The sequence below is a fragment of the Kitasatospora sp. NPDC091207 genome (genome assembly GCF_044768625.1).
Lineage (GTDB): Bacteria > Actinomycetota > Actinomycetes > Streptomycetales > Streptomycetaceae > Kitasatospora.
This window is the reverse complement of record NZ_JBIVVS010000004.1, coordinates 311,617-425,435: the sequence shown is the minus strand read 5'-3', so window position 1 is coordinate 425,435 and position 113,819 is coordinate 311,617. Positions and strand designations below refer to the sequence as shown.

Annotated in this window: 98 protein-coding genes and 1 pseudogene (2 of these 99 only partly in view); 51 read left to right on the top strand and 48 right to left on the bottom strand. The window is 74.2% G+C overall.

Annotation, left to right across the window (positions count from 1 at the left end; all coding sequences use genetic code 11):
- Positions 1-1,342, bottom strand: partial view of a glycosyl hydrolase family 28-related protein gene (locus tag ACIQTO_RS11585; protein WP_402386208.1) — the 5' portion only. The gene continues 53 nt to the left of window position 1, outside the view; 1,342 of the gene's 1,395 nt are visible here — the first part of the coding sequence; its start codon is at positions 1,340-1,342; its stop codon lies beyond the left edge, outside the window.
- A gap of 303 nt (positions 1,343-1,645) precedes the next feature.
- On the opposite strand from ACIQTO_RS11585, the gene ACIQTO_RS11580 reads away from it, so the two are divergent.
- Entirely contained in the window at positions 1,646-2,518 is an 873-nt protein-coding gene (locus ACIQTO_RS11580) for an oxidoreductase (RefSeq protein WP_402386205.1), read from the top strand.
- Positions 2,519-2,588: 70 nt separating this feature from the next.
- On the opposite strand, the gene ACIQTO_RS11575 is transcribed toward ACIQTO_RS11580, so the two are convergent.
- Positions 2,589-2,843 carry a hypothetical protein gene (locus ACIQTO_RS11575; protein WP_402386202.1) on the bottom strand — a complete coding sequence of 85 codons (255 nt, stop codon included), beginning with the start codon at positions 2,841-2,843 and terminating at the stop codon, positions 2,589-2,591.
- Between the two features lie 192 nt (positions 2,844-3,035).
- Between ACIQTO_RS11575 and ACIQTO_RS11570 the strand changes: the two genes are divergently transcribed.
- Positions 3,036-3,236, top strand: coding sequence for a hypothetical protein (locus ACIQTO_RS11570; RefSeq protein ID WP_402386200.1), 201 nt, complete (start codon positions 3,036-3,038; stop codon positions 3,234-3,236).
- A gap of 103 nt (positions 3,237-3,339) precedes the next feature.
- On the opposite strand, the gene ACIQTO_RS11565 is transcribed toward ACIQTO_RS11570, so the two are convergent.
- A complete protein-coding gene (locus tag ACIQTO_RS11565) occupies positions 3,340-4,200 on the bottom strand; it encodes a helix-turn-helix domain-containing protein (RefSeq protein WP_402386197.1) in 861 nt (286 codons plus the stop codon).
- Between the two features lie 77 nt (positions 4,201-4,277).
- Between ACIQTO_RS11565 and ACIQTO_RS11560 the strand changes: the two genes are divergently transcribed.
- From ACIQTO_RS11560 to ACIQTO_RS11545, 4 genes are all read left to right on the top strand, one after another.
- On the top strand, positions 4,278-4,706 hold the full coding sequence (locus tag ACIQTO_RS11560) for a VOC family protein (protein ID WP_402386195.1): 429 nt from the start codon (positions 4,278-4,280) through the stop codon (positions 4,704-4,706).
- A gap of 162 nt (positions 4,707-4,868) precedes the next feature.
- Positions 4,869-5,354 carry a GreA/GreB family elongation factor gene (locus tag ACIQTO_RS11555; protein WP_402386192.1) on the top strand — a complete coding sequence of 162 codons (486 nt, stop codon included), beginning with the start codon at positions 4,869-4,871 and terminating at the stop codon, positions 5,352-5,354.
- A gap of 70 nt (positions 5,355-5,424) precedes the next feature.
- The gene (locus tag ACIQTO_RS11550) at positions 5,425-6,366 is read left to right on the top strand and encodes an NAD-dependent epimerase/dehydratase family protein (protein WP_402386190.1); all 942 of its coding nucleotides are present in this window, start codon (positions 5,425-5,427) and stop codon (positions 6,364-6,366) included.
- 142 nt (positions 6,367-6,508) lie between these two features.
- Positions 6,509-6,871 carry a hypothetical protein gene (locus tag ACIQTO_RS11545; RefSeq protein ID WP_402386187.1) on the top strand — a complete coding sequence of 121 codons (363 nt, stop codon included), beginning with the start codon at positions 6,509-6,511 and terminating at the stop codon, positions 6,869-6,871.
- A 68-nt stretch (positions 6,872-6,939) separates the two neighbouring features.
- Here ACIQTO_RS11545 and ACIQTO_RS11540 read toward each other — a convergent pair whose 3' ends face one another.
- From ACIQTO_RS11540 to ACIQTO_RS11525, 4 genes are all read right to left on the bottom strand, one after another.
- Entirely contained in the window at positions 6,940-7,113 is a 174-nt protein-coding gene (locus tag ACIQTO_RS11540; protein WP_402386184.1) for a CsbD family protein, read from the bottom strand.
- A gap of 122 nt (positions 7,114-7,235) precedes the next feature.
- Positions 7,236-8,249, bottom strand: coding sequence for a hypothetical protein (locus ACIQTO_RS11535; protein ID WP_402386181.1), 1,014 nt, complete (start codon positions 8,247-8,249; stop codon positions 7,236-7,238).
- On the bottom strand, positions 8,249-10,375 hold the full coding sequence (locus ACIQTO_RS11530; protein WP_402386178.1) for a hypothetical protein: 2,127 nt from the start codon (positions 10,373-10,375) through the stop codon (positions 8,249-8,251). Before ACIQTO_RS11530 ends, ACIQTO_RS11535 begins: the two co-directional genes overlap by 1 nt.
- 3 nt (positions 10,376-10,378) lie before the next feature.
- Entirely contained in the window at positions 10,379-10,693 is a 315-nt protein-coding gene (locus ACIQTO_RS11525) for a hypothetical protein (protein WP_402386175.1), read from the bottom strand.
- Between the two features lie 528 nt (positions 10,694-11,221).
- Between ACIQTO_RS11525 and ACIQTO_RS11520 the strand changes: the two genes are divergently transcribed.
- From ACIQTO_RS11520 to ACIQTO_RS11505, 4 genes are all read left to right on the top strand, one after another.
- Complete coding sequence (locus ACIQTO_RS11520; protein WP_402386173.1) at positions 11,222-12,058, top strand: SDR family oxidoreductase; 837 nt, start codon at positions 11,222-11,224, stop codon at positions 12,056-12,058.
- A gap of 183 nt (positions 12,059-12,241) precedes the next feature.
- Positions 12,242-13,639, top strand: coding sequence for a cytochrome ubiquinol oxidase subunit I (locus ACIQTO_RS11515; RefSeq protein ID WP_402386292.1), 1,398 nt, complete (start codon positions 12,242-12,244; stop codon positions 13,637-13,639).
- Positions 13,636-14,655 (top strand): cytochrome d ubiquinol oxidase subunit II, encoded by a 1,020-nt coding sequence (locus tag ACIQTO_RS11510; protein WP_402386170.1) that lies wholly within the window; start codon positions 13,636-13,638, stop codon positions 14,653-14,655. The genes ACIQTO_RS11515 and ACIQTO_RS11510 overlap by 4 nt, the downstream gene beginning before the upstream one ends.
- Before the next feature lie 75 nt (positions 14,656-14,730).
- Complete coding sequence (locus tag ACIQTO_RS11505) at positions 14,731-16,497, top strand: cation:proton antiporter (protein ID WP_402386167.1); 1,767 nt, start codon at positions 14,731-14,733, stop codon at positions 16,495-16,497.
- A 47-nt stretch (positions 16,498-16,544) separates the two neighbouring features.
- Here the strand turns inward: ACIQTO_RS11505 and ACIQTO_RS11500 are convergent, their stop codons facing one another.
- Entirely contained in the window at positions 16,545-18,374 is a 1,830-nt protein-coding gene (locus ACIQTO_RS11500; RefSeq protein ID WP_402386165.1) for a glycoside hydrolase family 15 protein, read from the bottom strand.
- A gap of 197 nt (positions 18,375-18,571) precedes the next feature.
- Between ACIQTO_RS11500 and ACIQTO_RS11495 the strand changes: the two genes are divergently transcribed.
- From ACIQTO_RS11495 to ACIQTO_RS11485, 3 genes are all read left to right on the top strand, one after another.
- On the top strand, positions 18,572-19,537 hold the full coding sequence (locus ACIQTO_RS11495; protein ID WP_402386162.1) for a DUF389 domain-containing protein: 966 nt from the start codon (positions 18,572-18,574) through the stop codon (positions 19,535-19,537).
- A 176-nt stretch (positions 19,538-19,713) separates the two neighbouring features.
- The gene (locus ACIQTO_RS11490; RefSeq protein ID WP_402386160.1) at positions 19,714-20,109 is read left to right on the top strand and encodes a DUF302 domain-containing protein; all 396 of its coding nucleotides are present in this window, start codon (positions 19,714-19,716) and stop codon (positions 20,107-20,109) included.
- A gap of 176 nt (positions 20,110-20,285) precedes the next feature.
- Positions 20,286-22,466 (top strand): MMPL family transporter, encoded by a 2,181-nt coding sequence (locus ACIQTO_RS11485; protein WP_402386157.1) that lies wholly within the window; start codon positions 20,286-20,288, stop codon positions 22,464-22,466.
- 106 nt (positions 22,467-22,572) lie between these two features.
- Here the strand turns inward: ACIQTO_RS11485 and ACIQTO_RS11480 are convergent, their stop codons facing one another.
- The 9 genes from ACIQTO_RS11480 to ACIQTO_RS11440 all read right to left on the bottom strand — a co-directional run bounded on the left by ACIQTO_RS11480 (position 22,573) and on the right by ACIQTO_RS11440 (position 34,077).
- Entirely contained in the window at positions 22,573-24,171 is a 1,599-nt protein-coding gene (locus ACIQTO_RS11480; RefSeq protein WP_402386155.1) for an amylo-alpha-1,6-glucosidase, read from the bottom strand.
- Positions 24,171-24,995 carry a carbohydrate ABC transporter permease gene (locus tag ACIQTO_RS11475; RefSeq protein WP_402386152.1) on the bottom strand — a complete coding sequence of 275 codons (825 nt, stop codon included), beginning with the start codon at positions 24,993-24,995 and terminating at the stop codon, positions 24,171-24,173. The genes ACIQTO_RS11480 and ACIQTO_RS11475 overlap by 1 nt, the downstream gene beginning before the upstream one ends.
- Positions 24,996-25,002: 7 nt before the next feature.
- A complete protein-coding gene (locus ACIQTO_RS11470; RefSeq protein WP_402386150.1) occupies positions 25,003-25,947 on the bottom strand; it encodes a carbohydrate ABC transporter permease in 945 nt (314 codons plus the stop codon).
- On the bottom strand, positions 25,944-27,239 hold the full coding sequence (locus ACIQTO_RS11465) for an ABC transporter substrate-binding protein (RefSeq protein ID WP_402386147.1): 1,296 nt from the start codon (positions 27,237-27,239) through the stop codon (positions 25,944-25,946). The genes ACIQTO_RS11470 and ACIQTO_RS11465 overlap by 4 nt, the downstream gene beginning before the upstream one ends.
- 108 nt (positions 27,240-27,347) lie before the next feature.
- The gene (locus ACIQTO_RS11460) at positions 27,348-28,097 is read right to left on the bottom strand and encodes an SDR family NAD(P)-dependent oxidoreductase (RefSeq protein WP_402386144.1); all 750 of its coding nucleotides are present in this window, start codon (positions 28,095-28,097) and stop codon (positions 27,348-27,350) included.
- Complete coding sequence (locus ACIQTO_RS11455) at positions 28,094-29,200, bottom strand: ATP-NAD kinase family protein (RefSeq protein ID WP_402386141.1); 1,107 nt, start codon at positions 29,198-29,200, stop codon at positions 28,094-28,096. Before ACIQTO_RS11455 ends, ACIQTO_RS11460 begins: the two co-directional genes overlap by 4 nt.
- Positions 29,197-30,753 carry an aminomethyl-transferring glycine dehydrogenase subunit GcvPB gene (gcvPB, locus tag ACIQTO_RS11450; protein ID WP_402386138.1) on the bottom strand — a complete coding sequence of 519 codons (1,557 nt, stop codon included), beginning with the start codon at positions 30,751-30,753 and terminating at the stop codon, positions 29,197-29,199. Before gcvPB ends, ACIQTO_RS11455 begins: the two co-directional genes overlap by 4 nt.
- A complete protein-coding gene (gene gcvPA, locus ACIQTO_RS11445) occupies positions 30,750-32,087 on the bottom strand; it encodes an aminomethyl-transferring glycine dehydrogenase subunit GcvPA (protein ID WP_402386135.1) in 1,338 nt (445 codons plus the stop codon). The genes gcvPB and gcvPA overlap by 4 nt, the downstream gene beginning before the upstream one ends.
- A 25-nt stretch (positions 32,088-32,112) precedes the next feature.
- Positions 32,113-34,077, bottom strand: coding sequence for a beta-galactosidase (locus ACIQTO_RS11440; protein ID WP_402386133.1), 1,965 nt, complete (start codon positions 34,075-34,077; stop codon positions 32,113-32,115).
- Between the two features lie 105 nt (positions 34,078-34,182).
- On the opposite strand from ACIQTO_RS11440, the gene ACIQTO_RS11435 reads away from it, so the two are divergent.
- Positions 34,183-34,827: a GntR family transcriptional regulator gene (locus tag ACIQTO_RS11435; RefSeq protein WP_402386131.1), complete on the top strand. Its 645-nt coding sequence runs from the start codon at positions 34,183-34,185 to the stop codon at positions 34,825-34,827.
- 647 nt (positions 34,828-35,474) lie between these two features.
- On the opposite strand, the gene ACIQTO_RS11430 is transcribed toward ACIQTO_RS11435, so the two are convergent.
- The gene (locus tag ACIQTO_RS11430) at positions 35,475-35,909 is read right to left on the bottom strand and encodes a helix-turn-helix transcriptional regulator (RefSeq protein WP_402386128.1); all 435 of its coding nucleotides are present in this window, start codon (positions 35,907-35,909) and stop codon (positions 35,475-35,477) included.
- Positions 35,910-36,036: 127 nt separating this feature from the next.
- Between ACIQTO_RS11430 and ACIQTO_RS11425 the strand changes: the two genes are divergently transcribed.
- Both ACIQTO_RS11425 and ACIQTO_RS11420 read left to right on the top strand, forming a co-directional pair.
- The gene (locus ACIQTO_RS11425) at positions 36,037-36,489 is read left to right on the top strand and encodes an STAS domain-containing protein (RefSeq protein WP_402386125.1); all 453 of its coding nucleotides are present in this window, start codon (positions 36,037-36,039) and stop codon (positions 36,487-36,489) included.
- Between the two features lie 228 nt (positions 36,490-36,717).
- Positions 36,718-37,176, top strand: a complete 459-nt coding sequence (locus ACIQTO_RS11420; protein ID WP_402386122.1) for an ATP-binding protein — start codon at positions 36,718-36,720, stop codon at positions 37,174-37,176.
- Between the two features lie 125 nt (positions 37,177-37,301).
- On the opposite strand, the gene ACIQTO_RS11415 is transcribed toward ACIQTO_RS11420, so the two are convergent.
- A complete protein-coding gene (locus ACIQTO_RS11415) occupies positions 37,302-38,537 on the bottom strand; it encodes an alpha/beta hydrolase family protein (RefSeq protein WP_402386119.1) in 1,236 nt (411 codons plus the stop codon).
- 180 nt (positions 38,538-38,717) lie between these two features.
- On the opposite strand from ACIQTO_RS11415, the gene ACIQTO_RS11410 reads away from it, so the two are divergent.
- Positions 38,718-39,989, top strand: coding sequence for a sensor histidine kinase (locus ACIQTO_RS11410; RefSeq protein WP_402386116.1), 1,272 nt, complete (start codon positions 38,718-38,720; stop codon positions 39,987-39,989).
- Positions 39,986-40,717: a response regulator gene (locus ACIQTO_RS11405; RefSeq protein ID WP_402386114.1), complete on the top strand. Its 732-nt coding sequence runs from the start codon at positions 39,986-39,988 to the stop codon at positions 40,715-40,717. The genes ACIQTO_RS11410 and ACIQTO_RS11405 overlap by 4 nt, the downstream gene beginning before the upstream one ends.
- A gap of 147 nt (positions 40,718-40,864) precedes the next feature.
- On the opposite strand, the gene ACIQTO_RS11400 is transcribed toward ACIQTO_RS11405, so the two are convergent.
- Positions 40,865-41,230 carry a hypothetical protein gene (locus tag ACIQTO_RS11400; RefSeq protein WP_402386111.1) on the bottom strand — a complete coding sequence of 122 codons (366 nt, stop codon included), beginning with the start codon at positions 41,228-41,230 and terminating at the stop codon, positions 40,865-40,867.
- Positions 41,231-41,517: 287 nt separating this feature from the next.
- On the opposite strand from ACIQTO_RS11400, the gene ACIQTO_RS11395 reads away from it, so the two are divergent.
- From ACIQTO_RS11395 to ACIQTO_RS11385, 3 genes are read left to right on the top strand one after another with little or no spacing between them, the layout of a single operon-like run.
- Positions 41,518-42,123, top strand: a complete 606-nt coding sequence (locus ACIQTO_RS11395) for a (2Fe-2S)-binding protein (protein ID WP_402386108.1) — start codon at positions 41,518-41,520, stop codon at positions 42,121-42,123.
- Positions 42,120-43,115 carry an FAD binding domain-containing protein gene (locus tag ACIQTO_RS11390; protein ID WP_402386105.1) on the top strand — a complete coding sequence of 332 codons (996 nt, stop codon included), beginning with the start codon at positions 42,120-42,122 and terminating at the stop codon, positions 43,113-43,115. Before ACIQTO_RS11395 ends, ACIQTO_RS11390 begins: the two co-directional genes overlap by 4 nt.
- Positions 43,112-45,199, top strand: a complete 2,088-nt coding sequence (locus tag ACIQTO_RS11385) for a xanthine dehydrogenase family protein molybdopterin-binding subunit (protein ID WP_402386102.1) — start codon at positions 43,112-43,114, stop codon at positions 45,197-45,199. Before ACIQTO_RS11390 ends, ACIQTO_RS11385 begins: the two co-directional genes overlap by 4 nt.
- 157 nt (positions 45,200-45,356) lie before the next feature.
- Here ACIQTO_RS11385 and ACIQTO_RS11380 read toward each other — a convergent pair whose 3' ends face one another.
- The 6 genes from ACIQTO_RS11380 to ACIQTO_RS11355 form a co-directional block, all read right to left on the bottom strand.
- Entirely contained in the window at positions 45,357-46,856 is a 1,500-nt protein-coding gene (locus ACIQTO_RS11380) for a SulP family inorganic anion transporter (protein ID WP_402386101.1), read from the bottom strand.
- Between the two features lie 554 nt (positions 46,857-47,410).
- A complete protein-coding gene (locus ACIQTO_RS11375; RefSeq protein ID WP_402386098.1) occupies positions 47,411-47,719 on the bottom strand; it encodes a hypothetical protein in 309 nt (102 codons plus the stop codon).
- Between the two features lie 94 nt (positions 47,720-47,813).
- Entirely contained in the window at positions 47,814-50,303 is a 2,490-nt protein-coding gene (locus ACIQTO_RS11370; protein WP_402386096.1) for an FUSC family protein, read from the bottom strand.
- 37 nt (positions 50,304-50,340) lie between these two features.
- On the bottom strand, positions 50,341-50,637 hold the full coding sequence (locus ACIQTO_RS11365) for a hypothetical protein (protein ID WP_402386093.1): 297 nt from the start codon (positions 50,635-50,637) through the stop codon (positions 50,341-50,343).
- Between the two features lie 154 nt (positions 50,638-50,791).
- Positions 50,792-51,025: a hypothetical protein gene (locus ACIQTO_RS11360; RefSeq protein WP_402386091.1), complete on the bottom strand. Its 234-nt coding sequence runs from the start codon at positions 51,023-51,025 to the stop codon at positions 50,792-50,794.
- A gap of 58 nt (positions 51,026-51,083) precedes the next feature.
- A complete protein-coding gene (locus ACIQTO_RS11355; protein ID WP_402386088.1) occupies positions 51,084-51,848 on the bottom strand; it encodes a maleylpyruvate isomerase family mycothiol-dependent enzyme in 765 nt (254 codons plus the stop codon).
- Between the two features lie 61 nt (positions 51,849-51,909).
- Between ACIQTO_RS11355 and ACIQTO_RS11350 the strand changes: the two genes are divergently transcribed.
- Positions 51,910-52,827 carry a MerR family transcriptional regulator gene (locus tag ACIQTO_RS11350; protein ID WP_402386086.1) on the top strand — a complete coding sequence of 306 codons (918 nt, stop codon included), beginning with the start codon at positions 51,910-51,912 and terminating at the stop codon, positions 52,825-52,827.
- Between the two features lie 89 nt (positions 52,828-52,916).
- Here the strand turns inward: ACIQTO_RS11350 and ACIQTO_RS11345 are convergent, their stop codons facing one another.
- Both ACIQTO_RS11345 and ACIQTO_RS11340 read right to left on the bottom strand, forming a co-directional pair.
- A complete protein-coding gene (locus tag ACIQTO_RS11345) occupies positions 52,917-53,630 on the bottom strand; it encodes a VC0807 family protein (RefSeq protein WP_402386083.1) in 714 nt (237 codons plus the stop codon).
- A 73-nt stretch (positions 53,631-53,703) separates the two neighbouring features.
- Complete coding sequence (locus tag ACIQTO_RS11340) at positions 53,704-54,345, bottom strand: TetR/AcrR family transcriptional regulator (protein WP_402386080.1); 642 nt, start codon at positions 54,343-54,345, stop codon at positions 53,704-53,706.
- Positions 54,346-54,483: 138 nt separating this feature from the next.
- On the opposite strand from ACIQTO_RS11340, the gene ACIQTO_RS11335 reads away from it, so the two are divergent.
- Together ACIQTO_RS11335 and ACIQTO_RS11330 are read left to right on the top strand one after the other, a co-directional pair.
- Positions 54,484-54,744 (top strand): hypothetical protein, encoded by a 261-nt coding sequence (locus ACIQTO_RS11335; protein ID WP_402386078.1) that lies wholly within the window; start codon positions 54,484-54,486, stop codon positions 54,742-54,744.
- A 212-nt stretch (positions 54,745-54,956) separates the two neighbouring features.
- Positions 54,957-59,243, top strand: a complete 4,287-nt coding sequence (locus tag ACIQTO_RS11330; protein WP_402386075.1) for a molybdopterin-dependent oxidoreductase — start codon at positions 54,957-54,959, stop codon at positions 59,241-59,243.
- 39 nt (positions 59,244-59,282) lie between these two features.
- Here the strand turns inward: ACIQTO_RS11330 and ACIQTO_RS11325 are convergent, their stop codons facing one another.
- The gene (locus tag ACIQTO_RS11325; protein ID WP_402386072.1) at positions 59,283-60,518 is read right to left on the bottom strand and encodes a GNAT family N-acetyltransferase; all 1,236 of its coding nucleotides are present in this window, start codon (positions 60,516-60,518) and stop codon (positions 59,283-59,285) included.
- 341 nt (positions 60,519-60,859) lie between these two features.
- On the opposite strand from ACIQTO_RS11325, the gene ACIQTO_RS11320 reads away from it, so the two are divergent.
- Positions 60,860-61,747, top strand: a complete 888-nt coding sequence (locus tag ACIQTO_RS11320; RefSeq protein ID WP_402386069.1) for an FAD binding domain-containing protein — start codon at positions 60,860-60,862, stop codon at positions 61,745-61,747.
- Positions 61,744-64,500, top strand: coding sequence for a molybdopterin-dependent oxidoreductase (locus ACIQTO_RS11315; protein WP_402386066.1), 2,757 nt, complete (start codon positions 61,744-61,746; stop codon positions 64,498-64,500). The genes ACIQTO_RS11320 and ACIQTO_RS11315 overlap by 4 nt, the downstream gene beginning before the upstream one ends.
- 65 nt (positions 64,501-64,565) lie before the next feature.
- Here the strand turns inward: ACIQTO_RS11315 and ACIQTO_RS11310 are convergent, their stop codons facing one another.
- Positions 64,566-65,507 carry a hypothetical protein gene (locus ACIQTO_RS11310; protein ID WP_402386063.1) on the bottom strand — a complete coding sequence of 314 codons (942 nt, stop codon included), beginning with the start codon at positions 65,505-65,507 and terminating at the stop codon, positions 64,566-64,568.
- Between the two features lie 214 nt (positions 65,508-65,721).
- Between ACIQTO_RS11310 and pip the strand changes: the two genes are divergently transcribed.
- On the top strand, positions 65,722-66,681 hold the full coding sequence (gene pip, locus ACIQTO_RS11305; RefSeq protein WP_402386060.1) for a prolyl aminopeptidase: 960 nt from the start codon (positions 65,722-65,724) through the stop codon (positions 66,679-66,681).
- Positions 66,682-66,792: 111 nt separating this feature from the next.
- On the opposite strand, the gene ACIQTO_RS11300 is transcribed toward pip, so the two are convergent.
- From ACIQTO_RS11300 to ACIQTO_RS11285, 4 genes are all read right to left on the bottom strand, one after another.
- On the bottom strand, positions 66,793-67,893 hold the full coding sequence (locus ACIQTO_RS11300; RefSeq protein WP_402386058.1) for an FAD-dependent oxidoreductase: 1,101 nt from the start codon (positions 67,891-67,893) through the stop codon (positions 66,793-66,795).
- A gap of 235 nt (positions 67,894-68,128) precedes the next feature.
- On the bottom strand, positions 68,129-68,518 hold the full coding sequence (locus tag ACIQTO_RS11295) for a roadblock/LC7 domain-containing protein (protein ID WP_402386056.1): 390 nt from the start codon (positions 68,516-68,518) through the stop codon (positions 68,129-68,131).
- On the bottom strand, positions 68,515-69,528 hold the full coding sequence (locus ACIQTO_RS11290) for a hypothetical protein (protein ID WP_402386054.1): 1,014 nt from the start codon (positions 69,526-69,528) through the stop codon (positions 68,515-68,517). Before ACIQTO_RS11290 ends, ACIQTO_RS11295 begins: the two co-directional genes overlap by 4 nt.
- On the bottom strand, positions 69,525-69,884 hold the full coding sequence (locus ACIQTO_RS11285; protein ID WP_402386051.1) for a hypothetical protein: 360 nt from the start codon (positions 69,882-69,884) through the stop codon (positions 69,525-69,527). The genes ACIQTO_RS11290 and ACIQTO_RS11285 overlap by 4 nt, the downstream gene beginning before the upstream one ends.
- Before the next feature lie 143 nt (positions 69,885-70,027).
- On the opposite strand from ACIQTO_RS11285, the gene ACIQTO_RS11280 reads away from it, so the two are divergent.
- From ACIQTO_RS11280 to ACIQTO_RS11270, 3 genes are all read left to right on the top strand, one after another.
- Positions 70,028-70,393, top strand: coding sequence for a hypothetical protein (locus ACIQTO_RS11280; RefSeq protein WP_402386048.1), 366 nt, complete (start codon positions 70,028-70,030; stop codon positions 70,391-70,393).
- Positions 70,394-70,674: 281 nt separating this feature from the next.
- Positions 70,675-70,839 carry a hypothetical protein gene (locus ACIQTO_RS11275; protein ID WP_402386046.1) on the top strand — a complete coding sequence of 55 codons (165 nt, stop codon included), beginning with the start codon at positions 70,675-70,677 and terminating at the stop codon, positions 70,837-70,839.
- Between the two features lie 208 nt (positions 70,840-71,047).
- On the top strand, positions 71,048-71,962 hold the full coding sequence (locus ACIQTO_RS11270) for a spherulation-specific family 4 protein (RefSeq protein ID WP_402386043.1): 915 nt from the start codon (positions 71,048-71,050) through the stop codon (positions 71,960-71,962).
- A 26-nt stretch (positions 71,963-71,988) separates the two neighbouring features.
- On the opposite strand, the gene ACIQTO_RS11265 is transcribed toward ACIQTO_RS11270, so the two are convergent.
- From ACIQTO_RS11265 to ACIQTO_RS11255, 3 genes are all read right to left on the bottom strand, one after another.
- Complete coding sequence (locus ACIQTO_RS11265) at positions 71,989-73,389, bottom strand: glutamate-cysteine ligase family protein (RefSeq protein WP_402386040.1); 1,401 nt, start codon at positions 73,387-73,389, stop codon at positions 71,989-71,991.
- Positions 73,386-74,912 carry a flavin monoamine oxidase family protein gene (locus tag ACIQTO_RS11260; RefSeq protein WP_402386038.1) on the bottom strand — a complete coding sequence of 509 codons (1,527 nt, stop codon included), beginning with the start codon at positions 74,910-74,912 and terminating at the stop codon, positions 73,386-73,388. The genes ACIQTO_RS11265 and ACIQTO_RS11260 overlap by 4 nt, the downstream gene beginning before the upstream one ends.
- Before the next feature lie 269 nt (positions 74,913-75,181).
- Positions 75,182-75,649: a GNAT family N-acetyltransferase gene (locus ACIQTO_RS11255; protein ID WP_402386035.1), complete on the bottom strand. Its 468-nt coding sequence runs from the start codon at positions 75,647-75,649 to the stop codon at positions 75,182-75,184.
- A 355-nt stretch (positions 75,650-76,004) separates the two neighbouring features.
- On the opposite strand from ACIQTO_RS11255, the gene ACIQTO_RS11250 reads away from it, so the two are divergent.
- The 6 genes from ACIQTO_RS11250 (at position 76,005) to ACIQTO_RS11225 (ending at position 83,173) form a co-directional block, all read left to right on the top strand.
- Positions 76,005-76,307 carry a putative quinol monooxygenase gene (locus ACIQTO_RS11250; RefSeq protein WP_402386032.1) on the top strand — a complete coding sequence of 101 codons (303 nt, stop codon included), beginning with the start codon at positions 76,005-76,007 and terminating at the stop codon, positions 76,305-76,307.
- A gap of 833 nt (positions 76,308-77,140) precedes the next feature.
- A complete protein-coding gene (locus ACIQTO_RS11245; protein ID WP_402386029.1) occupies positions 77,141-78,304 on the top strand; it encodes a serine hydrolase domain-containing protein in 1,164 nt (387 codons plus the stop codon).
- A gap of 199 nt (positions 78,305-78,503) precedes the next feature.
- On the top strand, positions 78,504-78,791 hold the full coding sequence (locus tag ACIQTO_RS11240; RefSeq protein WP_402386026.1) for a hypothetical protein: 288 nt from the start codon (positions 78,504-78,506) through the stop codon (positions 78,789-78,791).
- A gap of 486 nt (positions 78,792-79,277) precedes the next feature.
- Positions 79,278-80,513, top strand: a complete 1,236-nt coding sequence (locus ACIQTO_RS11235) for a serine hydrolase domain-containing protein (RefSeq protein WP_402386024.1) — start codon at positions 79,278-79,280, stop codon at positions 80,511-80,513.
- A gap of 316 nt (positions 80,514-80,829) precedes the next feature.
- A complete protein-coding gene (locus tag ACIQTO_RS11230; protein WP_402386022.1) occupies positions 80,830-82,539 on the top strand; it encodes a threonine/serine exporter ThrE family protein in 1,710 nt (569 codons plus the stop codon).
- A 127-nt stretch (positions 82,540-82,666) separates the two neighbouring features.
- On the top strand, positions 82,667-83,173 hold the full coding sequence (locus tag ACIQTO_RS11225; protein WP_402386019.1) for a DUF6328 family protein: 507 nt from the start codon (positions 82,667-82,669) through the stop codon (positions 83,171-83,173).
- A gap of 63 nt (positions 83,174-83,236) precedes the next feature.
- Here the strand turns inward: ACIQTO_RS11225 and ACIQTO_RS11220 are convergent, their stop codons facing one another.
- Positions 83,237-85,315, bottom strand: a complete 2,079-nt coding sequence (locus tag ACIQTO_RS11220) for an alpha-galactosidase (protein ID WP_402386017.1) — start codon at positions 85,313-85,315, stop codon at positions 83,237-83,239.
- 544 nt (positions 85,316-85,859) lie between these two features.
- Between ACIQTO_RS11220 and ACIQTO_RS11215 the strand changes: the two genes are divergently transcribed.
- Positions 85,860-86,711, top strand: a complete 852-nt coding sequence (locus tag ACIQTO_RS11215; protein WP_402386014.1) for an SAM-dependent methyltransferase — start codon at positions 85,860-85,862, stop codon at positions 86,709-86,711.
- A gap of 81 nt (positions 86,712-86,792) precedes the next feature.
- Here ACIQTO_RS11215 and ACIQTO_RS11210 read toward each other — a convergent pair whose 3' ends face one another.
- The gene (locus ACIQTO_RS11210; protein WP_402386011.1) at positions 86,793-87,359 is read right to left on the bottom strand and encodes a DinB family protein; all 567 of its coding nucleotides are present in this window, start codon (positions 87,357-87,359) and stop codon (positions 86,793-86,795) included.
- 610 nt (positions 87,360-87,969) lie between these two features.
- Here ACIQTO_RS11210 and ACIQTO_RS11205 point away from each other — a divergent pair.
- On the top strand, positions 87,970-89,241 hold the full coding sequence (locus tag ACIQTO_RS11205; protein WP_402386008.1) for an FAD-dependent oxidoreductase: 1,272 nt from the start codon (positions 87,970-87,972) through the stop codon (positions 89,239-89,241).
- On the opposite strand, the pseudogene ACIQTO_RS11200 reads toward ACIQTO_RS11205, so the two are convergent.
- Positions 89,238-89,426 (bottom strand): annotated as a pseudogene (locus ACIQTO_RS11200) (cold-shock protein); the annotation flags it as partial. The gene ACIQTO_RS11205 and the pseudogene ACIQTO_RS11200 sit on opposite strands and share 4 nt — an antisense overlap.
- Before the next feature lie 215 nt (positions 89,427-89,641).
- On the opposite strand from ACIQTO_RS11200, the gene ACIQTO_RS11195 reads away from it, so the two are divergent.
- Entirely contained in the window at positions 89,642-90,238 is a 597-nt protein-coding gene (locus tag ACIQTO_RS11195) for a TetR/AcrR family transcriptional regulator (RefSeq protein WP_402386005.1), read from the top strand.
- Positions 90,235-91,086: an SDR family NAD(P)-dependent oxidoreductase gene (locus tag ACIQTO_RS11190; protein WP_402386002.1), complete on the top strand. Its 852-nt coding sequence runs from the start codon at positions 90,235-90,237 to the stop codon at positions 91,084-91,086. The genes ACIQTO_RS11195 and ACIQTO_RS11190 overlap by 4 nt, the downstream gene beginning before the upstream one ends.
- A gap of 97 nt (positions 91,087-91,183) precedes the next feature.
- On the opposite strand, the gene ACIQTO_RS11185 is transcribed toward ACIQTO_RS11190, so the two are convergent.
- Complete coding sequence (locus ACIQTO_RS11185; RefSeq protein WP_402385999.1) at positions 91,184-91,729, bottom strand: hypothetical protein; 546 nt, start codon at positions 91,727-91,729, stop codon at positions 91,184-91,186.
- Positions 91,730-91,849: 120 nt separating this feature from the next.
- Positions 91,850-92,194 (bottom strand): ArsR/SmtB family transcription factor, encoded by a 345-nt coding sequence (locus ACIQTO_RS11180; RefSeq protein WP_402385996.1) that lies wholly within the window; start codon positions 92,192-92,194, stop codon positions 91,850-91,852.
- 89 nt (positions 92,195-92,283) lie between these two features.
- Here ACIQTO_RS11180 and ACIQTO_RS11175 point away from each other — a divergent pair, with 89 nt between their 5' ends.
- Both ACIQTO_RS11175 and ACIQTO_RS11170 read left to right on the top strand, forming a co-directional pair.
- Positions 92,284-93,270 (top strand): zinc-binding alcohol dehydrogenase family protein, encoded by a 987-nt coding sequence (locus ACIQTO_RS11175; RefSeq protein WP_402385993.1) that lies wholly within the window; start codon positions 92,284-92,286, stop codon positions 93,268-93,270.
- Between the two features lie 155 nt (positions 93,271-93,425).
- Complete coding sequence (locus ACIQTO_RS11170; protein ID WP_380572886.1) at positions 93,426-93,953, top strand: NUDIX hydrolase family protein; 528 nt, start codon at positions 93,426-93,428, stop codon at positions 93,951-93,953.
- A gap of 125 nt (positions 93,954-94,078) precedes the next feature.
- Here the strand turns inward: ACIQTO_RS11170 and ACIQTO_RS11165 are convergent, their stop codons facing one another.
- Positions 94,079-94,198: a CorA family divalent cation transporter gene (locus tag ACIQTO_RS11165; RefSeq protein ID WP_402385989.1), complete on the bottom strand. Its 120-nt coding sequence runs from the start codon at positions 94,196-94,198 to the stop codon at positions 94,079-94,081.
- 342 nt (positions 94,199-94,540) lie between these two features.
- Between ACIQTO_RS11165 and ACIQTO_RS11160 the strand changes: the two genes are divergently transcribed.
- Complete coding sequence (locus tag ACIQTO_RS11160) at positions 94,541-95,272, top strand: hypothetical protein (RefSeq protein WP_402385986.1); 732 nt, start codon at positions 94,541-94,543, stop codon at positions 95,270-95,272.
- A 315-nt stretch (positions 95,273-95,587) separates the two neighbouring features.
- Here ACIQTO_RS11160 and ACIQTO_RS11155 read toward each other — a convergent pair whose 3' ends face one another.
- From ACIQTO_RS11155 to ACIQTO_RS11145, 3 genes are all read right to left on the bottom strand, one after another.
- A complete protein-coding gene (locus tag ACIQTO_RS11155; RefSeq protein WP_402385983.1) occupies positions 95,588-98,080 on the bottom strand; it encodes a SpoIIE family protein phosphatase in 2,493 nt (830 codons plus the stop codon).
- A 47-nt stretch (positions 98,081-98,127) separates the two neighbouring features.
- On the bottom strand, positions 98,128-102,423 hold the full coding sequence (locus tag ACIQTO_RS11150; RefSeq protein WP_402385980.1) for a HAMP domain-containing protein: 4,296 nt from the start codon (positions 102,421-102,423) through the stop codon (positions 98,128-98,130).
- A 298-nt stretch (positions 102,424-102,721) separates the two neighbouring features.
- Positions 102,722-103,654 (bottom strand): SigB/SigF/SigG family RNA polymerase sigma factor, encoded by a 933-nt coding sequence (locus ACIQTO_RS11145; RefSeq protein WP_402385977.1) that lies wholly within the window; start codon positions 103,652-103,654, stop codon positions 102,722-102,724.
- 231 nt (positions 103,655-103,885) lie between these two features.
- On the opposite strand from ACIQTO_RS11145, the gene ACIQTO_RS11140 reads away from it, so the two are divergent.
- From ACIQTO_RS11140 to ACIQTO_RS11130, 3 genes are all read left to right on the top strand, one after another.
- The gene (locus ACIQTO_RS11140) at positions 103,886-104,284 is read left to right on the top strand and encodes an STAS domain-containing protein (RefSeq protein ID WP_402385975.1); all 399 of its coding nucleotides are present in this window, start codon (positions 103,886-103,888) and stop codon (positions 104,282-104,284) included.
- 163 nt (positions 104,285-104,447) lie between these two features.
- Positions 104,448-104,918: an ATP-binding protein gene (locus ACIQTO_RS11135; protein ID WP_402385972.1), complete on the top strand. Its 471-nt coding sequence runs from the start codon at positions 104,448-104,450 to the stop codon at positions 104,916-104,918.
- Between the two features lie 69 nt (positions 104,919-104,987).
- Positions 104,988-105,890, top strand: a complete 903-nt coding sequence (locus ACIQTO_RS11130; protein ID WP_402385970.1) for an oxygenase MpaB family protein — start codon at positions 104,988-104,990, stop codon at positions 105,888-105,890.
- Between the two features lie 41 nt (positions 105,891-105,931).
- Here the strand turns inward: ACIQTO_RS11130 and ACIQTO_RS11125 are convergent, their stop codons facing one another.
- Positions 105,932-106,087: a DUF6131 family protein gene (locus ACIQTO_RS11125; protein WP_402385967.1), complete on the bottom strand. Its 156-nt coding sequence runs from the start codon at positions 106,085-106,087 to the stop codon at positions 105,932-105,934.
- A 274-nt stretch (positions 106,088-106,361) separates the two neighbouring features.
- Between ACIQTO_RS11125 and ACIQTO_RS11120 the strand changes: the two genes are divergently transcribed.
- The 4 genes from ACIQTO_RS11120 (at position 106,362) to ACIQTO_RS11105 (ending at position 112,368) form a co-directional block, all read left to right on the top strand.
- Positions 106,362-108,209, top strand: a complete 1,848-nt coding sequence (locus ACIQTO_RS11120; protein ID WP_402385964.1) for a hypothetical protein — start codon at positions 106,362-106,364, stop codon at positions 108,207-108,209.
- A 378-nt stretch (positions 108,210-108,587) separates the two neighbouring features.
- On the top strand, positions 108,588-111,203 hold the full coding sequence (locus tag ACIQTO_RS11115; protein WP_402385961.1) for a collagenase: 2,616 nt from the start codon (positions 108,588-108,590) through the stop codon (positions 111,201-111,203).
- 335 nt (positions 111,204-111,538) lie between these two features.
- The gene (locus tag ACIQTO_RS11110; protein WP_402385958.1) at positions 111,539-112,123 is read left to right on the top strand and encodes a DUF2975 domain-containing protein; all 585 of its coding nucleotides are present in this window, start codon (positions 111,539-111,541) and stop codon (positions 112,121-112,123) included.
- Positions 112,123-112,368: a helix-turn-helix domain-containing protein gene (locus tag ACIQTO_RS11105; protein ID WP_402385956.1), complete on the top strand. Its 246-nt coding sequence runs from the start codon at positions 112,123-112,125 to the stop codon at positions 112,366-112,368. Before ACIQTO_RS11110 ends, ACIQTO_RS11105 begins: the two co-directional genes overlap by 1 nt.
- 80 nt (positions 112,369-112,448) lie before the next feature.
- Here ACIQTO_RS11105 and ACIQTO_RS11100 read toward each other — a convergent pair whose 3' ends face one another.
- A complete protein-coding gene (locus tag ACIQTO_RS11100) occupies positions 112,449-113,129 on the bottom strand; it encodes a class I SAM-dependent methyltransferase (protein WP_402385954.1) in 681 nt (226 codons plus the stop codon).
- 244 nt (positions 113,130-113,373) lie between these two features.
- On the opposite strand from ACIQTO_RS11100, the gene ACIQTO_RS11095 reads away from it, so the two are divergent.
- Positions 113,374-113,819, top strand: the 5' end (the start) of a protein-coding gene (locus tag ACIQTO_RS11095; protein WP_402385952.1) for a hypothetical protein. Its footprint extends 2,476 nt past the window's final position; only the first 446 of its 2,922 coding nucleotides appear in the window; it begins with the start codon at positions 113,374-113,376; the stop codon falls past the right edge of the window.

Genomic DNA, 113,819 nt, shown 5'->3' with positions numbered 1-113,819 from the left:
GCTTCGACGTGGTGTCCACGGCGAGCGTCCCGTCGGCCGGCGGCCGGGTGAAGGACGCGTCGCTGACCGGGCCCGCGACCAGGCGCAACGGCGCGTTCGGCGCGTGCTTGGTCGGCAGCGTGCCGCCGGCCTGGCTGACCGTGGCGCCGGACTGGGTGGTGTTCCCGTAGGTGTTCTCGACCCGGAACTCGCCCGAGCTGGAGTTCTCGTAGTACACGTGGTGGCCGGTCGGCCTGGTCCCGTAGAGGCCGACCACGTCGCGCAGGACGGCCACCGTGCCGGGGCCGGAGTAGAGGTCGACGCCGGAGTTGACGGTGGCGACCGGGCCGTTGGCGATCAGCACGTTCTCCAGGGCGCCGGCGCTGCCGGCCCAGGCGATGATGTTCTGCGGGGTGGAGTAGCCGGGGGCGAAGTTGCCGGCGTAGGCGTAGATGTCACGGGCGTAGACGTGCTTGCAGGACGCGTCGACCCTCAGGTGCGGACCGCCCTGCATCTGGGAGGTCTCGAACTTGCAGTCCGTCAGGTAGATCCCGTTCGGATTGTTGTACGCGTACGTGCCCTGGGTGATCCAGAGACCGCCGGTGCCGAACGCCTCGAACCGGCAGCCGGTGAAGTGGATCTGGTTGACGTTGTCCTCGCTGTAGCCCCAGCCCTGGACGGCGGAGCTGTTGCGCAGCCAGACGTTCGGCTGGGTGGTGCTGCCCGCCGGGCCGCTGCTCGACTCGACGACGAGGTTGTAGAACCGGGAGTCCCAGCACTCCACCGCGTCGACGCAGAGGTCGTTGTTGGCGGTGATGTAGACATCGCGGACGTAGGTGTTGTCGTTGTAGTACAGCTCCAGGACCAGGCCGGTCCGGCGGTTGCCGTTGAACCCCAGGTCCTCGATCGCGCAGTACCGCCGGTGGGTGGCCCCGCTCGCGTCGGCGCCGCCGCCCGAGAGCCGCAGCAGGATCCCGTCCGCGCCCTTGACCAGCATCGACGCCTTGCTCCCGGCGCCGACCAGGCGGATCCCGTTGCCGCCGACGGTCAGGGCCGGCGCGCCCGCCGCCGGGAGGACCCGGTACTTCCCGACCGGGAAGTAGACCGTCCCGCCGCCGGCGGCCGCCGCCGCGTTGATCGCGGCCTGCACCGCGGCGGTGTCGTCCGCGGTGCCGTCGCCGACCGCGCCGTAGGTCCGCACGTCGAACCGGTCCGGCGTGCCGCTCCCCGCGGTCGCCGCTCCGGCCGGCGGGGCGGCCGCCATCGCCGCCACGCCCGTCAGCCCGGCGACCGCCCCGGCGAGCAGTGCCCGCCGCCTGGTCGCCGGCTCCGTCGAAGCCCCCGTGGCCCCCGTGGTGTTCACGCTGTCTCCCCCTCGGCACCTCACGTCACGGTGGCCCCCTGGGCCACCCGGTCGCCCGCCAAGATCGCAGCGCGGATGACGAGCGGTCAAGCCCTTTCGCCGTGCGGACCGCTGTGCCGCCGGCCGCCCACCCGGCCGGTACCGTCAGCCAGGGGCGGCGGACAGGACGGCCTCGGCGACGCGAACCTCACCAGGGCCAGGTCGGTGGCCGAGAACGCCAGTTCCGCGGGCACGCGGCCTCCTCGGGATTCGGACATCCCCTCATCATTGGCGGCCAGCCTACGGCCCGGTGATCATCCGGACATGACCTCAGAGACGACCGCCGCGGCCGCGGCGGGCAGTTGGACGATCGGTGACCGGGCACTCACCCGGATCGGCTACGGCGCGATGCAGCTGGCGGGCCCCAAGGTGTGGGGGCCGCCCCGGGACCGGGACGCCGCCCTCGCCGTGCTGCGCGCCGCCGTCGCGGCCGGGATCACGCACATCGACACCGGCGACTACTACGGCCCGCACGTGGTCAACGACCTCGTCCGCGAGGCCCTGCACCCGTACCCGGACCAGCTGTGCATCGCCACCAAGGTCGGTGCCCGCCGCACTCCCGACCGGGCCTGGCCCGCCGCCCTGTCGCGCGACGAACTGGTCCGCGCCGTCCACGACAACCTCCGGCGGCTGGACATCCCGGTGCTGCACCTGGTCAACCTGCGGATGACCGGCACCCGGGCCGCCGCCGACCTCGCCGAGCCGTTCGGCGCGCTCGCGGACCTGCGCGAGCAGGGCCTGATCCGGCACCTCGGGGTCAGCAACGTCAGCGCCGAGCAGGTCCGGGCCGCCCAGGGGATCGCCCCGGTGGCCTGTGTGCAGAACCACTACAACGTGGCCCTGCGCGAGGACGACGACCTCGTGGACCGGTGCGCCGAGCAGGGCATCGCCTACGTGCCGTACTACCCGCTGGGCGGCTTCCGCCCCTTGCAGCTCGATGCCCTGGAAGACGTCGCCCGCGCGTTGGACGTCACCGCCCGCCAGGTCGCGCTGGCCTGGTTGCTGCGGCGCTCCCCGGCCATCCTGCTCATCCCCGGGACCTCCTCGGTCGCGCATCTGCGCGAGAACATCGCGGCGGCCTCCGTCGAGCTGCCCGACCGGGCGCTGCGCAGCCTGGACGCGGTCGCCGGGCGCTGAGCCGCCGGCGCCGCCCCACGGGTCGCCCCCCGGCACCCCGGCGCGGGGCCGGGGCGCCGGCGGGCAGCCCTCACCGGGCGGGCGCGACGTCCGCCAGTGCGGCGAGCAGGCGGGCGTGGACGGCGGCGGCGACCTCGCGGGTGACCGGGTCCGGGTCCTCCAGGCGTTCGGCGATCAGCTCGGCGGCGGCCGCGACGACCGGCACCGGCAACGAGGCCTCGCGCAGGTGCAGCAGCTGGGCGGCGGCCCGTTCGCTGGCGGTGGTGGCCCGGGACTGCGGGATCAGGGAGGTGAGGCCGCGGGGTTGCGGGTGTGCGCTGCTCATTGCGCCATTGTCGGGCTTCCGGCCCGGTCCCGGCGCCACCCCGCCGCCGGCCGGTCCCGCCGCGCGCCGCCGACCGGGCCGGCCACGCGGCGGATTCCACCATCCGGCCCTGTCCACCCCCTGCCGTCGCCCGTTTTCGCGGTCCGGGCGCCAGGATGGAGGGATGGAGTGCTGGACGACCTAGGAGACGGTATGAACGACCGACCCGATTCGATTCAGTGGCCCGGCGCGGTCACGCCGGACGCCCTGCTGCACACCGGCTCCGGCGGTGAGGTCACGCCCGAGGACCTGGTACTGGCCTCCGGGCGCGACATCACCCCGGAGACCCTCGCCTGGGCGGAACGCAAGCTGGCGGAGGAGGGCCCCGCGGCTCTCGAAAAGCTGCTTCCCTGAGCGTGCCGCTCCCGCGGACCGCCTCCGGGGCCGTCCGGACCGGCGCCACCGCGGCGCCGGTCCGGACGGCCCCTCCCGCGTCCCGGGGCGGCGCGGCCGTCCGTCAGGGTGCCAGGGCCACCGCGAGCAGGGCGGCCCCGGGGGAGTCGGCCGGGTGCTGGGTGAGCAGCAGCACCCCGGCCCCGGCCGCCGGCCGCAGCAGCGAGAAGGTCAGCCGCAGCACCCGCGCCGGCTCCCGGGCGTCCACCACCTCGACCGTCGCCGGCCGGAAGTCCGCGACCGCGCGGCACTGCCACCAGTGCGCGGCGTCCGGCCGCAGCACGTGCAGCCGGCGCACGATCTCCGCGGACCTGGCGTCGTCCGGGACGTGGGCGGTGGCGGCGCGGAACTGCTCGTAGAGACCGCGCAGCAGGGCCTGCCCGCCGGGGGCGCTCCCGTCGGCGGGACCGGTGGTGATCCGGTGCCGTCCGGACGGCCCGGCGGCGAGCTGCAGCAGCAGATTGCGGTCCTCGGGCGGCGTGTCCTCCGGGGAGCCCCACAGCCGCCGGTGGGCCGCGTTGGCGGCGAGGACGTCGAAGCGCTCGTCCAGCACCAGCGCGGGGGTGCCGTGCCAGCTGTCGACGAGCGCCAGCGTGTCCGGGCCGGGCACGGCCGGTGCCCACTGCCCGGCGCGGGGCGGCGGGGGCAGGAACCCGGCCAGCGCCAGGGCGTGCCGGTGGGCGACCGGATCCATCCGCAGAGCCCGGCAGACGGCGTCGACGACCTGCCGCGAGGTGCTCACCCGGCCCTGCTCCAGCCAGGTGTACCAGGCCACGCTGACCCCGGCCAGGGTGGCGACCTCCTCGCGGCGCAGCCCGGGGGCGCGGCGTCGGCCGCCGGCGCCGAGACCGACGTCCTGCGGGGCGATCAGCGCCCGTGCCGCGCGCAGGTGGGCTCCGAGCTCTCGGCGTAGCGACTCGTCCATGCGCTGATCCTATGAGTGCGACTCACCCCATCAACGGTGGACTGCCACCGCGGCCCGGGGCGCGCGACGCTGACGGCATGACAGCAGAGCAGCACGCGCCCCGGGTGTGGCGCCGGCACAACGACTCCTCCCACCTCCGCGAACCCCGCGTCCTGATCCGGGTCTTCCTGGAACCGGACGGCCTGGACACCGCCGTCGCGTTCTACGAGCGCCTGCAGACGGTGACGGCCGACGCCAGGTTCACGTTCGGCGCCCTGCGGCTGGCGACCGTCGGCGCGTTCCTGCTCATCGCCGGCGGTGAGAGGGAGTTGGCGCCGTTCCGGGCCACCACCGGAACGCTGCTGGTGGACGACGTCCGGCCCTACTACGAGCGGCTGCTCGCCGAGGGCGCGGAGATCGTCTTCCCGCTCCAGGAGGTGCCCACCGGTGCCGGTTTCAACGTCCGCCACCCCGACGGCACGGTGGTGGAGTACGTCCACCACCGTCCCACCGCCGCCGGCGACTGACCGGCCGGGCGGTCCGCCGGCTCGGGTGACGCGGGCCGCGACGGCGGGCCCCGGGGCGGGGGGCGGTTGCTGGCCGGGCGACCGTCCAGCGGGGATTGCTATGCTCGGAAATGCCCTCTTTGCGGCATGGAATTCTGTCCCGCCACCACCACGGGAGCAGGAATGACCGGCAGCCCCGAGCCCACCAGCCCCGAGCCCATCAGCCCCGAGGCCCGCCAGGCCCTCGACCAGGAGCTGGACCGGCTGCGGATCGAACGCGAGGCGGTCGCGGCGACCTTGAAGGGCGCCGGTTCCGACACCGCCGGCGACCTGGCCGACCAGGCGGACGAACTGCAGCGCGTCACCGAGGTCGCCCGCCTGGAGTCCCGGATCGCCGGGATCACCTCGCGACTGAGCGAGGCGGCCACGGCTCCCGCCGCCCCGCCCGATGTCGTCGGGGTGGGCAGCAGCGTGACGCTGCGGTTCGCCGACGGGACCCAGGAGACGGTCCAGATCGGCGAACTCGCCAATGAGTCGGAGGAGACCCTGGCGACCTTCGACAGTCCGCTGGGCCATGCCCTGCTCGGCCACCGCACGGGTGACTCGGTCACCTACGACACTCCCGCGGGGCCGACCACGGCGGTGGTGCTGGGCATCGGCGCACCCTGAGCGGTCCGGGCCGGACCGGGCCGCCGGTGGCGGACGGAGGGTCAACTCGGCATCGCGCTAGGGTGCGTGCGTGAGTCTTCATGTGGTTGTCGGATTCGGGCCCGCCGGGGCCGCCACCGCCCGGCTGCTGGCCGAGCGGGGGCACGCGGTGCGGGTGGTCACCAGGTCGGGCCGGAGCCCGGAGCCGGGCATCGAGCACGTCGCGGCGGACGCGGCGGACAGCGGGCGGCTGATCGAGCTGTCCAAGGGGGCGGCCGCGATCCACGGCTGCGCCGCGCCTCCCCTGCACCGCTGGGTGCGTGAGCTGCCGCCGCTGGCCTCCTCGGTCTGCGCGGCGGCCGAGGCGAGCGGGGCCGTCCTGGTCATGCTCGGCAACCTCTACGGCTACGGACCGGTGGAGGGGCCGGTGACCGAGAAGCTGCCGCTCGCGGCCACCGGGCCCAAGGGCCGGGTGCGCGCCGCCATCTGGGAGCAGGCGCGGGGCTGGCACGAGCAGGGCCGCATCAGGGCGGTCGAGGTCCGGGCCGCGGACTTCTTCGGGCCCGGTGTGACCGATCGCGGGCACCTGTCCGGCCGGGTCGTGCCGCGCGTGCTGCGCGGCAAGCCGGTCTCCGTGCTGGGGGACCCGGACGCCCCGCACAGCTGGACCTACCTCCCCGACGTGGCGCGGGCACTGGTCGAGGTCGCGGGCGAGGAGCGGGCCTGGGGCCGCGCCTGGCACGTGCCGACGGCGCCCGCGCTGTCCGGGCACGCGATGGTCGACCGCCTCGCCGACCGGGCCGGCACGGCGCCGGTCGCGGTGCGCGGGCTCTCGCCGGCGGTCCTGGGGGTCGCCTCGCTCTTCTCCCCGCTGATCCGCGAACTGAAGGAGACCCGCTACCAGTTCGACCGTCCGTTCGTGATGGATTCGAGCGACTACGAGGCCGAGTTCGCGGTGCGGGCCACCCCCGTCGGCGAGCAGGTCGGGGCGACGGTGGACTGGTGGCGCGAGCGGGTGGCCGCCGGGGGCTGACGGCCCGCCGGGCCGGACGGGCCGGTTCGCGCATCCCCGGGGGCGACGCGGCCGCCCCGCCGGCCCGTTCGCCGGCCGACCGTGCCGGGTGGGCGGGACCGCTCGGCGGGCGACGGCGGACCGGCGGACGTAGGTTGCGGGCATGACCAGTGACGAGACGACGATCCCCGCCGTGGGGGCGCGGGGGCTGGACGCGGTGTTCGAGGCGATCGAGGCGGCCAACCGGTCGCCGCAACCGTGGACCGGCTTCGAACACGGTGTGCTCGGTGCCTACCGGTGGGCCGCCGGCACCCAGCCGGGTGCTCCGGTGACCGCCGCCGCCCCGCTCGGGGCCTCCGGCGGACCCTGCCGGGCCCAGTTGCTCGCCGAATGCCAGGCCGCGGCCGTCCGGGTGAGCGAGGCACGGCGGGACGACGTCGACGCCGCCTACGCCCTCGGTGCCTACCAGGCGCTCGCCTGGCTCTGCGGCCACGACGAGGACCGCCCCTGCGCCCGGCCGGAGTAGCCCTCCCGGGCCCGCGACAGGACGGCCGCGCCCGCCCTGTCGCGGGCACCGCCGGTCCTCGGGACGGTTCAGTGCTTGAAGACGTCCTTGATCTTCTCTCCCGCCTGCTTGGCGTCGCCGCTCACCTGGTCGGCCTTGCCCTCCGCGGTCAGCCGCTCGTTGCCGACCGCCTTGCCGGCCGCCTCCTCGGCCTTGCCCTTCGCCTTCTGCGCGATGTTCTTGGCCTTGTCCTCGCCGCTCATGGTGATCTCCTCCGTGACGTTCGTCGCCGCCCGGTTCGGGGCGGGCCTGTGTCGCGTCTGCCCCGGTTCGGGGCTTCCATGCGTCGGGTGCCCCCGCGGTCGGCGCGCCGCCCGGACCGGGATCAGGAGGCGTCCTGCTCCAGCAGCCCGGCCGTGGCGGCCCGTTCGCGATCGGTGGACGCGCGGGCCCGGTCCTGGAGGGCGGGCAGGCCGATCCCGCCCTTGTCCTGGTGGGTCGCGTCGGCCCAGAGCGCCAGCAGCCCGGCGGCCTGGTCGTTCAGGCCGGCGAACCGTTCCCGCGCCGTGGGAGCGGGCCCGGCGAGCCGGAGCAGCCAGGTCCGGGTGAGGTACTCGGCGGGGGCGTCACCGTACGCCGGGGGCGTCGCCCCGGAGGGAGCCAGGCCCTGGAGCGCGGCCTCCTGCCAGGCGGTGCGCGCGCCGTCGCCGCGGTCGCGCAGGATCTCCTCGGCGATGCCGTCGAAGACCCCGGCGGGTGCGGCCGCGCGGGCCAGCGGGTCCTCGACCGCCGCCCCGGAAGGAGGGGCTGGGGCGGTCGGGACGGCGGCCAGGCCGGCCGCGCCCTGCCGCAGGTCGGCGCCGCGCAGGGCCGCGTAGGCCGCCGGGCTCTCGCCGACGCCGCGCAGGACGCCGATCAGCCGGTCCTTCGGGACGGCGAAGTGCACGCCCCGCCCGTCCTGCCAGGCGTCGGCGTCCGGGCCGTCGTGCGCCATGGCGGCGTCGCTGATGCCGGTGAGCACCGGGTGGGTGTCGGCGGCGTAGTCGGCGAGCGCCTGGGCGAGCGGGCCGCGCACGGCCGGGTGGACGTGGTGGCCGGGGGCGTCGGCGACGGCCAGGACGACCGCGCGCATCGCGCGGGCCTGGGCCAGGGTGTGGGAGCCGGGCTGCTCCCCGGTGGTGGCCCGGCGGAGCCCCTCGGCGAGTTCGCCGCACGGCAGCCCGGACCGCCAGGAGTCGCCGAGGACGGTCCGGACGCGGCTGTCCGTGCGCAGACCGGCGCAGTCCCGGTCGGGGTCGTCGCGCCCCAGCGTCCACCACAGCCCGGTGCCGACGGCGGCCGCCACCGCCAGGCCGGCGACGGCGGCCGTGGTGCGCCGGCCGCCGGGGAGGGCCGCCATCAGGCGTTGCCCCGGCCGAGGTAGCGGCCGGCGACGTCGTTGCTGCGGTTGCGGCTGTTGAGCATGTCGTCCTGCAGCGAGTTGACGGTGGGGCTGTCGGGGTCCATGCCGCGGTCCCTGGCCCAGATGCCGACCATGTCGGACATCTGCCGGTTGGCACCCAGGTAGGTGTCCGAGATCTTCGCGTTGGCCGCGGTGTTGTTCTGGTCCTTCTCCTCCAGGCTGACCGCGTACGTCCAGGTGTCGACCAGGCGCTGGGCGGCGTCGCCGAGCGGGGCGATCGGCGTGATCGGGGCGCCGATGGTGTGGTAGAGCACCTTGGCCTTCCAGTCGGCCTGGGCGTTCTTGTCGTCGCGCAGGTCCATCGCGGCGTCCGCGCGGATCGCGTCGAAGACCCCGAGCGCGGCGGCGCCCTTGCCCATCGGGTCCTTCATCTGGGCCTCGGTGGGGTTGGGGCCGATCGCCGCGAACTCCTGGTCGATCCGGCCCGTCTCGGCGCGGTGCAGGGTGCCGTAGGCGGCCGGGTCGTCGGAGAGGCCGCGCATGAACCGCACCAGGCTGTCCTGGCCGACGGCCATCCGGGTGGTGTCGCCGTCCTTCCACACCGAGTCGTGCCCGAGGTGGCCGTTGTAGGCGTCGTTGCGGCCGTTGAGCAGCTCGTGGGTGTCGCCGACGTAGTCGGCGAGGGCGTTGGCGAGCGGCCGGCGCAGGGTGTCCTTGACCGTGTCGCCGCCGTGGCCCTCGTCCATGGTGACGATGGTGTCGCGCATGACCCGGGCCTGGGCCTCGGTGTGCTTGCCGTCGTGGGCCGTGCCGGCCCGTTCGCCGGTGGAGGCCGCCTCGATCGCGGCGGCCAGTCCGCTCTGGGAGAGCGGGTCGGGCACCTTCATCACGCCGTAGCCGGTGAGGTAGCCCTCCGGCCAGTGCCGGTCCTTCAGCAGGTAGTGCAGCCGCTGGTTGGAGCCGTCCGCGCCCGGGTCGAGGTAGGAGGTGGCGGCCTCCGGCTGGCGGCCCATCACGCCGAGCACCTCGTCCAGCGGGTCGGCACCCAGCGACGTCCCGTCGTGCGAGGCCTTGTAACTCCACAGGTCGGGGTGCTTCTTCTCGCTCGCGGTGATGTCGTCGGCGAGGTCGGTGAGGAAGGGCGTGGAGTACGTCGCGTCGCCCTTGGTCATCAGGGTGCTGAGGATCTGGTACCCGTAGACCGGCTCGGTGTTGGAACCGAAGTTCCTGGTGCCGTTCTCCTGGAGCCCCGCGCGCCACTTCCGGTAGAACTCGGTGTTCGGGTCCTGGGTGGCGGAGGCGATCGCCCGGGTGAGCCCGGTCTGCAGGCCCGGGTAGGCGCCCTTCCTGCCGTCGTCCTTGCCGGGGTCGTTGAGCTTCTCCGCGAGCTTCAGAGTGCCGTCGGGGCCGAGCGCGTCCAGCAGCGTCCGGGAGAACTCGGGACTGTCCGCGTCGGCCTTCATCAGGTTCGCCAGCTGCGCCCGCTCGTCGCCGTTCAGGCTGTCGATCCGGGTGGCGAGGTCGGCGGCGCGCCTCGCGTCGGCCTGGTCGCCGCCGCCGATCGCCTGGCCGTTGAAGGAGTTGTCGGCGCTGCCGGCCTTCGAGGCGCCGCGCAGGGCCGCCGCGGCGCGCTGGTCGGCGTCGGTGGCCCGCTGGAGGCCGGCCTCGATGGCCTTGCTCCACTTGCCGGCGGCCTCCTGGTAGGCCCGCTGGGTGTCGGGGTCGTGGTGCAGGTCGTTGCGCGTGCCCGGGTCGAGCGTGCTGGGGTCGAGGACGGCGACACCGGTGCCGGTGACCTTGAACCCGGCCTGGACCGCGCCCGCCGCGGCCTCGCGGACCTGCTTCTGGGCGGCCTCGAAGTCCGCGCGCGCGTCGTCGAGCAGCGAGGCCATCGCCTTCGCCTCGACCTGGGCGGCCGTGATCTGGCCCTTGGTGGCCATGAGTTGGAAGTCGGCCAGCCCGGCCGTGCCACCCGTCCACAGCCCGTTGCGGGTCACCGAGAGCACATCGCGGTCGAAGGCGCCCTCCATGGCGTGGAAGCGGTCGGCCATGGCCCGCCACTGCGTCGCGGCGGTCGACAGGGTGGCGGGACCGGCGTTGAGGACGTCCTCGTATCCGAGCATGGGTCACTTCACCTTGAGCAGGTCGGCGATGGACTGGTTGGTGGTGTGGTAGTTGAGCGTGGTCTGCTCCATCGCGGCGCTGTTCCGGTGCAGCCGCGCCGTCAGCTGCTCCACCTGCTCGTGCCACTCGGCCAGCGCCGCGCGCAGTGCCGCCGCGCTCTCCCAGCCCTTGTGCGCCGTGGCCGCCGCGTTGGTCGACTCGTCCGCCAGGGCGCCGATGGTGGGGCTGTCCATCGCCATGCCGTTCAGGGCCGACTGCGCGCCCTTCATCGCCTGACCGTTCACGCTGAACTGACCGCTGCCCGTTGGTGTGCCCATCCTCGACCGCCCCCGTACGACTCGTCGCTCCGTGCGCCTGGCCGGGGAGCGCTTCCGCCGCCGCCAACTCCCGTGGCCCCCGGGGCCGCTGACCGTCACCGGACGTGTCGTCGCCCCACCTGGCGCGTTGTCGGCGCGATCGTACTCGACGGCGGGCCTCCGGTCCCGGGGGAGCGGGCTCCTCTCCGGGGCGCGGGCCGGGCTCCGGGCCGCGCCCGGTCGCCCGACGGACCGCCGGCCGGGTCGTTCGGGCAGGTCAGGAGGCCCGGGCCGCGAGCGCGGGACCCGGTCGTAAAGGTTTCGTCATGATTCCCGGTGGCGGGGGTGGGCGCCGGCCCCCCGGCCGGCCGGCCGGCTAGGCCGGGCATCGGAGCGTCCGGGCGGTCGGACCGGCGGGCCCGTTGCGCCCTCCGGGGAGTCCCGCTGCCCCGAATGGCCGACAGGGGCGAGCCGTCCGCCCGGCCGCCGGCCCGCGCCCACGAGTGTGGTCCCTCGGTGCCGGCTCGCGGCCAAGGACGGGAGACAGTCATGACAACGCCTGTGGATGGGGGCCGGCGGTCGGTGCCGCCGATCCTCCGGGGACAGAGGGCCCTGGTGACCGGGGCGAACTCCGGCATCGGCCGGGCGACCGCGATCGCCCTGGGCCGGGCCGGCGCCGACGTGGTGGTGAACTACGTCTTCGGCTCGGACGCGGCCGAGGAGGTGGTCGCGGAGATCAGGTCCTTCGGGGTGCGGGCCTACGCCCACGAGGCGGACGTCTCCCAGGAGGACCAGGTCGTCGCGATGGTCGCCCGGATGGTCGCGGAGTTCGGCACGATCGACGTCATGGTGGCCAACGCCGGGCTGCAACGGGACGCCGCCGTCACCGAGATGACCCTCGCCCAGTGGCAGAAGGTGCTGGACGTCAACCTCACCGGCCAGTTCCTGTGCGCCCGGGAGGCGGCGAAGGAGTTCATCCGCCGCGGCGTCGTCCCGGAGGTGTCCCGCTCGGCCGGGAAGATCGTCTGCATGAGCTCGGTCCACCAGATCATCCCCTGGGCGGGCCACGTGAACTACGCGTCCTCCAAGGGCGGTGTCCTGATGCTGATGCAGACCCTGGCACAGGAGCTCGCCCCCCGGGGGATCCGGGTGAACGCCGTCGCGCCCGGCGCGATCCGCACCCCGATCAACACGTCCGCCTGGGACACCCCCGAGGCCGAGGCGGACCTCCTGCGGCTGATCCCCTACCGCCGGGTCGGCGACCCGCAGGACATCGCCGACGCGGTGACCGTCCTGGCGTCCGACCTGATGGACTACGTCGTCGGCACCACCCTGTACGTCGACGGCGGGATGACCCTCTTCCCCGGCTTCGCCACCGGAGGCTGACCGCACCGTGGAAGACCGCACCGTGGACCACCGCGGGGCCGACCACCGGCCCGCGCGCCACCGCGTCCGCCGCGCCGGGCGGTGCGCCGGCCGGGCCGGGCGCTCGCCGCGGAGGCCCGCGTGAACACTGCCGCGCACCTGCTGGCGGACACCCCCGCGCAGCTGCTCCCGGCCCGGGAGCTGATGGCGTTCACCCTCGCCTCGCACATCACCCTGGTGCCGCTGGGCGTGGCGCTGCCGCTGATCACCCTGCTGATGCACTACCGGGGCCTGCGCCGCGCCGACCCGGTCGCCCTGCTGCTGGCCCGCCGGTGGTCCGCGGTGATGGCCGTCCAGTTCGCCGTCGGGATCGTCACCGGCACGGTGCTGTCCTTCGAGTTCGGGCTGCTCTGGCCCGGCCTGATGGGCCGCTGGGGGGACGTCTTCGGGCTCGGGTTCGGGGTGGAGGCCTGGGCCTTCTTCCTGGAGGCGATCCTGATCGCGATCTACCTGTACGGCTGGCGCCGGCTGAAGCCGTGGACGCACTTCTGGCTCGGCGTGCCGCTGCCGCTGGCGGCCCTGATAGGAGCGTTCGGCATCATCGCCGCCAACTCGTGGATGAACACCCCGCAGGGGTTCACGCTGGACGCGAGCGGCAAGCCGGTCGACGTCAGCGTCCAACAGGCGATCTTCACACCGATGTTCGGCCCGCAGTACTGGCACTTCGCCGTCGCGATGTTCCTCACGGCGGGCTATGTGGTGGCCGGCGTCTACGCGGTCGGCTGGCTGCGCGGAGGCCGTGACCGCTACCACCGTCTCGGCTTCACCGTGCCGTTCACCGTCGCGGCCGTCCTCACCCCCGTCCAGTTCGTGCTCGGCGACAACATCGCCCGGCAGGTCTTCCACAAGCAGCCGGTCAAGTTCGCCGCCGCCGAGCTGGTCTGGAACACCGACACCCATGTGCCCGAGTACCTGTTCGGCCGCCTCCAGGAAGACGGCAGCGTCAAGGGTGGCCTCAAGATCCCCCAACTCGACTCCGTCCTCGCCGGGTTGAGCCCCGACACCCAGGTCGCCGGGCTCAGCTCGGTACCGGCCGACGACCGCCCCACGGCGCTCCAGGCGACCATCGCGCACTGGGCCTTCGACATCATGGCCACCGTCGGCAGCGTCCTGATCCTGCTCGCCCTCTGGTACGCCTGGTGCTGGTGGCGGCGCCGTGACCTGCCGAGGTCCCGCTGGTTCTTCCGCTGCGCGGCCCTCGCCGGGGTCGCCAGCGTGGTGACGGTGGAATGCGGCTGGATCACCACCGAGGTCGGCCGGCAGCCCTGGATCGTCTACGGGAACATGCGGGTCGCCGAGGCGGTGACCCCCACCGGCGCCGCCTCGCTGTGGACCATGTTCGGCATCGTCGTCACGGTCTACGTCCTCGTCTTCGGGGCGTTCCTCGCCGTCGTCCTGAAGATGCGCACCCGGTGGCGCCTCGCCGACTCCGGCACCGGGGCGGCCGCGGCGGACCCGGAGACCGACACCCCCTACGGCCCGCGTCCGGAGCAGCCCGCCGGGGCGCCGGGCACCCGTCGGGCACCGGGAGGCGACCGGTGACCGCGACCGTCGTCGCCTGGATCCTGCTGGCCGCGATCGCCGCCTACGCCGGCGGCGGCGGCGTGGACTACGGCGCCGGATTCTGGGACCTGCTGGCCGGCGGCGCCGAGCGCGGCGCCCGCCCGCGCCGGCTGATCGACCACGCCATGGCACCCGTCTGGGAGGTCAACAACGTCTGGCTGGTCTTCGTGCTCGTGGTGATGTGGACCGGCTTCCCGGTGTTCTTCCAGACCGTGTTCACCGCCCTGTGGCTCCCGCTGGCGCTGGCCGTCGTCGGCATGGTCCTGCGCGGCGCCGGCTTCGCGCTGCGCAAGCCCACCCGGCGCCTCGCCGAGCGGCGGGTCTACGGCGCCGTCTTCGCCGTCGCCTCGCTGCTCACGCCGTTCTTCCTGGGCGCCGCCCTCGGCGGGGTGGCCTCCGGACGGGTCGCGCCCGGCACCACCGCCTCCGCCGACGCGTGGGCCAACACCACCTCGATCATGGCCGGACTGCTCGCCGTCGCGGCCACCGCCTTCCTGGGGGCGGTGTTCCTCACCGTGGACGCCCGCCGCTTCGGCGCCCACGACCTGGTCGGCTACTTCCGGCTCCGGGCCCGGATCGGCGCCGCCGCCCTGGTCGTCCTCGGCGTGACCGGGCTGACCGTGACCGACCCGCACGCCACCTACGTCCACCACGGGCTCACCCACGGCGCCGGGCTCGTCCTGGTGCTCCTCGCGGTGGCGGCGCTGGCGGCCACCACGTGGCTGGTCGCCGGCCCGGCCGCCGGGTGGGCCCGGTACACCTCGGTGGCCGTGGTGGTCCTGCTGGTCGCCGCCTGGGGCGCGGCCCAGCGGCCCTACCTGGTGCCCACCTCGCTGACCGTCCAGCAGGCCGCGGGGGCGACCGCGCCGCTGCGGTGGATGCTGATCGTCGCGGCCGTGTCACTCGTGCTGATCGGCCCGGCGCTGGTCGTGCTGTACCGCCTCGACACGCACGGCGTGCTGGAACCCCTGACCGACGAGGACGTCTCCCGCTGACCGGTCCGCCGTTCGGCCGGCCGCCGGCCGAACGGTGCGCCCGGCCGGCAGGACGGCACCCGAGGAGCGATCACGATGACTTCGACGCAGATCCTGCTGGGCCTCGCCCTGATCATGGCCCTGGCCGTCGGCTCCCAGCTGCTGGCGAGCCTGCTGCGGGTGCCGGCGATCCTCCTGCTGCTGCCGGCCGGGTTCACCGCGGGCGCGCTGACCGACGACGTCAACCCCGCGAAGCTGCTCGGCCCGGCGTTCTCCCCGCTGGTCTCGCTCGCCGTGGCGGTGATCCTCTACGACGCCGGGCTCGGACTGGACCTGCGCCGGCTCAAGGGCCACACCCGCAAGGTCGTCGTCCGGCTGATCTGGCTCGGGGCCCTGATCACCTGGGGGTCGGCGGCACTGCTCGCCGTCCCCGTCCTCGGCCTGCCGCTGAGCGCGGCCGTGATGCTCGGCGCCATCCTCGTGGTCAGCGGCCCGACCGTGGTGGGGCCGCTGCTCGGTTTCGTCCGGCCGGGCGAACGCCTGCAGCGCATCCTGGTCTGGGAGGGCACGCTGATCGACCCGATCGGCGGCATCCTCGGGGCGCTGGTCTTCCACGCCGTCCTCGCCGGCGAGCAGCACGGCCTGGCCGGTCAACTGGGCAAGTTCCTCGGCAGCACGGCGGTCGGCCTGGCCGGCGGCGCCGTCGGGGCGGCGGTGCTCCGGCTGCTGCTGCGCCGCCTCGCCCTCGGCGAGGTGCTCGGCACCACGGTGCAGCTGGCCGCGGTGGTCTCGGTCGCGGCGCTCTGCGACGCCTTCCGCGACGACACCGGCCTGATCGCCGCCGTCGTGATGGGCCTGGCCCTGGCCAACCTGCCCGGCCTGGACCTCTCGGCCCGCCGGCCCTTCTTCGAGACCCTGGTCTCGCTGACCATCGGCCTGCTGTTCATCACCATCTCGGCCACCGTGACCCCGCAGTCGCTGCGGCACGTCGCGCTGCCCGCCCTCGGCCTGGTCGCCGTCCTCGTCCTGGTGGTCCGGCCCCTGGTGGCGCTGCTCTCCACCGCCCGCACCGAGATCTCCTACCCCGAGCGCTGGTTCATCGGCTGGATGGCACCGCGCGGCATCGTCGCCGCGGCCACCGCCTCCACCTTCTCCGCCGCCCTGGTCGAGGCCGGCGTCGACGGCGCCCAGGACATCCTCCCGGCCACCTTCGTGGTGATCGTCGCCACCGTCATGGTCTACGGCCTGACCGCACTCCCGGTCGCCCGCCTCCTGGCCGTCCGCCGTTCGGCGCGCTCGCGGCCGCTGCTGGTCGGCGGCGAGCCCTGGGTGGTGGAGCTGGGCCGCGCCCTGCGCGAGGCCGGTCTCGACGTGCTCATGTGGGCGGGGCTGGACCGGCAGCGCCGGAGCATCGCGGACGCCGGCCTCGCACTGGCCCCCGGTGAACTGCTCGCCGCCGCCACCGGGGCCGGAGCCGAGCTGGAGGGCATCACCGACGTCCTGCTGCTCACCGAGGAGGACGACTTCAACGCGCTCGCGGCGGTGACCCTCAAGGAGACCGTGGAGGGGCCCGTCCACCGCCTGGAGCCGCCCACCCGCAGCCACGGCGTGGTCGCGCCGTACACGGACGGCGAGGCGCTGTTCGGCCCCGGCCTCAACCGGCCGGAGCTGGCCCGCCGGTTCGCGGGGGGTGCCCGGATCATCACCCACCGGGTCGACGGCGCGATCCCGGCCGGGCACGACGTGCTGTTCCTGGTACGGCCGGACGGGCGGCTCGCCGCCGTCACCGGGTCGGCCGCCCCGACGCCGGGCGGCGGCGACATCGCCGTCCTGCTGACGCCGCCGGCCGGGCCCGCGGCGTAGGCCCCGGCCAGTGGGACTCGTGGGTGGGCCGGGGCCTGCCCGCCGCGTCAGCCGCGCTGCCGGTCGAGTGCCTGGTCCAGGGTGTTGGCCGCCATGATGAGCGACAGGTGCGTGAACGCCTGCGGGAAGTTGCCGAGTTGCTCGCCGCTCGGCCCGACCTCCTCGGCGAACAGGCCGACGTGGTTGGCGTAGGTGTGCATCTTCTCGAAGGTGTACCGGGCGGGCCGCAGCCGGTTGGCCCGGGCCAGCGCGTCCACGTAGAGGAAGGTGCAGAGGCTGAAGGTGCCCTCCGAGCCGCGCAGGCCGTCGGGGGAGGCGGCCGGGTCGTAGCGGTAGACCAGACTGTCGGACACCAGGGTGCGGTCCATCGCGTCCAGGGTGGTGAGCCAGGACGGGTCCCGGGGGGCCACGAACCCGACGCGGGGCATCAGCAGCAGCGAGGCGTCCAGGACGGAGTCCCCGCCGTAGTGCTGGACGTAGGCCTGCAGCTCCTCGTTCCACCCGTGCTCCATGACCTGCTCCAGGATGGCGTCGCGGGTCCTCGTCCAGCTCTCGGTGTGGGCCGGGCGGCGGAAGTCGGAGGCCAGCCGCAGACCGCGGTCGAAGGCGGCCCAGCACATCACCCGGCTGTAGGTGAAGTCCTGACGGCCGCCGCGGGTCTCCCAGATGCCCTCGTCGGGCCGGTCCCACGAGTCCGCCAGCCAGTCCAGCATCCGGGACAGCATCTTCCAGCCCCGGTAGCCGGCCTGGACGGCGATCTCGCGGCCCTCCGAGAGCGCGTACATCGCCTCGCCGTAGATGTCGAGCTGCAGTTGGTCGGAGGCCGCGTTGCCCAGCCGTACCGGCGCGGAGCCGCGGTAGCCCTCCAGATGACCGAGGATCTCCTCGGTCAGGATCGGCTCGCCGTCCACCCGGTACATGATCTGGAGCGGTTCGCGGTTCCGCGCGGCCCGTTCGGGCGCCTCGCGCACGCGGTCGCCGAGCCAGTGCATGAAGGCCGTGGCCTCCTCGGCGAAGCCGAGGTCGAGCAGCGCCCGCACGGAGAGCGAACCGTCCCGCACCCAGGTGTAGCGGTAGTCCCAGTTGCGTTCGCCGCCGACCTGCTCGGGCAGCCCCATGGTGGCCGCGGCCACCGGGGCTCCGGTGGGGGCGTACGTCAGCAGCTTGAGGGTGATCGCGGAGCGGTTGACCATGTCGGGCCAGCGGCCCCGGTAGTTGGAGCCGTGCACCCAGTGCTGCCAGAACTCGGCGGAGTCCCAGAGGTCCCGGGTGATCCCGTCGACGGTGGGCGGCGGTGGCGCTTCACCGCCGGGGTCGCAGACGGTGAGGACGACGGCCGCCGCCTCGCCGACGCGCAGCGTCACGGAGCCCCGCAGGTCGTCGCCGTCCCGCTCCACGGGGAAGGTGCTCCGGACGTAGGCGCAGACGCCCGGGGCCCGGAAGACGGCGAGATCGGGCCGCAGGTCGAGGTCGTGGTCGGCCCGGCCGTAGTCGAACCGAGGGCGGCACTCCATGTCGAAGCGGACGGTGCCCCGCACGGTCCGCACCGTCCGGACGAGGGTGTGCCGGTCGGTCGGGGTCCCGCCGGTGTTCGGTGGCATCCAGTCGATCAGCTCGCCCACCCCGTCGGGCGACATGAACCGGGTCACGAGGAGCGCGGTGTCCGGGTAGTACAGCTGTTTGCAGGCCACGTCGGGGTCGTTCGGCGCGAGCCGGAAGTAGCCGCCGCGGTCGTGGTCCAGCAGGGCGGCGAAGATGCTGGGGGAGTCGAAGCGCGGTGCGGCGAACCAGTCCACGACGCCCCGCGAGGTCACCAGTGCGGCGGTCTGCAGGTCGCCGATGAGGCCGTGCTCGGCGATGGGAGGGTAGCGATCCATGGGAGTCCCCAGGTCGGAATGGTCCTTCGCCCCCACTATCGACCCGGGGCGCCGGATTCGCCCGTTCGGGCGGCGGAGGCGGCGCCCCGGCGGCCCGAGCGCCGCTGCGGAGCGTTGCCGCCGAGGAGCGCTCCGGATGAGGGATCCTGCCAGGGTCGGCGCCCGGCCGGGACGCCGGATCCCGTGGAGGTGCAGGATTGGACATGATCCATGTCCGGATGGTGAGCCCGCCGGATCTCACCGACCGGATCGTCGTGCTCCTCGCCGGCGATCCCGCCGTGCTCAATCTGATCGTGCAACCCGGCCGGGCGCGGCACCCGGACGGTGACGCGATCGTCTGCGACGTGCTGACCGGGGCGGCGAACGACGTGCTGCGGGCGCTTCGCGCGGTGCACCTGGACAGCCGGGGCTCCATCGTCATCGAGCCGGTGGACATGGCCTTCGTCGGCGGCGCCGCCGAGGCCGGGGCGCGCAGGCTCGGCGCCCTCGCGCACGTGCCCGTCTGGGAGGAGGTCGAGGCGCGGATCCGTGCGGTCGGGACGTACGCGCCGAGCTTCTACCTCTACCTGGTCGTCGCCGGCCTCATCGGCGCGGTCGGGATCGTCACCAACTCCCAGATCCTGATCGTCGCGGCCATGGTCGTCGGCCCCGAGTACGGGGCGATCGTGGGCGTCGCGCTGGGCATCGACCGGCGGGACGGCCGGCGGATCCGCACGGGCCTGACCGCACTGTGCGCGGGCTTCCTGCTGGCCATCGCCGTCACCTTCCTCTTCGCCCTGGTGATCCGCGGTTTCGGCTTCGAGTCGGTGGCGTTCCGCCAGGGCGTGCGGCCGGTCTCCGAGCTGATCGACACCCCGGACTTCTTCTCGTTCGCGGTGGCGGGGCTGGCCGGTGTGGTCGGCATCGTCTCGCTCACCGAGGCGCGGACGAGTGCCCTGCTGGGCGTCTTCATCTCGGTCACCACGATTCCGGCGGCGGCGGACATCGCGGTGTCCGTCGCCTTCGCCAGCTGGCGCTCGGCCTGGGGCTCGCTCCTCCAACTGCTGGTCAACATCGTGGTGCTGATCGTGGTGGGGACGGTCACGCTCCGCGGGCAGCGGGAGATCTGGCGCCGGGTCGGCCGCCGCCGGGCCGGCGCCCCGGTGGCCGGGGCCGGCGGGTGAGGAGCCGGGGCGGGCTGCCCGGTCCGGGGGGGCGGACGACGGTCCTGTGGTCGTCGTCACGGGCACCCCGCCGCCGCTCGGGTACCCCCGGGGGTATATTTGCCGGTATCCGGCCGACGGGCCCGCCCCGGCGCCCGCATCCGGCCACCCGCCCCCGCAGGTATGGGAGAGACGACATGGACCACGACCTCGGCATCACCGTCACGCTCGACGCCCCCTTCGCGGAGACCGTCGACCGCGTGCGCACCGCCCTCGCGGAGCAGGGCTTCGGCGTCCTGACCGAGATCGACGTGCGGGCCACCCTGCGGGCCAAGCTCGGCGAGGAGCTGGAGGACTACCTCATCCTCGGTGCCTGCAACCCGCCGCTGGCCCACCGGGCGCTCGAAGTGGACCGCCGGATCGGCCTGCTGCTGCCCTGCAACGTCGTCGTCCGCAGTGCGGACGGCAGGTCCGTGGTCGAGGCCATGGACCCGGATCTGATGGTCCGGTTCACCGGGCGGCCCGAGCTCGCGGCGGTGGCCGCCGAGGCCGGCACCCGCCTGCGCGCGGCGCTCGCCTCGCTGCGGGACTGACCCACCCCCCGGGGGGGGCGTTCCGCCCTCGGCGCGATCGGGCCTTCGGCTGCCCTCCTGTATACCCCCCTCCGTATTTTCGCCCAACGCAGCCCGGTGCTGCCCAGCCCAGCCCAGCCCGCCCACCGCCCGTGCTGCCCAGCCCGTTCCCCCGCTCGTACAGCCCAGGAGCCACCGTGAACCGCCCCGCCGCCCTCACCGACAGTCCTCCCGCACCGCCCGACAGCCAGCCGGCCCGCCCCGGCCTGCTCGGCCGCCTCGGGGTCTGGTCGGTCCGGCACTTCAAGGCCGTCCTGGCCGGCTGGCTGGTGATCGTCGCAGGCCTCGGCGCGTTCGCCCCGCAGGCGACCACCGCCCTGTCCGGAGCCGGCTGGCAGGCCAACGGCTCGGACTCGGTGCAGGTGCGGCACCTGGCCCAGCAGCACTTCGCCGGCAACGCCTCGTCCGCGCTGCAGATCGTGGTGAGCGCCGACCGCCCGGTCTCCGACCCGGCGGTGCAGCGGGTCCTCGGCGCGGCCGGGGCCCTCGCCGCCGCCGACCCGAGGGTCTCCGCGGTCGTCCCCCCGCAGCCCGGCGCCACCCTCAGCGAGGACGGCCGCACCGCGATCCTGCTGGCCGGCGCCAAGGCCGACCCGGACGAGATGGTCCGCGCCGCCGACGACCTGAAGGGCCCGCTCGCCGCGCTCTCCGGCGACGGCATCGAGGTGCACGCCACCGGCGCCTCCGTGCTGTGGAGCGACTTCAACACCGCCAACCACGACGCCATGATGAAGTCCGAGATCATGTCCTGGCCGGTCACCCTTGCCATCCTGGTGCTGGCCTTCGGGTCGCTGGTCGCGGCCGGACTCCCCCTGCTGCTCACCCTGGCGGGCCTGGCCGCCTCGGCCGGCTCGCTGGTCCTGATCAGCCACCTGTTCCCGGTCTCGGTCTGGGCGATGAACTTCGCGATGATGTTCGCCCTCGCCCTGGGCATCGACTACGCCCTGTTCCTGGTGGTCCGCTTCCGTGCCGCCCGCGCGGGCCGGCCCGCCACCGGCGGCCCCCGGGACAGTGCCGCGGCGGTGGCCGAGACCATGGACACCGCCGGCAAGGCCGTCCTGCTCTCCGGCGCCACCGTGCTGGTCAGCCTCTCCGCCGTGCTGCTCGTGCCCGCTCCGGCGTTCCGGTCGATGGCCGGCGGCATCATGCTCGCCGTCCTGTTCGTCCTCGCCGCCACCCTCACGCTGCTGCCCGCCGTCCTCGGCCGGCTCGGCCACCGCGTCGACGGGCTCGCCCTGCCCCGGGCGAAGTCCGGCGGGACCGGCTCGGCACGGTTCGCCGCCTGGGGTGAGCGCCTCTGGGCCCACCCCGTCCGCTACGGGGCCGTCGCCCTGACCGTGCTGCTGGCGCTGGCCGCGCCGGTGATCGGCCTGCGCACCGCGATGCCCTCCATCACCGTCGTCCCCGGGGACGACAGCTCCCGCGCCGGGTACGCCGCCGTCCAGCGGGCCTTCGGCCCCGGCGCGCCCGGCACCCTGCAGATCCTCACCCCCACCGGCCAGGCCGACGCGGTCGGCGCGCGGCTCGCCGGGACGCCGGGGATCGCCGGCGTGCTGCCCGCCCAGGCCGCCGCCGACGGCTCCGGCTGGTCGATGATCCAGGCCGTCCCCACCGTCGACCCCTCCGATCCGAACCTGGGCCGCACCGTGCACACCCTGCGCGCCGAACTCCCGGCCGACACCCTGGTGGGCGGCGCGGCGGTCGAGAACCTCGACCTGCAGCACCTGCTCACCGAGCGGACCCCGCTGGTCATCGGGGTGGTGATGGTCCTGGGCTTCCTGCTGCTGCTCGTCGCCCTGCGCGCTCCGCTGATCTCCGCGCTGGGCACGCTGGCCAGCCTGCTCTCCACCGGTGCGGCCTTCGGGGTCGCCCGGCTGGTCTTCCAGGACGGTCACGGCGCCGGCCTGCTCGGCTTCCGGTCACAGGGGTTCCTGGACGGGTGGGCGCCGGTCTTCTTCTTCGCGATGATCTTCGCGATCGCGATGGACTACACGGTGTTCCTGCTCGCGTCCGCCAAGGAGCACTACGAGCGCTCCGGGGACCCGCGCGAGGCCATGGTCGGCGCACTCGCCCACTCGGGCCGGGTCGTCCTCTCGGCCGCCGCCGTGATGGTCGCCGTCTTCTTCACCTTCGCCCTGTCCGGGCCGCTGCCGCCGAAGGAGATGGGCGTCGTGCTCGGCGTCGCCGTCCTGCTCGACGCGGCCCTGGTCCGCCTCGTCCTGCTGCCGGTGCTGCTCCGCCTGACCGGCCGCGCGGCCTGGCACACCCCCGCCGGGCTGGACAAGGTCCTCCCGAGGATCCCGTTCTCCCACGGGTGACCCACCGTCGGGGCGCCGGGCGCGCGGTGCGCCCGGCGCCCGGGACGGCGCTCAGCGGGCGCGGCCGGGCCTTCCCGGAGGTGCTGAGCGCCGTGGTCCCGGTGGGCTACGACCCGGGGGCGCCCGCCGGTCCCGGCCGGTTCACCGCCAGGTCGACGAACAGGGCGGCGGACCAGCCGAAGCCGGAGGTCGCCCGGCGCGCGCGGGCGCCGGTCAGCGGGTTCCAGTACTCGTAGAGGCCGCCGGCGTCGCGGACCATCGCCACCGTGCGGCGGTGGAGTTCGTCCGCGGTGGCGGTGAAGCCGGAGCGGCGCAGGCCCTCGATCAGCAGGTAGTTGATGTTGAGCCAGACCGGCCCGCGCCACATCGCCTCCGGGTCGAAGGCGGGATCGTCGAACGCCACGGTGGGGACGGGGTGCTCGCCCCAGAAGGCGTCGGACCGGAGGGTCTTCTCCAGGGCGGCGGCGACCTCGGCGGGAAGGCGTCCGGTGAACAGCGGCATCAGGTCCAGCGCGGTCCGGACCGGCACCGGCGCGTCGTCGGCCAGGGTGACGAACCGGGTGCCGTCCCAGCGTTCGGCGACCAGCAGTTCGGCGTGGGCGGCGGCGCGCGAGCGCCACCGGGCGGCCTCCGCGGGCCGGTCCAGGGCGTCCGCGATGTCGGCCAGCCGGTCGGCCTGGTGGATCAGGTAGGAGTTGAGGTCGGGGGGTTCGGCCCGGGGGCCGTAGTCCCAGACGGGGCTGTCGTCCAGGCCGGACGAGTACGGGTGCAGATAGGCGGGGAGCCCGTCGCCGTCCGGGTCGGAGGCGGTGAACCACCACGCGTGGGCGCGGACCAGTCCGGGGTAGACCGCGGCGAGGAACGCGAGGTCCGGGTCCGCCTGGTGGATCTTCCAGACGGCCCACGCGGCCAGCGGCGGTTTGGTGACCGGCACCGGGTCCGGGGAGGGCGCGGTGCCGTTGGCCCGGCCGACGTGTTCGCCCAGCCGGGCGTGGTCCGCGCGGGGCAGGTCGGTGGTGGCGGCGAGCACGCCCCGGTCGTGGACGACGTCGGGGAGCCGGCCGTCGGGGAGCTGGTGGTCGAGCAGCAGCAGGACCTGGTCGCGGGCGAGCGCGGGCGAGGCGTGCCGCAGGGCCACGGCGTGGAACAGCGCGTCCCAGTTCCAGACGCCGACGTACCCGTACTTGGACGGGACGAGCCCCTCGCGGCCGCCGATCGGCAGCAGGTTGACGGCCAGCGTCCACCAGGCCGTCCGGGCCGGTTCGGCGAGGTCGGCCGGCACCGGCGGCATCCGCGCGAACCAGGCGTCCCAGCGGGCCTCGGCCGCGGCGCGCACGGCCGGCTCCGACCAGTTCCCCGGCGGGCCGGTCAGCACGTGGCACCCGGTGAGCGCGATCGACTGCTCCGCGCCGTCGGGCCGGCGCCAGAAGGCCTGGGCGCCGTGGCCGGTGATCACCAGCGTCGAGGCGTCGGCGAACAGCAGCGACACCCCGCCGGCGAAGGCCACTTCGGTGGGCGTCGCCGAGACCACCGGCAGCGCGCGTCCGCCGCGGTCGCGCACGACCAGCGCGCTCAGCTCCACGGTCTCGGCGAGCGGGGTCTCGTACTCGGCCCGGGCCACCCGGAGCCCGTCCGGGTGGGCCGTCACCAGCAGTCGTGAGCCGCGCTCGGTGAACGGCCGTTCCACGAGGTCCAGCGTGAACATCAGCGCCCTCCCAGGCCCGAGGAGGCCATGCTGTTGAGGATCTTGCGCTGCCCGACCAGGAAGGCGATCAGCATCGGCACCACGGTCATCGCCGACAGGGCGGCGGTCATCCCGTAGTCGATGCCGCCGTGCTGGGCGTTGAAGGAGTCGAGCAGCAGCGGGATGGTGAACAGGTCCGGGGTGTTGAGGAACACCAGCGGGAAGAAGTAGCTGTTCCAGCTGGCCAGGAAGACGATGATGCCGAGCGTCCACAGGCCCGGCCGGATGTTGGGCAGGATGATCCGCCAGAAGATGGTCCAGCGGTTCGCGCCGTCGATCCGCGCCGCGTCCTCCAGCTCGACCGGGACGGCCCGGATGAACTGGCGCAGCAGGAACACCGCGAACGGGTTGGCCACCGCCGGCAGGATCAGCGCCAGGTGCGAGTCGATGAGCTGGAGCTTGGCCAGCATGATGTAGAGCGGCACGATGGTGACCTGCGCCGGGACCATCTGGGTCGCCAGGAAGAGGCCGAACACCGGCCCCGAGCCGCGGAACGGTATCCGGGCGAAGGCGTAGGCCGCCATGGCGCCGGTGAACAGGGTGGCGGCGACGGTGATCGCCGCGATGTACATGCTGTTCCAGTACGCCCGCCCGATCGGTACCTGCCGGAGGACGTCCGGGTAGTTCCGGGTGCGCCACGGCCCGGGCAGCCAGGCCAGCGGCTCGTTGATCATCTGGCCGGCGCCCTTGAAGGAGGTCAGCATCATCCAGATGAACGGGAAGAGCATGAGCAGGCCGCCGAGGGCGAGCACGGCGTGCAGGAGGAGCTGCTTCCGGATGGTCATGCCGGCCTCACGACTCGTAGTGGACGAAGCGCTTCTGCGCCTTGAACTGGACCGCCGTGACGAGGAGCGTCAGCAGCAGGAGGATCAGCGCGGCGGCGCTCGACAGGCCGAACTGGAACTCGCGGAAGCCCTGTTGGTAGACCTTGTAGACGATGGTCTGGGCGCCTTCGTTGTGGTCGGGATTGACCAGGACGTAGATCAGGTCGAAGGCCTGGAAGGAGCTGATCACCGACACCACCACGGTGAAGAAGACGGTCGGTGAGAGCATCGGCAGGATGACGGAGCGCAGCGTCTGCCACGGCCCGGCGCCGTCGATCCGCGCGGCCTCCAGCAGGTTCGACGGGATGGTCGCCAGCCCGGCCAGGAAGATCACCACGTTGAGGCCGAGCGAGGACCAGATCGTCACCACCGCGATGGCGGGGACGACCCAGTCCGGATCCGCCAGCCAGTTCGGCAGCGTGACGCCGAAGAGGTCCTGCACGGTGCCGTTCAGGATGCCGTCGGTGCCGCCGCCGAGGATCATCTGCCAGATCACCGACACCGCGACCGAACTGGTCACGACCGGCAGGAAGTAGATCACCCGGTAGGCGGTCCGGCCGCGCACGCCGTGCAGGGCGAGCGCCAGCAGCAGGGCCAGGACGAGCCCGCCCGGCACGGTGATCAGGCCGATCTTGAGGGTGTTCCACACCGCGCGGCCGAAGTACGGGTCGGTGAGCTGGGTCCGGAAGTTGTCCAGCCCGACCCAGGTGGCGTCGCCGAGGCCGTCCCAGCGCATGAAGGACAGCACGATCGCGAAGCCCAGCGGGCCGACCAGGAAGGCCAGCAGTCCGAGCAGTTGGGGGGCCAGGAAGAGCGCGGCCCACCAGCGCTCGCGCCGGCGCCAGAGCGGTTCGCGGCCGGTCCGGGCGGCGCGGGCCCACCGCCGCGCGGGGGCCTGGGTGACGGCGCTCAACCCTTTCGGCCCGTCATGTCGCCGACCAGCTTCTGGAGCTGGGTCATGCCCTCGTCGAAGCCGGTCTTGCCCTCCCAGATCTTCATGAGCTGGTCGTTGATGGCCTTGGTCAGACCGGGCACGGCCACCTCGTCGGGGTAGTTGGCGAAGCCCTTGTCGCGTACGTCGAGGAAGGTCCGGGCGTGTGCCGGGTAGCCGCCGTCCGTCACCACGCTCTCGGCGCCCTTGATCGACGGCACGGCGCTGCCGCCCTTGAGCCGCAGCTGCTGGCCCTCCTTGCTGACGAACTCGCTCAGGAAGGTGAAGGCCTCCTTCATGTGCTTGGTGTCCTTGTTGACGGTCAGGTAGGAGGCCGCGACCGCGCCCGGGATCGGCTGCCCGGACTCCGAGGGGAAGGGCACGATGTCGTAGTTCTGGAGGTCGCCGCCCTTCTGGATGCCCTCGATGACCCAGCGGCCGCCGGCGTAGAAGCCGGCCTTGTGCTTCACGAACTGGGTGGCCGCGCTGTTGCCCTCGGGCAGCAGGTCGGCGGAGGCGAAGGTCTTGTCCTGGTACCCGTCGTAGAGGGTCCTGAGGGCCTGCCGGGCCTTCGGGTCGGACGGCGCGACGAACCTGCCGCCGTCCCAGACCTTGCCGCCGAAGCCGTTGACCAGGCTGTAGTTGGCGCCGTACCAGTTCCAGAAGATGGAGCCGTACTTGTCCGCGGCCTTGAGCTTGGCGTTCATCTCCAGGTACGTCGCCATCGTCCACCGGCCGGCCTCGTTCAGCGCGGCGGGGTCCTCGGTGATCCCGGCGGCGGCCAGCGCCTTCTTGTCGTACCAGAGGACCTCGGGGTTGGTGTCGTTGGGGACACCGAAGGTGACGCCGTCCTTCTTCGCGCCGCCGTAGATGCCCTCGAAGAAGTCCGCCGGCCGGCTCTTGCTGTCCGGCCCGGCGAGCTGCTCGTCGAGCGGGGCGAGCACACCGTCGGCGACGAGCTTGCCGATGTAGTCGTCACCGACGTAGAAGACGTCGGGCGCGGTCTTCGAGGTGAGCTGGGTGAGCAGCTTGGGGTGGTAGTCCTCGTAGGAGGCGACCGGTTCGAGCTTCAGCGTGATGTTCGGGTGCCGCTTGGTGAAGTCCTCGGTGAAGGCCTTGAAGACCTCCATGTCCTCGGCCGATCCCCAGGTGGACCAGCGCAGGGTGACCTTGCCGTCCTTGGAGCCGCCGGCGGAGCCCGCGCCGCCGGTGCCGCTGCACGCGGACGCGGACAGCGCGATCGCCAGGGCGACCAGGATTGCTCTGCTCTTCACAGCCGACATCGTGTGCCTCCGGGAGAGTTCATGAGGATGGGGGAGTGGTGAAGCGGGGTCGGGCGGGGTGGAGCCCGGGTGAAGCGGGGTGGAGCTGGTGAAGCGGGGTCAGGCGAGGCCGCCGCCGTCGACGACGAGCGCGGAGCCGGTGACGTAGCTGCTCGCGTCGCCGGCCAGGAACAGCACCGCCTGGGCGATCTCCTCCGGTGAGCCCGCGCGCCCCATCGGCCGGTCGGCGGCGTCCTTCTCGAAGGCGGCCCAGTCGGCGTGGAGCTGGCGCGCCTCGTCGCGGAGCATCGGGGTCATGGTGTCGCCGGGGTTGACCGAGTTGACCCGGATGCCGGCGGCGGCGTGGTCGATGGCCAGCGCGCGGGTCATGTTGACGACCGCGGCCTTGGAGGCGCAGTAGGACAGCGCGTTGGCGCCGCCCTTCAGGCCCCAGCCGGAGCCGGTGTTGATGATGGAGCCGCCCTCCGTCATCGCCGGGACGGCGAAGCGGCACATCAGGTAGACCGAACGGACGTTGACGGCCATCACGTGGTCCCAGTCGTCGGCGGAGATCTCCAGCGCGGTCTGGCGGCGGATGATCCCGGCGTTGTTGAACAGCACGTGCAGGCCGCCGAAGGTCTGCACGGCGGTGTTCACGATCCGCTCGCAGTCGGTCTCGGAGGAGACGTCGGCGCGCAGGGCGGTGGCCCGGCCGCCGGCGGCCTCGATCTCGCGGACGAGGCCGGTGGCGTCCGCCAGGTCGGCGACCACCACGGCCGCGCCCTCGGCGGCGAACCGCCGTGCGGTGGCCCGGCCGATGCCCGAGGCGCCGCCGGTGACGATGGCGACCTTGTTCTGCAGGGTGTTCATAGGTCCTCACTCGCTGACTGGATGCGGTACACCACGGAGGTGCGGTGCCCGGTGACGACCCGGGCGTGTCCGTTGAACGCGGCGTCGGCCGCGGCGTCCCCGCTGTCCACCAGGAGGGGCCGGCCGCCGAGCGCGGCGAGTTTCTGGGGGGTGGCGAGCACGACGAGCCCGGCGAGCCGGTCCAGTACGCGCGGGCTGAACTGCTGGTTGCCGCGGCCGATCAGGAAGCCCTGTCCGCCGATGACGGACAGCACGCCGTACGTGACCTGTGACATGGCAAGGGTGAGCAGGCGGTGCTCGGTCACGTCGGAGGCGAGCAGGGCGCCGTCCCTGACGACGTCCACCCCCAGCGGGGTCAGTTCCAGGCCGAGCGCGCGCCCCACCGCGAGGGTGGTCGCGCCGGGCCCCAGCGCGTAGGCCGCGCCGGGCAGCATGGCGGCCACCACCGCCCGTGCGATCGACTCGGCCGACCCCGGCGGCTCCACCGAGGCCCCGGTCTTGCGCCCGCTGAGCCGCGCCCTGGCCGCCGGCACCCGGAGGGTCCCGTACAGCCGGACGCCGACCGGGCCGGACCGGTGGGCCGCCTCGTCCAGGTCGACGACCTCGGCGTCGAGCGTCCTCCCGTCGAACCCGGCGGCGGTCGCCCCCGCGGTGAACGGGCTGAGGGCGAAGCACCCGGAGTAGACCTTCACCCCGGCCGGGATCCCGAGCACCGCGCCCGCCGGCCCGGCGTCCAGGACGTCGCGCGCCGTCCCGTCGCCGCCCGCGAACAGCAGCAGGTCCACCCCGCCCAGGGCCCGCACCGCCGCCCGGGTGTCCGCCGCGTCGGTGCCCCCCGCCCCGGGCCGGGGGCGGTACGCGATCTCGTGGGGAACACCGGCCGCGACGGCGCTGTCCTCGCCCATCGGGCCCGCGACGGTGCGCAGCCGGATGCCGGGGCGCCGGCCGTGCAGCGCCCGCAGCGCGGCGGCCGCGCGGGCGGCCGCCCGCGGCACCGCGCCCAGGGCGAGCGCCCTGGCCTGGATGTCCGGCCCGTCGCTTCCCTTGAGGCCGGCGGGGCCGCCCAGGCCCGCCACCGGGTTCACCACCAGGCCGACGATCACCGGCGGTGCTTGCGGCAGTAGGCGCGCCAGGTGGGGGACCACTGCGCGGGATCGTCCAGCGAGGTCGGGTCGATCCGGTGGACGCTCTGGCGGTAGGGGGCGTTCCTGACGAACTCCGGGTCCTCGCGGGCCTCGGAGGCGACCTGCGCGAGGATCGCGGCGTACTCGTCGAGGTCCTCGCGGGAGTAGGACTCGGTCGGCTCCAGGGTGAACGGCTCGGGGACCACGTAGGGGTGGTGGCTGGTCCAGTAGTGCACCCCGAAGTCGGCGGCGCGGACGCCGATCTCCTCCGAGTGCACGCCGGTTTCCTCGGTGAGCCCCTGCCAGGAGTAGCGGACCTGTTCCACCCGCCGCCGGTCCGCCCACGGCACCGAGGCGCCCGGGATCCGCAGGACCTGGTGCATCAGGTAGTTGTTGTTGAGCACCGCCGTCTCCGCGACCTCCCGCAGACCCTCCGCGCCGAGTGCCATCACCCAGGCGTAGGCGCGCACGACATTGGGCGTGACGCCGAGGAACGGGCGGATCTTGCCGACCGAACGGGCCGGGGCGGCCAGCGTGTACGAGTCGCCGTCGCGGTCGACGACCGGGCCGGGCAGGAACGGGACGAGCGCCTCGGAGACGCCGCACGCGCCCGCCGCCGGACCGCCGCACGCGTGCGGCGTCGAGAAGGTCTTGTGCAGGTTGAAGTGGCAGAGGTCGAACCCGGCGTCCCGGGCCCGGGTGATGCCGAGGATGCCGTTCGCGTTGGCCTGGTCGTAGCAGGCCAGTCCGCCGGCCTGGTGGACCAGTTCGACGAACTCGCGGATCCTCGGGTTGAAGATCCCGGTGTCCTCCGGGTTGGTGATCATCAGCGCGGCGGTCCGCGGACCGACGGCCGCGCGCAGCGCCTCGATGTCGGGGCAGCCCTCGGCGTCCGGCATCAGGGTGATGACCTCGTACCCGGCGACCTTCGCGCAGGCCGCGTTCGAGGGGTGCGAGAACATCGTGGTGATGACCTGGTCGCGCTGTCCGCCCTCGCCCCGGGAGGCGTGGTAGGCGCGGATCATGGCGATGTTGGCGTAGATCGCCGCCGAGCCCGCGCCGGGCTGCAGCGAGACCCGGGCCATGCCGGAGATCTCCTTGAGGATCTGCTCCAGGCGCCAGTAGATCTCCAGCACGCCCTGCACGGAGTCCTCGGGCTGCAGCGGGTGCAGCTCGGCGATCCTCGGGTCGCGCACGAAGGTGTCGTTGACCTTCGGGCTGTACTTCATGGTGCAGGTGCCCTGGCCGACGTCGATGTTCAGGTCGGCGCCGAGGGTCTCCTGCGAGAGCCGCAGGTAGTGCCGGACCACCTGGTTCTGCGACAGCTCGGGCAGTGCGGGCGGGGTGGCCCGGCCGACGCCCTCGGGGAGGTCGACCAGCGGCGCGTCCGGGGCCGGGACACCGATGCCGCGCCGGCCGGGCCGGGAGAGCTCGAAGATGATCTCCTCGTCCCAGCGGGCCTGGTGGTAGCGGCGCAGGGCGGGCTTGGGGGCGACCGGCAGCTGTGCGAAGGATTCCTGCTGCGAGCTCACTTGGTGTCTCCGGGGGCTGAGAGGGCGTCCTTGACGGCCGCCGCGAGGGTGTCGATGTCGGCGATGGAGTGCCGCTCGGTGACGCAGACCAGGACCTCCCGGGGTCCGAGGCGCACACCGCCGAAGATGTTCCGGAGCCGCAGCGCCGCGAGCAGGGCGTCGGCGTCCGGCACCTCCAGGGCGAACTCACGGAAGTGCAGCGCGTCCGGCTCCCGGACCAGGGCGCCGGCGGCGGCGAGCGCCCGCATGGCGTACCGGGTCCGGGCCAGGATCGTCTCGCCGACCTCGCGCATGCCCTGCGGGCCCATCAGCGCGAGGTAGACGCCGGCGGTGATGCCCCACAGCGCGGCCGCGGTGCCGACCCACTCCTTCCCCTCCTCGCGCAGCGCGAAGGACGTCCGGTCGTAGAAGACGTCGCCGAACCCGTACTCGCCCTCGACCGAGGTCGGGGCGATGCCGAACAGCCGGGACGGGAACTCCGCGACCAGCCGCTCCTCGTCGTGGGCGGCGATGAACCCGGCCTGGCCGCCGCCGTACTGCTGGTGCATGCCGAGCGACTGGATGTCCCCGCAGACGAGGTCGGCGCCGTAGGACGCGGGCGGCGCGAGCACACCGAGCGAGATCGGGTCCGTCCCCACCACCAGCAGGGCGCCGACGCCGTGCGCGAGCTCGGCCAGCTCACGGCCGCCGGTCTCGATGACGCCGTGCACGTCGGGGGTCTCCAGGTAGAGGGCGGCGACGGTGTCGTCCAGGGGGAGCGCCCGGGCCCCGCCCGGGGCGACCACCACCTCGACGTCCGGGGTCAGGTAGTCGCGGATCTTGCCCAGTTTGTCGGCGGCGATCGCGCTGCCGATCACCACCCGGGACCGGCCGGTGCGGCGGGCGGCCATCCGCAGCGCCGTTCCCGCGGCCTGGAAGCCGTCGTAGGTGGGCACGTTGACGACGTCCATCTCCAGCAGCTCGGCCATCATCGAGACGTACTCGAAGAGTGCCTGGAACCGGCCGTGGTCCTCGTAGGGCTCGCCCGCGTAGGCGGTCAGGAACTCGCCGCGGCCGTTGACCTCGTCGCACACCGCCGGCACGTGGTGCGGGTAGCAGCCGTGGCCGAGGAAGCTCAGCGCCTCCGTCGTGTCGGTGTTCCGGGCCAGCAGGCCGCGCAGGTGCCGGACCAGGCCCTGCTCGTCGGTGAAGGGGGCGGGCAGGTCGAGGGGACGGGCCGGCCGGAGGTCGGCGGGGATGTCCCCGTAGAACTCGGCGACGCTCGAAGCCCCGATCGCGGCGAGCATCGCCGCCCGGGTCTCGGGCCCCGCGTTGGGGATGTAGGGATGGGTCACGGGTGCTCCTCAGAACTTCGGAACGTCAGGACGTCAGGACGACGGCGTCGCGCGGCGCGATGACCACCGAGCCGTGCAGGAGGCGACCGGTCAGCAGGTCGGTCCCGGGGGCGGGCAGGGCCACGGTGGCCGGTGCGGCCCCGTGGTTGAGCAGGAACAGGTGGTCGCCGCGCCGGCAGGCCTCGACACCCTCCGGCAGGGGCGCCCCGGTGACGCCGGTGACGCCGGCCGCGTCGAGCACCTCGTCGAGCACCGGCGTCGGGTCGTCGAGCACGCAGCCGAGGTAGGTGACGGCGCCGCGTCGGGTGACGGCCGGCCGGCCGTCCAGCGGGCCGCCGCGGTAGCGCGCCAGGACCCGCGCGTCGTCGGGCTCCAGCCACTCGCTCCAGGTCCGGGCGACCAGCCGGGTGCCGTCCTCGGCCAGGACCTCCTGGGTGCGGCCGTCGGGGATCGGCCAGAACTCCTCGGTGCGCAGCCCGAGCAGCTCCCGCAGCGGCCCGGGCGCCCCGCCGGCGTGGACCTGGTCCGCGGCGTCCACGACCCCGCTGAACGGGCCGACGACCAGCCGGCCCGGGAAGGCGGCCAGCCGGGCGGCCTGCTCCGTGGTGCACAGGTAGAGGTTCGGGGCGATGACGACCCGGTAGCCGGACAGGTCGCGGTCGGGCGGCGCCAGGTCGACGGCGATGCCGCGCCGGTGCAGCGGGGCGTACCAGGAGAGCAGCAGGCTGTGCAGCCGCAGCCGGGCGGACGGCAGTGACTCCGGCGCTTCGAGCCCCCACCAGCTCTCCCAGTCCAGCAGGAGCGCGACCTCGGCCCGGGTGCCGGTCCCCGCGACCTCGGCCAGCCGTCGCAGGTCCGCGCCGAGGGCGAGCGTCTCCCGCCACTGGCGGGTGTCCGTCCCGCCGTGCGGGAGCATCGCCGAGTGGAACTTCTCCGGGCCGTACCTGGCCTGGCGCCACTGGAAGAACATCACGCCGTCCGAGCCGTGGGCCAGGGCCTGCAGGCTGTGCAGGCGCATCACCCCCGGCTCCTTGGGGACGTTGACCTCGCGCCAGCTGACCGCGCTCGGCGCCGACTCCAGGAGCAGCCAGGGCCGCTGCTTCAGCGAGCGCATCAGGTCGTAGCTGAGCGCGGCCTTCAGCGGGGCCTGCGGGTCGGCGGGGTCGGGGTAGGCGTCGTCGCTGACGAGGTCCTCGGCGGCGGCCCACTTCCAGTAGTCGAGGTGGTGCAGGAGGCTCATGAAGTTGGTGGTCACCGGGATGTCCGGGGTGACCTCCTTGAGCACCTCGCGCTCGGCCTCGAAGCAGGCGAGCAGCGCGTCGCTGGAGAACCGGCGCCAGTCCAGGACCTGGGCGGGGTTGACCGGGCCGGGGGCCTTGCGGGGCGGGGCGGGCTGCGTCCAGTCGGTGTAGTGCTGGCCCCAGCAGGACGTCCCCCAGGCGGCGTTGAGGCCGTCCAGGGTGTGGTACCGGGCCTGCAGCCAGCGCCGGAAGTCCCGGGCCGACTCCTCGCAGAAGCATTCGACCGTGTGGTCGCCGTACTCGTTGCCGATGTGCCACAGGACGAGCGCGGGGTGGTCCCGGTAGCGCTCGGCCATGGCCCGGGCGAGCCGGACGGTGGCCTCCCGGAAGACGGGGGAGGAGGGGCAGTACCCCTGGCGCGAGCCGAACTCCAGCCGGGTGCCGGCCGCGTCGACGGGCTGGATCCCGGGGTGGCGCCGGACGAGCCAGGGCGGCGGCGTCGCGGTCGCCGTCGCGAGGTCGACGGCGATCCCGTGCGCGTGGAGCAGGTCGAGGACCCGGTCGAGCCAGCCGAAGTCGAGGACACCGGGCGCGGACTCCAGCCGGGACCAGGAGAACACCGCGACGGTCACCACGTTGACGCCCGCCTCGGCCATCAGCCGGACGTCCTCCTCCCACACCTCCTCGGGCCACTGCTCGGGGTTGTAGTCCCCGCCGAACAGCAGCCCGGGCACCCGCGTCGGACCCATGTCGGCTCCCTCTCCCACTCGCTGGCATTTTGTATTCAGAATGCATAGTGCAGTACTCTGTATGTGGTCAAGGGTTGTGATGGAGATTCAGGGATGGGGGCCGCGATGGCGATCGAACGTCGTCCGTTGCGCGAGCAGATCCGCGACGAGCTGATGGAGCGGCTGACCCGCGGTGAGTTCGCCGCCGGTACCGACGTCAACGAGGCAGTACTGGCAGCCGAGTTGGGCGTCAGCCGGACCCCGCTGCGGGAGGCGCTGATCACCCTGGCGGGCGAGGGCGTGCTGGAGAGCAGCCAGGGCCGCGGCTTCCGCTTCGCGCCCGTCAGCCGCAAGGAGTTCCGCGAACTGGTCGCGATCGTCGCGGCGCTGGAGTCCCTGGCGCTGGAGTCCTCCGACCCGGTGCACCTGCGCGGGATCGCCCCGGAACTGCTGCGGATGGCCCAGGGGTTCCCCGACGCGGTGGCCGAGCACGCGACCGTCGACCGGCGCGACGACGAGTGGCACGGCCTGCTGCTCAGCGGTTGCCCGAACGAGCGCCTGCTCGACCTGCTGGCCGGCGTCAAGGCCGGGATGCGGCGCTACGAGAACCTGGTCGTCGCCGAGGACGAACCGGTGGCCCGTGAGTCCGAGGAGCACTGCGAGATCGCCCGCAGACTGCTGGAGGAGGACCTGGCCGGCGCGATCGAGGCGCTCCGGGCCAACTGGGTGGGCGGCATGGAGCGCATGCTCGCGCATCTTCCGGAGGAGTGACGGCGGCCGGTCGGCCGACCGGCCGCCGTCGTCGCTGTGCCGGGCCGCCGGTGCGGGGCCTTACCGTGCGGGGCCGGACCGTGCGTCGGCGCCGGTCAGGTGACCGGTTGGGGGGCGGGCGGCCCCGGCAGGGGGCCCGGCCGGGGGTACGGGTCGGGCCCCGGCGCGGGAGGCGGCGGGGGATCGGGCTCGGGCCGCGGCGGGGCCGGCGGCACGGGGTCGGGCCCGCCCGGACCCGGGACGGGGCCCGGCAGTGGGCCGGGTGCCGGTGCCGGACCGGGGGAGGGCACGGGGCTCGGCGGGACGGGGTCGTGGGGAGGGGTACCCATGGCAGGCTCCTGACTCGGGGATCACGCCTTGCGGGAGGTGTCCCGCGCTCGCGGATCGGTACCTCCGGTCGCCCTCCGCCGTCGGTCAGGACGGCGGAGGGACACCCGGCGGACCCGCGCGCGCGTCGGCCTCCTCGGTCTCCGCGCCTGCCCGGGTCGCCCGCGGCTATGCGTCGCCGTGCACCGCGAGGGTGCGACGCGCCCACGGGTCATCGCCGTCCCGGCGGGTGACCCGATCGGCGAGTCGCCCACGCGGCGCTCCGGTGGCCGGCGTGGTGCCGGCCGGCACCGGTCCGGCTCGGGGCTCCGGGCTGGTTCTCAGCGCTCGGCGGGATGGCCGGACCGTCGCGGAAGGGGCCGGGCGGGCTCCTGCCCGTCGCCGTCCCCGGCTCCGTCGCCCTCCCGGGCGCCGCCCCCGCCGGGTTCGCCCTCCCTGTCGGTCCCCCCGGCGGCGCGGTAGGCGGGAGCCAACAGGTCGAGGAGCGCGGCCACGCTGAGCCCGGTCTCCGCCGGGTGCCTGAGCCAGGTGCCGGACGCGATGCGGTAGCGGTTGCGGCGCCCGGTGCGGGAGCGGGTGAGGTATCCGGCCTGTTCGAGGTCGGTCACGATGGCCTGGACGGCGCGCTCGGTCAGCTGGACCTCCACCGCGACGTCCCGCAGCCGCACGCCGGGGTCGCGCGCGATCGCGGCGAGTACCCGGGCGTGGTTGGTCACGAACGTCCAGCCCGTTCGCGCGGGTTCGTCGAGGGCCATGCCCCCATCGTAGGAGCGCCGGTTCCCGTCTCGCCACCTACGAATTCTCATTCCCGTATCTGTTGACGTGAGAAGCTACGCGTTCCACGCTGGAGACGCCCGCCTTCGTCGCCCGGAGGAGGAGACCATGCCTGACGATCCGCGTGCGAGCAGCTCCGGCGCCCCGCCCTCCCCGCCGGTGCTGGTGGACGGAAGCCGCCCGCTCGGAGCCCGGCGCCTTGCCGACGACCTGTGGGTGGACGCGGAACCCGCACAGGACCGGGTCCGGGTGCGGGTGTACGGCGAGATCGACCTCGACATCGCCGGGGCCTTCCACGAAGCCCTCGAAGAAGCCCTGCACGCCAGCCGTACCGGTCTCGACCTCGATCTGTCCGCCGTCACCTTCTGCAACAGCACCGGGCTCAACACCCTGCTGCGCGTTCGTCTGGCCGCCCGCGGTTCCGGCCGTGACGTGGTGGTCACCGCGGTCAGCGCCCAGGTGGAGCGCCTCCTCGCCGTCACCGACACCGGCGGACTCTTCGCCCCCGCCGGCGGTGGCCGCGCCGGTCGCCCCGGCGACGACGAGGTCACCTCTCCCTGACCTCGGCCTCGTGACGCCCGGCAGGCGTGACCTCGCCAGGTCGGGGCACGGCTTCGTCCCACCACGGGTGTGTAGCGGCGCCCGGGCGGGGAACCCGCCGGACCAGGAGGATGGGAAGGGCGGGCCGGGTGGCTCCGGCCGGCGCCGTCGCGCGGAGCGCGACCGTCGGCGCGACCCGGCTCCCCGGCCGCCCGACAGGGTCCTCCGGTGCCGAGTGAGGGTCGTGCGATGGCTGTTCCCCCCGAGCCCCGGCCGGCCGGCGCGCAGCAGGTCAGAAGGCTGGCGCTGTACGGCAGCCGCGGCGCGGTGCACCGCTGCCGGGAGTTCACCCGCGGCGCGCTGACCGACTGGGAGTGGCTGCCGGCCCGCGACGAGGAGCAGCGGGCCGCCGCCGAGGACGTCCTGCTGATGGTCTCCGAACTGGTCACCAACGCCTGTCTGCATGTCGAGGGCGGACCGCGGGAGCTGCGGCTGGGCTGGGACGGCGTCGTGCTGCGGGCGGAGGTGGCGGACCCGAGTCCGGTGGCGCCCCTGCTACGGCGATCGGCGGACCCGGGGCGACCGGGTGGGCACGGGCTGCGGGTGGTGAACCGGCTCGCCCGGGACTGGGGTTCGCTGCCGGAGGGGGAGGGCAAGGCGGTCTGGCTGGAGGTGCTCGCACCGCCCGGTCGTCGCGCAGGGCGCTGACCTGGTGCTCCGTCCCCGGTTGCGCGGGTCGGGTGCCGCGCCGGGGAGGGGTGGCTCCGCGGGTGGGCCGGGCGGTGCTGGTGCGTCAGCCGGGTCTGTCCGCCGCCTGTCCGCGCCACGTCTCATCAGCGGACGAGGAGCACCTCCGGGTGGGTGGGGGACGGTCCGGTGAAGAGGGGGGTGGGGCGGTGGCGGAGCTGGAGGTCGAAGTAGGCGGCGAGGTAAGTGCGTTGGGCGGCGAGGGCGCGGGAGCCGTCGAGGGTTCCGAGGAAGTGGTCGAACTGGTCGGCGGGCCAGGAGATGGCGGACCGGGCGGCGGGGAGGAGCAGTTCGAGGTCGGTGAACGACCCGTGCCCGGAGCCGTTGAGGGTGAGCTGGCGGCGCCAGGAGGTGAGGCGGGGCCAGAGCGCGTCCCACATGGCGTCGCGGGCGGGGCGCGCGTCGGAGGCCCCGAAGAGGAGCAGCGGGCGGTCGAGGCCGTCGGTGGCGGCGGGGCCGAAGACCGGACCGTCCAGGGTGGCGGCGGCCAGCACGCGCGGGTCGTCGCGCAGGGTCTGGACGGCGGTGGCACCGCCCATGGAGTGGCCGATCATGCCCACGGCGGCGAGGTCCAGGGACGCGCCGATGCCGGGCGGGAGGGGGCGCTGCTCGGCGTCCGGGTTGACGCCGGCCGCGAGGTCGGCCAGCCGGTCCAGGACGAAGCGGGTGTCGGCGGCGCGGTAGGCGACGATCTCCTCGTCGGTCATGGCGAGGACGGCGGGCTTGTTGCGGACCTCCAGCCGTCCGTCGGGGAAGGCCACCTCGCCGGCGTCGAAGGTGTGGTCGATCGCGACGACCACGTACCCGCGCGAGGCGAGGTCCTCGGCGGCGAGGGTGCCGAAGGAGCGGTCCGCGCGCGAGCCGGGGGAGTAGAGGACCACCGGGTGGCGGGCGGCGCGATCGGCCGGCGCGTCCTGCCGGGAGTGGGTGAGCGGCCAGACCAGCCGGCCGGGAGCGGTGCCGAGGTAGTCGGTTTCCAGGTGGGCCCGTTCGGCCGCCCCGATCCACGGCGCGAGCCGGTGGCCGGGGGAGCCGCAGGCGGCGGACGGGTACCAGATCTGGGCCATCAGCTCCCGGGGGCGCGGGGTGGGCGCCCAGCGGTCGGGGCGCCGGGGATCGACGAGGTGCAGTGTGGTGGTGCCGACCGGCCGCGGGCCGGTCGGCGCGGGCAGTGTGAGCGCGATCGGCGCCGGCTCGGCCGTCGTGGTGGGCGCCGTGCCCGGGGCCGTCGTGGCGTGCGCGGCCGGGGCGGCGGTGGCGAGCGCGGCGGCGGCGAGCAGCGCGGCGAGCGCGGCGACGCCAGGGCGGGGGCGGGTGGTCATGCGGGGGCCTCCGGTGGGTGACGGTGTGTCGGCGGGTACCGCTCCACGGTGGCCGCCCCGCCCGCCCGGCACGTCCGGCCGTGGGCAGACGACCGTGATCACCCGTTCGCGGGCCTACGACCAGGGGCATACGACCGTAGGCGGATGCCCGGCCGCCGCACCCGTGGCTAACCTGGCCGCGTGCAGACCGACCCACCGGCCGACGTGGCCCCGCCGCCCGCCCCGGGGCCGTGGACGCGGCGGTTGACCCCCACCCACTGGCTGGTGGCCGACGCCGTGGCCGGGGCGGTCGGCGCCGCCGTGACGGCCGCCCGGGTGGTCGCGGCCGCCCAGGAGTTCGACCCGCACGGGCGCGGGAACCCGCCGCCGGACGGTCCGGAGGCCCTCGCCGTCGCGCTGCTCGCGGTGGCGGCGTTCGGCGCCGCGGTCGCGGTCCGGCGCCGACGCCCGGCCGGCGCGTGCGTGCTCGCGGCGCTCGCCTGGGCCGGTCTGTCGGCCGGCTGCCGCCAGCCCGCGATGGGGCTGGTCGCCGGGTTCTGGGCGGTCGTCGCCGGGACGCTGGTGGCGTACACGGCGGCGGCCCACGGGCGGCGGACGGCCCGGACGGCGCTCGGCGCGGCGGTGTCCGGCTGGGCCGTCACCCTGGCCGCGCCGGGCGAGGTGCGGGGCAACGTGCTGCTCGCGGTGGTCGGCCAGACGGCGGCCTGGGCGGTCGGGGACGCCGTCCGCCGCCACCGCGCGCACCTGGCCGGCGCGGCCGCGTACCGGGCGGCGCTGGACCGTGCCGCGCGGGACGGCGAACGCCTGCGGCTGGCCCGGGAGGTGCACGACATCGTCGCGCAGAGCCTGGGCGTGGTGAGCGTCCAGGCGGGCTTCGGCCAGTACGCCTTGGAGCGGCGCCCGGAGGAGGCCGGTGCCGCGCTGGCGGCGATCCGGGCGGTGAGCGGGGAGGCGCTGCGGGAGACCCGGGCGCTGCTCGCCGTCCTGCGGGAGGACGCCGGGGCGGTGCCCGCCGTGCCGCCGCCGGCGCCGGGGCTGGCGACGGCCGACCTGGAGCGGCTGGCCGCCCGGACGGCGGCCGCCGGGGTCGCCGTGGCCGTGCGGGTACGCGGGCCGGTACGCGAACTGCCGCCCGGTGCCGGCCTGTCGGGCTATCGGGTGGTGCAGGAGGCGCTGGCCAACGTGGTCCGGCACTCGGGCGCGGCGCGGGCCGGGGTGGAGGTGGAGTACCGGGAGGCGGAGGTGTGGCTGGAGATCACCGACGACGGCGGGGGAGACCCCGGCCCGTCGGGTGGCGGGACCGGCGGCACCGGCGGCACCGGCGGCACCGGTCTGGCCGGGATGCGCGAGCGCGTCGCGCCGTACGGGGGCTGGTGCGTCGCGGGGCCGCTGCCCGACGGCGGGTTCCGGGTCACGGCGGTGCTGCCGGTGGACGGGGCGGGCGGGGCATGACCGTTCGGGTGCTGGTGGCCGACGACCAGGCGCTGGTCCGGGCCGGGTTCGCCGGAATCCTGCGGCTCGCCCCGGGCTTCTCGGTGGCCGGGGAGGCGGCGGACGGTGCGCAGGCGGTCGAACTCGCCCGCCGGGAACGGCCGGACGTCGTCCTGATGGACGTCCGGATGCCCGGCCTGGACGGTATCGAGGCGACCCGCCGGATCACCGCCGGCGGGTCCGGTAGCCGGGTGCTGATCCTCACCACCTTCGAGCTGGACGAGTACGTGCGCGGCGCGCTGCGGGCGGGGGCGAGCGGCTTCCTCCTCAAGGACGCCGAGCCGGCCGAACTGCTGGCCGCGACCCGCGCGGTGGCCGCCGGCGGGGCGGTGCTCGCGCCGAGCGTCACCCGGCGGCTGCTCGACGGCCTGCTCGCCGAGGGCACCCCGGCACCCGCCGACCAGCAGGCCCAGGTCCCGTTCCCGTTCCCGTTCCCCGGCCGGTACTCGGAGGGTGATCCGGACCCGGCGCGGGAGCGGGCCCGGGCCGCCGTCGCGGCGCTGACCGGCCGGGAGCGGGAGGTGCTCGCCCTCGTCGGCGACGGCCTCACCAACCAGGAGATCGCCGCCCGCCTGCACATCACCGAGGGCACCGCCAAGACCCACATCGGTCGTCTGCTCCACAAGTCGGCCGCCCGCGACCGCGTCCGCCTCGCCATCCTGGCCCACCGCGCGGGCCTCTCACGGTGACCGGCCGGAGTCGGCGGTCCTCGTCGAGGAGGGTCGAGGGAGAGGATCGTGGTGCGGCTGACCCCGACTGCGCGGGGAAGGCGGGGGAGGAGGACACGACCTCTCCGGTCGGGAAGGCCGACGCTCTGTGGAGGTCGGGCGAGAGTCTCAGTGCCCCTGCGGGTGCCCTGACCCGGGCGGGCCGAGCGCCACGGGCGGAAGGGGGTCGGTCGGCCGGCTCACGGGCGACTCCTGGTCCGCCGTCGCCTCGGCGGTGCCGGGCGTCTCCCCGGAACTCCGATAGCAGCGGGTGGAACAGAAACGGTCGCGCCGCCGGACGCCCGGGTGGTGGTACGCGCGTCCGCAGCGCACGCAGATCCGCGCGGTGTCCTGGCCGGTGTCCGGGGTTTCGGCGTCCTCGCGGTCCAGGCCGAGTGCCTGGAGCAGGGCCCTGCAGTCCTCCCGGTCGTGGGAGTGGGCGGCCACCACGAGCCGTGCCCGGGTTCGGACGGAAGCCGGGGCGACCTCGGTCACCGGCTCGATGATCTCTCCGAGGGTTGTCAGATCTCGATCAGCGTGTTGCATGGGACTGCACCCCCTGGGACACCCGAACTCTCCAGGATACTGCGACGGCGCGGCGGACCCGCCCCGTCCGGGATTTCGTGGCGCCCGTTCACCCGGCCCGGCCGGCTGCCGGACGTCCGCCGTGCGGCGCCGTGCCGCCGTCGCGGCGGCGGCGCGACCGCGACGGTGTACGGCGAAGCGGTTGTCGGGCGCACCGGCGGGTGTCCGGCCGGGCGTCCGGTGGAATGCGTGGGCCCATGGATGCCACCGACACCCTCGCGACCGGCAGCGAGATCGCCCTGACCGTCAACGACCGGCCGCACACGCTCACGGTCGACCATCGCGCCACTCTCCTCGACGTGCTGCGCGAGCGGCTCGGCCTGACCGGTGCGAAACAGGGCTGCGACCACGGCCAGTGCGGCGCCTGCACGGTGCTGCTGGACGGGCGGCGGGTCAACAGCTGTCTGCTGCCGGCCGTCGCCCAGGACGGGCGCGCCGTCACCACCGTGGAGGGCCTGGCCGGGCCGGACGGACCGCACCCGCTCCAGCGGGCGTTCCTGGAACAGGACGCCTTCCAGTGCGGCTTCTGCACCCCGGGCCAGCTCTGCTCGGCCGCCGGTGTGCTCCGGGAGACCGCCGACGATCCGGTCCCGCCCGACGAGGCGGCGGTGCGCGAACTGCTCAGCGGCAACATCTGCCGCTGCGGCGCCTACCCGGCCATCGTCCGGGCCGTGCGGCAGGCCCAGGCCGAGGTCCGGTCCGAAGCCCCGTCCGAAGCCCGGGCCGAACGCCGGTCGGAGACCCGTTCCGGACCGCGGGCCGACGTCCGGGCCGAGCCGGGTGCCCGGGACGGTGCGGCGTGAAGCCCCTCGGCTACACCAGGCCGACGGACCTGGCCGCCGCCGTCGCCCTGCTCGCCGCACGCCCGGACGCGCGAGCCCTGGCCGGCGGCACCAATCTGGTCGACCTGATGAAACTCGGGGTCGAACGGCCCGGGCTGCTCGTCGACATCGCCCGCCTGCCCCTGGACCGCGTCGAGGAGACCCCGCGGGGCGGCCTGCTGATCGGCGCCAACGTGCGCAACAGCGACCTCGCCGACCACCGCCTGGTGCGTGAGCGCTACCCGGTGGTCGCCCGCGCCGTCCTGGCCGGGGCCGGCGGACAGCTCCGCAACGTCGCCACCACCGGCGGCAACCTGCTCCAGCGCACCCGTTGCCTCTACTTCCAGGACATCACCAAACCGTGCAACAAACGGCTGCCCGGCTCCGGCTGCCCGGCCCGGTCCGGCGTCCACCGCGACCTCGGTGTGCTCGGCACCTCCGACCACTGCGTGGCCACCCACCCGTCCGACCTGGCGGTGGCGCTCGCCGCCCTGGACGCCGTCCTCCACCTGACCGGCCCCGCCGGGGACCGGGTGCTGCCGCTGACCTCGTTCCACCGCCTGCCCGGCGAGACCCCGGACCGGGACACCGAGCTCGGGCCCGCCGAACTCGTCACCGCGGTGGAGCTGCCGCCGCCCCCGGCCGGGGCGCGCTCGGAGTACCGCAAGGTCCGCGAACGGGCCTCCTTCGCCTTCGCGACCTGCTCACTCGCCGCCCTCCTGACCCTGCGCGACGGCCGGATCGAGACCGTCCGCCTGGCCTTCGGCGCCCTCGCCCCCCGACCGTGGCGGGCGCTCACCGCGGAGGCCGCGCTGCGCGGCGAGCCGTTCACCGCGGCGGCGGTCGCGGCCGCCATGGACGCCGAACTGGCGAGTGCCCGTCCGCTGCCCGACAACAGGTTCAAGGTGACCTTGGCCCGCCGGCTCGCCGTCCGCGAACTCGGCCGGCTCGCCACCGGACAGGAGACCGCGTGAGCACCGACCTCGCCCGACCGGAGGGCCTGGAGAAGGTCACCGGGACCGCCCGCTACGCCGGCGACCAGCGGCCCGACGGGCTGGTCCACGCCTGGCCGGTGCCGACCACCGTCGCCCGCGGCGACATCACCGCCGTGGACACCGCCGCCGCCCTCGCGATCCCCGGGGTCCTCGCGGTGCTCACCCACCGCGACGCGCCCGCCCTCACCCTGCCCGAGGACGGTGACCCGACGCTCGCCGTGCTGCAGTCCCCCCGCGTCAGGCACCGCGGCGAGGTCGCCGCCCTGGTCGTCGCCGAGACCTCGCAGGACGCCCGCGCGGGAGCCGAGGCCGTCCGGATCGGCTACGCCGTCGAACCGCACGACGTCGTCCTCACCGACGACCACCCGGGCCTCTACACACCCGAGAAGGCCAACGGCGGCCACCCCGCCGTCCGCACCCGCGGCGACTTCGACCACGCCTACCGGCAGGCCGCCGTCCGGATCGACCGCACCTACCGGATCGGCCCGCTGCACAACCACCCGATGGAGCCGCACACCGCCACCGCCCGATGGTCCGGCGGCCGGCTGACCGTGCACGACTCCAGCCAGGGCGGCAACAACGTCCAGGAGACCCTGGCCGCGCTCTTCGGGGCGCGGCCGCAGGACGTCCTGGTGATCAGCGAGCACGTCGGCGGCGGTTTCGGCGCCAAGGGCACCGCCCGGCCGCACGTCGTCCTCGCGGCGATGGCCGCCCTGCACGTCGGCCGTCCCGTCCGGCTCGCCCTGCCCAGGGCCCAGATGTCGGCCCTCACCGGCCATCGCTCGCCCACGGTCCACCGGGTGCGCCTCGGCGCCGACGGCGGCGGCCGGCTCGCCGCGCTCGCGCACGAGGTGGTCACCCGCTCCTCGACGGTGCGGGAGTTCGTCGAACAGGCCGCCGTGCCGGCCCGCGTGATGTACGCCGCCCCGCACAGCAGGACCGCGCACCGGGTGGTCCGGCAGGACGTGCCGACACCCTCCTGGATGCGGGCGCCGGGTGAGGCGCCCGGCATGTTCGCCCTGGAATGCGCCATGGACGAACTCGCCGAGGCCTGTGGCCTGGACCCGGTCGAACTGCGCGTGCGCAACGAACCGGCCGTGGAGCCGGACACCGGCCGCCCGTTCAGCAGCCGCCACCTGGTGGAGTGCCTGAGGGAGGGCGCGCGCCGCTTCGACTGGGCGGGTGAACGCGCCCGGGCGCCGCGCCGCGAGGGCGCTTGGCTGCTCGGCAGCGGCGTCGCCGCCTCGACCTACCCCGTCCTGGTGGCCCCCTCCACCGCCGAGGCCGTCGCCCTCCCGGACGGCACGTTCCTGCTGCGCACCAACGCCACCGACATCGGTACCGGCGCCCGGGCGGTCCTGACCGGGATCGCGGCCGAGGCGCTCGGCGTACCGGCGGACCGGGTCACCGTCGCGATCGGCCGGACCGACCTGCCACGGGCCCCGCTCGCGGGAGGGTCCGCCGGGACCGCCTCCTGGGGCTGGGCGGTCCACGAGGCCTGCGGCGGACTGCGCCGCGCCCTGGCGGACCGGGGTGACGCGCCGCTGCCCGCCGACGGGCTGCGCCACCGGGCCGACACCACCGGCGCGGTGCTGGAGGCCGGTCGTGCGTACGCCCGGCACGCCTTCGGCGCCCAGTTCGCCCAGGTCGCGGTGGACGCCGACACCGGGGAGGTGCGGCTGCGCCGGCTGGTGGGGGTCTTCGCCGCCGGGCGGATCCTGAACGCGCGGACCGCCCGTTCGCAGCTGGTGGGCGGGATGATCATGGGCGTCTCGATGGCGCTCCTGGAACACAGCACGATGGACCGGGAGTTCGGCGACCACGCCGAACGCGACCTGGCCTCGTACCACGTGGCGGCGAACGCCGACATCCCGTCCGTGGAGGCCCACTGGATCGACGAGCGGGACGCGCACCTGAACCCCATGGGCGCGAAGGGGATCGGCGAGATCGGCATCGTCGGTACCGCCGCGGCCGTCGCCAACGCCGTCCACCACGCCACCGGGGTACGGGTGCGCGAGCTGCCGGTGCGCCCGGAGGCGCTGCTCGACGCCCTGCCCGGGTAGCGCGCGCCGCTGCCGCCCGGTACGCGCCGCTGCCGCCCGGTACGCGCCGCTGCCGCCCGACCGCGCGGGCTGTAGGCCAAGCGGGCACCGCACCGCCGTGCCGTGTGACCGCGCCCGCCCTCCGGAGCTCCGGAGGGCGGGCGCGGTCACACGGGTGTCAGTGGCCGGCGAGTTCGCCGCTGAGACTCCGGTGGATCTCGGCGCTGGGCCGGTCGAGACCGGTGATCTCCACGGTCTTGCCGCGCTGCGCGTACCTGCCCTCGACCGCGTCCAGGGCGGCCACCGAGGAGGCGTCCCAGATCTGCGCCCGGCTCAGGTCGATGACGACCCGGTCCGGGTCGCCTCCGTAGTCGAACCGGCCGACGAGGTCGTTGCTGGAGGCGAAGAAGAGCTGCCCGGTCACGGTGTAGACCACCCGGCCGCCGTCCGGGTCGGTGACGGCGGTGACGTCGGCGCGCTGGGCGACCCGCTTGGCGAAGATCACCATGGCGGTGATCGAACCCACCACCACACCGACGGCCAGGTTCGACGTGGCGACGACCAGGGCGACCGTGACGACCATGACGGCGATCTCCCCGGCCGGCATCCGCCGCAGGGTCGCCGGGGCGATGGAATGCCAGTCGAACGTCGCGAAGCACACCATCACCATCACGGCGACCAGCGCGGCCATCGGGATGTCGGAGACGACCGGGCCGAAGACGATGCACAGCACCATCAGGAACGCGCCGGCCAGGAAGGTGGACAGCCGGGTACGGGCGCCGGACACCTTCACATTGATCATGGTCTGCCCGATCATGGCGCAGCCGCCCATGCCGCCGAAGAACCCGGTGACGATGTTGGCGACCCCCTGACCGATCGACTCGCGGGTCTTGTCGGAGCGGGTGTCGGTGATGTCGTCGACGAGCCTGGCCGTCATCAGCGACTCCATCAGCCCCACCAGCGCCATCGCGAGGGCGTACGGGGCGATGACGGTCAGCGTGTGCGCGGTGAACGGCACATCCGGCAGCCCGGGGACCGGCAGCGACGACGGCAGGTCCCCCTTGTCGCCGACGGTCGGCACGGCGAGACCGGCCGCGACGGTGACGACGGTGAGGACGACGATCGACACCAGCGGCGCCGGGACCACGGTGGTGACCTTCGGGAAGAACACCATCAGGGCCAGGCCGGCCGCGATCAGCGGATAGACCGGCCACGGCACATGCGTCATCTCGGGGACCTGGGCCATGAAGACCAGGATCGCCAGGGCGTTGACGAAGCCGACCATCACCGAACGGGGTACGAACCTGATCAGCTTCGCCACCCCGAGCGCGCCCAGCGCGATCTGGAGGACCCCGGCCAGGATCACCGCCGCCACCAGGTAGCCGAAGCCGTGCTCGCGGTTCAGCGGCCCGATGACCAGCGCGACGGCGCCGGTCGCGGCCGAGATCATCGCGCGGCGTCCGCCGACGAGCGCGATGGTCACCGCCATGGTGAAGGAGGCGAACAGGCCGACTCTGGGGGGCACGCCGGCGATGACCGAGAACGAGATCGCCTCGGGAATCAGGGCGAGCGCGACCACCAGGCCGGCCAGCACCTCGGTGCGCCAGACCTTCGGGTCGTTCAGCCAGGTGGGACGGGCAGCGAGCAGGCGAGCGGCGGCGGGCGGGGGAGTCTGCAAGACGGCGTGGACCTGTCGGGCTCGGGCGCGACCGGGAGGTTCGCGCGGGGACGGGGTGCGGAAGGCCACCGCGGCGTCCGGCGGATCGCCGGTGGTGACGGGCGCGAGCTACGGCGTGCGGGCCTCGGGGCGAGCGGCGGTCCGGCGGGTGGGCGCGGACGCGGGGACGTTCACGTGTGGCGGGTCACGGCGGGCAGGCGGTGGCGCCGGGTACCCGGGGCTTGCACACGCTTCTCTCCTGCCGGCGGATTCCTCACGGGTCATCGGTGCGCGCCGGGACGGCATCGGCCCCGACACGACGATCGGCCCGCGCGCTTCGCGCAGGCCGTGGGTCGGGTGGCGACAGGCCGTCCCGCGCCGGTGACTCTACCCCAGGGTCGGAACCGGCCAGCGGGCCGGGGGCCACCGGGTGCCGGCCCGGCGTTCCCCCGGGGAGCCGGCCGGTCGAGGCGGTCCGGCGCGATGGCGCGGCAGTCCGCGGGGCGTTCCGGTGTCGGCGTCGGTGCTCAGATGGCCAGGTGCTCGGGTGCTCGGGTGGTCAGGTGCTCGGGTGGTCAGGCGGGGCGCTGGACGTGGTGGCGGGTGGCGCCGAAGCCGGTCTCGTGGTCCCAGACGTGGGTGCAGGTGGGGCACTGGAGGTGGAGCACGCTGCCGGTGTGGGACAGCAGGTAGCGCCAGTGCTCCCGGCAGTTGCGCCGCTCCGCGCAGCCGGCGCAGCCGCGCGTGTCGTCGCAGCCGGGGCAGGCCACCCAGGCGCGTCGCCCGACATCGGCCTGCGGGTCGATCGGCAGCCGTCCCGGGCCCGGTCGCAGGCGTCGTGCGAGGGCGAGCGGGTGGGTGGCGGCGGGCAGGTTGCGGAACATGGAACGTGAACTTAGGTAAGGCTTGCCTATCTGTCAAGCGTGCGGCCGGTCGGCCGCTGCCCGCGCCCCACTGCCGGCTGTGGCCGAGGTGGCGTCAGTGGGGGCGGGCAGGAGCGGCCCGGGCGGAGCCGTGGACCCGGGCCAGGTCGTCCAGCAGCCCGGTCAGCCACAGGGTGATGTCGACGGTGTGCAGCGAGGCCGGGTCGGCGGGCGTCCGGGTGGCCGTCACGCGGTCCTCGTGCAGCGCGGCGCGGGCCTCGGCCAGGGCGCGCTCCGCGCCGCCGAGCCGGGTGGGTTCGAGCAGTGCCGCGCCCTGGTGGCGGAAGGCCGCGGCGACCTGGTCCGCGCGGCGCGCCAGGGCGGCCGCGCCCTGCGGCCCGGTGGCGGCGGTCCCGGGCCGGACGCGGGCGAGCAGGGGTTCGGCACCGCGCAGGGTGTGCTGCCCGGTGAGCACGGCGGCCTGCCAGTTGGGGCCCTCACCGGCCGGTTGATGCCGCTCGCTGCGGTACTGGGCGTACAGGGCCTCGGTGAGCAGCGCGCAATGCCGGGCCTGCCGCAGGGCACCCCGGGCGGGGCCCGAGCCGGTGACCACGGCGACGGTCTCGGACAGCGCCGCGGCGCTGCGGTCCAGCAGTTCGGCGGTGCGGCGCCGCAGGTCGTGGCCGCCGCCGCGCGGCCAGGCGCAGAGCCCGGCGAGGATGCCGATCGTCGCACCGGTGGCCACGTCGATCAGCCGGGCCTCGGCCAGCTGCCAGCCGGCCGGGGTGAGCTGGGTGAAGACCATGGCGATCACGACGGTGAACGTCCCCTGCGCCCAGGCCAGTCCGAGGACCGGGCTGACGGTGAACGCGAACAGCATCACGGGCGGCAGCGCCGCCGCGTAGAAGACCGGGTGGTCGCCGACCGCGAACAGCAGCAGAGCGGTCACGGCGGCGCCGCCGGCGGTGCCGGCCAGGGCCGGGCGCAGCGTCATCCGGGTGTCGACGGCACTGGTCCGCATCAGGGTGAGGGTCGCGAGGAGGACCCAGAAGCCGTGGGTGAGGTCGAGTGCGCCGGCCACCAGGCGCGCCGCGCTGAGAGCGCCGGCGGTGCGCAGGGCGTTGCGGAAGTACACCGAGCGGGTGGTCAGATTCCCGCGGATCCGGCGCCACCAGAGCATCGGCGCCGGCTCGTGGGCGTACCAGAACGGGCCGGGCCGCTGCTCGGGGGGCGTGCGGTCGGGCGGTGGCGCCAGGCGGCGGGTGGTGCGGGTGGCGAGGGTGAGGAACCGGGTGCCCTCGGCGGCGCTCAGGGCGAGCGTGCCGAGCGCCAGGCGGGCCACCGTCGTCCTCCGGGGCTCCCGCGCCGCGCCGGCTCGGGGTTCGGCGGTGCGGGAGGTACCGGGCTCGACGGGGTCGGGCCCGGCGGCGCGGGGTGCGGCAGGCCCGGCGGGGTCGGAGCCGCGGTCGGCGTCGAAGGCGGCGATCCGCGCCTCGATCGGTGTGGCGGAGGGGACCGGCCCGTCCGTCCGGACCCCGGCCCCGGCCGCGCGCAGGGCGTCGGCGGTGGCCGCCACCACACCGGCCGCCTCCGGGTAGGGCCCGCCGGCGGGCCCGAGTCGGCGGACCCGCAGCAGTTCGGCGGCGGTGAAGTGCAGGGTGGTGGCGCAGTGGGTGAGGGCGCGGTCGACGGCGCCCGGTCCGGCGGGCCGTTCCATCATCGGGATCCGGGAGAAGCGCAGGTCGTCGAGGAGGGCCAGGGCGTGCTCCTCGGCGGGGGTGCCGGGCGGCGGTGGGCCGGTGCGCCCCGGTGGCGCGGTGGGCGGGCGGCCGGTGCAGTCGGCGGCGGCGAGATCGGCCAGGCCGGCCACCGCCCCGGCGGCGCGGGCCAGGCGGTCGCGGTAGTCCGTCGGTGGCGGCTCGGGCCACAGCAGCCGCTCCGCCGCGGCGAGCAGCAGCAGGCCCGCGGTCAGCCCGCCCAGCCGCTGCGGCAGGGCGTCCGGGGCGTAGGGCGGGAAGCACGGCAGGATGTAGAAGAGTTGGAGCCCGTTGGTGAGCCCGACCAGTCGCGGCCCGCCCACCGAGGCGAAGGCCACCGCGAATCCCACGCCCGCCATCCCGAGCGCCGCCGTCCAGGCGTGCACGGCCAGGGCGGTGCCCAGGCACACCAGCACCCAGGCGAACGGCAGGGTCCGCAGCAGCGTGCGCACTCGGGTCCGCGCGCCGCCCTCCACCCGGGCCAGCAGGCCGACCGCGACCGCTCCGAACAGTGCGTAGGTGGCCGTCACCGGCTGGTGCAGGCCGTAGCGGAAGGTGTAGAAGCCCGCGCACGCGGCTGCGGTGACCCGGACCGCGCGGTGCACCACCGTCGCATCGGGACGCGCCCGGCGCGGGGGCGCCGGCCGGTCGGGCAACTGCCGCATCGCACCTCGCTCCGGTGGGGAGTTCGGAACCGGGCGGGCCTGCCCCTCCGGGGCCCGGCCGACCCGGTGGCGCGCGCCGCGGGCGGGGTACAGGCGGCGGTCGATGAAGATGTGCCCCCACAGGGAGGCATGGACGAGCACCACCATCGCCCGGGACGACCACTCGACGACGGATCCGGTCACACCTGACGCGATCCGAGGCCGCGGTGCGAGCCTGCCGCTACGCGGGCGAGTTGTCGACGATCTCGGCGATCTCCACGAACTCGATGGCCGGCGCGACGCCGTACAGACCGGTCACGCGCTCGCGCAACTCTTCGGAGAAGAACTGTTCCGCCTGCTCCTTCGAGTCCCAGACGTAGAAGTTGACCACCTGCCGCCGCTTCTCGTCGAAGGTGAAGAACTTGAACCGCAAGCCCGCCATGCCTTCGAACATGCCCCGGGCGTTCGCGGCCACCTCGGTTATCCGTGAGCGATCGAAGTCGCCGGTGTAGGAGAAGGTGACGGTGGCGCCGATCATGGGTACTCCCCGTGTCGATCCGTGTCGATGGGTAAGATCACCTTGCCTCACCTGGTCTCACCTTGCGACGCTACGCCCCCGTGCTCCGAGCGGCCAGCTCGATCGGGTCCGTCGAGCCGGCTCGCGTCCTTCGACGGCTCGACAGCTCAACGGCTCAACTGCTCGACGCCGAAGGACGCCGGGGGCCGGCCCCGCCGACCCGGTCGGACGGCACGCTCGCGGCGGCCGCCGCGAGCGTGCCGGTGCGAACGCTCCGGCCGGGGCCCGGTTCGGTGAGCCCCGCCCGGAGCGGCCCGGCGTGGGTGAGTCCGGCTTGGGGGAGCCCGGCGACGGCCACCGACCGCGCGGTGCCGGCGGCGGTGAGCAGGCCGGGCGTCTCCTCGCCCATGACGTCGGAGGCGGTCGAGGGCAGGACACCGAGCGCCTGCGGCAGGCCGGCGTTCGGCTCAGAGCGCCGTACGCTCCAGCCAGTGGTCGAGCAGCGCGCGGTCGCCCGCCACGGTCACCCGGGCGTCGTCCGGCGGGATGCGACGGGTGACGACCAGCATCAGGTCGGCCACCGCCCCCGACACCACCACATCGGCCTCGACCGGGCCGCGGCGCCACCGCACCGCCCCGGGCGTTCTGGTGATCACCCAGCCCGGTGTGCTGCCCGGCCGGAACCCGATCCGCTCGCCCCGGCCGCGCAGCTCCGCGAGGGCCGGCCTGACCGCCGCGAGGACCGGGCTGGACAGCAGCTCCAGGCTCTCGCCGATCACGTCGGCCGCGAGGTCCTCGGCGATCTCGAACGCGCCGCCCGTCGCGAGCGCCGCGTCGTGGTGGTGGACGCAGGTGTCGCTCAGCATCCTGCGCAGGCAGAACGCCGCCGGTCGGGGTCCGAGGAAGGTGTCGATCTCGGTGTCCGCGCCGGTCTCCCCGATCGCGTGAATCAGCTCCTCCGCACCCTCACGCAGCCACTCGGCCCACCCGTCCGGTGCGCCGGGCTCGGCCTGCCACGGATCGGGTGCCGTCAACTGCCCGCCCCCGCGCACGAGTTCGGCCGCCCACCGGTGTTCCTGGCCGACGTGTCCGACGAGGGTGCGCAGCGGCCACCGCGGGCAGCCCGGTACCGGGGTGTCCGGATCCGTCCCGGCGGCCGCGCGGGCGAAGGCCGCGGTCTGTTCCCGCAGGCCTGCCACGAGTCGCGCGGTGTCCAGCGTCGATGTCTCCACGAAAGCTCCTCTCCAGAGGTCCCGCCGGTACGGTAGAAGCTCCAGTCCGGTGGAGGTTCAAGTGCCTTTGCTCGATGAGACGCTCGGGATCGGCGAGCTGGCCCGGCTGACCGGTCTGCCGGTGCGGACCGTCCGCTTCTACTGCGACGAGGGCATCGTCGACGCGGTGCGCAGCACGGGCGGGCACCGCAGGTTCCACCCGTCGGCCGTGGAGCGGCTGGTCCTGGTCCGACGGCTGCGCGGGCTCGGACTCGGGCTGACCGCCGTCCGGCAGGTGCTCGCCGGTGAGCGCTCGGTGGCCGAGGTCGTCGCGGCCGAGCGGGCCGCGCTCGACGCGCGGCTCGCGGACCTGTCCTGGCGGCGGGCTTCGCTGCGCGCGGTCGAGGAGGCCGGCCCCGCCGACCGGGCGGCCCGGCTGGCGCTGCTGGCCGCCGTCCAGGACGGGAGTGCGGCCCGTGACGCGCTGGTCGGCTTCTGGCGGCGCACGATGGTGGCTCCGGTGTCCGAGGCGATGCTCGCCGCGTTCGTGACCACGGCGGTGCCCGAGCCGCCCACCGATCCGACCCCGTCGCAGGTGGTCGCCTTCGCCGAGCTGTTCGCCCTGGCCGGCGACCGGGAGCTGACCCGGGGCCTGCTGGCGATGGCCCGAGCCAACGCCGAACTGGTCTCCGACGAGACCGAGTTGCTGAACGGCATCGGCGAGGCCTGCGGGCTCGTGCAGCCCGCCCTGCGGGCCGGCGAGCCTCCCCGTGCGGGCCCCGAACTCGACCGCTTCGTCGCGGTCCACGCCTCGGTGCGCGGCGGAGGCGACACCCCGGGGTTCAGGCGCCGGCTGCTGGCCCGGGTGGCGGCCGACCGCGAGCCGCGGATGCGCCGCTACTGGCGGCTGGTGGCCGAGGCCGGCGGGGACCCGGCCACGATCGGGGCCGCCCATCTGTGGCTGACCGACGCCCTCGAACAGTCGGTGCGTCGCGGATAGCGCGGTGGCCCGCCCACCTGTCGTGGGCGGGCCACCTGTCGTGGGCGGGCCGCCAGGGGGCGCCGCGGTCGCGCGGGCGGGTGCGGCGCTCAGACCTTCAGGCCGTGGCGGGTGACGTACCGGTAGTGGAAGACGAACAGCGCGGCCAGCACGGCCGGCCACTGCAGGCCGTTCACCAGCGGGACGGAGTCGACCGGCAGGGTCTGGGCGAGGACCACCCTGATCAGGGCGTCCGCGGTGAATCCGGCGCCCCAGACCGCGGTGATCACGCGGATGTGCCGGCGGAAGTCGGCCTCCTGGTGCCAGCGCTCCATCCACTCCCGCGCGCCCTCCTCGCCGATCTTCGAGGCGACGACCGTCCGTCCGGCGCTGAGCATGAACGGCCGTTGGGTGGCCAGCGTGCCGAGCACCCACAGGCCCACCACGCCGAACAGCCAGCTGTCCCGGACGAGCAGGGTCCTCGGGTCGCCGGTGACCATCGACATGAGGGCGCCGACGACCAGCAGCGTCAGGGTGAACACCGGCATCGCCTCGACCCTGCGGCGCTTCACCATCCCGTACGCGATCCACGGGGCCAGCAGCAGACCGCTCACGGCCAGGGCCGCCCACTGGCTCGCCCCCAGGCCCTTCAGCACGTAGTAGCCGGCGAGCGGCGCGGCCAGTTCGAGGACGAGCGCCCGGGCCGGCGCCAGGCGCGCGGCGCGGGTGGTCCGCGCCTTCGGCGGGGTCGACACCGGCGCTGATCCGGGTGCCGCGTTGTCCTGCACGATGTCCCCCTCGGTGGTGCGGACGATGGTCGCCATTCCCTGTTCCCCCACAGTCATTTGGTGTGCCTCACGGTCGTGGCCGCGCTTGTCGTGCCCGGCGGGCGGGCCGCTACGGTGTCCGGCGGGTGGCCCGGTCGAAGATGTCGGCCAGCTCGCGTCCGCAGGCGGCCACGTCCAGCCCGGGGTCGGCGGCCGCGCGCAGCACCACCCCGTCGACGGCTCCGCGCATCGCGGTGACCATCACCCGGACGTCGAACTCCCGGAACTCCCCGGCGGCCTGGGCCTCGCGCATGCGCTGCTCCTGCACATCCATGATCGACTTCAGGGCGTCCGAGAACCCGACGCGATGCGGGTCGTCGCCCTTGAGGTTGGTGACGACCTCGGTCAGGGCCGGCAGGTGCTTGGGATGGGCCGCGAGCAGCTCGACATTCGACTCCAGGTAGGCCCGGAGCCTGCCCGAGTAGCCCTCGGCGGCGCCGATCCGGGGCAGCATGAACGCTTCGGACACCCGCATCACCTCGGCCACCACCTCGTGCATCAGGTCGTCCTTGCCGGAGAAGTGGTACGAGATCATCCCGGTGCTGCTCAGCCCGGCCTGCTTGGCGATCTTCGCGAACGAGGTCTTGGCGAAGCCGACGTCCGCGAGCACCACGATGGCGGCCTGGACGATCTGGGCGCGTCGCGCCGACTCGGTGAAGGTCCGTCCGGACCCGGAGTCGCCTTGCTCGCCCGCGCTGCTCTTTGCTTGCATGAGCAAAACTGTAGGGCTTCTTGCTCGGGTGAGCAAGACTCTGAGGGGCGCGGCGGGGCCCCGGCGTCGTGGAAGCGGTTCCGGCCGGCGGTGGGCTCTTTGGGAGTGGAAGGCCGAAACGGCCTGCGAGGAGGCACTATGGCCAGTTCATGCCAAGAATCCGGATGGGACTCGTCCCGCCCCGACCGCACGGAGCGGTCCCTGACGACCAGGCGGCTGCACAACGCCGTCGCGCTGTCCGCCGCCCTGCTGTTGCTGGCCCTCACGGTCGCCGTCGTGCTGTTCGTCGCCCGGATCGGTCAGGCCGTGCAGCACTCCCGGTCCCCGGTCTGCCTGGGTCTCACGATCGACGGCGCGACGGCGGGGGACGGGGCGAGGGCAGGGGCGGCCGCGGGGTGAGCGCCCGGCGACCCGCCCTGCGGCGCGCGGGCCGACGGCGGGACGTCGCGTGGGTGCCGTTGGGACGGGGTGGGTGCTCACACCCCTCGTGGGCGGGCTGTGCGATCCGGTTAACTCCCCGATCCACGCCCTGTGACGAGGCCGAAATGCGGCCTTCCTAGGGTCGCGACCGTGGGATCCTCCCACCGCGTGATCCCTGGGAGGGAGTCCCGGTGACGACACCAGGTTCGAAGGCGGACGGCGTGCGGACGGTCTGCTCGTACTGCGGTGTCGGCTGCGGCATCGTGCTCGACATCGGTCGGGACGCCGCCACCGGCAGGCGCGCCGTCAGGAAGGCGTCCGGGGACCGGAACCACCCGACGAACGCCGGGCGGCTCTGCACGAAGGGGGCGACCGGTGCCGAGCTGATGGCCGCCTCCGGGCGGGCCGGTACGGCGCTGGTCCGCGCCGAGCGGGGCGCCGAGCCGGCCGAGGTGGACGTGGACGCGGCGATCACGGCGGTCGCCGGACGCCTGCGGGCGATCCTGGACGAGCACGGACCCGACGCGCTCTCCTTCTACGTCTCCGGACAGATGTCCCTGGAGGCGCAGTACCTGGCGAACAAGCTCGCCAAGGGGTTCGTGCGCACCAACCGGATCGAGTCCAACTCCCGGCTGTGCATGGCCTCCGCCGGCTCCGGCTACAAGCTGTCGCTGGGCGCGGACGGGCCGCCCGGCTCCTACCGGGACTTCGACCACGCGGACGTCTTCTTCGTCATCGGGGCCAACATGGCCGACTGCCACCCGATCCTGTTCCTGCGCATGATGGACCGGATCAGGTCGGCCGGGGCGAAGCTCATCGTCGTCGACCCGCGGCACACCGCCACCGCCGCGAAGGCCGACCTGTTCCTGCAGATCAGGCCGGGCACCGACCTGGCGCTGCTGAACGGTCTGCTGCACCTGCTGGTGGCGAACGGTCACCTCGACGAGGCCTTCGTCGCCGGGTACACCGACGGCTGGGAGGACCTGCCCGCCTTCCTGGCGGACTACCCGCCCGCGACGGTCGAACGGATCACCGGGATACCGGAGGCGGACCTCCGGCAGGCCGCGCGGTGGATCGGCGAGGCGGGCGAGTGGATGAGCTGCTGGACGATGGGCCTCAACCAGTCCACCCACGGCACCTGGAACACCAACGCCCTGGTCAACCTGCACCTGGCCACCGGCGCGATCTGCCGCCCCGGCTCCGGCCCGTTCTCGCTCACCGGCCAGCCCAACGCGATGGGCGGCCGCGAGATGGGCTACATGGGACCGGGCCTGCCCGGCCAGCGTTGCGTCCTGGTGGACGAGGAGCGTGCCTTCGTCGAGGAGCTCTGGGGCATCGGGGCGGGCACCCTGCGCACCGGGGCCGGGCGCGGCACGGTGGAGATGTTCGAGCGGATGGCCGCCGGCGAGATCAAGGCCTGCTGGATCATCTGCACCAACCCGGTCGCCTCCGTCGCCAACCGCGGGACCGTCATCGCCGCCCTGGAGGCCGCCGAACTGGTCATCACCCAGGACGTGTTCACGGAGACCGAGACCAACGCGTACGCCGACGTGGTGCTGCCCGCCACGCTGTGGGCCGAGTCCGACGGCGTCATGATCAACTCCGAGCGGAACCTCACCCTCGTCCAGGGCGTCGTCGACCCGCCCGGACAGGCCCTGCCCGACTGGCAGTTGATCGCCCGCGTCGCCTGCGAGATGGGCTTCGCCGACGCCTTCGGCTACGCGAGCGCCGAGGAGGTCTTCGAGGAGCTCAAGCGGGCCTGGAACCCGAAGACCGGCTGGGACCTGCGCGGCGTGAGCTACCGGCGGCTGCGCGAGACACCGGTGCAGTGGCCGGCCGCCACCCCGGACGGCCCCGACCGCAACCCGATCCGCTACCTCAACGACGGTGTCAGCCAGAGCCTGCTGGAGCGCGCGGACGGGACCAGGCCCCGGCTGGTGTTCCCCACCGCCACCGGTCGCGCGCGGTTCTTCGCCCGGCCGCACCTGCCCGCCGCCGAACTCCCCGACGACGACTACCCGTTCGTCCTCAACACCGGTCGCCTCCAGCACCAGTGGCACACCCTCACCAAGACCGGCAGGATCGCCAGGCTCAACCGGCTGGACCCGGGCCCCTTCGTCGAACTCCACCCCGAGGACGCCGCCGCGATGGGGGCCGAGGACGGCGACCGCGTCGAGGTCGCCTCCCGCCGCGGCCGCGCCGTCCTGCCCGCCGTCGTCACCGACCGTGTCCGCCCGGGGAACTGCTTCGCGCCGTTCCACTGGAACGACCTGTTCGGCGAGTACCTCGGCATCAACGCCGTCACCAACGACGCCGTCGACCCGATCTCCTTCCAGCCGGAACTCAAGGCATGCGCCGTGGCGCTGCGCGTGGTGCCCGCCGCGACACCCGAGGAGACCGCTCCCGTGCCGGTGAGCGCGGGCCCCGCCGCGCCGGCACAGCGGCCGCAGGACCAGCCCGCCCCTCCGGTCGCCGAGGCCGCGAGCCCGGCCGTGGCGGGCGGCCTGCCCGGGGCCGTTCCCGCCCTGGCCGCGCTGCTCGGCATCACCGACCTGACACCGCCGGTGCTCGCCGAACCGGAGCGCCGCTACCTGTCCGGCTACCTCTCCGGGTACGCAGCCGGCGGCGTCACGGCCCCGCCCGGCGAGGTCCCGGTGCTGCCCGCAGGAGCGCCGCTCGCCCCGGGGACGGCGTTGTGGGTGGACGGCGTGCTGGCCGGCATGTTCTCCCGGACCGCCGCTCCCGCCGCTCCCGGGCCGGCCGTCCCCGTCTCCCCGGGCCGGGCCGCCGGCGCCGCCGACGCCGAACCCGCCCCGGCCCGGGGCCTGCTCGTGCTGTGGGCCTCGCAGACGGGCACCGCCGAGGAGTTCGCCGCCACCGCGGCCGCCCGTCTGGCCGAGGCCGGACGCGCCCCGACCCTGCTCGCGATGGCCGACACCACCCCCCGACACCTCACCGCCGGCACCGATCTGCTGATCGTCACCAGCACCTTCGGCGACGGGGACGCGCCCGACAACGGCGCCGACTTCTGGCAGCGCCTCACCGCCTCCGACGCCCCGCGACTGGAGGGCGTGCGCTACTCCGTCCTCGCCTTCGGCGACTCCGGCTACGGGGACTTCTGCGGTCACGGCCGCCGCCTGGACGAGCGCTTCGCGGAACTCGGCGCCACCCGCCTGCACCCCCGTGCCGACTGCGAAGCCGACGACGACGGGCCCGCCGGGCAGTGGCTCGACCAGGTCACCGGCGCGCTCGCCGCACCGGCCGAACCGCTGCCCGCGCCGTCCGTCCCCGCGTCGCCCGCCGCACCGCCTGCCGCCCCGGCCGCCGCCGTGCTCGCCACGCCCCGGCCCGCCCCCGGCTACACCAAGGCGTCCCCCTTCGCGACCCTCCTGATCGGCAACCGGCTGCTCAGCCTGCCCGGATCGCAGAAGGAGATACGGCAGTTCGCCTTCGACACCCGCGGCGGTGAACTCGCCTACGAGGCCGGTGACGCCCTCGGCGTGTGGCCGGCCAACGGCTCGGGACTCGTCGCCGAATGGCTGGCCCTGACGGGCCTCGACCCCGAGGAGAACGTCTGCCTGCCCGGCAGCGGCGACCTCCCCCTCGTCGAGGCCCTGCGCACCCGCCTCGACATCGCCCGTATCACCCCCGACCTGCTCGGGTTCGTCGCCGAGCGCACCGGCGACCGCTCCCTGAAACGGCTGCTGCGCCCCGACAACAAGGGTGAGCTGGCGAAGTGGAGCTGGGGCCGGCAGGCCGCCGACGTGGTCGGCGCCTTCCCCGTCCGGGCCTCGGCCGCCGAATGGGCCGCCGTGCTCAAGCGGCTCCAGCCCCGCCTCTACTCCATCTCCTCCAGCCCGCTGGCACACCCCGACGAGGTCCGCCTCACGGTGTCCGTCGTCCGCTACACCAACGACCTCGGCCGCGACCGCGAGGGCGTCTGCTCGACGTATCTGGCCGACTGCGCCGACGACGGCCCGGTGCAGGTGTTCGTCCAGCGCTCCCCGCACTTCCGCCCGCCCGCCGGCTCGGCCACTCCCATGATCATGGTGGGCCCCGGCACCGGCGTCGCGCCGTTCATCGGTTTCCTGGAGGACCGGCAGGCCCGCGGCCACACCGGTCCCAACTGGCTGTTCTTCGGCGAACAGCGCGAAGCCACCGACTTCTACTACCGCGAGGACCTGGAGGCCTACCGTGCCTCCGGCCACCTGGACCGTCTCGACGTCGCCTTCTCACGCGACCAGCGCAACAAGGTCTACGTCCAGGACCGGATGCGCGAGCACGGCCCGCGCCTGTGGCGCTGGCTCCAGGACGGCGCCCACGTCTACGTCTGCGGGGACGCGGGCCGGATGGCCAAGGACGTCGACCGGGCCCTTCGGGAGATCGCCGCCGCACACGGCGGAATGGACGAGGAGTCGGCCGCCGCCCACGTCCGGCAGCTGGCGGTCGACAAGCGCTACGTCCGGGACGTCTACTGAGCAGCGATGACCGGGCCGAACCCGACTGAAAGGCGGAGGCTAGTACGGCAGGTAGTAGCTGAGTACGTCGGCAGTGAGTGGAGGGAAGAGCGCCTGGAACAGCTCCTCGTCCGCGGCGTAGACGTCGGGGCGGATCCGGGTCAGGCCCTCGATTCCGTGCGGGCCGAACAGCAGGGCGGCCAGCTGGTCGGGCGCCAGTCCGGCGCCTCCCACAGCTCCCGGCGACTGCATCGCGCCGCAGGTGACGACTTCACCGAGCCCGTTGGCGAGAACCGGAATCCGGTAGTGGGCGCCGAAGGTGGACATGACGATGTCCCGGCCGGTGCGGTCCACCCCGGCCGTGGTGAGGCGCTGCCAGAACAGCGGACGCAGTCGGTCGAGCAGCGCTGCGACATCCGGGATGCGGACGTAGTACTGCTCTGCCCTCCGGCGCGGTTCGCGGTCGATGAACTCCTGCCACGCGCTGCCTGTCACGGTGCCTGCCCGATGGACGATCCGCATCCGGCCGCCGGGCGCCAGGGCGGCGACGCCGCTCAGGAGGTCCCGTGCCGCCGCCTCGTCGCGTGCCGCGGCCTCGGCCAGGAGCGTCTCCTCACCGGGAGGCGTGGTGCGCGCGGTGGCAATGACCGTGTCGGCATGGTCGAGAACCCAGAGGTTGCTCGCCCCGTGGTCCAGGAGCCATCGCCAGCACGCCGCCGAGTGCGGCATGGTCACATCGAACCCGCTCTGGGCCGAGGCTTGCAGGGCAGCCATGGCGGGGATGTCGGAGGGCCGGGCGGCCCGGAGCGTGGCCGTTCCATCGCCGGGCGGCAAGGCGTTCACCTTCAGCGCCTGTGGTATGTCGATGGCGTACTCATAGCTGAACAGCCGGTAGAAGTACGGGATCCCGATCATCAGCTGGAGGAGGTGACCACGGGCGGCAGAACGCTCGTGAGCCCAGTGCATGAGCGCCCTCACGAGCCCGCGTCCCTCGTATCCGCTCTGGGTGGCGACCAGTTCGACCTGGCCGGCGGGCAGGCGGAGGCCTCCGACCCACACCTCCTCGTCGAGGAGCGTCGCGGTGGACACGACCCGGTCGCCGTCGACGACCACGGCACAGGCGGACAGGCCCGCGTCGGGGTCGGTGACAACCAGCCGGTGGTCGATGGCGTCGTCCGGCTCACCGCGCTCGGACAGGAGCGCGCCGATCTGGTCGAGATCCGCGGGCCTGGCCTGTCGCAGGACGAGGCCGTCGGCCGACGAAACAGCTGCGGAACTACCTCGGGTCGTGGTCACAGCCGGACTGTGGCATCGCCCGGCCATCCCGTCCAACAAGTTTTCGCCAGGTTCCGACGAGGCTTGCCCACGCTCCCGGTCGTACCCGTACGAAGGCACCTTCCGCGCGCACACACCACCCGGCCACGCCCCAACGCGCCGGGAACGAGCGCCGCGCCCCGCTGCTTGCGTCTGCGATGGCACTGTGAGTAGCACCCTTGCAGATGCAAGCCGCCGGATATCCGTCCCCGCTGGTTGATCCTCCAGTCCGGCAGTGGATCACTGGTGTGCGGCACCACTCGTCCCCACCGTCACCGCGTTGCTTCAATCACCGTATCGAGCGACCCGGACGGTGGAAGAACATGGATCTGAACACGGTGACGGAGGTACGCGACGCCCGCCGTCGCGAGGCATGGCAGCAGGGTGACGCCTGGTTGGGCGGAGGCACCTACCTGTTCTCCGAGCCGCAGCCGCACATCCGCCGGCTGATCGACCTGAGCCGGACCGGCTGGGAGCCGCTGAAGGTCACCGCCGACGGGGACCTGGAGATCGCCGCCACCTGCACGATCGCCCAGCTCTCCCGCCTGCCGAAACCGTGGACGGCCGGCCCGCTCTTCGAGCAGTGCTGCCGGGCCTTCCTGGCGTCCTGGAAGATCTGGAACATGGCCACCGTCGGCGGCAACCTGTGCAACGGGCTGCCCGCCGGGCCGATGATCTCCCTCACCGCCGCACTGGACGGCGTCTGCGAACTGCTCTCCCAGAGCGGCTCGGTGCGCAGGGTGACGGTCGCGGACTTCGTCGTCGGAGCCGGCGTCAAGGTCCTGCAGCCGGGGGAGCTGCTCCGCTCGATCACCCTGCCCGCCCGCGCGCTCGCGAGCCGCACGGCGTTCCGGCAGGCCTCCCTGTACGGGCTGGGCCGCTCGGGTGCGCTGCTCATCGGCGCGCTCGACCCGCTCGACGGCACCCTGACGCTCACCATCACCGCCTCGACCGTCCGGCCGATCCGGCTGCGCTTCCCGGTGCCGCCGAACGCGGAGGCCGTGCGGGAGGCGGTCGAGTACGCCGTCCGGCCCGAGGAGTACTACGACGACATCCACGGGCTGCCCGCCTGGCGACGGCACATGACGTTCCGCTTCGCCGAGGAGATCCGCCGCGAACTGACCGGCGGCGCGCCGGCCGACAGCGCGGCGACGGACGGCGCACCGACCGGCGGCGCACACCGCGCACCGACCGAGGAGGCCGGACGATGAGCTTCGAGATCCGCGTCAACGACCAGGACTTCGACACGGTGCCACGGCCGGGGCAGTGCCTGCGGACCTACCTGCGCGAGCGCGGCTGTTTCGGGGTGAAGAAGGGCTGCGACGCCGGGGACTGCGGTGCGTGCACCGTGCAGGTCGACGGCGAGCCGGTGCACAGCTGCGTCTACCCGGCCGTGCGCGCCGAGGGCCGCGCGGTGACCACCGTCGAGGGGTTGGCCAAGGACGGCGAACTCCACCCGATGCAGCAGCGGTTCCTGGATGCCCAGGGCTTCCAGTGCGGCTTCTGCACGGCCGGCTTCCTGATGACCACCTCGGCCCTGAGCGAGGAGCAACTCGCCGACCTGCCCAGGTCCTTGAAGGGCAACCTGTGCCGCTGCACCGGCTACCGGGCGATCGAGGATTCGGTACGCGGGGTCAAGCACACCGAACGGCCGTGCGCCGGGCAGGCCGTCGGGCGCAGCCTCGGTGCGCCGGCCGGGCCGCAGGTGGTCACCGGAACGGCCCGCTACACCTTCGACATCGACGTGGAGGGGCTGCTGCACATGAAGCTGCTGCGCTCCCCGCACCCGCACGCCCGGATCGTCTCGATCGACACCTCCGCCGCCCTGCGGGTGCCCGGCGTGCAGGCGGTGTTCACCCACCACGACGTGCCGGACACGCTCTACTCCTCGGCCCGGCACGAGCACCCCACCGAGGACCCGGACGACACCCGGGTGCTGGACGACGTCGTCCGCTTCGTCGGCCAGCGGGTGGCCGCCGTGGTCGCCGACAGCGAGGGCGCCGCCGAGGAGGGGTGCCGCCGGATCGTCGTCGAGTACGAGCCGCTGCCGCACGTGATCGATCCCGAGCTGGCGATGCTGCCCGGCGCGCCGGTGATCCACCCGAAGGGGCCGGAGTCCCGCATCTTCCGCGCCGAGGACAACGTCTGCGGCGAGGTGCACGGCGAACTGGGCAACGTCGAGCGGGGGTTCACCGAGGCCGACGTCGTGTACGAGGAGACCTTCCAGACCCAGCGGGTCCAGCACGCCAGCCTGGAGACGCACGGGTGCGTCGCCTGGTTCGAGGAGAACGAGGAGAGCGGCGAGGAGCGGATCGTGGTGCGCTCCAGCACCCAGGTGCCGTTCCTGACCCGGCGGGCGCTGTGCGCGCTGTACGACCTGCCGATGGAGAAGGTCCGGGTGATCGCCGGCCGGGTCGGCGGTGGATTCGGCGGCAAGCAGGAGATGCTCACCGAGGACATCGTCGTGCTCGCCGCCCTGAAGCTGCACCGGCCGGTGAAACTGGAGTTCACCCGCCCCGAGCAGTTCTACGGCGCCACCACCCGGCACCCGTTCAAGGTCACGGTGAAGGTCGGCGCCAGGAGTGACGGCGTCCTGACGGCCCTGCAGTTCCGGGTCGTCGCCAACACCGGGGCGTACGGCAACCACGGCCCGGCGGTGATGTTCCACAGCGTGGGCGAGTCGATGGGGGTGTACCGGGCGCCGAACAAGAAGGTGAACGCCTACTCGGTGTACACCAACTGCGTGCCCGCCGGGGCGTTCCGCGGCTACGGCCTCGGCCAGGTGACCTTCGCGCTGGAGTCGGCGATGGACGAGCTGGCCCGCCGGCTGGACATCGACCCGCTGATCCTGCGCGAGCGGAACGTGATCGGCCCCGGCGAGCACATGGAGGGCCCCCTCGGTGAGGAGGAGGACCTGCACGTCGCCAGCTACGGCCTGGACCAGTGCCTCCAGGTGGTCCGCGACGCCCTCGCCGACGACCGCAGCGCCGAGCTGGCCCCGCCGGGCTGGCTGGTCGGGCAGGGCTTCGCGATGTCCGCCATCGCCACCGGCCCGCCCGGCGGCCACTTCGCGGACGCCACGGTGAAGCTGCTGGAGGACGGCACCTACGACATCGCGGTCGGCACCGCGGAGTTCGGCAACGGCACCACCACCGTCCACAAGCAGATCACCGCCGGCGCGCTGGGCACCACGGTGGACCGGATCGCCATCCGGCAGTCCGACACCGATGTGGTCAAGCACGACACCGGTGCGTTCGGCTCGGCGGGCACGGTGGTGGCCGGCAAGGCCGTGATGAAGGCCGCCAACGCCCTCGCCGAGCAGATCCTCTCCTTCACCGCGGAGTACGCCCGCACCCCGCGCAGCCTGGTCCGGCTGAACGCCGACGCGGTGGAGTGCGACGGCCGGACCGTCCCGCTCAAGGAGGTCTTCGAGGCCGCGCGCGGCCAGGGGGTCGAGCTCACGGCCGACGGTCACTGGGGCGGTTCGCCGCGCTCGGTGGCGTTCAACTCGCAGTGGTTCCGCATCGCCGTCGACCCCGACACCGGAGAGATCCGGATCCTGCGCAGCGTCCACGGCGCCGACGCCGGCAAGGTGATGAACCCGCTGCAGTGCCGCGGCCAGGTCGAGGGCGGCGTCGCCCAGGCGCTCGGCGCCACCCTCTTCGAACAGGTGCTGGTCGACGAGCGGGGCGAGGTCACCACCGCGGCCTTCCGGCGCTACCGGCTGCCCGCCTACGCCGACGTCCCGCGCACCGAGGTGCACTTCACGGAGACCTCCGACGCGATCGGCCCGCTCGGCGCCAAGTCGATGAGCGAGAGCCCGTTCAACCCCGTCCCGCCGGCCTTCGCCAACGCGCTGCGCGACGCCACCGGCATCCGCTTCACCGAGGCGCCGTTCCTCCGGGACAAGGTGTGGCAGGCCATCGCCGCGCACCGGGCGGGGCGTCGTCCGCCGCGCGCGTGAACACGGCGGGCGCGCGCCGTCCAGCGCACGCCCGCACGCCCTCCGGTGCGGTACCGGTACCGGGCTCAGTTCCAGGGGTTGGCCGACTGGTCGTCGATGGCGGTCCAGAAGCGCAGGCCGGTGGGCAGTGAGCCGTCGGCCCAGAAGGACCAGCCCTGGCCGTCGTGGAACTCGGCCATCCGCCAGCCGGGACCGAACCCGGTCGAGCAGATCTCGTCCGCGGCGGCCCGGCTGCTGAGCCGGGAGCCGGGCATCGGCGGGGTGGGCGCCACCTCGCCGCCGGCCCAGCCGTGGTAGCCGCCGGCGGGGATCCCGTCGGGGGCGGGGCGGCCGTCCCGGTTCAGGCAGAGCAGCGGGAGGGCCGTCTCCGGCGGGGTGTCGCCCGCGTAGGGGTTGCTCGCGCCGTCGTGGCCGACGTGGACCAGGTTGTCGGCGCGCCGTTCGAGCAGGGCCCAGGTCATTCCCGCGTGCCGGCCGGCGAACACGTCGAGGTAGGCCGCCGGGTCGATGTTCCACTGCTGGTACCCGCCGTCGTTGCACTCGTGCAGGTAGAGGAACCGGGGGCCGATGTTCAGCTTGTCGTTGTCCAGGCAGAGGCCGGTCGCCACGTTCCGCAACCGCAGCCCGCGCATGCCGTGCGCGGGCGGAGTGCCGGTGGTCTGGAACGGGCTCGCCTGCCACCGCTGGCTGTCGGCGCCGGCCGTGCACCCGGAGACCCCCACCCTCGCACCCGCGGTGATGCACAGCTTGGGCGCGGTACTCGCCTTGATCGTCACCACGCCCGGCAGACCGGCGACCGGCAGGAGCTGCCACTTGCCCGGCACGTTCGGGGGATCGCAGAGCATCAGGTCCACCCTGGGCAGGCCCCCGCCGGACGGGCACTGCGCGGTCTCCTGGTTGTACAGCAGCGTCGCGGGGCTGTCCGCCGAGGCGGTGACCGGCGCGAGCGCCACGGCGACCAGCGCGAGCACCATGGCCGTGACAAGTCGCTTGAGCAGCGCGGACACGAGGTTCTCCAGGAGTACGGACGGAGGTGGACGGAGAGGGTCCGCCGACGGACCGTTCGGGCACGGCGCGGACCGCTGTCAGCGTTCCAGGAGTGGATGATCCGCCGGTATCCCAGATTGCTGGGACCGGTCGCGCCGGTTCGCGGCCGGGCCCTCGAACCGGGTGCCCCGGGCGCGGAGTTCGGTCGTGACCGCTCTTGTACGATCGACGGTCATGGTTGACCTCTACCCTGCCACCAGTCCCTACGACAGCGGATTCCTCGACACCGGAGACGGCAACCGGGTCTACTACGAGCAGCTCGGCAACCCCGACGGCAAGCCCGCCCTGTCCGTCCACGGCGGCCCGGGCGCGGGCGCGTCGCGGCAGCCGATGCGGGCCTGGGACCCGGCGTGCTACCGCCTGGTCCGCTTCGACCAGCGCAACTGCGGTCGCAGCACCCCGCACGCCAGTGACCCGGCGGCCGACATGAGCCTGAACACCACGCGGCACCTGATCGACGACATGGAGCGGCTGCGTGAACACCTCGGCATCGAGCGGTGGTTGCTGGCCGGCGGCTCCTGGGGGGCGACACTGATCCTGGCCTATGCGCAGCAGCATCCCGAGCGGGTCAGCGAGATCTCCCTCCAGGCGGTGACGATGACCCGCCCCTCCGAGACGTACTGGCTCTACCGGGGCGCCGGGCGGTTCTACCCCGAGGCGTGGGACCGGTTCCGCGACGGCGTCCCCGCGGCCGAGCGGGACGGCGACCTGGTCGCGGCCTACGCGCGGTTGATGGAGCACCCCGACCGGGGGGTCCGGGCGAAGGCCGCCGCCGACTGGCTCGCCTGGGAGGACGCGGTCATCTCGAACGAGCCCAACGGCGTGCCCGGCATGTACAGCGACCGGGAGATCGACGCGCAGATCGCCTTCGTCCGGATCTGCGCCCACTTCTTCAGCAACGGCGCCTGGCTGGAGGAGGACCAACTGCTGCGCGACGCCCACAAGCTGGCCGGCATCCCGGGCGTGCTGGTGCACGGCCGGCACGACATGGGCAGCCCGGTGGAGTCGGCCTGGGCGTTGGCGAAGGCGTGGCCGGACGCGCGGCTGCAGATCTTCGAGGACTCCGGGCACGTCGGGAGCGAGGCGATGAAGGTGGCGGCCCGGGTGGCCATCGAGGGGTTCAAGAACCGGTGATCCCCGGGGGCCGCGAAGGCCCCCCGGACGCGCCCCCGCCGGTCCGGCCCGGCCGGCCGGTCCCGCCTGCCCCGCCGGCGCGCGGTCGGGCCGGCGGGACCGGGCGGTCCGTCAGCGCGCCCGGGCGGCGCCGAGGGCGAAGCGGCTCGCGGCCGGGCGGCCTTCGACCAGGTCCGCGGCGAGCTCGCCGAGCACCGGTGCGAACTTGAAGCCGTGTCCGGAGAACCCGGCCAGGACGGTCACCGGGCCGCGCCGGTCGATGACGAAGTCGTGGTCGGGGGTGGTGGTGTAGAGGCAGGTGCTGGCGGTCGGGGCGCCGTGGTCGACACCCGGCAGCCAGCGCCGCGCGTACTCCTGGACCTGCTCCACCGCGCCCGCGTCGGGGCGGTCCGCGCGGTGGTCGGGGTCGACGACCGGTCCGACGCCGTGGAAGCCGACCTTGACGCCGTCGGCGCTGCCGAGCCCGTAGACACCGGCGGCCGACGCCAGCCCCGCGCCGCCGTGGTGGATGAAGCTCGGCCAGTCCAACGGCGCGGCGGCCGGGAAGTGCACCGGTCGCTCCTCGGTCACCCGCATCGGCGGCAGGCCGGGCACGAGTTCCGACAGCACGCTCGGCGCCCACCCGCCGACCGCCACCACGACGTGCTGGGCGCGGATCACCTCCGCGCCGTCGGTCTCCAGCTCGACGCCCCGGTCGCGCACGGTGAGCCGGCCGACCCGGACGCCGTGCCGGACGACGGCTCCGTGCCCGCCGGCCGCGCGCTGGAACGCCGCCACGCAGTGGTCGGCGTGCAGCCGCCCGGCCTCGGGGTGGAACAGCGCGGAGGTGTCGGCCCGCAGTCCGGGCCACCGCTCGGCCACCTGCGCGGGGTCGAGCAGCTCGGCGGGCCGCCCGGCGGCGGTCAGCACCCCGTGCAGGGCCGAGGTCACGGCCGCCGGACCGTGGTCCACCGCGCCGGTGAGGGCCAGGAGTTCCGCGTCCGCCTCCCGCTCCAGCCGCCGCCAGAGCGGCAGCGCCCGGACGGCGAGGTCGACGTAGAAGGCCTCCGGGTAGGCCAGCCGGAAGATCCGCGAGCTGCCGTGCGAACTGCCCCGGTCGTGCCCCGGCCCGAACTGCTCCAGGAGCGTGACCCGGTGGCCCCGCGCGGCCAGCCGCCAGGCCGCCGAGGAGCCCATCACCCCGCCCCCGACGACAACGACATCACCGGTCATGCGTACTCCGTAAGGTATCGGGCGGCCCGGCGGGGCCCGCGTGGCCTCGGCGCCCCCTGGTGGGAGCGATCGCGCTCCCCGACCGCCGAAAGGGGCGCTCCGGTCGCGGTCAACGGAGGCTATCGTGGGCTGTCCGCCCGGTCGACACCCGTCCGGGCCCCGTCCGACGGCGGCCCGGCGCCGGTTGGAGGCGTGACCGGCGGTCGGCCCGCCGCCGGGGGTGTGCGGACGGGCGCTACAGAGCCGGCACCATCCCGAGCAGTTCGCCCAGCCGCTGGATCGTGGCGGGAGCCTCACGGTGCAGGCCGGCGATGTCCAGGCCCTCGTCACCGAGGATCATCAGCAGCGCCTGCTCGCCGATCGCCAGCACCACGACGTAGCCGCCGTTGCAGCGGGTGACCACGTCGCGCAGGCCGCCCAGGCCGACCTCGGCGGCGGTGCGCCGGCCGAGCCCGAGCATGGCGGCGGACAGGGCGGAGGCCGACTCGGGGTGGACGGCGGCCGTGTCGGCGGCCACCAGCAGGCCGTCGGCGGTCGAGATGACACTCTCGGAGATGCCCATGACCCGGTCACGGAGGGACTTCAACTCGTCGACGAGTGCTGCGGGTGACGTCTGGCTGCTCATGGTGCGCTCTTCTCGGTCTCTTCGGTCGTCTCGGTGCGCTCGGCGCGGTGATCGTTCGGGGGGTCGTCGGAAGCGGCGGCCGGGCCCTCGGGCCGGCCGGGCGGCGCGGTGAGGTGGTGCGGCGCGGTGAGGTCGGTCGGCGCGGCGGGACCGCCCCGGCCCTCGGGGCCGCGCCGACCGGGTGTCCGGCGCGGCAGCGGTCCGGCGGGAGCCGGTGGCGGGCCGGTGTGCGGCGCGCGCGGCGCCACGCTCGGCACCGCGGCGGCCGGGTGTGCCGGCTCGCGGTGGAGCAACTGCCGGGCGTCCATCCGGACCAGGTCGAGCAGCACCGCGAACAGTCCTCGCCCGAGGGTGAACCCGATGTCGCGCGCGGTGCGCCGGCCGGTGGCGGCGAGCAGGATGTCCCGGTAGCGGCCCGGGATCCGCGGCGCCTTCGACTCGGCCTGTGCGGCGGGGCGGATCCGGCGGCGGGCCAGTTCGCCGGGCGGGCCCCAGAGGTCGGTCACCAGGGCCACCCGTCGGGCGGTCTCCTCGAACAGCCGCCGCGGTTCGATCCCGGGGCGCAGCGCGATGGGTGCGGGGGCGGCCGCCTCGGCCACCTCCCACCTGCCGGGCGGGCTCAGCACCAGCGCGAAGGCGCCGTCGAAGACGGCGGCGGCGCACACGGTTTCGAGCTCGGCGGCGCCGATCGACCCCTGGGCCACCAACGCCGCACCGAGGTCGCCGGCGCGCGGCCCGGGGGCGGCGGCCGCGGTCGTCCCGGCGGTGGCCCAGTCCGCCTCGCCGACGCGCCGGGACTTCAGCAGCAGGGTCTCGACGGCCGGGGCACCGGGGGTGTCGATCGCCGTCACCAGCCCCTGTTCCAGGTGGATCGTGCCACCCGGCGCGCTGGAGACGATGACCGAGCCGGTGAACCCGTCCTGGCGCAGGGTCAGCAGCAGGGCCGGCACATTGCGTACGGCGGTCGGCGCCGGCCTGGTCGGCTCCGGGGCCCGGGAGCGGTCCGTCATGCCAGCAGGCCCCTCGCGCGGTCGGCGCTCTGGCGGATCGCCAGCGCCAGGTTGGTCCGCTCGCGGTCCAGCACGGTGGCCAGCAACAGGGGGTCGCCCTGCCGGGGCACCACCTGGACGACGTGGTGATGGCGGGTGCTGGTGACCACCAGGCTCTCCAACTCGCCCTCCGCTCCCGCCTCGCACAGCCGCTCGCTGATCAGATTGGTCAGCTCGGCGAGTTCGGCGCCGGTTCCGAGCAGTCGGTGCTCCCCGGCGGACCGGTGGTCGAGGCCCGTGACGGCGTCGACCAGAGCGGCGCCGACCACTCCGGGGGAGTCGAGCACATCGGAGAGGGAAGCTTCGAGCGCGTGCACCAGTACCCCTTCACATTCTGAACCGCTGGCAGCGTACTTTATTTCACCATTTCCGTGCGGTGACCACACCTCATGACCTTCTTGCTACTTTGTTCCTGCACACGGGGGTTCCGCCCGGATGGCACGCAAAGGACGAACAGTTCATGAACATTGACAGCGCGCTCACGGACGCGATGGGTATCGAGGGTGCCATCGGGGTGGCCCTGGTCGACTACGAGAGCGGTATGGCGCTCGGCTTTCAGGGCGGGAGCCAGCAACTCGACCTGGAGATCGCGGCGGCCAGCAACACCGAGGTCGTCCGCGCGAAGATGCGGGCCATGGCCGCGCTGTCGATCGACGACGTGATCGAGGACATCCTGATCACGCTTGGCGGCCAGTACCACCTGATCCGGCCGCTGGCGGGCGCCCGCGGCTCCCTCTTCCTGTACCTGGCGCTGGACCGCTCGCGGGCCAACCTGGCGCTCGCCCGGCACGGCCTCAAGCGCATCGAGGCCGGCCTGGACGTCTAGTCCCCGCCGGGGGCGGGCGCCCCGTCCGGGGAAGTCCGGCGGACTGTGCGCCGCCCGGCAATTGCCGGGCGGAATGAAGACGAAGCGTGATGAACCGACTACCGCGACCGGCCCGTGAAAGAGGGGGCGGGATGTCATGGACAAGCTCCGGCCGCGAAATTGCGTGACATTCCGATGACAGGGCGTCATATTCGCCCGTTGTTCCGGCACGAAGCCGTAACCCCGGAACGCGGGGCGCACCGGAAATCGGAGCGCCGAATAGCACGCACGGTGTTTCCGCGGTGACGCAGGATCAGCGGCGGCGCGCGTTGCCGGTGTGCGCGTCGCCGGTGCGCGCGGCGCGCGTCCGGCAGGGCGTCCGCGCACACGTGATCCACCACTTCGGCGCCGAGAGCGACGCCGCCGCCCTCGCCGCCGCGCTGGACTCCGCCTCGCCCGTTCACTGACGGACCGTCAGTGGGGGCGAAGCTCCGCGCGTTCTTCCGAAGTTGGCCACCTCGGCGGCGGCGGCCCGGTAGGAATGGGGGCGTTCGGCCCGCCCGGGCCGGGCGGCGGGGGAGGCCGGGTGCGGAGACGGCCGTGCCCGGGCGCCGCGGGGCTGTCGCCCCCGCGCCTCCCTCCCGCCGACTCCCCGCTCTCGGATCGAGGGACACCATGCGTTCGTTCACCAGGACCCTGCCCGTCCTGCTGGCCGGCGCGGCACTGACCGCCGCTGCCGTGACGCCCACCGCGACGGCGTCGACCGGCGGGGCCGCCGCGGTGACCGGCGACAGACCGCGGGGTCTGGAGGTCGCCGTCCCGGCCTATGCCCTACCGGGCGATCCGATGCTGGCCGGCCTGTCGGCCGCCCACCCGGCGCCGTCGATCGTGATTCTCAACCCCTACAACGGCTACGCCCCGTTCGACGCCACCTGGCAGGCACAGGCCGACGCCCTGCGGGCCGGTGTCACCGCCCACGGCGGCCGCACCCGGGTCCTGGGCTACGTCGACACGGCCCACGGCACGATCCCGCAGGCCACCGTCCGGGCGACGGTGGACAACTACCTCAGGACCGCCGACCACCGGCTGCACGTCGACGGCATCTTCTTCGACCAGACCCAGCGGGACTGCGGGGCGGGCAACGCCGCCCGGGACTACTACGCGAACCTGCGCGCCTACGTCCAGGAGACCGTCTACGCGGTGTCACCGCAGGCCCCGGACCTGGTCGTGGACAACCCGGGCACCGCGGTCGCCGACTGCTACCTGGAACCGGGCCACCGCACGGCCGACGTCTTCGTGACCTTCGAGGGCAGCCACGCCGACTACGCCGGCGGCTGGCTGGGCGGCAACGTCTTCAACTACACCGCCGGCTACTACTCCGGCGCGACCCTGGATCCGAGCGGGACGGCCTTCTGGCACCTGGTGTACGACACCCCGGACACCGCCGCCATGCGCGCCACCCTGGACACCGCCTTCATCCGCGGCGCCGGCTACGTCTACGCCACCGACGACGCGCTGGACGTCCCCTGGGACGCCACCCCGGGGTGGGGCTTCGGCACCGAGACCGCCTACGCGGCCGCCAAGGGCTGACGGGGCACCCGGTCGGTCGCCGCCCGTCAGGCCGGGATCCGATAGGCGGCGACGTACCGCCGCGGGTCGCCCCGCAGGTCGGTCTCCCAGCGGGCGAGGCACTGCTCGGCGAAGGTGCGGCCGGTCGCGAGGATCTCGTCCAGCGGTTCCAGGTGGTCGAGTACCCCGGGGGGTTCGAGCCCGTCCTGGATCCGGGCGGTGAGGCCCGCGCGGGCCAGCCGGAGCAGTTCGGCGGCGGGTTCGCCGACCGGCGATCCGCCGAGACGCGCGCGCAGGCCCTCGTGCGGGAGGCTGTCCAGGAGGGCCTGGTACTCGGCGGCGGTGTGGTGGCGCAGCAACTGCCAGGCGGCCCGGCAGGACGGCGGGTGGTAGCCGAGCCCGACCCACAGGGCGGCCAGGGCGGGGATGCCGCGGTGGGGCGGTCCGTCGGCGCTGCGCAGTTCGAATGTGCGGCGGACCCGGACGTCCGTCCAGATCTGCGAGAGGTGGGAGTCCCAGTGGGCGGCGGTCGGCGCCGAGCCGTCGTCGAAGCCGTCGGCCAGCAGCTCGGCGAACGGCCGGTCCGGGGCGAGCCGGTAGCGGCCGTCCGCCGTCCGGTAGTAGATCATCGGGATCCGCAGCGCCCAGTCGACGATGTCGTCCACGCTCACGTCCGGGCGCAGTGCCGGGCGCAGGAGGCCGCAGCGCCGAGGGTCCATCCGCAGCCACCCGTACGAGCGGTGCGACAGCATCCCGTTCGAACGGCCGTCGGAGATGGGTGAGTTGACGAGCAGGGCGGCCACCACCGGGGCGGCCGCGACGAGCATCCTGAGCTTGTGGGTGAAGTCCTCGGCCGAGAGGTGGTCCAGATGCACCTGGGTGGAGAGCGACATCGACATGATGGTGGTGGCCCGGGCGGCGGGCTCGCCGGTGCGGGCGAAGAAGTCCCGCATGACGGCGCCCCGGCTCATCGGGACCCAGGGGACGGTGTCCAGCCGCTCGAAGGGGAGTTGGGCGCCCGGCAGCAGCGCCAGACCGAACCGGTCGGCCAGGGCCGCCAGCCGGCGCAGCGCCGCCTCGGCGTCGGAGACGGCCCGGCCCAGGCCGACGACCGGGGCGGAGGAGTACTCCAGCTGGCCGCCGTGCTCCAGGCTGAGCCCGCTGCCGTCGGGCAGGACGACGCCGGTCAGCGTGCCGGCGTCGGTGCGGGGCTCGCCGCCCCACTCGGCGAGCGCCGTCGCCAGGACGGACCGGACGCCGCGGGGCCCCTCGTACCGGGCGGCGCGGCCGGTCCCCGGGTCGACCAGGCCGGTCTCGATCTCCAGCCCGACGCGTTCGACGGGCGTGGCGGCGCGGGCGAAGGGGGCCCGCAGGGCCGCGCCGTCCAGCGCGGGTGGCCCGGGGGCGGGCGGGCCGGGGCGGTCGCCCCGGGCGGGCGCGCCGGTCACGCCGCCCTCGCGGTGGCGGCGAGCGCGACCTGGCTGCCGCGGTCGAGCAGCCGGCCGACCGCCGTGAGGGCGGACTGCGCGGCGCCCTGGCACCAGGCGTGCGCGCCGGACAGGTGCTCGCCGGCGAAGTAGAGCCGGGGGTCGTCCAGCGGATGCGGGTCGCCGAGCACGCCCAGGTGGCGCAGGTGCTCGCCGGGCGCGAGATGCGCGAACGCGCCGCCCACACCGGCCTGTTCGTCCCAGTTCCAGTGCACGATGTCGTCCACGTCGGCGCGGATCCCGGGGTGCAGCTGCTCCAGGCAGTCCAGGACCAGCCGGTCGCGGTCGGCCGGCGCCAGGGCGGTGAAGCGGCGCGCGTTGGCGCCCCAGAGGTAGGCGCCGAGCAGGGCCGCCGGCTCTTCGGAACGCCGCCGGTCCCGGGCCACCCAGTGCGGGCCGCCGCCGTCGATCCGGTGCGTCGCCGGCCGGGCGTTGTCCGAGGGGTACCAGCACTGCTGGATCGGCAGGTCGGTGAAACTGCCGCCGCCGAAGATCCCGTCCTGCGACTCCCACCGGCGGCGGGTCAGGTGCAGCAGGGTCTTGGCGCTGCTGGCGTAGCTGATGCCGCGGATGGCGTGGCGCTGCGGGTTCGGCAGCCCGGGCCGGACGGTGATCCGTTCGAGCACGGGGGCCGGGACGCAGCACACCGCGAAGTCGGCGTGGTCGGTGAACGGCCGGTCCAGCCGGGTTCCGCGGACCGTCACCCCGGTCGCCGTCACCGCCAGCTCGTCGACCCGGGTGGACAACCGGAGGGTACCGGGCGGCAGTTCGCGGACGAAGGCGCGGATCAGGGCGTCCGTCCCGTCGACGAGCTCCAGCTGGCCGGCGTGGAACAGGCCGAAGTAGTCGACCAGCACCTCCAGCAGGGAGGACTGCTCGTAGTGGGTCAGCCCGGTGGCGTGCCCGACGAAGTCCCAGGCCTCCTGGGAGAGGTGCTTGCTGACGAACTGCCAGAGCGACGTCGAGATCAGCTGTTCGAGCGCGGGGTCGTCCCAGTGGCCGCGCAGCACGCGCAGTTGCCGGGCGACGCCGAGCTGGGCCCAGACGGTGCCGAGCAGCCGGTCGAGCTGTCCGGTCGGCGGCTGTTCCTCGGTGGGGCGCAGCGCGAACGCGGGGAAGAGCGCACGGGCGTCGCGCATCCTGCTCCGGCGGCCGCGCAGGTGGTAGAGGGCGGCCGGGTTGTGGTTGACGAACGGGCGGGTGGCGAGGCCGAACCGCCGCACGTAGTGCAGCACGCAGTGGTGGTTGGCGGGGATGCGCATCGCGCCGAGGTCCGCGTGGGTGCCGTCCCAGAACCGGTGGGTCCGGACCCGGCCGCCCGGCCGGCTGGAGCCCTCGTACAGGGCGACGTCGAAGCCGCGGCTGTGCAGTTCGTAGGCGCAGACCAGGCCCGCGACGCCGGCGCCGACCACGGCGACCCGGTGGCGGGCGTGGGCCGTGCGGCCCAGCAGGTGGTGCGGATACGCGAAGCTCTCGTCGAACATCGGCACCTCTCGGCTGCGGCGTGGTCGCGGACACGCCTCAGCCTGGGACAGGCCGCCGGTGCGGGCCACCCGGGGCGCTCACCCGGCGTGACGGCCCCGGGCGCGGCGCGCGGCGCTGCCGGGCGCTCCTGCGGGACGGCGGCGTCCGGCGGCCGTCCGCCGTTCGAGGGAGGCGCCGTGCGGCGGGGGTGCCGGAACGGTGGCGGAAGGCGTCGTTCGTGTACCGCGACCGACCGGCCGGACCCCGCCGGCCCGCGCCGCGGCGGGTGTCACCCCCACCCCCGGTCGCCGGGCCGCAGGGTCATGTAGCCGTCCACGGGTCCGAAGCCGAGATCGCGGTAGAGCGGGGCGCCGGCCTCGGTGGCGCGCAGCTCGATGGAGCCGCAGCCGACGTCCCGGAGCGCCTCGACCAGGGCCGTGGTGACGGCACGGGCGTGGCCGCGCCGCCGGTGCGCGGGGTCCGTGGCCACCGTGTGGATCCGGCCCCACCGGCCGGTGGGGTAGGCCGGGCCGAGGTAGCCGCGGTAGACGATGCCGATGGCGCAGGCGGCGAGCCCGCCGTCGGCGGGCACGACGAAGGCGAGCAGGTGCGGGTCGCCGCCGAGCCGGGCGCGCATGTCGTCGCGGAACGTCGAGCGCCACTCGTCGGTGAGCTCGGCGCCGTCCAGGACGGCGACGCGCAGGCGGAGGAGTTCGTCGGCGTCCTCGGGCCGGGCGGGGCGGGGCGTGGCGGTCATCGGGCGCTCTCCTTCGCGTCGGGTGGTGAGGAGTCGGTGGTTCGCGTCGGGTGGTGAGGAGCCGCGGAGCCGGTGGCACGGACGGCGCGCCGGCACCGGACCCCCGCGCGCGCGGGACGGGGCGTCGGCGTCCCGCGTGGAATCGTGCCCGGTCGGGGTGATCGGCACGCCTTCGGGGCGGTGTTCACGGCCGCCCCGGACCGGCGGGCGGGCGGCCGGGGCGGCGCGGCCGAGGAGGTGAACGGCGGCCTCGTCCGGTGCCGGGGTGCCGGAGCGCGGCGGGCGGTCGTGCTACGGGTTGCTCCACCGCCGCGGACGCGCGCGGTCACTCGGACGTGATCGGAGAACAGCGGATATGCCATCGAACAACGGCCTGTTGGTGCGTATCGAAGCGCGGGCGGAGCACGCGGAGGAGGTGGCGGCACTCCTGACCGGGGCGCTGGACGCGGCCCGCGCCGAGGAGGGGACGGTGACCTGGTTCGCCTTCCGGGAGGGTCCCACGGTGTTCGGGATCTTCGACACCTTCGCCGACGAGGCCGGCCGGGTCGCGCACCTGGAGGGCCCGATCGCCGCCGCGCTCATGGAGGTCGTCCCGAGGCTGCTGGCGAGCGAGCCGAGCATCCGCGTCGTCGACATCCTGGCCGCGAAGCCCGCCTGAGCGAGGCTTGTGCCGCCTCCGGTCCCGGGATGCCCGGGACCGGAGGGCAGGCAGCCCCCGCCCGGCCTCCGGGCGGGGGCGGTCGGCGGCGGGCCGCCGGCACCGTTCCCGGGCCGCCGGTACCCCGTCCGACGGCCGGGGCAACATATACCGTGAATTCCTGCCGCTTCTCCCGCCGTTCGACATTTCTCGGTCGACCGCAGAACGTCACGGGCCAAGGGGACAGAAAGCCGGCCGACTGCCTCGCGGAACCGGTTGAACGCCCGAGTGTCGGACCTGTCGGTCCGCTGTCGAGCCTCCTCCGTTTCCTGGTGTGGAAGCCGCTCACCAGGTGTGATGTCGGAATGTGGGGGCGCTTCGAATCCCGCGCGGGTGGCCGGAGATCTGTCCTGTTTCTCGGTGTCCGTAGCTGATGGCGTGCCGCTTGAATCTCATTCGCACAGCAGTTGGCCAAGGAAGAGAATCGGAGTGGAAACCATGCGATTTCGTGCAGTGGCCGCCGTCCCGGTGCTCACTGCTCTCGCCCTCCTCGGGATGGCTCCGGCCGCGCAGGCGGCCGGCCCGTCCGCTCCCGCGGCGGGCGAAGGCGGCACGATCGGCCGGTGGCCCGGCGAACGGGCGCCGGACGTGACAGCGGCTGACCGAGGGCGGGCTCCGGACGCGGAAGGGTCCGGAGCCCGCCCTCGGGCTGCTCCGATCGGTCGCGGGGGTGTTGCCCCGGCCGGGTGACGGCTCCGGCCGGTCGGCGGTGGCCCGGCCGCGGCAGGTGATGCGGTGGGGCGCGGGCGGTGCCGTACCGCCCCATCCACCGGCACCGCCCCCAGGAGCTCTCCATGCCGCTGACGCGTCCGCGCCTCCGCCCGCTGCTCGCCGTGCTGACGGCCGCCTCGGTGCTGACCCTGGCGCCCGGCCCCGTCTCCGCCCAGGCCGGCCAGGCGTACGACGAGGCCCGGCTGCAACGGCGTCTGGAGGAGCTGGTCGCCCGGGCGGACGGCCCGCCCGGGGTCATCGTGGTGCTCCGGCACGGTTCGCGCCGGGAGGTGCTGCGGGCGGGGGTGGCCGAGGTGGGGAGCGGCCGGCCCCCGCAGCCGACCGACCACATGCGCGTCGCCAGCGTGGCCAAGGCCTTCAGCGGAGCCGTGGCGCTCGGCCTGGTCGACCAGGGGCTGCTCGGTCTGGACGACACCCTGGCCCAGCGTCTTCCGGAGCTTCCCGCCGCCTGGGGAGCGGTGACGCTGCGGCAGTTGCTCAACCACACCAGCGGGCTGCCGGACTACAGCGGGTCCCGGGAGTTCCGCGCGATCCTCCAGGCCGACCCGCACCACCGGTTCGACCCGCACTGCCTGCTCGACTTCGTCGCCGGCGAGGCGCTGGAGTTCACCCCGGGCTCCCGCTACGCGTACTCCAACTCGGACAACATCGCGGTCGCCCTGATGGCCGAGGCCGCCTCCGGCCACCGCTACGAGGACCTGCTGCGCACGGAGGTCTACCGTCCGCTCGGGCTGCGGGAGACCAGTCTCCCGTCGGGCTACCGCCTGCCCCGGCCCTACCTGCACGGTTACGCCGTCCGGCCGCCCGCCGCGCCCGAGGACGTCAGCACGCAGTTCGGCGCCTCCGGTGCCTGGGCCTCCGGCGGGATCGTCTCCACCCCGGACGACCTGGCACGGTTCATCGGCAGGTACGCCGGCGGCCGGCTGATCGGGCCCGCCGTCCGCCGGCAGCAGCTCACCTTCGTCGACGGCGCCTCCGAGCCCGCCGGGCCCGGCCGCAACGAAGCCGGGCTGGCGGTCTTCCGCTACACGACCCGGTGCGGCGTGGTCTACGGCCACACCGGCAACACGGCCGGCTACACCCAGCTGGCGGTCGGCACCCCCGACGGCAGCCGTTCACTGGCCTTCTCGGTCACCTCGCAGGTGAACCAGAGCGGCACCCCGGACCTGCTGGCCGAACTCCGGCGGGTCCAGGAGGACTTCGTCTGCGCGTTGCTGGCGGACTGAGACGACGGCCCGGCCCGTACCCCGCCCGTCCGGCGCGGCCCGGAGTCCCGCACCGGCTCGCTCGGGCTCGCCCCGGGCGGCCGGTGGACCTCGGGGCGGTGGTGCCCGGGTGTGACCCGGTGTGACCCCGGTTGCAGGGCGGGTCCACGCGCGGAAGCCTGGAACTGCGGGGCCGTACACGATTGCGGGGTGATCGGCCATGGCGAAGTTCATGCCCAGGTACGAGGAGGACGACCACCGGATCGAGTTCTGGGAGGTCGAGTTCACCAAGGAGGACTGGGACGAGTTCCACAAGGCGCCGCGCGCGTTCCTCAAGCGCATCACCGAGGCCGAGGGACGGGAGGTCAACCGCCTCCTCGTCGACGCGTCGCTGTTGGAGGTCGCTCCCGACGGCAGCATCTGCCACGGGCACATCACGAGTTTCCACATCAGGACGGGACCGGAGCGCTCGACCGCCGGTTACAGCTGCTCGGGCCTCTGGGAGTAGCTCCGGGCGTCCGTCCGGGGCGAAGGGCGAAGGGGGCGGCACCCGGTGCCCCCCTTCGGCCGGTCAGTGCGGCCGCAGATCGTCGAAGACCACGGCGGAGATCCCTTCCCGGGCCGGTCCGTCGGTCCCGAGGCGGTCCATCGAGGTGGTCGTGCCGATCAGCGGGGCGATGAGGTCGGGGCCAGATCGGTTCCGGGCGGACCGCCCCGGCCCGCTGTGCCCCGGCCGGGAGGTCGGTGAGCTGCGCGGCCCTCGCCGTCGCCGAGTCCACCGCACGCGCGAAACGGCGGGAAGCCGGCGGCGCGGACCGCCGCCCGGACGGACCGGACGGCCGGCGTGGCCTCATCTTCCGGTCGTAGCACGGCACATCGGGAGACCTCCGCAAGACGGAGGGCGGCCCCGGTCCTGAGGAGGAGGTCGGCGGCGGAGGCCGGATGCGAACGTGGCGTTGGAAGGCCCGGTCCGTGGGCCTCGGGAGGGAATGCCATGACCATCGCCCCGTCGCGTCGACGGCTCGGCGTGCGGATCGCCGCCGTCGCCGTCGCCGGTACCACCGTGCTCGCCCTCGCCCCGGCCGCCGTGGCGGCGAGCCGTCCGCCGGCCGCCGCGCGGTCGGAGCCCCGTGCGGCCGGGCAGTCGCCGGGCACCGATCTGCGCATGGACCTGCGCGGCGAGTTGGAGGCCCTGGTGCGTCAGGGCGGCAGTACCGCCGCCCTGGCCGAGGTCCGCGACCGCGGCCGGGTCGCCTGGCGCGGCACGGCCGGTACCGCCGACCTGGCCCTCGGCGATCCGGTGCGCGCCGACGGCCGCTTCCGGACCGGCAGCGTCACCAAGACCTTCGTCGCCACCGTGGTGCTCCAACTGGTCGGCGAGGGAAGGGTCCGCCTGGACGACCCGATCGAGCGCGGGCTGCCCGGCGAGGTGCCCGGCGGCGGCGCCATCACGGTGCGGCAGCTGCTCAACCACACCAGCGGCCTCGCCAACTACCTCGACGACCCGCGGTTCGCCTACCGCGACGAGGCGAGCGTGCGCCGGTACCTGGCCGAGGGCCGCTGGATCGACTACCGGCCGCAGCAGCTCGTGGACATCGCCAACAGCCGCCCGCCGTACTTCGAACCGGGCCGGGGCTGGCACTACTCCAACACCAACTACGTGCTGCTCGGCATGCTGATCGAGCGGACCACCGGCCGGACCTGGCGGCAGGAGGTGAGCGAACGCGTCCTGTGGCCGCTCGGTCTCCGGGACACCCTCCTGCCGACCTCCGACACCCGCGTCCCCGGCCCGGCCGCCCACACCTACGCCCAACTGCCGGAAGGCCCGGCCGACATCACCCGGCTGAACCCGAGTGTCGCGGACGCCTCCGGCAGCGCGATCTCGACCGCCGGCGACCTCAACCGGTTCCACGCCGCCCTGTTCGGCGGGCGCCTGCTGCGCCCGGCCGAGTTCGCCGAGATGACCACCACCGTCCCGGTGGCGGAGCTGCACGGCGGATACGGCCTCGGCGTGGCCCGGATCGACACCCCGTGCGGCGAGATCTGGGGCCACACCGGCGACATCCGCGGCGCGGAGAGCGCGGTGTTCGGCACCCGCGACGGCAGCCGGCAGTTCACCCTGTCCTACCAGGCGTACGACCGCGGCGATCCGGGCGCCACCGACCGCGCGTACGAATCCTTCGTGACCGCCGCCGCGTGCGCCCTCGTGGCCCGGCCCGCGTCGGGCTGACCGCCCGAGCCGATCGGGAGCCCCTTCGGCCCGGCCGCCGACCGGGTGCCGCCGTGCCGTGCGGCGCCACCCGGTCGGCCGAGCGCACGGCGCGGGCCGACCGCCGGGCTCCGCCCCGCGCGCCGCCGTGAGCGTTCTGGATCACGTCACGATGGGTAGCAGAGCATCCACCAGGAGTAGCGGGGTGGCGGCGGTCACGCGCCGCCTCGACGCGGCCGCACGCCACCGCCGGCAACCGGCACCGGGGACGGCACGAGGGCCGGCGGCACGGCGGTGGGCGTGACGAAGGCCGGCGGTACGACGGTGAGGAGCGGCGGTGTCGAAGCAGTGCCACCCGAGCGGGCAGCCCGGCGCCGGCGACGACGCACCGGAGCCGGGTGCGCTGCCCGCCCAGCGACCAGCGCCGCCGGCCGGCGCCCGGCCGCCGACCGAGCGGGAGGCCGCCCCCGGCCGGGCCGGGCGGGCGGCCCCTCCCTGGCCGGACCGGATGCGGCCGCTGGTGCGGACGCCGATGGCCGAACGCCCGGTCCTCGCCGGTGCCGAGCCTCGGGAGCGGCCCGGTCCGGCCGAGGCCTCGCGCGTCCTCGACCTCGCCCTGCGGGTGGGCGAGTCGCTGCTCGCCAGCGGCGAGTCCGCCGAGGACGTGGAGGGCGCGATGCTGGGCGTCGCCCACGCCTACCGCGTCTACCCCTGCGAACCGCAGGTGACCTTCACCCTGGTGGCGATCTCCCACCAGCCGACACCGGACGATCCTCCGCTGACGGCCGAACGGGCGGTCCGCCGCCCTGCCAGCGACTACACCCGGCTCGCCGACGTCTTCCGGCTGGTCTCCGCCATCACGGCCGGCGAGGTGGCGGCCGAGCGCGCCTGCGAGCGGCTGACCGCCCTCACCGCGCACCGCCGGCCCCCGTACCCCGAGTGGCTCCTGGTGCCGGCCTCCGGCCTGCTGGCCGGCTCCGCGACCCTGCTGGTCGGCGGGAGGGCGGACAGCCGGGCCTGGCTGGTCTTCGCGATCGCCTTCGTCGCCGCCCTGACGGGGGACCGGCTGGCCGCCCTGGTCGCCCGGCACGACCTTCCCGAGTTCTACGGGTTCGTGATCGCCGCGACCCCCGCCGCCGCGATCGGCAGCCTGCTCTCGCTCAACGGGCTCCAGCTGCGCGGTTCGGTGGTGATCACCGGCGGGCTGTTCGCCCTGCTCCCGGGCCGCCCCCTGGTGGCCGCCGCACAGGACGGCCTGACCGGCTTCTACCTCACCGCGGCCGCCCGCCTGCTCGAAGTGCTGTACCTGATGGCCGGCATCGTGATCGGCGTCATGACGGTGCTGTACCTGGGCGTCAGCGGCGAAGCGGACCTCACCCCCGACGCGGGGCCGGGCAGCACGGTGAACCCGCCGCTCCAACTGGCGGCCGCGATGCTGCTCGCCCTGGCCTTCGCGGTACTGCTGCGCACCGACCGCGCGACCCTCGTCCTGGTCGTCCTCAACAGCGCGGCCGGCTGGACCACCTACGCCGTCCTGACCGACGCCCGCGTCGAGCCGATCGTGGCCACCGGGCTCGCCGCCGGGTTGGTGGGCCTGTTCGGCCAGTTGATGGCCCGCTACCGGGCCATGTCGGCACTGCCGCACGTCACGGCGGCCCTCGGCCCGCTGATGCCCGGCGCGGCGCTGTACTTCGGCATGCTCGCCTTCGTCCAGGGCCGCCCCGAGGCCGGGTGCAGCTGGGTCGGCCGCGCGTGTGCCACCGCGATGGCCCTGGCCATCGGGGTCAACCTGGGGGGAGAGGTGGCCCGGCTCTTCCTCCCGGCGTCGGGACGGGCGTTCACCTCCCGGCGCCCCGCCGGCCGCCACCGCCGGCGCGGCCACCGCCGCGTACGGAGGCCGTCACCGCGCGGCGAACCCGTCCCGTCCACCCGTTGCGGCCCGGCCGGTGCTTCCTCGGGCGGTGCTTCCTCGGCAGGCGACGCGCGGCCGACCGACGTAGGTTTTCGGCGATGGCCGACAACCCGACGGCGACCCCGCAGCGGGTGACGAAGACGGAGAGCAGCGGCGGAGAACAGCGGCGGGTGACGGGGGCACGTGACGGGGGCGTGCACCAGGGGCACCCCGCAGGACCTCGGCCGGCGAGGCCGGGCGACCGTGCCGGAGGAGGCGAGCGGTGACGGACCAGGGGCCCGGCGGCCCGGCGGCGTCCGGTCGCCACGAGACACCGCAGGAGCGGGCGGACCGGCTCTGGAACGAGACGCTCCAGGAGGTCCGGGTGGCCCAGACCGGCTCCCAGATCCTCTTCGGCTTCCTGGTCGGCGTCGCCTTCACCCCGCGCTTCGCCGTCCTGCCCGACGTCGACCGGAACCTGTACGTGGTCACCGTCGTCCTCGGCGCCGTCGCCACCGGCGCACTCGTCGCACCGGTGGCCTTCCACCGGTTCCTCGCCGGCCACGGCCTCAAGCCCGAACTCGTCCGGGTCGCCGGCCGCCTGATCGCCATCGGCCTGGTCACCCTCGCTCTCACCATCACCGCCGCGCTGCTCCTGCTGCTGCGCACCGCGACCGGCGACCCGGTGCTGGCCTGGATCCTCAGCGGCGCCGTGTTCGCCTGGTTCACCGCCACCTGGTTCGTGCTGCCCCAGCTGGTGCTGCGCCGCGCCGGTGCGCGCCGGCGCTGACACCGCCGGAACCGCCCCGGCTCCGGCGAGGCGCCGGAGCCGGGGCGGCCGGGAGGAGGGGTGTCAGGAGAGCAGGCTCCAGGACTGCCCCGCCGCCGATCCGTCGGCCGGGCCGAGGACGACGGGGGACGCCGCGGCGGCCTGCGGGGCGGCCAGGACGAGACCGGAGGCGGCGTTGGTGACGGTCAGCGCGCCGGTCGCGGTGTCCTGGACGACGTGCCACTTCTGGGCGGGATCGCCGGGGTCGTAGCCGTTCCGGATTCGGGCGGGCGCGCCCGCCGGTCCGCCGGTCAGGGTGCCGTGGATCTGCGTACCGGTGTAGCAGTTGTCGGTGATGTGCACCGTGCCGTCCGGGTTCGGGGCGAAGTTCCACTGCTCCGAGGTGTGCGTGCTCCACCAGGTGTTGATGTCGGTGGGGGAGTCGTCGGGGGCGCTGCAGGTGCCCTGGACCTCCAGGACGCGGCCGTCGGTGCCACCGGCGCTGACGGTGTGGTAACGGCCGTCGCCGATCACCGCCGCCGGGACGGTCGACGGCAGCGCCTTGAGGCGGTACAGCGCGACGCCGTGCGGCTCCACCTGGGCGCCGAGGCTGCCGGTCACGGTGCCGCCGGCGCCGGTCCACAGTTCCTGGGCGGTGTAGCCGGGGCCGGTCAGACCGAGCTCGGTCAGGCTGGTGGAGACGGTCCGGTAGCCGGTCGGGTCCTGGTTGACCAGCAGCACGGCGGTGTCACCGCCGGCGAGCCGCCGCTTGAGGACGATCGGCGCCGTGCTGCCGGCGGGCGGGGCACCGACCAGGGTGGCGGGCTCGGCGAGCCGGTCCTGGTCGATCGCGATGACGGCGGTGTTCTTGTAGACGGCCAGGTGATCGGGGGTGACACCGGTCGACCAGGTGAGGCCGTCCTCGGTGTGTTGCGAGTCGGCGGCGGTGCGCAGGTCCGCGCCGGAGATGAGCGGGGAGGCCATCATGGCGAGGATCGACATCTCGCTGCGCGACTCGGTCAGGGACATGGGCCGGTGGCAGGTGCAGGTGTCCGTCACGCCGTACACGCCGTACGGGTCCTGCCAGCCGGCGAACATCATGTCCAGGTCGTTCCAGCTGCCCGGCCGGACGTTGCCCGGGTACTTCAGGGCCGTCGACAACTGGCCGTTGAGGAGGACGCCCTCCAGGTCCGTGCCGCGGTCGCCGCCGATCCGGCAGAGGTTGGCCACCTGTCCGCACCACACCCCGGTCGGGGCGTAGCCGGGCGCCTGGTTCGCGGGGGTGCCGGCCGCGACCACCACCGGGTCGGTGCGGGCCGGGTCGTCGGAGGCCAGCAGGTGGGGGACCCCGGTGTGCACCGGTTGCGCGGAGACACTGAGGGCCACCCGGGGGCGCCCCTGGGCCCGGGAGGCCGCGTCGAGCGCCCACTGGAAGTCGCGGACCCGGGCGTAGACGGACCGGGTCAGCTCTCTCCCCTCGCCCTGGGTCCCGTAGTTGTGGCCGTCCGGCCCGGTGATCGGCGGTCCGTACGGGCAGTCGTCGTACTTGACGAAGTCCACGCCCCAGGCGACGAAGTCGGCGGCGTCGGTGGACTCGTGGCCCAGGCTGCCGGGGTGGCCCTGGCAGGTGGTGTAGGTGTCCGTGGCGTAGAGGCCGAACTTCATGCCCTTGCTGTGGGCGTACCAGGACAGGTACTGGATCCCGTTCAGGGACTGCCCGTTGACGGTGCGTGCCGGGAAGCTGTCCGGATCGGGGACGAGATGGCCGGTGGTCGGGTCGAACCCGGTGCCGTCGGTACCGCTGACGGGGTTGTGGGCGGCGTCGTAGAGCTGCATCGCGCCGTAGGAGGTCTTGACCAGGTCGGTGCTCTGGCCGTCGCGGTGGCCGAGCGACCAGCCGTCGTCGATGGTGACGGTGTCGTACCCGGCCTGGACCAGCCCGTTGGCGGACATGAAGTCGATGGTCTGGACGACCTGTTCCTGGGTCACCGCGGTGCCCAGGGTGTTCCAGGAGTTCCAGCCCATCGGCGGGGTGAGGGCGAGTCCGTTGTCCAGGGCCGCCGCGGGGGTGGCCGCCCCGAGGACGACGGTGCTCAGCCCGGTCGCCGCGAGTGACAGCGCGACCAGGGCACGGGGCAGTGCGCGGCGCAGGGGTATCCGCATGGGCGCTCCAGAGTGCGCAAGTGGGGGTGGGGGTGGGGGATCGGCAGTCTGATGCCGTTGATTTCTGTTTGAAGTTCCGACAGAAATCAACGCAGCATAGGCACACGGGCAAGCCGCGCTCAAGTGTTGTGCACGGAGTCGCCGCTGACCGGATTTCAGGCCGGACAGCCTGTCAGGGGGCACGGAGTGCGCGGTTGCGTCACAGATTGAACTCGGCCCGACAGGGCGCTTGACGGGGGCCATCGGGGCATGTGACATTTCACATCGCGTTGAAATTAGTTTGGTTCTGATCGTTTCTCTGATATGCGCTCAGCTCTTGCCGAGGCCCAGGTGGGGCTGGGCCTCGCTCGCGGGCGCGGGTGCCCGCGCCCGGCTCGCGGGCACCCGCGCGACCACTGGCTCGCTGCCCCCCTCCGTGCACCCCGGTTGCCCGCGGGGGCGCCGGGACCGGTACGACAGGGCACGGTCCCGATGGTTGGTCGACGGAGCGAATCCCGTTGAGCTTAGGATGAGATGACTTGTTGTCAGAACGGCTGGGGAGCTCATGCGGGACGATGCGATGGCCGGATGGTCGGGGCCGGTCGCGGCGGGGGAGTGGCAGCCGCCGGCGGAGCTGAACACCGGCGTCCCGCACCCCGCGCGGATGTACGACTACTACCTCGGCGGCAAGGACAACTTCCCGGCCGACCGGCAGGCGGCCGAGAAGGTCATCGCGGCCATGCCCGACGCCCGGCTCGGAGCGCGGATCAACCGCGAGTTCCTCGGGCGCGCGGTGGAGTTCGCGGCCGGCCTGGGCGTCCGCCAGTTCCTGGACATCGGCACCGGGATACCGGCGGTCGGCAGTACCGGCGAGGTCGCCCAACGGGTGGCTCCGGACGCCCGGGTGGTGTACGTCGACAACGACCCGATCGTACTCACCCACGCCCGAGCCCTGTTGGCCCACCACCCCGCCGGTCACACCACGGTCCTCCACGCCGACCTGCGCGACCCGGAGGCGATCCTCGGCGACCCGGGCCTGAAGGAGGCGCTCGACCTCTCCCGGCCGGTGGCCCTGATGCTGGTGGCGGTGCTGCACTTCGTCCGCGACGAGGAAGGCGCAGCCGCGACGGTGGCCCGACTGCGGGACGCGCTGGCGCCGGGCAGTCTGCTGATCCTCTCGCACGGCACCCAGGACTTCATGACCGCCGAGGCGGTCGCCGAGACCACGCGGATCTACAGCCGTGCGACCTCGCCGCTGGTCCTGCGGGCCGAGGAGCAGGTGCGGGAGTTCTTCGGCGACTTCGAGTTCGCCGAGCCCGGGCTGGTGCAACTGCCGCTGTGGCGGCCGCGGGCCGAGTTGCCGCCGGGCTGGCAGGAGGCGGCCCCCGCCTATGCGGGAGTCGCCGTCAAGCGCTGACCGGCGCTCCCCCTCGTCGAAGCGCGCGGGGGAGCGCGCGTCCGAGAAGGCGGGAGAGCGCCGGTCCGGGCGCGGGGTTCGTCAGCCCATGCTCTTGGCGCCGTCCAGGGCCTCGCGGATGATGTCGGCGTGGCCGGCGTGCTGCGCGGTCTCGGCGATGACGTGCAGCAGCACCCGGCGGGCCGACCAGTGCGTGCCGGACTCGAACCACGGGGCCTTCGGCAGCGGGTGCGAGGCGTCGAGGTCGGGCAGGACGGCGACGAGCTCGTCCGTGCGGCGGGTCGCGTCGGCGTAGTCGGCCAGCACGCCGGCCAGCGTCTCGCCGGGCAGCAGCTTGAACTCGTCGGCGCGCCGCGCGAAGTCGGCCTCGGTCATGGCGCTGAAGTCGCCCAGGGCCGAAGGGCCTTCCAGGATGAAGTCCACCCAGCCGCGCTCGACCGCCGCGACGTGCTTGATCAGGCCGCCCAGGCACAGCTCGCTGACGGTGCTCCGGCGCCCGGCCTGCTCGTCGGTGAGATCGCGGGTGGTGAAACGCAGGAAGTGCCGGTGCTTGTCCAGCATCGCCAGCAGGTCGGCGCGCTCCCCGGTGACCGCCGCGCCGCTCTGCTCGTGGGTGGTCGGCCGGGCGTGCGTCGTGGTGTCGGTCATGGTGTCCGCCTTCGTCAGTGCTGTTCCGTTGCCGAGAACCACAGTAGGGACCATGTGGGACAGATCGTGTCCTAGATGACGGCCGGCCGACCTGGCCGAGCGCGGCGCACCCGCCGCCGGGCCGGGGTGGGGCGGTGCCGACGGGTGGCGGCCGGGCTGTCCGTGTGGCGCGGCGGCAGCCGGTGACGTTGCCGACGGCACCGCCCCTCCGCGCGCCACGCGCAGTTCGGTTCCCCCGTGCATCTCCTGGTCGACCGTCAGGAACCCACCTGCCGCTGTCCTCCCGGCCGGGCCGGCTCGGGTGCAGACGGGTGGAGGGCCGCATCCCCTCGGCACGCCGTTCCACCTGCCGGCGCCGCTGAGCCTCGCGCTCGGCACCACCGGCCTCTGACCCCGGCCCCTGCCGCGGACCTGCCACCCCGCGCGTGCCGTGCCACTGCGCGGTCGGGAAACGAGGACCGCCCGGTCCGGCGACTGGCAGGATGACCGGAGGGCCGGCGGGGCAGCCGGGTGCGCCCCGCGGCAGCGTCCACCGGGGCAGGCCGACGCTCCGCGCGGCCGGGCCGTCCGGGCCCGGTCCCGGCCCGAAGGCAGCTGAGGGGAACCGGAGTTGACACTGATTCAGATCATCGGCGGCGGTATCGCCGGAACGGCGGCCGCGCTGGCGCTGCACAAGGCGGGGTTCGGCGTCGCCGTCCACGAGGCGCACCCCGACACGGGTGAGGACATCGGCGCCTTCCTGACCCTCGCCTCCAACGGGATGCGCGCCCTCGCCGCGGTCGACGCGGCCGAGGCCGTCGCGGCCGTCGGCTTCCCGGTCACCGCCATGAGCGTGCTCGACGCGAGCGGGGCCGAACTGGCGACCGCCCCGCTGGGAGAGCCCGAGCACCGGCTGACCCGCTACCGCTGTCTGCGCCGCGCCGAACTGGCCGCCGCCCTCCGGGTCGAGGCGGTCCGGCGCGGCATCACCGTGCGGCACGGGGCCCGACTCACCGCCGTCACGGAGTGCGCCGCCGACATCACCGCGCACTTCGCCGACGGCACCAGCGTGACCGGCGATCTGCTGGTCGGCGCCGACGGGACGCACTCCGCCGTGCGGGCCTGGCTGGACCCGGCCGGCCCCGGACCCGAGTACGCGGGGCAGCGGGTCTTCTACGGGTACAGCACCGTCACCCCGCCGTCCCCCGTGCCGGAGCGGATCACCATGGTCCGGGGCAGTGCCACCGCCTTCGGCTACCTGGTCTCACCGACCGGCGAGACCTGCTGGTTCGCCCGGGTGACCGGGCCGGCGGCCTCCGCCGAGGAGGTGGCCGGTACCTCTCCCGCGCAGTGGCGGGAGTGGCTCCGGCCGCTGCTGAGCCCGGACGACACGCCGACCGCGCGGATCGTCGCCACGACGGACGACCGGCTGATGGTCACCAACGCGCTCCAGCTGGCCCCGGGGAGGCGCTGGCGCGGCCGCCGCGCCGTCCTGATCGGCGACGCCGCCCACGCCGCCTCGCCGGCCACCGGCCAGGGCGCCTCGATGGCGCTGGAGGACGCCGTCGTCCTCGCCAAGGCGCTGCGCGACGCCCCCGGACCCGCCGAGGCGCTGGCCCGCTACGAGCACGTCCGCAGGCCGAGGACCGAGCAGAACATCGCCACCAGCGCCCGCCTCACGGCCGGCCCCACCTCGGCCGGCCCCCGATCGGGCCATGGCGGGCCGGGCGCTGAGCAGCCGGGCAGTGGCCGGCCGGTGGCGGGCCGGCCGGACGGCCCCGGGGCGGCCGGGGCCGGGGGCGGCCCCCGGGTGGACGAGGAACTGCTGCGCCTGCTCGCCTGGGACACTCCGCTGCCGGAGGGCCGTGGGGCCGACCGAGGGGCCGGCCCCACGGCCGGTTAGAGCCTGACGACGTTCTCCGCCTGGGGGCCCTTGGGCCCTTGGGTGACGTCGAACTCGACCCGGTCGTCCTCGTACAGTTCCTTGAAACCGGTGGTCTGAATGACGGAGAAGTGGACGAAGACGTCGGGGCCGCCCTCGTCCTGGGCGATGAAGCCGAAGCCCTTCTCCGCGTTGAACCATTTGACCTGTGGCGCGAGGGGGTGAGCGGGCCCGGGGCGCTCGCCCGGGGTTGCGCGCCTCCCGCGCCCGCGGCAGCTCCTCCACCGCGCCCGGGAGGGTGGTCTCGAAGTCGATCGGCTCGGCCCAGGCCCAGACCCAGGTCCAGGTCCCGGTCCATGGAGGTCTCGGCGGATTCACCCGGGGATTGACAGGGCCGGAGCGAGGAATGAATATTCATTCCGTGGCACCCAGAAAGCCCGACCTCGATCGGTTGTTGATCGACACCGCCCTCGCGCTCTTCGCCGAACGCACCTACGAGGGCACCCAGATGCCCGTTGTCGCCCAGCGCGCCGGCGTCGGCGTCGGCAGCATCTACCGGTACTTCCCCAGCAAGGAGGCGCTCGGCAACGCGGCCTTCCAGCACGCCAAGCGCACCCTGCTCGACCATCTCGCCGCCGCCCTCGCCGAGGGCGGCCCGGCCGGCGGGATCCGCGAGGAGTTCGGGCGTTTCTGGCGCGGCTTCACCCGCTACGCGAGCGCGCATCCGGCTGCCTTCGTCTTCCTCGAACACCAGCAGCACGACACCTTCCTCGCCCCCGAGAGCCGCGCCCTGGCCCACGAGATCGACCGCGTCGCCTCCGACTTCATCGAACGCGGCCAGCGGGCCGGTGAAATCCGTGAGGGCGACGCCGCCCAGCTGGTCGCCCTCGCCCTCGGGGCCTTCACCGGCCTCGTCAAGCTCCGGCGCCCGGGCGGGCCCGACACCCTTCCCCCCGAGGACCTCGACCGCGCCGAAGCCGCCGTCTGGGACCTCCTGCACCGAAAGGCCTCGCCATGACCGCCGACGCGCGGACCGTGCTGATCACCGGCTGCTCCTCGGGCCTCGGCCGCGAGACGGCCCTCGCCCTGCACCGGCTCGGCCACCGCGTGCACGCCACCGCCCGCCGCCCCGAGACCCTCGCCGACCTCGCCGCGCTGGGCATCACCACCCTGGCGCTCGACGTCACCGACGAGACGTCGATGGTCACCGCGGTCGCCGCCGTCGAGGCCCGGCACGGCCGGATCGACCTGCTGATCAACAATGCCGCGTACGGCCTGCACCTGCCGGTCGAGTCCGCCACCCCGGAGGAGATCCGCGCCCAGTTCGACACCAACGTCTTCGGGCTCGTGCGGATGGCCCAGTTGGTGCTGCCCGGCATGCGCCGCGCCGGCCGCGGCCGCATCGTCAACATCTCCTCGATGGCCGGTCGCTTCTCACCGCCCGGCGGCGCCTTCTACCACGCCAGCAAGCACGCGGTGGAGGCGATCAGCGACTCGCTGCGCCTGGAGGTCGCCCCGTTCGGCGTCGAGGTGGTGGTGGTCCAACCCGGGCCCACCATCACCGGGTTCGCCGCGACCGCCGTCGCCACCATGCACGGCGGCCCCGACCCGGCGGACCCGTACGCCACCTTCCGCGCGCGCCTCGCCGAGATGTACGCCGGTCGCACCTTCACCCGCCGCAACGGCGCCGTCCCCGCCGAGGCCGCCACCCGGGTCGTCGTCCGCGCGGCCACCGCCGTGCGCCCCCGCGCCCGCTACGCCGTCGGGGGCCTGGCCCGGTCCACCATGCTCGCCAAGCGGCTGCTCCCCGACGCCGCCTTCGACGCGCTGATGCGTCGCAGCTTCCCCCTCCCCGAGCCTGTGTGAGCGGGCCGACGCGACCGGTCGGCCGGCCCGGTCGGGAACACGCGTCGGCCCTGCCCCGCCGGAGCAGGCGGGGCAGGGCCGACGCGCGGTCGCCGATTCAGCTGGTGGCGGCGAGGTCCTTGATCTCCTCGTAGGTGAGGCCCAGCTTGTCGTAGGTGCGGACCTCCTGCTCGGTCAGCACGCCACTCCGGGCCAGTTCCTTCACCTGGGCGTCGGTGAGCGGGGTGGCCTGGCCGGCCGGGCCGGCGCCGGGACGGCCGGCCAGGCCGGCCAGCCCACCGAAGACGCCGTTGAGGTCGGCCGAGCTGAGCTCGGTGGCGTCGGCCGGTGCCTTGACGGTCGGGGCGTCCTTGCCGAACGCGATCCTGATCGGGAGGCCGGCGGTGCCGGCGGCGGCCTTCCCGTCCAGTTGGGCGAGGTCGAAGGTCACGGCCGACAGCGCCCCGCCGTCGAGGTGGATGTCCAGGGCCACCTCGCGGTCCGTCAGGTCGGCGGGGACGGACTTCGGCAGCTTGCCGAAGTTCGGGATCTCCTTGGCGAGCGGCTCGGCGGCCTTCAGCAGGTCCTCCGCCAGCTTGCGGCCGGGGGCGCTGACGGTGATCAGCTCCTTGCCGTCCTTCTTGCCCTTGTCCTCGAACGACACGTCGCGGCGGAAGATCTCCTTCAGCGACGCGGTGAGGCTCTCCGCGGCCTTCGGGCCTCCGGCGACGAACCGTCCGGTCCGCGGGGCGGCCGGTCCGCCGGGGCAGGGGCGCCGCGCGGCTCAGCCGGTGGGCCCGGTGGTGCGGTCGTAGGCGGTGAGGACGGAGTCCAGCAGCCCCGGGAAGCGCTGCTCCAGTTCGGCGCCGCGCAGGGCGGTGAGCCTGCGGTTGGCCTCCTCGCGCTGCCGGATCAGGCCGGACTCGCGCAGCACCTTGAAGTGGTGGCTGAGCGTGGACGCCGCGACCTCCACCGGGAAGGTGCCGCAGGCCCGTTCGGGTTCGGCGTGCAGGACGCGCACGATCGTCATCCGGGTGGGGTCGGACAGCGCGTGCAGCACGTCGAGCAGGTCGATCTCCTCGGCCGCGGGGTGCGCGAGCGGGGCACGGCGTCGGCTGCTGCGGGGCACGGACGGACCTCCATTGTTCGACAATCATCGAAGTTGCGTGATACTAATTTCGTCGTTCGTAGAACATCGTAGCTGGAGGGGGAACCGATATGCGCGCACTGGTGATGACCGCACCCGGCGGAGCCGAGAACTCGCGGGTGACGGAGGTCGACGAGGTACGGCCCGGCCCCGGTCAGGTGTCGGTCGAGGTGTCCTACGCCGGCCTGAACTTCGTCGATGTGATGGCCCGTCGGGGCGACGCCGGGTACGTGACGACCTGGCCGTACCGTCCGGGCAAGGAGGTGTCCGGCCGGGTCCGGGAGGTCGGCGAAGGTGTCGTCGGTCTGGCCGTGGGCGACCGGGTGGTGGCCGCGCCGGTCGGCGGCGGCCTGGCCGAGGTGGTGGTCGCCGACGCCGCGCTGACCGTTCCGCTCCCGGCCGGGGTCGCGCTGCCCGAGGCCGCCGCCGTCCCGCTCGGCCTGGCCACGGCCCTGCTGCTGCTGACCGACGCGGGCCGCTTCACCCCCGGGGACACCGTCCTGGTGCACTCGGCCGGCGGCGGCATCGGTGCGGCGGTCGCCCAACTCGTACCGCTGCTCGGCGGCGGCCGGCTGATCGGCACGGTGGGCCGCCCGGAGAAGGCGGCGGCAGCGGTGGCGTCCGGCTACCACGCGGCGTTCGCCCGGGACGAGAAGCTCGGCGACGCCGTCCGGGCGGCCGCCGACGGGCAGGGCGTCGACCTGGTCCTCGACCCCCTGGGCACCCAGGCCCTGGAGGCGGACCTCCAACTGGCCGCACCCGGCGGCCGGATCGTCCTGTTCGGCAACGCGGGCGGGGGCGCCGTCGACGCGCTGCCCCCGGTGGGCCGGCTGCTGGCCGGCAATCTCACCGTCACCGGATTCAGTCACCGCTTCCTGGCGGAAACCGCCCCGGCCAGGCTGGCCCGGGGGATCAGCCGGGCCCTCGACCTGGTCGCGGACGGCCGGCTCACCCTGCCGGTCACCGAACTGCCGGGCCTCACCGATGTCCCCGCCGCCCATGACGCGATGGCGGCCGGTCGGGCCACGGGCAAGTTCGTCGTGCGGGTGGCCGGCTGAACGGCGCCCCGGCCGGCGCCCGGGAACACCCACCGGTGACCCGGCGGCCGGCGCGGGGCGGGCCGGGCCGGGCCGGGCCGGCGATCGCGGACCGCCGCAGCGCGGGTTGTCGGCCCCGGGAGCGCGGGGGAACGTACGATCAGCGAATGTCTGACATGACGGAAACCAAGCCAGGCTGGCTCGCCCCCGAGGAACTTGAGACCACGAGGGCCCGGATACCGATCCTGTACGTCGAGGCCGTGCCGGTGCGGGTGGACGACACCGGCGAGGTCACCCAGGTCGGACTCCTGCTGCGGATCGGACCGGACGGCACGGTCAGCCGCACGCTGGTCTCCGGCCGGGTGCTCTACCACGAGCGGATCCGGGACGCGCTGCTGCGGCACCTGGAGAAGGACCTCGGCCCGGTGGCGCTGCCCCGGATCCCGGCCTCGCTGCAACCCTTCACCGTCGCCGAGTACTTCCCGACCCTGGGCGTCACCGAGTTCCACGACCCCCGGCAGCACGCGGTGTCCCTCGCCTACATCATCCCGGTGGCCGGCGACTGCAGGCCGCGCCAGGACGCCCTCGACCTCGTCTGGTTCAGCCCGGAGGAGGCCGCGTCGGCGCTGGTGCAGCAGGAGATGCCCGGCGGGCAGGGGGCGTTGCTCAAGCGGGCCCTCGCGCACGTCGGATGCCTGGCCTGAACCCCGGCCGTCCGCCGTCGCCCTGAGCGAGCCCGCGCCCTTCCTCCGTGCCCCGTGCCGCCGCTGTCGGTCCCTGGGCCGGGGGAGGGGCGCACCCGGTGCGGCGGCGCGCTACCGGCGGCCTCCTAGAGCCAGTTGTTGCGGCGGAACGCCCGGAAGACGAACGCGCAGACGGCGGCGGTGACCAGCAGCACGGCCGGGTAGCCGAAGGCCCACCGCAGCTCGGGCATGTGCTCGAAGTTCATCCCGTAGCCGCCCACCTTTCGGTTATCCCGGCGGCCCGCACCGGTCTCCTCTCCTGTGGGGCCGGTGCTCGTCGGCCCGCACGACACCGGGCCGCGGCCGAACCGGTCCCGCCCGGACCTGCTCCGCCACGCGCCCCGGCGCGTCCGTCCGGGAAAGACCTGCTGATGTCCGCTGCTCGTCGTTCGTTCTCCCGCGGTTGGGCGCTGGCGTCCTGCCTGCCCGTTCTGGTCCTGCTCGGGCTCGTCACCGGCGGTTCCCCGTCCGGTTCCGGGCACCCGGGCCGGCCGGGCGCGGCGGCCCCGCCCGGGTCACCCGCGCGACCCGTGCCGCCCCTGCCGGGCATGCCGGACCTGCCCCCGTCCGCGCTGGGTCTCGCCGCCGAACGGGACGGCTACCGCCTGGACTCCGGGACGGGCGACCTGCCCGCGGGCCGGGCCGCGGGCTACGCCTTCACCATCACCGGCCCGGACGGCCGGCCGGTCACCGACTTCGTCGTGCACCAGACCGAGAAGCTGCACTTCTACGCCGTCCGCTCCGACCTCACCGGCTTCCAGCACCTGCACCCGGCGATGGCCGCGGACGGGACCTGGACCGCGGACCTGGCCGCACTCGCCCCGGGAAACTGGCGGCTGTACGCGTCGTTCCTGCCGGACAGCGGCCCCCGCAAGGGCGGCGAGCTCGTGCTCAGCCGTACGGTGACCGTGCCCGGCGAGGCCGCCGTGGTGCCGCTGCCCGGGCCGGCCGGCAGCACCACGGTCGACGACTACACCGTCACCCTCCGGAGCGAGCCGGTGGCCGGCGCCCACCTGCTCACCGCCACCGTCGGCAAGGACGGCAGGCCGGTCACCGATCTCCAGCCGTACCTGGACAGCTACGCCCACTTGACCGCCTTCCACGAGGGCGACCTGGCACTGGCCCATCTCCACCCGGCGAACGAGGCCGACGGCGAGCACGGCGGCCCGACGCTGACCTTCCGGGCGATGCTCGGCGAGACCGGGCGCTGGCGGGTCTTCCTGCAGTTCCGGGCCGCCGGACAGCTGCACACCGCCGAACTCACCCTGGTCGTCACCTGAGGTGGCGCCGCCCGGCCCGCCGGTCCGCCACCGGCGTCGCCCCCGCAGAACCGGCCGCGACCCTGGCCTCCCCTGGTGATGGCGCCGGCCGCGCGTTCGCCACGGCGCGGGGCACCGGCACCGGGTTCGCCGGCCGGCCCGTCGGCGGGCCGCCGCCCCCGTTCGACGGCGCCGCCGCCGACGACCGCCGGACCCGGGCCCCCGTGGACGGCCGGCTGATCCGCGACAGCGGCCGGATCCACCGGCACACCAGGCCGCCGGACCAGGCCGGGCCCGGCCCGCCGCCCCGCCCGTCGTGGGCGGGGCGCCGTCGGCTCAGCGGACGGTGATGCCGATCAGGCAGGTGTCGTCGTCGGTGTCGGAACTGCTGTACCGCAGGAGGTGGTCGAGCCGGCGGTCGAGTTCCGGGAGGCCGTCCGCGTCCCCGGCGGCGGCCAGCAGGTCGGCCAGCGACAGCTCCAGGGAGCGGTCCCGGCGTTCGATCAGCCCGTCGGTGTACAGCATCAGGGTGTCTCCGGCCCGGAGCACGATCTCGCCCTCCTCGTAGTCGGCCTGGTCGATCGCGCCCAGCAGGATGCCGCCGACGGTGGGCAGTTCGGCCGCCCGGCCGTCGCGCACCAGGATCGGCGGGAGATGGCCCGCCCGGGCCCAGCGCAGGGTCCGGGTCCGCGGCTCGTACAGGGCGCAGACGGTCGTCGCGGTGACGTTGTCGGTCAGATGGTGGGTCACGGTGTTGAGCCAGCCCAGGAGCTGTCCCGGGCCGGCTCCGGTGGCGGCCAGGCCGCGCAGGGCGTTGCGCAGCGCGACCATGCCGGTGGCGGCCCCGATGCCGTGCCCGGCGACATCGCCCACGCACAGCAGGACCCGGCCGGTGGGCAGGGCGAGGGCGTCGTACCAGTCGCCGCCGACCAGGTGGTCCTTCTCGGCGGGCCGGTACCGCACGGCCACGTGCAGGTCGTGCAGGTCCAGCGGGCCCCGGCTGGGCGGCATGATGGCGTGCTGCAGCTGCAGGGCGAGCCGGTTGCGTTCGGCGGCCTGCTGTTCGGTGTGGGCGAGCTGGTCGCGGGTGGCGGCGAGCGCGACCTCGGTCCAGTGCTGGGCGGAGACGTCCTGGTAGGCGCCGCGGACGGCGGTGATGCGGGCGTCGGCGTCCAGGACGGGCTCGGCGACGACCCGGATGTGCCGGGCGATGCCGTCGGCGCGCTGGAGGCGGAAGGCGGTCGAGGCGGGCCGCTGGTGGTGCAGCAGGGTCCGCAGGAACCGGCCGATGGTGTGCCCGTCGTCGGGGTGCGCGTGGGCGGGCAGGTGGTCCAGCGGGACGGGGTCGGCGTGGGGCGGGAGGCCGTGGAGGTCGAACAGGGTGTCGTTCCAGACGATCTCGCCGGTGTGCAGGTTCTCCTCGAACCCGCCGATCCGCCCGAGGCGCTGGGCGTGCTGGAGCAGGTTGGCGACGCGCGCGGTGCCGTCCTCGGTCCGCCAGACGACGACCGCGTGGCGCCCGTGCCGGCTGATGCTCACCCGGGCCCGGGTGGTCAGCGGGACGCCGTCGACCAGCGCGGAGAGGCTCATCCCCGGCGAGCGGAACGATTCGCCGGTCGCCAGGACGTGTTCGATCTTCTCGAAGAGGCCGCCCGGCTCGGCGGCCAGCGGGTAGGCCTCCAGCAGCCGGGCGCCGATGACGGCGCTGCGCGGCCGGCCGGCGAAGTCCTCGAAGCGCGGGTTGAGGTGCTTGATCAGGTAGTCGGTGGCCCGGCCGGCCGCGTCGACGTCCGGTTGCATGACCAGGCAGGGATCGTGCAGGCCGTGGACCAGCTCCAGCAGGTCGGCGGTCTGCGGGTCGTCGGTACCGTCGGCCCCGCCGGCGGCCGGCCGGGACTCCAGGGCGGTGGCGCACAGCTCGGCGAGGGCCTCGAACTGCCGTTGCAGCGACTGGGACTGCGACGGCAGGGCGCCGCTCCAGCAGATCTCCAGGACGCCGGTGATCCGGCCGCCCGCGCCGGCCGGCACCGCCAGCCGTCCGCCGCCGAACTCCCGCTGACCGATTGACGGGAGCCCCGCCGCGGCCAGCGACGCGTAGGCCGCGGGGGCCCGTTCGGTCAGCGCGCGGCGCGCCGGGACGGGGACACCGGGCGGGACGTGGCGCCAGCGCTTCGCCTCCTCGCCGGCGAACCCGGCGCTGCCCGCCAGGGTCAGGGACTGGTCGGAGTTGGCCGCCCAGATCGCCACCGCCTGCGCCCCGAGCGGCCGCAGGGCGTGTTCGAGGACGGACTGGGCGACCGCCTGGACGTCGTCGGCCCCGAGCATGCCGGTCTCGGCGCTGCGCAGCCGGACGCCCACGGACGGCTCACCGGTGGAGGCCAGGAACTCGCGGGCGACGTCGGCGATCCGGTCGTGCGAGGCCTGGTTGACGAGGTCGGCGGCCAGCTCCAGGACGGACACGTTCGACTGGCCCGCCAGGTCCTCCAGCTGTCGGATGGCGTCGGCGGGACCGTAGCCGAGACGCTCGACCAGGATGCCCTTGGCGAGTTCGACCAGCGCCCGGCCGTCGGCCTCGGCCCGGGCCGCCGTGAGTTCGCGGCGCAGACGCTCGACGGTGACCGTCAGCCGGCCCACGACGCCGTCGACCGGCCGGCTGACGGCGTGGTCGGCCGGGCGGTCGGCGAGCTGCCCGGCCGGCCGGTCGCCCGCCGTGCGCTGGGCGTTGACGCCCCGAGCGGACCGGGTGGACGCCCGGTCCGGGGCGTCCCCGTGGTCGGGCCCGGGCCGGGACGGGTCGTGCGTGTCCCGAGGCGGTCGGTTCTCGCGCATCGGTCTCTCCTCGGGTCGCACGGTGTCGGGTGAGTCGCCGGGGCGCGCTACGGCCGCAGCCACCGTTCGATGCGGGTGACGAGGTCCTCCGCGTCGACCGGCTTGGTGACGTAGTCGCTGGCGCCGGAGGCGAGACTCTTCTCCCGGTCGCCCATCATCGCCTTCGCGGTGACGGCGATGATCGGCAGGTCGGCGTACGCGGGCATGGCACGGATGGCGGTGGTGGCGGCGTAGCCGTCCATCTCCGGCATCATGACGTCCATCAGGATCAGGTCGACACCGGCGTTGCGGGTGAGGGTCTCGATCGCGGCGCGTCCGTTCTCGGCCTGCAGGACCTGGATGCCGTGCAGTTCGAGGATCCCGGTGAGCGCGTACAGGTTGCGGTCGTCGTCGTCGACGACGAGGACGGTGCGGCCCGCGAGCGAGCCGTCGACGGGCTGGGCGGGCGGGGTGGCGGTGTCCTCGGCGCGGACCAGCGGCAGTACGTCGCCGGGCTGGTCCGCGCTCAGGTGCAGGGCGATGCGCTCGCGCAACTCGTCGAGACTGGAGAGGAGTTCCAGCGGTTGTGCGGCGGCGCGCTGCTGCAGGAGCCGTTCCTGCTCGGCGCCGAGCCGCCGGTTGTTGTGGGCCAGGACGGGCACGTTGTGCAGGGCGGCGTCCCGGGCCATGGCCTCCAGGAAGGCCAGCGCCGCGCCGTTCGGCAGATCGAGTTCGAGGACCACGCAGTGGCACGGCGTCGCGGCGAGCGTCTCCGCCGCCTCCTGGGCGCCGACCGTGGTGATGACCTCGACCGCGCCGCGCGGTCCGCCGAGGTCGGTGTGCCCGGTCAGGTCGGCGACGGCGCTCTCCGCGACGAGGGACAGCAGGCCGCGTTGGCGCTCCTCGATGACCAGCAGCCGCTTGGGCCGGCCGGCCTCCGGCGTGCCGGGCTGCCCCGTCCGGTCCTCCGGGCCGGGCCGGGCCGACTCGGCCGGTCCGGGTTCCAGGGCCTCCCGGGGGCACTGCCCGCTCAGCTCGACGAACTCCGCCCGGGCTGCGGGCAGGTAGAGCGAGAAGGTACTGCCACGACCGGGGGTGCTCCGGGCCGTGATGGCGCCGCCGAGGAGGAAGGCGATCTCCCGGCTGATGGACAGTCCCAGGCCGGTGCCGCCGTACTTGCGGCTGGTGGTGCCGTCGGCCTGCTGGAACGCGCCGAAGACGCTCTCCAGGTGCTGGGGATCGATCCCGATGCCGGTGTCCAGGACGTGGAAGGCGATGACCGGACCGTCGTCGCGGCGCGCGACCTCCGGCACCTGCGCGCCGTCCGCGACCTCGATGCGCAGGTCGACGCTGCCCCGTTCGGTGAACTTCACCGCGTTGGACAGCAGGTTCCGCAGGACCTGCCGCAGCCGGTAGTCGTCGGTGAGCAGTTCGGCGGGCACGCCGTCGGCGGTGGTGACCTGGAAGGCCAGGCTCTTCTGGCCGGTCAGCGGCCGGAAGGTGGCCTCGACGTAGTCGAGCAGCCGACGCAGCGGGATGCGCTCCGGGGCGACGTCCATCTTCCCGGCCTCGACCTTGGACAGGTCGAGGATGTCGTTGATCAGCTGCAGCAGGTCGGAACCGGCGGAGTGGATGATGCCCGCGTACTCGACCTGCTTGGCGGTCAGGTTGCGGGTGGGGTTCTGGGCGAGGAGCTGGGCGAGGATGAGCAGGCTGTTGAGCGGGGTGCGCAGCTCGTGGCTCATGTTGGCCAGGAACTCCGACTTGTAGGTGGAGGCCAGCGACAGCTGGTGCGCGCGGTCCTCCAGCTCCTGGCGGGCCTGCTCGATCTCCAGGTTCTTGGTCTCGATGTCCCGGTTCTGGGCGGCCAGCAGGGCCGCCTTGTCCTCCAGTTCGGCGTTGGAGGACTGCAGTTCCTCCTGGCGGGCCTGGAGTTCCGCGGAGCGGACCTGCAACTCGGAGGTGAGCCGCTGGGACTCGCCGAGCAGCTCGTCGGTGCGGGCGTTGGCGACGATGGTGTTCACGTTGGCGCCGATGGTCTCCATCAACTGGTCGAGGAAGGCCCGGTGCACCGGCGTGAAGTCCTGGAGGGCGGCGAGTTCGATGACGCCCAGCACCTGGTCCTCGACCACGATCGGCAGCACGATCAGCGAGGTCGGCTCGGCCCGGCCCAGGCCCGAGGAGACGCTCACGTAGCCGGCCGGCAGCCGGTCGACGGCGATGGTGCGCCGGCTGCGGGCCGCCTGGCCGACGAAGGACTCGCCGAGCCTGAAGCGGGTCGGCGTCGCGCCGGCCGGGAAGGCGTAGGAGCCGATCAGGGTGAGGAAGGTGGCGCCGCCGGTGTCCTCGGCGAGGTAGAAGGCGCCGTACTGGGCGGAGACGAGCGGGGTGATCTCGTCCATGATCAGTTCGGCGACGACGGGGAGGTCGCGGCGGCCCTGCATCAGGGCGGAGAACCGGGCGAGGTTGGACTTGAGCCAGTCCTGCTCCTCGTTGGCCCGGGTGGTCTCGCGCAGGGACTCCACCATGAAGTTGATGTTGTCCTTGAGATCGGCGACCTCACCGGAGGCGTCCACGGTGATCGAGCGGGTCAGGTCGCCCTCCGCGACGGCGCTGGTGACCTCCGCGATCGCGCGGACCTGGCGGGTGAGGTTGCCGGCCAGCTCGTTGACGTTCTCGGTGAGCCGCTTCCAGGTGCCGGAGACGCCCTCGACCTCGGCCTGGCCGCCGAGCCGCCCCTCGCTGCCGACCTCGCGCGCCACCCGGGTCACCTCGGCGGCGAAGGCGCTCAGCTGGTCGACCATCGTGTTGATGGTGGTCTTGAGCTCCAGGATCTCGCCGCGCGCGTCCACGTCGATCTTGCGGGTGAGGTCGCCCTTGGCGACGGCGGTGGTGACCTGGGCGATGTTGCGGACCTGGCTGGTGAGGTTGTGCGCCATGAAGTTGACGTTGTCGGTGAGGTCCTTCCAGGTGCCGGCCACGTTCGGGACCCGCGCCTGCCCGCCGAGCGTGCCCTCGGTGCCGACCTCGCGGGCCACCCGGGTCACCTCGTCCGCGAAGGCGGAGAGCGTGTCGACCATCGTGTTGATGACGCCGGCCAGCGCGGCGACCTCGCCCTTGGCCTCCACGTTGATCTGCTGCGAGAGGTCGCCCTTGGCGACGGCGGTGGCCACCTGGGCGATCGAGCGGACCTGGCCGGTGAGGTTGGAGGCCATCACGTTGACGTTGTCGGTGAGGTCCTTCCAGGTGCCGGAGGCGCCGCGGACGGTGGCCTGCCCGCCGAGGTTGCCCTCGGTGCCGACCTCGCGGGCCACCCGGGTGACCTCGTCGGCGAAGGCGGAGAGCTGGTCGACCATCGTGTTGATGGTCTCCTTGAGCTCCAGGATCTCGCCCCGGGCGTCCACCCGGATCTTCTGCGAGAGGTCGCCCTTGGCGACGGCGGTGGTCACCTCGGCGATCGAGCGGACCTGGGCGGTGAGGTTGTCGGCCATGGAGTTGACCGAGTCGGTGAGGTCCTTCCAGGTGCCGGAGACGTCCCGGACCTCGGCCTGGCCGCCGAGCCGTCCGTCGGTGCCGACCTCGCGGGCGACCCGGGTGACCTCGTCGGCGAAGGCGGAGAGCTGGTCGACCATCGTGTTGATGGTCTCCTTGAGCTCCAGGATCTCGCCCCGGGCGTCGACGGTGATGGTCTGGGAGAGGTCGCCCTTGGCGACCGCGGTGGCCACCTGGGCGATCGAGCGGACCTGGGCGGTGAGGTTGCCCGCCATGAAGTTGACCGAGTCGGTGAGGTCGCGCCAGGTGCCGGAGACGCCCTTGACGTCGGCCTGGCCGCCGAGCCGTCCGTCGGTGCCGACCTCGCGGGCGACCCGGGTGACCTCACCGGCGAAGGCGCTCAGCTGGTCGACCATCGTGTTGACGGTGTTCTTGAGCTCCAGGATCTCGCCCCGGGCGTCGACGGTGATGGTCTGGGAGAGGTCGCCCTTGGCGACGGCGGTGGCCACCTGGGCGATGTCGCGGACCTGGGTCGTGAGGTTGCCGGCCATCGCGTTGACCGAGTCGGTGAGGTCCTTCCACGTCCCGGACACGCCCGGTACCTCGGCCTGGCCGCCGAGCCGGCCCTCGGTGCCGACCTCACGGGCGACCCGGGTCACCTCGGAGGTGAAGAGGGAGAGCTGGTCGACCATGCCGTTGAACACGGTGGCGATCTCACCGAGCAGGCCGTCGGCGTCGTCGGGCAGCCGGGTGCCGAAGTCGCCGTCGCGTACGGCGGTCAGCCCGGCCAGCAGGCGCCGCAGGTCCGGTTCACCGACCTGCGCGGTGCCGCTCGTCGTGCGTTGTGCCAGGGGCTTCGCCGTGCCGGCCATCGGGACGTCGCTTCCTCGTAGGGCGCCGGGCCGTCGGCCCGCCACAGTCAACGCCCGCCCCGGCTCCGCACCCGCCCGAGGGCCGTGCCGCACAGCCGTGCCGGGCACCCGTCCGTACCGTCAGGGACGCTACCGCACCCGCTCCGTCGGGGGCGAACGCCCTTGCGCCGGGCCGAACACGCCCCGGGCCGTCCCGTCCGTCCCGGCCGGAGGCCGCTCGCGCGGGGCGGTCGGTCGTACCCCGCCGACCGCGGGCGCGCCCGGGTGCCGCGGTCGGACGGGCCCGGCAGCGGTGGGCTCAGGCGTCGGCCAGGAGTTCGGCGCGCAGGCCGGCCAGGATCCGGGTGAGCAGCCGGGACACGTGCATCTGCGAGACGCCGAGCCGGCGGCCGATCTCGCCCTGGGTCAGCTCGGCGCCGAAGCGCAGCGAGAGGATGGTGCGGTCGCGCTCCGGCAGGGCGGCGATGAGCGGCTTGAGGGTCTCCAGGCAGAGCACGGTCTCGAAGGCGTCCTCCTCCTGGGCGACCCGGTCGCCCAGCGCGTCACCGCCGTCCGTCCGGTCGCTGCCGGGCACCGGGGCGTCGAGCGATCCGGCGCTCTGCGCCTGGGAGGCGAGCAGGCCCTCGCGCACCTCGTCCTCGGTCAGGTCCAGGTGCGCGGCCAGCTCGCCGGGGGTGGGGGCGCGGTCCAGCAGTTGCTCCATCGCGTCACTGGTCTTGGCCAGCGTCAGACGCAGCTCCTGCAGCCGGCGGGGGACGTGCACCATCCAGCCGGTGTCGCGGAAGAACCGCTTGATCTCGCCGCGGATGGTCGGCAGCGCGAACGAGGAGAACTCGACCTCGAACGACGGGTCGAAGCGGTCGATGGCCTTGATCAGGCCGATCGTGGCGACCTGGATGATGTCCTCGACCGGTTCCTTGCGGTGGCTGAACCGGTTCGCCGCGAACTTCACCAGCGCCATGTTCAGTTCGACCAGGGTGCCGCGCACGTAGGAGTACTCGGCGGTGCCCTCCTCCGCCGCGCGCAGGCGGGCGAACAGGACCTTGGACAACGCGCGCGCGTCCGCCGGGCACACCTGTGCCGGCTGCTCCGCCGTGATCCCCAGCTCGGCTGCCACCCGGACGAAGTCGGCCGGGCAGGAGAACTCGTCGCCGATCACGACCGGACGGGGTGCGGCGGCCGCGGCGCTGGTGCGGGCAGTGGTCGAAGGGCTGGACACGACGGTCGGCATGCTCTCTCCTCTGCTGGTGATCACTTGTTCGGGCACGACGCGACTCACCTGCCCCGCCTCGGCCCGAACAGGCCTGTCTTCGCCAGAGGGCCCCATCATCTTCACCTTGCCCGCACAATCCGGCGGGTTGCTCGACTGCCCCTGCCCTGCGGCGTACCGTGCGCCCGGGTGCCGCCGTATCGTCGTACCGATCCACCCGCGGCCCCGCTCGACGAAGGAGGAGGGAGAGCGATGCCCGACAGCGTCCCCGAACCGACCCCGGCCCCCCGCCATCCCGGCGAAGGGCCGGGCGCCGTGCGACTGCGGGTCGGTCTGCGGGCCGAGGGCGGCACGGTCGTCGTCTCGCCCGTCGGCGAGCTGGACCACGACAGCGCGGCGCTCCTGCGCGCGCGGCTCCGTGAGGCGATCGGACAGGCGGACGACCGGGTGGTCGTCGACTGCCACGGCCTGGCGTTCTGCGACTCCACCGGCCTCAATCTGCTGCTCACCACCCGCGCCGAAGCGGAACGCGCAGACCTCGCGCTCGTCCTCGCCGGGCTGCGGCCCCCGGTCGCCAGGATGTTCGAGGTCACCGGGGCGCGGGCCGTGTTCGACATCCGCGCGGACCTCGGCTCGGCGCTGGCCGGATGACGCCGCGGCCCCCCGGGCGGCGGCCCGAGGACCGGCCGCCCGCCGTTCCCGGGCGGCCGCGACACGCCGCGCGTCACCGGTGTCCCCCGCGCGCCGGCGGGCACACGAGTAGGCAACGGCCGGCCGCCGCCCGGCCCGGTCCGTCGTCGGGGAATGAGGACAGATGAGCGCCAGTGAGTACCGGACCACGAGCCGGTCGGTGATGCCCGGGGTGCCCGCCACCGGCCAGACCCGGAGGCTGGTCCTGGACGGTGTCACGGGCGTGCCCGGACGCTGTCGCGACCAGGCCCGGACCGCTCTGGAGGACTGGGGCTGGCTGCCCACCGCCGACCCCGATCAGCGGGCCCGGGCCGACGACGTCCTCCTGATCGTCTCCGAACTCGCCACCAACGCCTGCCGGCACGCCGGCGGACCGGATCAACTGGTGCTGTCCGCGACCGCCCTGACCCTGCGGATCGAGGTGCTGGACCGGTCCGACGCACCGCCGCGCCCGCAGGTGCCGCACGTGCCCACCCGGATCGGCGGCCACGGCCTGCACACCGTCGCGCTGCTCGCCAGCCGGTGGGGACACCTGCCGCGGGCCGACCGCCCCGGCAAGGCGGTCTGGGCCGAGATCGACCTGCCGCGGAGCTGACGCGGCGGGCCGGCCGGGGGTGCCGTCGGCGCGGGCACGGAGGTGCGGCGCGGATCTACAGTGGCAGGTGTGACCGACGGCAGCTCCGCCCTCCCCGGTCTCGCCGCGCTTCGGCGGCGTCTCGGGGCGGAGCTGTTCGCGCGGGTGGCCGGGCCGCGGGGCCCCGCGGCCCGCAGCCGGATCCACGACACGCCCGGCCCCCGCTGGTTCGGTCCGGAGCGGCCCATCCGCGTCGTCCACGGGGACGCCTCGATGTTCGTCGGAGGTCTGCGGGCGCTTCTGCTGCAGTCGCTGCACCCGCTGGCGATGGCCGCGGTCGAGGCGCATTCCGGCTACCGGGGTGACCCGTGGGGCCGGCTGCAGCGCACCAGCACCTTCCTCGCGGTGACCACCTTCGGGACCGCCGCCGACGCGCGACGGGCGGCCGACCGGGTCCGGGCGGCGCACGAGCGGGTCAGCGGGACCAGTGCGTCGGGGGAGGCGTACCGGGCCGCCGACCCGCACCTGCTCGGCTGGGTCCACGCCGCCGAGGTCGACAGCTTTCTCCGGGCCCACCGGGCCTACGGTGAGCGGCCGTTGGACGACGAGGCCTACGACGGATACGTGGCCGACGCCGCCGTCGTGGCCGCCGCGCTCGGTGTCGTCGACCCGCCGCGCGACCAGCGGCAGCTCGCGTCGGTCATCGAGCGGTACCGCCCCGAACTGCGTGGCACCGCGCCCGCTCTCGACGCGGCCCGGTTCATCCTCCTGCGGCCGCCGCTGCCCTGGGTCGTCCGCCCGCCGTACGGCCTGCTCGCCGCCGGGGCGGTCGCCCTGCTGCCCGGATGGGCCCGGCGGGAGCTGCGGCTGCCGTACCTCCCGGTCGTCGAGGGGCCGGCGGCGCGGCTGGGCGCGGGCGCCGTCACGAGCGCGATCCGGTGGGCGATGGCCGGCCCGTCCGGGGCGGGCGGGCCGCGTCCGGGCGAGGGCTGACCGGCGCCTCGACGCCGGTCGGGGGTGTCGGTGCCCCGGGTCTACCAGTAGTGGCGGCGGCCGCCGACCTCGTGGCCGACCGCGCCGAGGATCCACAGGACGAGCCCGATGAGGGCCAGGACGAGGCCGATGGTCCACAGGACGGAAACACCGGTGACGAATCCGATGACGAGAAGGATGACTCCGAGGACGATCACGACGACCTCCGTTTTTCGCTCCCCCGTGATGTCTGCGGCCTACCGCCGATGCGGAGGTCACCCAGCGTCTGTCCGGTTCCCGGGTTTTCAATCCGAGGGGTGGCGCCAGGTCGTCGCCGGTGCGACGGGGCCCGGTCCCGGTCCCGGGCCCGCAGGCCGCCCGGAAGCGGCGACCGGCCCCTCCGCGCGGACGGCCGTTCCGAGGGCTCCGCCCGAACCCCTCGCTGCGTACTCATGTGGACATCATATGCAGGTAGCCGATATATGTAGCTGCATGACACAACGCTCCCTGCGACAGTCGACCCTGCCGCGGCCTGCCGTTCTCGAAGAGCGCCCCGCCGGCGCCGGGGAATCCGCCGAGCCCGCCGCCCCCGCCACCGGCCCGTCGGGCCTGCTGGGCCTGGCGGCAGCGCGGTTCGAGCGGGCCCGCGGCCGGCGCTGGTTCTGGCCGGTGCTGCTGCTGGCCGGGTACGCGGCCGAGGTCCTCTTCCGCCTGGTGCTCGTCCGCCACCTGAGCTTCCCCTCGGTGCACCCGGACGAGGACTCCTACCTCGTCCTGGCCCGGGTGCTGGCCGGCCGGTCGAGCACGGAGATGCCGGTCGGCGTGGTGATCCCGGGCGGGTACCCGCTGCTGATCTCCCCGGCCTTCCGGATCGCCGGCGACCCGGTCACCGCCTACCACCTGATCATGGTGATCAACGCGCTGCTGAACGCGCTGGTCTTCCCGCTGGCCCAGCTGGCGTTGCGTCGCCTGGGCCTGCGCCGGCTGCCGGCCTACGTCTTCGCCGGTGTCACCGCCCTGCTGCCGCCGGTGATCTTCTACTCCGAGTTCGTCATGTCGGACGCCGTTCTGCCGGTGCTGGTCCTGGCCTGGCTGCTCTGCCTGCACGGCTGGCTCGGTGACGGCCCGGTCGGGCGGCGCTCCTGGTACGCGGCCGGCGCCGGCGCGACCGCCGCGTACTCGATGGCCACGCACGACCGGGGCGGCGTCGTGGTCGCCCTCACCGGTCTGCTCCTCCTCGGTGTCCTGGTGCTGCGCCGGGCCGAGTGGCGCACCGCACTGATCGGCCTCGGCACGCTCGGCGTCGGCGCGGCGGGGGCCAAGGCGTTGGCCTGGTGGCTCGAAGCGCAGTTCACCGTCGAGCCGAGCGATGTCGGAGGGTTCCTGTGGGAGGGCCTCACCGACCCCGACAAGACCGGGATGACGCTGACCCGGACGGCCGGCCAGATCTGGTACTTCATCGTCTCCACCTGGGGCGTCGGCGGCCTGGCCGTCGTCGGCTGCCTGTTCGCGCTGTTCAGCGGCCGCTTCCCGCGCCCGCACCGGATCGTCGGCGGCGTGCTGGTGGCGCTGCTCGTCGGCACCGCGCTCGCCTCCGCCGCCGCGCTGCCGGACGACGGCCGGATCGACGACTGGGTCTACGCCCGCTACCTCTCGCTCCTGGTCCCGGCGGCCTTCGCGGTCGGCGCCGCCGTCCTCTGCCGGTCCCGCCGCCGGGGCCTCGGCTACGCCGTCGCCGCCACCGTCGCGCTCACCCTGCTCCTCGGCAAGATCGTGGTCTGGTCCGCCGGTTCGGCGCTCACCACCAAGCTGTTCATCGGCTGGGCCCTGCCGGACGTCACCTTCCTGGCCGCCGACTGGACGCGGCTGAACATCATGCGCTCGTCCGCCGCCGCGTTCGTCATCCTGGGTGCGGTGGTCCTGCTCCTGGTCGCCGGCGGACGCCGGGTGGTCTGGGCGGTCGGCCTCTCGCTCGCGCTGTTCGCCGGGTTCGCCACCGCCACCATCGCCGAGCAGGTCAGCCACCCGCACGCGAACTACCGCAAGCCCCTCGCGACCGGCTTCACCAAGGCCTCCGGGGTCAAGTCCACGGACAACGTGGTGTTCGCCTGGGACGTGGACGGCGGCCTGCGCAACGCCCAGGCCTTCGAGGTCTACCAGGGCCGGGTCTGGTACCGGGACCCGCGCTGGCAGCCCGTCCCCGCGGAGGCGACCGTCCTGGTCACCCCGCCGGCCCCGGAGGGCCGGGCCGCGGACGGGTACTGGCCGGAGCACCCCGCCGAGTGGTACGTCGCGAAGGTGAACAGGGCGCAGGGCTGGGCGATCTGGCGCAAGCGCTGACCGGGCGGGGCGCAGCTCCCCGCCGCCGGCCCCGGCCGAGGCCGCCGACACGGCGACCCCGGCCGGGGCCGGCGGCTTCCCGGACCGGGGTCGCAGATCGGCCACTCCGGGCGGCCCGTCGGCCTCCGGGGGTGCGGGTGGCCGCCCGGCTCGTGGCGGAACGGCGGCCCCGGCGCCCGTGCGCCGGGGCCGTCAGGGCCACCGTCGTCGCAGGTCAGCGGGCGAGTGGCGGGTTGTGGGCGGTGAAATGGCTGAAAGCTTCATGCCATATGACCTGTGACATTGTTCTCACCTGCGTTCGGTGACAGGATCCACGCCAATCTCCTTCCTTCAGCTTGACCCCACGTCAGGCTGCCCCCACTCGAAGAAGGACTCAGCGTGCACCTGCGCATACGCCTCTCCACGCTCGCAGCCGGCGTCGTCGCCTGTTGCGCCACGGCCACCACCGTGCTGCCGGCCCAGGCCTTCGCGGCACCCGCGGCCGTCACCGCCGGAGCGGCCGCGACCGCTTCGGCCCCGGCCACCCCGACCGCGACCACCCCGGCCGTGACCGCGGCCGCCATCGCCGCCGCGGCCGGGAAGCCGGCGGGCCCGGCCGCCGCCGGCGCGACGACGGGCACCGAGAACCTCGCCGCGCCCGCCGCCCCGCTGCCCCCGGCGCTGCTCAGCGAGACCCTGATGGGCGAGCCGGCCGCCACGGCCGCGCAGGGCGCCCCCGTCCAGCCCAAGTCCGCGGCGGCGCGGGCCCAGTCGGGCGCCGCCGCGGCGGCCGCCGCGCAGAGCTGCACCCCGGCCGACTTCGCCGGCCACACCGGTGCCGACCTGGTCGCGTTCCTCAAGGGCTCGACCACGGACTGCGTGACCGCGCTGTTCAACAGCGGCAGCGCCGACCCGAGCATCTTCCAGCAGGCCCGGATGCTGCCCGTCGCGGCCGCCTTCAAGGACCTCGCGGCCACCTACACCGGTGACAACTCGACCGGCATCCTGCAACTGGTGCTCTACCTGCGGGTGGGCTACTACATCCAGTCCTACTACCCGGACGCGGCGGGCCCGTACACCAGCGAGCTCACCGTCGCCGTCAAGGCCGGCCTGGACGCGTTCTTCGCTGCCGCCCGCTGGCACGACGTCACCGACACCAACGGCGGCGTGCTGAAGGAGGTGCTGACGCTCACCGACAGCGCCAACATCCAGGCCGACTACCTGGGCGTCTACAAGCGGGTGCTGGACGACTACAACAACTCGTACAACGCGTTCCCGCAGATGGTCAACGCGGTCAACTCGGTGCTGAGGTTCCCGCTCTGGCGGGGCAACACCAACCCGAACTTCGTCAACGCGCTCGGCGCCGACCCGAGCCTCGTCACGTCCCTCGCCAACTTCGCGATCAACCACAAGGACCTGCTCGGCGGGCCCAACGCCGTCCTCGACACCAACGCCGGCAACGACCTGGCCCGGATGGCCGGCAGCGGCCCCGCCGTCGAGGCCGCGGCCAAGCCGCAGGTGAAGCGGGTGCTCGACGCCGCGCCGCTGCTCACGGCCGCCGCGCCGCTGTACGTGTACACGGCCTACCAGGCCAACGTCTACGACAACAGCCAGTGCTCGTACTACGGCATCTGCGACCTGCCCGCCAAGCTCACCGCGGTGGTCCTGCCGAACCAGCTGGTCTGCGACAACCGCACCATCCAGGCCCAGGCCCTGTCGGCCGCCGAACTGGCCACCGTCTGCGCGAGCCTGCGCAACGAGGACGCGTTCTTCCACAACCTGGTCAAGGACAACGGGCCGGTCCCGAACCAGTACAACAAGACCGTCACCGCCGGGATATTCGCCAACAAGGCCGACTACACCACCTACTCGTGGGCGATCTTCGGCAACTCGACCGACAACGGCGGCCAGACCGTCATGAACGCGACCGACCCCAACAACCGGGCCGCGAACGTGATGTACCAGAAGGCCTGGAACAACAGCGACCCCGCCCGGGTGTGGAACCTCAACCACGAGTACACCCACTACCTCGACGGCATCTACGACATGAAGGGCACCTTCACCCAGCAGATGTCCGTCCCGGACATCTGGTGGGTCGAGGGCCTCGCCGAGTACATGTCCTACAGCTACCGCGCCACCACCGACACCGACGCGATGGCCCAGGCCGCCCTGCACACCTACAAGCTCAGCACCATCTTCCAGAACACCTACGGCAACTCGGACTCGACCCGCGTCTACCCGTGGGGCTACCTGGCCGTCCGGTACATGCTGGAGAAGCACCCGGCCGATGTCCAGGCCATGCTGGCCCGCTTCCGGGTCGGTGACTACACCGGTGGCTACGCGGTCTACAACAACCTCGGCACCTCCTACGACGCCGACTTCGACGCCTGGCTCACCGCCTGCGCCGCCGGCGCCTGCTACGCCGCCGGCCCGACCGCCCTGTTCGACACGTCGGTGAACGGCGCGACCGTCAGTACGACCGAGCGGTCCGTGCAGACCGGTCCGGGCCAGATCACCTCCTGGCACTGGAGCTTCGGCGACGGCACCTCCTCGGACGACCGCAACGCGAGCCACACCTACGCGGCCTCGGGCACCTACACCGTCGCCCTGACCACGACCGACAGCACCGGCCGGACCGCCACCACCCCGGCCTCGGTCACCGTGACCGCGGCCCCCGTCGCCCTGCCGACCTGCACCGAGCCGCGCACCGACGCGATGGGGCAGAACTGCTCGCGGACCGGCCTCGCCGCGACCGCCGGCAACTCCGCCTACCTGTACGTCTACCTGCCGGCCGGCACCAGCACGCTGACGATCGCCACCTCCGGCGGCACCGGCACCGCGCACCTGTACTACAACCCGGGCACCTGGGCCTCGCCGAGCGCCTTCACGGCCTCCTCCACCGGCACCGGCACCACCCAGTCCCTCACCATCACCAACCCCACCGCCGGTTACCGCTACCTCAGCCTGTACGCCGTGACCGACTTCAGCGGCGTCACGGTCAGTACCCGGTTCTGACCCCCGGCCCACCGGGGCCGTCGCACCGCGCGGCGAGCCGACGGGGCCACGGACAGTGCACGCGAACGCCCGGCCGGGAACTCCCGGCCGGGCGTTCGCGTGGGCGGCGGCGATCCGCCGGGTTCCTCCACCGTGTTCCGATCGACCGGAACCGGTCTCCTGCCCCGCCGATGCCGTGGCACGAGCGGCTCGGCGGCCTCCTGCCACCTGCTCCCGGCAGCCCGCCGTGCCGTCCTCCCACCCGTGACCCGCCCCGGCGGCCCGTACCGGACTTGTCGAATATCGATATGCCCCGATACCTTGGGGCATATCGAAAATCGATGGGGAGGACTGTTGTGAACACGCGACTCACCAGGACGCTGGCCTCGGCGACCTTTGCCCTGGCGGTACTCTGCGGGCTCGCCTTCGTCGGCACGGCGGCCGCGCGCATGATCGACGACGGGGCGGTCTGCGTGCGGACGGGCTTCTGGGCCAATGCCGCCCTGGCGAACGGACTGCCGATCGGCGACGGTGTGACGGCGACCGCCGGCGCCACCCGCCTGTGCCAGGGCGGGCCCTCGGCGGCGCAGCGTGCCGCCGACCTCGGGAGCGAACTGCCCTGGCTGCTGTTCGGCGCCCTCGCGCTGCTGCTCTTCTCCCGGCTGCTGACCACTGCCCTGCGGCAGGGGCCGTTCACCGAGCCGGTGGCGCGACAGCTTTCCGTGCTCGGCTGGTCGGTCACCGCGGGTACGCTGTTGACCGCCCTCGTCACGGGCTGGTCGCAGTCCTGGCTCGTCGGGAGCATGGCGCCGATCGTGGGTTCCGGGCCGACGCTCTCCGGGCCCCTGGTGCTCGTCCTCGCCGGGCTCGCCGCGGTGACCATGGGGAGGGTCATGCGAGAGGGCGTGCGCATGCGAGAGGACCTCGAAGGGACCATCTGATGCCGGAAGAGGAACACCACGGGATCCGCGTCCACCTCGACCGTCTGCTCGCCGAGCGCGGCATGACCCTGACCGAGCTGTCCGCCCAGGTGGGCATCACCGTCGTCAACCTGTCCGTGCTCAAGAACGACCGGGCCAAGGCCATCCGCTTCTCGACCCTGTCGAGAATCTGCGAGGTCCTCCGGTGCCAGCCGGGGGACTTGATGACCCACGGCCCCGCCGATGCCGACCGGGCTGAGGGGTAGTCAGGGGTGGTCCGCCGGCCCCGCCGATGCCGACCGGGCCGGCGGACGACCCGACAGGTTGTCCGCCGGGGTGGGGCGCGTCAGCGCAGCCGGCGTGCGCGGAGCACCAGGTCGTCGGTGTGGTGCGCGCCGGCGCCACCGTCGGGTGCCACCCGGGTCCGCTGCTCGTCCACCTCGATCTCCCAGTCGTCGTCGAGCAGCGCGGCGACCATCGAGGGCCAGACGTAGTCGGCCGGGTCGAAGCCGCTGTCGTGCGTCCGCCGGGTCTCCATCCCCGCGTGGTGCACGAGCAGCAGTACGCCGCCGGGCGCGACGGCGGCGAGCAGGGCCCGTTCGGCCGCGGCGTCGGGAGTGCGCGGCAACGCCGGGTACTGCGCGGAGACCAGATCGAAGGACGCCGGCGGGAGTACCGCCTCCGCCAGGCCCGCGTGCACCCAGCGAACCGTGCGTCCGGTGGCGCGGGCGTGCCCGGCCGCCCGCTCCAGCGCGACGCCCGAGACGTCGAGCGCGGTCACGTCCCAGCCCGCGCCGGCGAGCCAGAGGGCGTCCGCGCCCTCGCCGCAGCCGACGTCGAGCACCCGCCCCGGGGTGAGCCCGGCGACCTCGGCCACCAGCGCGCCGTTGGGCCGGCCGCTCCACAACCGCTGCCGCTCGGCGTAGCGGCCGTCCCACTCCGCGCGCGCCGCGGGGTCTCCGAGGTAGTCGTCCGCGGGCCCGGCGGCGTCGGCCACGGGTACGTCTGTTGCGATGTCGTCGGTCACGTGTCCACCGTCGCCGACCACGCCGCGGCGATGCCACTTCTGTTGCCGGTTCGGCAACAGGCCCGCGCCGGTGCCCGGGTGCGCGGGGTACGGGCGGCCGGTTGCCCGGGTGGCTGGCGGGGGCTGCCCTTTCGGTCCGTGCTTCGTACCGGTCTCTTCCGTCCCGGGGGGTTCCTCTGACAGCATCGGCGGCTATCCCGTGACGGAACGTCGATGACCGCCGTCCCACCCGACGGAGGACGATATGACCACCCGCACCCGCCTGGCCTGCTTCGTCCGCTCGGTCCGCCGGGCGTGCGCGGCGGTCGTCGGCGGCCGCCGCCCGACCGGCCCGGTGCCCACGGGGCACCTCCGGCCCGCGCGGTGGGTGCGGACCAGACTGCGTACCGGTCCCTGGGCGGCGCTGCTCACCGCCGGGCTCGCCTTCGTCCTGGTGTTCCTGGCGGCGGCGTTCCCGAGGGCCCTGGACCGTGGCGCGGACGCGGCGTTGCGGGACTTCCTGCACGACCGGGGGCCGTTGGAGACGAGTCTGCTCAGTACCGCCGCCGCCGGTGCGGGGGAGCGCGCGGCGGACCTGGAGGCGGTGGCGGGTGAGCTGGTGGCCCGGGCGGGGGCGGACTTCCCGGTGGCACCGTCGGGACCGGTGTTCGGCGCCCGGGGCCTGCTGCGCCGCGCGTTGACCACGCCGGG

Coding starts and splice junctions, on each gene's coding strand:
- pip (WP_402386060.1), top strand. CDS start 65,722: ATGGTTGACCTCTACCCTGCCACCAGTCCCTACGACAGCGGATTCCTC.
- ACIQTO_RS11135 (WP_402385972.1), top strand. CDS start 104,448: ATGAGCGCCAGTGAGTACCGGACCACGAGCCGGTCGGTGATGCCCGGG.
- ACIQTO_RS11580 (WP_402386205.1), top strand. CDS start 1,646: ATGACCTCAGAGACGACCGCCGCGGCCGCGGCGGGCAGTTGGACGATC.
- ACIQTO_RS11535 (WP_402386181.1), bottom strand. CDS start 8,249: ATGGCGGCCCTCCCCGGCGGCCGGCGCACCACGGCCGCCGTCGCCGGC.
- ACIQTO_RS11105 (WP_402385956.1), top strand. CDS start 112,123: ATGCCGGAAGAGGAACACCACGGGATCCGCGTCCACCTCGACCGTCTG.
- ACIQTO_RS11545 (WP_402386187.1), top strand. CDS start 6,509: ATGACCAGTGACGAGACGACGATCCCCGCCGTGGGGGCGCGGGGGCTG.
- ACIQTO_RS11250 (WP_402386032.1), top strand. CDS start 76,005: ATGCCATCGAACAACGGCCTGTTGGTGCGTATCGAAGCGCGGGCGGAG.
- ACIQTO_RS11290 (WP_402386054.1), bottom strand. CDS start 69,528: ATGACGGACCGCTCCCGGGCCCCGGAGCCGACCAGGCCGGCGCCGACC.
- ACIQTO_RS11375 (WP_402386098.1), bottom strand. CDS start 47,719: ATGTTCCGCAACCTGCCCGCCGCCACCCACCCGCTCGCCCTCGCACGA.
- ACIQTO_RS11530 (WP_402386178.1), bottom strand. CDS start 10,375: ATGCTCGGATACGAGGACGTCCTCAACGCCGGTCCCGCCACCCTGTCG.
- ACIQTO_RS11435 (WP_402386131.1), top strand. CDS start 34,183: ATGGCGATCGAACGTCGTCCGTTGCGCGAGCAGATCCGCGACGAGCTG.
- ACIQTO_RS11155 (WP_402385983.1), bottom strand. CDS start 98,080: ATGCGCGAGAACCGACCGCCTCGGGACACGCACGACCCGTCCCGGCCC.
- ACIQTO_RS11320 (WP_402386069.1), top strand. CDS start 60,860: ATGGATCTGAACACGGTGACGGAGGTACGCGACGCCCGCCGTCGCGAG.
- ACIQTO_RS11415 (WP_402386119.1), bottom strand. CDS start 38,537: ATGACCACCCGCCCCCGCCCTGGCGTCGCCGCGCTCGCCGCGCTGCTC.
- ACIQTO_RS11165 (WP_402385989.1), bottom strand. CDS start 94,198: ATGAACTTCGAGCACATGCCCGAGCTGCGGTGGGCCTTCGGCTACCCG.
- ACIQTO_RS11525 (WP_402386175.1), bottom strand. CDS start 10,693: ATGGGCACACCAACGGGCAGCGGTCAGTTCAGCGTGAACGGTCAGGCG.
- ACIQTO_RS11460 (WP_402386144.1), bottom strand. CDS start 28,097: ATGAACACCCTGCAGAACAAGGTCGCCATCGTCACCGGCGGCGCCTCG.
- ACIQTO_RS11315 (WP_402386066.1), top strand. CDS start 61,744: ATGAGCTTCGAGATCCGCGTCAACGACCAGGACTTCGACACGGTGCCA.
- ACIQTO_RS11345 (WP_402386083.1), bottom strand. CDS start 53,630: ATGGCGACCATCGTCCGCACCACCGAGGGGGACATCGTGCAGGACAAC.
- ACIQTO_RS11395 (WP_402386108.1), top strand. CDS start 41,518: ATGGATGCCACCGACACCCTCGCGACCGGCAGCGAGATCGCCCTGACC.
- ACIQTO_RS11540 (WP_402386184.1), bottom strand. CDS start 7,113: ATGAGCGGCGAGGACAAGGCCAAGAACATCGCGCAGAAGGCGAAGGGC.
- ACIQTO_RS11500 (WP_402386165.1), bottom strand. CDS start 18,374: ATGGATCGCTACCCTCCCATCGCCGAGCACGGCCTCATCGGCGACCTG.
- ACIQTO_RS11405 (WP_402386114.1), top strand. CDS start 39,986: ATGACCGTTCGGGTGCTGGTGGCCGACGACCAGGCGCTGGTCCGGGCC.
- ACIQTO_RS11430 (WP_402386128.1), bottom strand. CDS start 35,909: ATGGCCCTCGACGAACCCGCGCGAACGGGCTGGACGTTCGTGACCAAC.
- ACIQTO_RS11220 (WP_402386017.1), bottom strand. CDS start 85,315: ATGCGGATACCCCTGCGCCGCGCACTGCCCCGTGCCCTGGTCGCGCTG.
- ACIQTO_RS11360 (WP_402386091.1), bottom strand. CDS start 51,025: ATGGGCGAGGAGACGCCCGGCCTGCTCACCGCCGCCGGCACCGCGCGG.
- ACIQTO_RS11120 (WP_402385964.1), top strand. CDS start 106,362: ATGACACAACGCTCCCTGCGACAGTCGACCCTGCCGCGGCCTGCCGTT.
- ACIQTO_RS11150 (WP_402385980.1), bottom strand. CDS start 102,423: ATGGCCGGCACGGCGAAGCCCCTGGCACAACGCACGACGAGCGGCACC.
- ACIQTO_RS11565 (WP_402386197.1), bottom strand. CDS start 4,200: ATGGACGAGTCGCTACGCCGAGAGCTCGGAGCCCACCTGCGCGCGGCA.
- ACIQTO_RS11365 (WP_402386093.1), bottom strand. CDS start 50,637: ATGATCGGCGCCACCGTCACCTTCTCCTACACCGGCGACTTCGATCGC.
- ACIQTO_RS11235 (WP_402386024.1), top strand. CDS start 79,278: ATGACCATCGCCCCGTCGCGTCGACGGCTCGGCGTGCGGATCGCCGCC.
- ACIQTO_RS11505 (WP_402386167.1), top strand. CDS start 14,731: ATGACTTCGACGCAGATCCTGCTGGGCCTCGCCCTGATCATGGCCCTG.
- ACIQTO_RS11440 (WP_402386133.1), bottom strand. CDS start 34,077: ATGGGTCCGACGCGGGTGCCCGGGCTGCTGTTCGGCGGGGACTACAAC.
- ACIQTO_RS11260 (WP_402386038.1), bottom strand. CDS start 74,912: ATGTTCGACGAGAGCTTCGCGTATCCGCACCACCTGCTGGGCCGCACG.
- ACIQTO_RS11560 (WP_402386195.1), top strand. CDS start 4,278: ATGACAGCAGAGCAGCACGCGCCCCGGGTGTGGCGCCGGCACAACGAC.
- ACIQTO_RS11340 (WP_402386080.1), bottom strand. CDS start 54,345: ATGCAAGCAAAGAGCAGCGCGGGCGAGCAAGGCGACTCCGGGTCCGGA.
- ACIQTO_RS11515 (WP_402386292.1), top strand. CDS start 12,242: ATGGCGTTCACCCTCGCCTCGCACATCACCCTGGTGCCGCTGGGCGTG.
- ACIQTO_RS11575 (WP_402386202.1), bottom strand. CDS start 2,843: ATGAGCAGCGCACACCCGCAACCCCGCGGCCTCACCTCCCTGATCCCG.
- ACIQTO_RS11555 (WP_402386192.1), top strand. CDS start 4,869: ATGACCGGCAGCCCCGAGCCCACCAGCCCCGAGCCCATCAGCCCCGAG.
- ACIQTO_RS11300 (WP_402386058.1), bottom strand. CDS start 67,893: ATGACCGGTGATGTCGTTGTCGTCGGGGGCGGGGTGATGGGCTCCTCG.
- ACIQTO_RS11480 (WP_402386155.1), bottom strand. CDS start 24,171: ATGTTCACGCTGGACCTCGTGGAACGGCCGTTCACCGAGCGCGGCTCA.
- ACIQTO_RS11280 (WP_402386048.1), top strand. CDS start 70,028: ATGAACATTGACAGCGCGCTCACGGACGCGATGGGTATCGAGGGTGCC.
- ACIQTO_RS11570 (WP_402386200.1), top strand. CDS start 3,036: ATGAACGACCGACCCGATTCGATTCAGTGGCCCGGCGCGGTCACGCCG.
- ACIQTO_RS11210 (WP_402386011.1), bottom strand. CDS start 87,359: ATGACCGACACCACGACGCACGCCCGGCCGACCACCCACGAGCAGAGC.
- ACIQTO_RS11520 (WP_402386173.1), top strand. CDS start 11,222: ATGACAACGCCTGTGGATGGGGGCCGGCGGTCGGTGCCGCCGATCCTC.
- ACIQTO_RS11145 (WP_402385977.1), bottom strand. CDS start 103,654: ATGCCGACCGTCGTGTCCAGCCCTTCGACCACTGCCCGCACCAGCGCC.
- ACIQTO_RS11170 (WP_380572886.1), top strand. CDS start 93,426: ATGACGGAAACCAAGCCAGGCTGGCTCGCCCCCGAGGAACTTGAGACC.
- ACIQTO_RS11215 (WP_402386014.1), top strand. CDS start 85,860: ATGCGGGACGATGCGATGGCCGGATGGTCGGGGCCGGTCGCGGCGGGG.
- ACIQTO_RS11255 (WP_402386035.1), bottom strand. CDS start 75,649: ATGACCGCCACGCCCCGCCCCGCCCGGCCCGAGGACGCCGACGAACTC.
- ACIQTO_RS11175 (WP_402385993.1), top strand. CDS start 92,284: ATGCGCGCACTGGTGATGACCGCACCCGGCGGAGCCGAGAACTCGCGG.
- ACIQTO_RS11295 (WP_402386056.1), bottom strand. CDS start 68,518: ATGAGCAGCCAGACGTCACCCGCAGCACTCGTCGACGAGTTGAAGTCC.
- ACIQTO_RS11270 (WP_402386043.1), top strand. CDS start 71,048: ATGCGTTCGTTCACCAGGACCCTGCCCGTCCTGCTGGCCGGCGCGGCA.
- ACIQTO_RS11425 (WP_402386125.1), top strand. CDS start 36,037: ATGCCTGACGATCCGCGTGCGAGCAGCTCCGGCGCCCCGCCCTCCCCG.
- ACIQTO_RS11140 (WP_402385975.1), top strand. CDS start 103,886: ATGCCCGACAGCGTCCCCGAACCGACCCCGGCCCCCCGCCATCCCGGC.
- ACIQTO_RS11475 (WP_402386152.1), bottom strand. CDS start 24,995: ATGACCATCCGGAAGCAGCTCCTCCTGCACGCCGTGCTCGCCCTCGGC.
- ACIQTO_RS11245 (WP_402386029.1), top strand. CDS start 77,141: ATGCCGCTGACGCGTCCGCGCCTCCGCCCGCTGCTCGCCGTGCTGACG.
- ACIQTO_RS11420 (WP_402386122.1), top strand. CDS start 36,718: ATGGCTGTTCCCCCCGAGCCCCGGCCGGCCGGCGCGCAGCAGGTCAGA.
- ACIQTO_RS11190 (WP_402386002.1), top strand. CDS start 90,235: ATGACCGCCGACGCGCGGACCGTGCTGATCACCGGCTGCTCCTCGGGC.
- ACIQTO_RS11335 (WP_402386078.1), top strand. CDS start 54,484: ATGGCCAGTTCATGCCAAGAATCCGGATGGGACTCGTCCCGCCCCGAC.
- ACIQTO_RS11160 (WP_402385986.1), top strand. CDS start 94,541: ATGCCGGACCTGCCCCCGTCCGCGCTGGGTCTCGCCGCCGAACGGGAC.
- ACIQTO_RS11490 (WP_402386160.1), top strand. CDS start 19,714: ATGGACCACGACCTCGGCATCACCGTCACGCTCGACGCCCCCTTCGCG.
- ACIQTO_RS11240 (WP_402386026.1), top strand. CDS start 78,504: ATGGCGAAGTTCATGCCCAGGTACGAGGAGGACGACCACCGGATCGAG.